This is a genomic window from Mucilaginibacter ginsenosidivorans (genome assembly GCF_007971025.1).
In the GTDB taxonomy this organism is placed as follows: domain Bacteria; phylum Bacteroidota; class Bacteroidia; order Sphingobacteriales; family Sphingobacteriaceae; genus Mucilaginibacter; species Mucilaginibacter ginsenosidivorans.
This window is the reverse complement of record NZ_CP042436.1, coordinates 3229422-3344764: the sequence shown is the minus strand read 5'-3', so window position 1 is coordinate 3344764 and position 115343 is coordinate 3229422. Positions and strand designations below refer to the sequence as shown.

Below are 115343 nucleotides of genomic sequence, written 5' to 3'. Positions count from 1 at the left end.
AAGGACGAGGTCCGGTTAAACTCGTTGTTGGTGATACCATCCGCCGTAGTATAGGTGTTTACTGCAAATGTTGTTTTATTGAAGCGGATCAGACCGTAGTCCGAACTGATCCAGAGATTATTATATTTATCCGGCTCGATCCGGTACAGGACATCAGACGGCAATCCGCTGGCTATATTAAACTGCTGAAATACGTTCGCTTTTCTGTCCCACCGGTATAAGCCCTCACCGTTGGTAGCCAGCCAGAAAATACCGTCTTTATCAGCATAAGCATCCAGTAAGCTCAACCGTGCAATAAGCGCCGACCGGTCATTGGTAACCGACCATTGGCTACCGGCTGTATAGGTAATCTTATACAAACCATTCTCGGCAACCGCCCAGATCATTCCTGATCCATCTTTAAAAAAACGATAAACGAATTTAGCATCCGGGACATTCTTGGGGGTGTAATGCGGCGAATAAAATTTCCTGGTGTTTGAATTAAATACTGAAAACCCGTTGGTTCTCCCAAGTAACAGCACACTATCGTTCACCGAAAACATCGACCAGATTTCGTCTCTCCGGTTATCGCGAAACTGTGTGGTCGAATTTTTATTTAGGTCGTAGTTGAATAAATCATAACCGCCGATATACAACGACCCATTGTGCCTCACCAATGCGTAGTTGTATTGCTCGTTGGCAACGTTTTGCACTTTCTCACCCCGCTGCTGAAAAATGTGCGTCCATATATTCGCCACGACCCTATTGCCGTCGGCATAGATGCCGCGCGCCTGGTTATTTGTTTCAACCAATTGCTGTTTGGTGGTAAAATAGGGCCTAAAACGGTTCTTTTCTATTTTCAATTGCAAAACACCTAATGAGGTGCAGAGCCACAGGTTGCCGAAATTGTCGGGGAAAAGTTTGTAAAGGAACAGGTTATCAAAATTTTTGATCTCCTCGCTTGAAATCACCTTTAAAAATGTGTTTTCGTTCCACAGGTAGAGGCCATCTGTAGGAATATCGAGGATGCCCGATGCCCCGTCGGCTGAACAGGCTACCTGGTACCAGTACCTGCCTTTGATCCCATCGGCATGGTATTGCCGGGTATCCGCCGGGAAGATGCTGTGGCCGGTATGCGTTATCGCGCCGACATCAAAGCCGGTCGCATTTGCCGAAGTGTTATAAGTTATCAAAAGATCGTTTTGATTATCAAAGCCAACTGGCAACGACCTCAGCGCATCTTTTTGTTTGAACGTGATAACAGTATCGGCGCTGACAAGGTATTGCGCCGACTGATTAAAGAACTTAACCAGCGCCTTTCCTTTTGCGAACAGGCACAGCGCCCCGGTTTCGCGATAATCAACAAATGGGTAACTATCGGCTTTGTCCGTCCAGTCATTGAACTGGTAACGCAATCTGAAGCTATGTGCCGGTGAATATTTCCAAAGCCTGAAAGGATGAGCCGTAAGGAAACTGACCTCATCGGTGCCGTCATTGGCTACCCAATAAACATCCTGTTCCCTGAAAGGCAGCTTTGGAAAAGCAGCTGTCAGGGTTTTTACATCCTGGGTTACAGCGTTCATTACATCGACCCGGCCATTGGTAGTACGCTGAAAGCCAGTGCCGCCATATTCGATAAACAGGTTATCAGCGTTGTCCTGTGCAAGCTGTACTATTTTGTTGTCCTGCAGATGGTTTCGCTGGTGGGTAAAAAGCAGGCAATTCTTTCCGTCGTAACGATTGAGCCCATTTCGTGTGCCAAACCACATAAAGCCAGCCTTATCCTGTAACCCGCAAAAAACCTCGTGTGAAGCCAAACCATCCTCGGTGGAGATCAATCTTTTAGTGATCGTGTATTCCGGTGTACTGCTATGTTCCGATTTGCCCTGGCCAAAAGCGAAAGGACTAATTATCGCCAAAACCAGGACCTGAACAATACCATAAAAATGTGTGCGGCTCATTCTGACGATGAAGGTACATCACATTTGTATTAAAAAAGCCTTAAAACCTCCAAAAATTTTGACATTTGTAGCTTTCCTCTTAGCCCCGGCGGGAAGCTTTCCGAATTCTTTTTTGAAAGATTTGCGCAGACTGCGAGTTGAGGTATATATTCTTAGTTGCAAAATACAATTTGCAGATATAAAGTAGCTGTGCCTATATCTAATGTATTCAGCAACTTTGTGATCCCATCAGGATTCGAACCTGAGACCGACAGATTAGAAATCTGTTGCTCTATCCAGCTGAGCTATGGGACCATTTTTTACAGGTGCAAAGATGCGAAATCCGCACAAATAATTAAAATGATTAATATAATATCCTCTATCAGGCGTTAAAAAAACTCTTTTCCCGAAATCTTTTTTGTAACTTATCTTCAACTTAAGAAGCGCTGTATATATACAAAATCGGCTTATTATATAGATTTGTATTATAATTGCATTTTTAAAATTACAAAGTGTTTCTTTTACAATTAGTAAAATCATACTTTTAACCAATTTTTTAGATAAACTTAATTTATGATCATAATTGCTGACGGTGGCTCCACCAAAACCAATTGGTGTCTGGTTACCGAAGAAGGTAAAAAAGTGTATTTTAATACCGAAGGTTACAACCCCTATTTTTCAAGTACGGCCTATATCGTCCAGTCGTTGATGGAAAATCTTCCAACTGACCTGGAGAAGAGTGAAATTACCGAAGTTAATTATTACGGTGCGGGTTGTTCCACGGATGAAATGCGGAACATCGTAGCAGAAGCTATGAAGGCGGTGTTCACCAAAGCGCGGGTTTACATAGGTCACGATCTCCTTGCCGCTGCGAGAGCTCTCCTGGGTACAACTGAGGGTTTTGCAGCTATATTGGGCACCGGAACAAACACCTGTATTTACAACGGCCGGGAAGTTACACACAACATCGACTCCGGCGCTTATATATTGGGCGACGAGGGCAGCGGGTGCTATATCGGCAAAAAATTACTGGTTGATTACCTGCGCGGGTACATGCCCGAGGCCGTACGTAAGCTTTTTTGGGAAACATTTAAGCTCACTCCCGACGATGTAAACGAACAGGTTTACACCCAGCCGCGTGCGAACCGTTTCTGTGCAAGTTTCAGCAAGTTTGTGTACGATAATCCTGTTAATATTGAATATTCGCGAAACATCGTACGCACGTCATTCGAGGATTTTTTCCGTAATCTGGTAACTCATTATCCAAATTATCAGAAATACACCTTTAACTGCATCGGCTCTGTAGGTTATAATTTCAGGAACGTATTGGAGGAGGTAGTTACTGAAAACGGCATGGTGATAGGCAACATTATCCGCTCGCCTATAGACAACCTTGTAAAATATCACTTAGAACTGGCTCCAAGTCAGCTTTAAGACCGAGGATTTTTATAATCAAAAGCGCCGCGAAATCCGCGGCGCTTTTGTTTTATGCTGACTTAAGACTATTATTCAAGATTAACATCTATATCACCTTCCCCTTATTCTCCAGGTTCAATTCGTTCTGAAATATTTTGGAATATTTACGGCGGTCGAATTTATAAAGCTTAGCCGCACGGTATGATACCCCCTTTTGCTTCTCATCAAGTTCCTTCAAAAACCCGTAACTGAGCATCTTTTTTCTGAAATTACGCTTATCAAGCTTCTTGTTCAATACAGCCTCGTAAAGCGACTGTAATTGCGTAAGCGTAAATTTCTCGGGAAGCAGCTCAAATGCAATGGGCTGGTAGTTAAGCCTGCGGCGTAATTTATTAAAACCTGTTTTGAATATCTCGCTGTGGTCGAACGCCAGTTTCGGCAATTCGTTAACCGGGTGCCAGAAAGCCTTCCTGGCGTACTGCGTTATCGGGCGAAGTTCCTTTTGCCCGTTAATGCGGATCAGCGCATAGTAAGCTACCGTAATAACCCGTCCCTGCGGGTGGCGGTTCACCTCGCCAAAGGTGTGAAACTGCTGCATATGCAGGTCGCGCAAACCGGTAAGTTCATACAATATACGCTCTGCAGCATCGTCGATACTTTCATCCTGCTCAACAATATATCCGGGCAAAGCAAGCCAATCCTTATAAGGCTCCTCGTTCCTCTCGATCAGTAATATCTTAAGCTCACCTGCTTCAAAGCCAAAAATTACACAGTCGATCGAGAATACTGAATTAAATGTTGGTAACTTTACTTCCAATATGTATTGTATTTTAGGTTTACGGGCTAAAGATATGCTCTAAAAATCCGAATATAAAAAAAATAAAATAAAATTCAATGGTGTAATCTACACACACTATATTCGCACCTGAAAAACAGCAATAAAAATGCAAAAGATTTCAAAACTTGGCGTACTAACATCTGGCGGCGATGCCCCCGGCATGAACCCCTGCATAAGGGCCGTTGTACGTACAGGTATATACAGTGGGCTGAATGTTGTAGGGATACGTAAAGGTTACCAGGGACTTATCGAAAACGATATGTACGATATGAACCCGCGTTCGGTTAGTAACATTCTTAATTTAGGCGGCACGATACTAAAAACGGCCCGTTGCCTGCCTTTCCGTACCGACGAGGGTATGGAAACAGCATATCAGAACTTAAAGGAGCAGGGCATTGACGCCCTCGTAGTGATAGGAGGCGACGGTACTTTTACCGGGGCATTACGCTTCTCAAAAAAATACCCGGATATAAAAGTAATGGGGGTACCGGGTACTATCGATAACGACCTTTATGGCTCAACGTATACGCTTGGCTTTGATACCGCGACGAATACGGTAGTTGAGGCTATTGATAAAATAAGAGACACTGCTGATGCGCACGACCGCTTGTTTTTCATCGAGGTAATGGGTCGCGATTCGGGCGCTATCGCTCTCAGGGCAGGCGTTTGTTGCGGTGCCGAAGCAATTTTACTACCCGAAAAAGCTACCGCTATCGACGACCTGATTGAGAACCTGCGTGCCGGTCAGCATAATAAAAAATCATCCAGCATTGTAATTGTTGCCGAAGGCGACAAAAATGGTGGTGTGTATGACATCGCCCGCCGGGTTCAGAACGAAATAAAAGTATACGATATTAAGGTTACCATCCTGGGACACTTACAACGCGGAGGAAGCCCGTCAGCTTTCGACCGTGTATTGGGAAGCCGTTTAGGATATGCGGCCGTAAAAGCTTTGCTTAACGGGCATACCCAAAAAATGGTCGGCCTGCAGGCAAACAATATAAAAATTACCAGCCTTGAAGAGGCACTTACCCAACACGAGTTTAAACTGGAGCAAGATTTGATGGAGATGGCCGACATACTATCAATCTGATTGAATGATCGCAGTTGTTTATAGTGGATCGAATTATGCCGACTGGCGGCTCGCTGATAGGGGCCGCACGATAGCCTCGTTCAAAACAGGTGGCATTAATCCCTATTTTAATGACGAAAAGCAGATAATTGCCCTGCTCAATAAAAATATTAATCTCATTCATCACGCCGAGGAGATCAAACGCATTTACTTTTACGGCGCCGGCTCGTTTTCCAGTGACCTGAAAAATATTGTTCATAACGCATTTTCAGAGTTTTTTAAATTCGGAAAAGTAACCGTGGAGCATGATATAGATGCCGCCGCTATAGCTTGTTGTAAAAACAGGCCGGGCATTATTTGCATTTGCGGCAGCGGATCTAACGCAGCCTGGTACGATGGGCGCAGGGTAAAGCCAAATAACTATGGTCTCGGTTTTATTTTGGCTGATGAGGGCTCGGGTAACTGGCTGGGGAGGCAATTGCTAAAGGCTTTTATGAATGAGACCCTTCCGCCCAACATCCGAAAAAAGTTTGAACACCGCTACGACCTGGACCGCAGGAGCTTGCTGGAGAAGATTTACCGGCAAAAACAACCTGCTGTGTTTCTGAGCTCATTTGCAGAGTTTTATCTCGATAATAAGGACGATAATTATCTAAAGAGCGTCATAATTGCCGGTTTCACCAAGCTAATTCACACTTATTTGCTACCTTTACATAAACAACACCCGGGAGCCACGGTAAATTTCACCGGCTCTGTAGCCGCTAATTTCCAGGACTATTTGGTTGAGGCCGCCTCGGGTACAAATATTACTATCGGGAATATTGTAAAAGAACCTATAAACAATCTGTTAACATATTATTCTAGTAAAAATTAAAAAATCATGAAAATAGGAATTAACGGTTTTGGCCGTATCGGACGCCTTGCTTTCAGAGCTGCAATTGAAAGGCCTGACATCGAGGTTGTTGGAATCAATGATCTTGTAGAGCCTGATTATATGGCTTACATGCTGAAGTATGACTCTACCCATGGGCAATTTAATGGCACCATCGCTGTTGAAGGCGGCCATTTGGTTGTTAACGGCAAAACCATCCGTGTTACTGCTGAAAAAGATCCTGCTAACCTGAAATGGAACGAGGTAGGTGCAGAAGTTGTTATCGAATCGACCGGCCTTTTCCTTACGCAGGAAACCGCTCAAAAACATATCGACGCAGGCGCTAAAAAAGTTGTGATGAGCGCTCCCGCAAAAGACGATACCCCAACCTTTGTAATGGGTGTTAATCATAAACAATTAAAAGCTGATCAGACTATCGTATCAAACGCATCGTGCACTACCAACTGTTTAGCGCCTATCGCTAAAGTACTGAATGATAAGTTCGGTATTGAGGAAGGTTTGATGAGCACCATCCATGCGGTGACAGCTACTCAAAAAACTGTCGACGGTCCTTCACATAAGGATTGGAGAGGCGGCCGCGGCGCTTACCAGAACATTATTCCTTCATCAACGGGTGCTGCTAAGGCTGTTGGTTTGGTTCTGCCTGAATTGAAAGGGAAATTAACCGGCATGTCATTCCGCGTTCCGGTTCCGGATGTCTCGGTTGTTGACCTGACCGTGCGCCTTAAAAAGCCGGCTACCTATGCCGATGTCAAAGCTGCAATGAAAGAAGCATCTGAAGGAGAAATGAAAGGCATTTTAGGCTATACTGAAGACGAAGTTGTGTCAGAGGATTTCAAAGGCGACGCACGCACTTCAATTTTTGACGCTAAAGCCGGCATCGCGCTTAATGACAACTTTGTGAAAGTAGTATCATGGTACGATAACGAATGGGGCTACTCAAATAAATTGATCGACCTGGTTCAGCAGATCGGTAAACTGTAAGAAAGGTAAAAGGTTAAAGCAGAAAGGTTAAAGGTTTTGCTTTTCCTGTTCAAAATATGAAGGCGGCCTGGAGTATCTCCGGGCTGCCTTTTTTTTATTATAATAGTAAAACCACCGCCTAAGGCGGTAGGTAAGGTGTGAAGGCTAGGCCAGAAACCGCTATCTTAGTATTTGTGACGAAATACAGGAAATTATCTCATAGCTTTTACTATTGTGTTTACCATGTTGTGTGGACGCCGAAATATCGCTTCAGGGTATTAACAGATGTGGTGGCCGATACATTGGAGAATAAGATTCGAGCAATATGCGGATGGAAAGAAGTGGAGATATTGGAGATGAATATTCAAGCCGATCATGTTCACATGGTTTGTAGCATCCCGCCAAAGATGAGTGTGAGTGATTTCATGGGGATATTAAAAGGTAAAACAGCACTAATGATGTTCAGTAATTATCCGAGTTTGCGCAAGAAGCCATATTGGGGTAATCATTTTTGGAGTAGAGGTTATTTTGTAAGTACGGTAGGTGTAGATGAAGAACGGATAAAGAACTATGTAAAATATCAGGAAACAGAAGAGCGGAAAGAAGACGGAACAACTGACCTGAAATTGTTTTGACGACCATCCCCTTTAGGGGTTAGGATAAAGCCCCCACCTTAGGTGGGGGTTGTTTACTAGAGCTTACGCTTGATCATTCCGCTTTCAGCTTTAAAACAACAAACCACCTTTATTTGCGTTTCTTAATAAAACCATAACTCTCCGCATTGGTTTTACAATGAACACCAAAACTCTTAAATCATGCCAAATACAGCAAGTTCAAAGCAAACGGTGTTGTCGTTTATCAAAGCGCTAAATGAAGAAGATTTTGAAAGCGCCCGCAAGCATACAAGCGACGATCTGAAATTTATCGGCGTACTGGGAACCCGCACCAGTGCCGATGCTTATTTTAACGACATGGCGAAAATGAAGTTGAAATACGATGTACAAAAAGCATTCGCCGAAGGAAACGACGTTTGTCTTTGGTACGATATCGACATGGGCGGCCGAAAAATATTCAGCAGCGGATGGTACCATATCGAACATCATAAGATAGCCTGGTTCAAAGTATTATTCGATCCACGGCCGTTACTGGAGCCTGCTCATTAGTTTACCATTTCGCGGCATCCACATCCTTAATAAATTTTATTACCCCATCCATAAACACCTGCTGATCATCCCAAAAACACAGGTGGCTTCCGTTAGGACAATATAAACTTTTGCCATTTTTTACCTGGGTGCTCATCCACTCCATGTATTTTGGATCCATCGAGTCGTATTTGGCGCCAACCATCAGCGTTGGCACGGTAATTTCCTTTAGCCGGTTGCTGATATCCCAGTGCAGCAGCCTCCCTCCTGTTTTAAACTCACTCGGACCTTGCATCATTACATAAATTTCTTCATTAAGATGTTTAAATGCACGGTTTACGGGCTCTGGCCATTCGGGGAGGCGGCATAAATGCTTATTATAAAATTCAGAAAAGATAAGCCTTTGGTAAGTTGTATCCTTATACATTCCCTTAGCCTCATAATTCATCAGTGAATCAACCAGCGATTTGCACATCTGGCTCCTCAGCACCAGGTTATATTTTTCATACGCCGGGATACTGGCCATCATGTTGGATACGATCATCCCTTTTAGGTTTTTCTGGTATTTCAGTGCGTACTCCATAGCCAGTATTCCGCCCCACGAATTGCCAAAAAGGTAAAAGTTACTGCTGTCCAGTTTCAGGGCCTGCCGCACCTGTTCCACCTCTTCTACAAACCGAGCAGTGGTCCATAAACTACTGTCGCGCGGCTGATCGCTATAATACGAGCCTAATTGATCGTACTCTATCATTTCAAAGCCTTCCTTTGGAAAAAAGCTTTCGAAACACTCCAGGTATTCGTGTGTAAATGCCGGGCCGCCATGTAACAACAAAACCTTGATGCGCGGGTTGGTGCCGATACGCTTGGTCCATACTTTAAAGTTGCCCACCGGCGTTTTGATGCTGACCATTTTTATGCCAGCTGCCTGCACACCTGAATCGACCGGGGCGAAATATTCGGCAACAGTAGGCCTATTGCTTTGCTGCTTGCAGGAATAAAGACAAATGATAGCTGCCATTGGCAGAAAAAGGAACTTTTTCATTGATGTAACCTGGTTTGGGATTTTATACAATATAGCAATAAACTTCTCAAAACCAAATAACACAGGTAGTTACATCAGCTCACATTAATTCTTCATCGTCGCTTTCGCGGTGTACTTTAAAAGCAAGATAAGCGAGTATACAAGCGGGCATTGCACTCAGTACGATCTCTAAAGAATCTAAGGACCCATGGTAAACGACAACCTCATACCCAAATATAACAGCTGCGACGATGGCACCAGCCAGGTACAAATAAAGGGGTTTAAAGCGCTTCATGATACCATTTACGCTTTAAACCCTTTAAATGCAGTTATGTTTGCCTACTTACTCTTTTTGAATACGACGGCACTTAACGGCGGTAAGGTTACCAATATGGAGTTTTCTCTTCCGTGCCAGTGCTCTTTATCTGCTTTTATCGCCTTGGTATTCCCCATTCCGCTACCCCAATAAGCTTTATCATCCGAATTGAACATTTCTTTCCAGCTGCCGGCGTCAGGTACCCCGACACGGAAGTTTTCATGAGGATTTGGCGTCATGTTTAAAACTATCACGAGGTCGTTCTTAGGATCGTGCCCCTTCCGGGTATAGATCAGAACCGAATCTGCTGAATTACCGCCGTCTATCCATTCAAATCCGGTTCCTTCAAAGGCCTTTTCATATAGCGCAGGTTCTTTTTTATACAGTTTATTCAGTGCCTTAACCGTGTCTTGCACGCCTTTATGATTAGGGTATTCAAGCACATACCAATCCAGCGATTTGCTGAAGTCCCATTCGGTGCCCTGTCCAAATTCAGCCCCCATAAACAACAGCTTCGTACCTGGGTGGGTAAACATATAGCTATAAACGAGGCGCAGGTTAGCAAACTTTTGCCATTCGTCGCCCGGCATTTTATTTAGCATCGATCCTTTGCCGTAAACCACCTCATCGTGCGAGAAGGGCAGCATAAAATTTTCGGTAAAGGCATAGATCAAACTGAAAGTGATCTGGTTGTGGTGATATTTACGGAACAACGGATCGGTAGAAAAATATTTGATGGTATCGTGCATCCAGCCCATCATCCATTTCATTCCAAAGCCCAATCCGCCGGTATAAACCGGGCGGCTCACACCGGTGAACGATGTCGACTCTTCAGCTATGGTTTGCGTATCAGGGAAGTGACTATAACAAGCTTCATTAAATTCTTTCAGGAAGGATATTGCTTCCAGGTTCTCATTGCCTCCATATATGTTAGGTTCCCATTCACCATCTTTGCGCGAGTAATCCAAATAAAGCATCGATGCAACAGCATCCACGCGTAAGCCATCCACATGGTAACGATCGAGCCAAAACAGCGCGTTGCTGATAAGAAAAGCGCGTACTTCGTTACGGCCATAATTGAAGATAAAGGATTTCCAATCGGGGTGAAATCCTTTACGGGTGTCGGCATGCTCATACAAATGCGTGCCGTCGAAACGATACAATGCATGAATATCACCCGGGAAATGCGATGGTACCCAATCCATGATCACACCTATGCCTTCGTTGTGGAACGTTTCTATCAGTCCCATCAACTGCTTCGGTGTGCCGTACCGGCTGGATGCCGCATAATAACCGCTAACCTGGTAACCCCAGCTCGGATAATACGGGTGTTCGGCTATCGGCATAAACTCGACATGCGTAAAACCCATTTCCTTTACATAAGGCACTAATTTATCGGCCAGCTGCTCGTAGGAGTAAAAAGAATCGGGGCTTTCCGGGTTACGCGCCCATGAACCAATATGAACTTCGTAAACCGAATAGGGCCTGTCTATCCCGTTGTGCTGGTACCTGTTCTTCATCCATTTGGCATCCTTCCACTCGTAATAAGTGTCAGCGACGATAGACGCCGTACGCGGAGGTTCCTCCCAGCGTAGGGCAAACGGATCACTTTTTTCAAGTTCCTCGCCCGACGATGACTTGATAAAATATTTATAGGTTTCACCATCGCCTACGTTAGGGATAAAACCCTCCCATATGCCCGACGAATCCCACCTTGAAAATAACACATGCGAACCCCGGTTCCAGTAATTGAAATTGCCGATAACGGAAACAAACTGCGCATTTGGAGCCCATACGGAAAAATAGGTTCCGATAACGCCGTTAAATTCAACTACGTGGGAGCCGAATTTTTCGTATAATTTATAATGCTTCCCTGATTTGAACAGGCTGATGTCAAAATCGGTAAAACGGCTGTATGGTTCTACGCTGTTCTTTATAACACTTTCAGGCATGGTTTTTTTGGTTGACGGCTTGGTTGCTTTATTTGCCGGCGCCGCTTTGGCGGGCTTTGCTGCATCTTTTGTTGAAGATGCGGTTTTTTTAACTGACTTTTCTGCAACTACTTTCTTTTCTGCAGGTTTAGCCTTTTTGGCACTGCTTTTTTCAGCAGGCGCTTCTTTGCCGGTACCAGTTTTCGTTTTAGCCATATCTGTATGCCCGCGGGCGTTTAATTAAATTTCTCTATTTCGAATAATACGTGCTGGATGCCTTTCAATGGTATCCGTATCCAATCGGGGCGGCCATTAAGCTCATAACCAAGTTCATACACGGCCTTCTCCAGCAGGTGTAGCTGCAGCAGGAAGTTTAGCTCCGTCCTGCCTCCGAAGGTAGCTGAAATATCTCCCATTGTATGCATATATGCATCGATATATGCATCGGTTATCAGTTTATACCAACGGTCGGCGGCCTTTTGTAATCGTTGCGGGTCCACTCCTTTTGTCTCATTACTAAAATATAATTTGGAGCAGACAGCGTAGTGGAAAGACCGTATCATACCCGCAACATCCTTCAGCGGCGAATGTTTTATTTTGCGGTCGGTTATAGAGCTTTCAGGTTCCCCTTCAAAATCAATGATGAGATAATCGCTGCCTGTAAACAGCACCTGGCCCAAATGATAATCGCCATGTATGCGTATGCGCGACGACACCAGGTCATTGTTACCTATCTTCTCAAAAAAACGCCCGATAATTTTTTCGCTATTTATAAAATCATCAGCCAGCGCTTTGGCATTTTTGTCTAAACGGGCATAATTTTCTTTTAACAGGCTGATCCTTTTAACCAGCAATCTGTTTAGGTGCCCCTGTAACCAGGTGATATATTCACTATCGAACTTTTCAGGTTTAAAATCTTTATTCTTTTTATCCGATAACAGCGCCAGGTGCATTTCGGCGGTCCGCCGTCCCAACAACTCTACTTTCTCAAATACGTCATCGCGCACACTGAACAACTTATCCACAAACATGAAAAGAAAATCATTCAGGTCGTCACCTGTCGCCACCCAGCTATCACACTTGCTGGATACTTTTTGCATCATCAAGCCCAGTGTAACAGGTGGAATGCCCGGCCGTTCGTATATCAGGCTACCGCAAAACGACGGGATATTTTTAAATCCGCCCGTTTCAGTAAGAAATTGCAGCATTTCTACTTCAGGATTAATTTCGCGGAAAAGTTTACGGTACAGTTTAAAGAAGTATTTGTTGCCGAATACAAACGAAGAATTACTTTGCTCCAGGTCGGGTATAACACACAGGTAACCCATATCCTCGTCAGTAGCAGCAAGACCCTTGCCCCGGTGATAGGTCAGCTGCCCATTTTCCTGCGGCACAGCAGCATTTTCCCATATATTCTTATACAGCTCCGTTTGGAACCGAAAATCGTAAATAGCATCTATCAGCCAACCGGCTTTGCCGTCGGTTGTAATTTTGGTGATAAACGCTTTGGGATTGATCTGTCCAATCAGTTCATAATCATCGGGCAGGAATGAAACAGGTAGAGCATATTTTTCCTCGTCACCATACGTGTAACCAACATGTACGATCACTAAATATGCCTTCCCCCCGTCTATGGGCAAATCAAGCAGTTGCTGTACCTTCAGGAATTTGATCATGCGCGCCTTGCCGGCAAACCAGCGGCACTTGCGCATATACTCATAAAATACGTTCTCCTCCAGCCATTTAAGGGCCTTCTTATCCTGGGCAAAATCCTTCCATGGCTTGGTCAGCTTTAAAGAATTCGTGTTCGCTAAAACATCAATATTGCCCATTTTCATACTTTATACCTCTATTCTGAATAAATGTACCGGCAGGTCCCAGGGTTCAAATTGCACATAGTTCCATTCCTGGTTCCAGGTGTAAGTGTTGCCTGTTAAAATATCGTAAACAGAAAAGTCCTGCCCAGCTTCAATGCCCAATTCCCATAAGGGTGTTTGCACATGGGCAAATTGTTTGCTATACGGATCGAGTTTGACAACGCAAAGGATATGGTTATCGCCAGTCCTTTTGTAATAGGCCAGTATGTTATCGTTATAAGTTTCGCAAAAGCTTATGTTATAAGTGGTTTGCAGCGCCGCATTAGCTTTGCGGGCAGCATTTACTTTAGTGATGACATCGATCAAACGGTTTTTCGCCGACCAGTCCCAATGGCGAACCTCGTATTTTTCCGAATTAAGGTATTCCTCCTTACCAGGATAGGCATCGTGATACATCAGTTCATAAACCGGTCCGAAGATACCATAGTTGGACGACAGCGTTGCAGCCATAACATACCGGGTGATAAAACTGATCTCATTACCGTTTTGGAGTGAATACGGGTTAATATCATGCGTATTCGGCCAGAAATTGGGGCGATAATAATCTTTCATTTCCGACTGCGTCAACTCGTTCATGTATTCAATCAGCTCATGCTTGCTATTGCGCCAGGTGTAGTAAGTGTATGATTGCGTATAGCCTAATTTTGCCAACTCCTTCATCACTTTGGGCTTGGTAAAAGCTTCCGAAAGGAATATTGTACCGGGGTATTTTTTTTGTACTTCGGCAATGCACCACTCCCAAAAATTGAATGACTTGGTATGCGGGTTGTCCACCCTGAATATCCTTATCCCCTGCTCGCACCAGTAATCCAGTATACTTTTTAGTTCCTTCCAAAGGTTTTCCCAGTCGTCATTTTCAAAATTGACGGGTAAAATATCCTGGTATTTTTTTGGCGGGTTTTCAGCGTACTGCACAGTCCCGTCAGGCCGCCATTTAAACCATTTGGGATGCTTTTTTACATAAGGATGGTCGGGCGAACACTGAATTGCAAAATCCATGGCAATTTCCAGTCCATGTGCAGCTGCTTCTTTTATCAAATGTTTGAAATCATCGAGCGTACCCAGGTCTTTCAAAATATCCTTGTGCCCACCATCTTTCGAGCCGATCGCGTATGGCACACCGTCATCGCCCGGCAAGGCATTTACCGTATTATTTTTCCCTTTCCTGAAAGTTTGACCGATTGGATGTATTGGCGGAAAATAGAGTACATCGAATCCCATTTCCGCTATGCGCGGTAATAACGCCTCGCAATCTTTAAAGGTTCCATGCTTACCTTCAACAGTCGAGGCCGACCTTGGGAAAAAGCAATACCAACTACTAAAGCCAGCTTTCTCTCGGTCGACATATACTTTTAATTCACGCAGGTAGGTGGTTGCATTCTCCAGGTTTGGATACTGGTCGATAAGATGGTGAACATCTTTCCCCAATACCAGGTTTACAGCAAGATCGTACTTGTTTTCATCCCGTAGTGTTGCAACAATTTTATTGATGGTTTTCTGATCGGGCTTACTTGCCCGGGGCAGCATCGCCTCCAAAAACTCGGCGCCGATCAATAACTCCACACCCATGTGTTGTGTGTCCTGGTATTTTTTTACGAAACCTTCGTGCCAGGTCAAAGGATGGTCTACCCAACCAGTTACGGTGTAGCTGTAAAACCCGGTCTTCTCTACATTGAACGATCCCTGCCAGCGGTCGTTGCTCATCAGGTGCATGGGAACACGGAGCCAATTTTTATCACTTTCGTGTTTATACAATACCTGACCGCGTACATGATCGTGCCCGTCGGTAAAAATATCCGCTTCAACGCCGATGGTTTCGCCGGGAATTTTTTTAATATAAAACCTGCCCGCGTCAATTTCGGGTGTAACGTGTTCAACTATAACCCGTTGCAAGCCGTGTTTAGTCATTGGTTCGAAGAAATAGTATTATTCGGTTAAAATTGATCTTCTCTATAAATTTAGCATATGATTAACCGGGCCGCAAGTGCGTACGGCCCGGTTAATTAATTGATCACTAATTGCGTGAAATTCTTTCTCAGTTTCAACTGCACGGTTTTGTCCGAGGCGATCATAAAATCTTTCACCTCATGATCGTCAACAATAATCCGTGTCGGCTTAAATGGCAACCCAATTATATTCATGTGGTAATTTTCGTACCTCGGTGTATAAAGGCCTTCCATGCTTTGTTGTATGGTAAGCTTATTTTCCTTGCCTCTTACCACAAATTTCTTTTCAAGGTAAATATCCTGCTCATAAGCAAAGGTCTCTCCATAATCTTCAAAAATGAATGAATTAGCTTCGAAATCGCTGTAATAAACATTCATTTTTACCTCTTCTATTTCCTTCTCGCCAACATATTGCATCACGGGATATTCGGGTATTACCGACCCTGCCTTTACAAAAATGGGCATTGTTTCCAGCGGAGCCGCTACCATTAATTCCTTGCCACCCTCAACAAGCTCGTGTGTCCAGAAATTATACCATTTACCCTTTGGAAGATAAACTTTGCGGTTCTTTTGCCCTGCAGCCAGTACCGGGCAAACAAGTATCTTATCTCCGTAGGTAAATTCATCCTGCCGGAAATGATTCGTCGGCTCAAACTGTTCGTGCATAACCACCGGGCGCACTATAGGAAAACCATAGCGGTGATGCTCCCAAAAAGCAGAATATAGATATGGTAATAAACGGTAACGTAATTCGATGAATTTCCTGTTAATAGATGTATATGGTTCGCCAAAGCTCCAGGGCTCACGTTCCTTGGTATCGCCGGCAGAGTGAGCACGCATAAATGGCGAGAATGTTCCCAGTTGTATCCAGCGCGTAAACAGCTCTCCGTCAGGCTCTCCGCTAAAACCGCCAATATCTGTTCCGCAGAACGAAACACCCGATATTGACAACCGCTGACACATAATATTACCTAATATCAAATGCTCCCATGATGCCACATTATCTCCCGTCCAAACGGATGAGAAACGCTGAACGCCGGCATATCCTGCCCGCGTAATGGTGAACGGGCGTTTATTTTTCATGATCTTGCGCAAACCCTCATACGTTGCACGCACCATTTGCATACCATATACGTTATGGGCCTTACGATGCGACCCGCGCTGGCCATCATATTGATGCCGGACATCATCGGGAAAAGTCCCTGTGCCGAAGACAGCGGGTTCATTCATATCGTTCCAAACGCCAGCCACGCCTAATTGCACCAACTCATCAAAAAGATTGCCCCACCACTCACGTACTTCGGGGTTCGTAAAATCAGGGAATTGGCAGCGGCCCGGCCACACATGGCCCTCCATAAAGTAATCGTCGCAACGACGACAGAAATATCTGTTCTCCTTACCTTCCTTAAACACCGAATAATTATCATCAACACGTATGCCCGGATCGATAATGACCACCGTTTTGAATCCTTGTTCCGAGAGTTCTTTGATCATTTTCTTCGGATCGGGGAAATATTTCCGGTTCCAGGTAAAGCAGCGATAGCCATCCATGTAATCGATGTCAAGATATATCCCGTCGCATGGAATCTTCTTTTCGCGGAAGGTTTTGGTCACCATCCTTACTTTTGATTCAGGGTAATAACTCCAGCGGCACTGGTGGTAGCCCAGCGCCCACATCGGTGGCATTGGATGCGTACCCGTAAGTAAATGGTAACGCTTTACCACGTCCATCATGTGCGGGCCGTGGATGTAATAATATTGCAGTTCACCCCCTTCGGCCCAAAAACTGGTCTTGGTCGGGTCTTCGGCCCCAAAATCAAATTCGGCCTTGAATGTATTATCAAAGAATATCCCGTGAGCGACCCCTTCATTTAAGCTGATATAAAACGGGATACTACGGTAAAGCGGATCCTGGTTCCATGCGAATGAATAAGCATCGGTGTTCCAGTTTTTCAATCGCTTACCACGCAAATTGAGCTCAGTAGCCTTATCACCCATGCCGAAGAAACTCTCATCCGAATGGCAGGTCTTTGTGCAGTAAACGTAGTATCCGCCAAACTTCACGTTCTCTTCCCAGTGCATCGGCACAGCATCTGAACTTGTAATAAAGTTCTGATTATCAGAGAACGAAACAAAGAAATCCGCTTTCCGGATGTGGCAATTGATAATATTGGTGTAGACGATGTATTCTTCTTCCAACTCATTCAAACCAAATACGGAAACTTTCTTTTCGAGCTTCGGGACGGCATAAGAGAATTCGTCCAGGAAAACACCATGCGGCGCAAGGCGCACACGGATGATCTCATCAGTCACTACTGTAACTTCAACTTTGGCGTCGCCATCAGAAAAGTAGAATTTGTTATTTTTTTGCTCGGCTGAAACAGGCCGGCTGAGGTATTTTTTTACAATGGGTTTAATTCCGGCCGCAGGGTTATTAACGTGATGAAATTCATCTTCCTCCAGCTCGGCCAATTTTGCAGGTATTCCTTCGGGGTTTTGTATGTTATTTTCTTCCATTCAAAATAGTCGTATCGTCAGTATGCTAATGTGTATCTTTTACGCAATATAGCGATTGGAGTTCGTAAATCGGCCTTAAATTTTCATTTCCGGGTGTTAAAAAGGCAACTTTTTACTCTATTCAAATCACAACGAATTAATAATCAAATCCTGTCGATGGTAGGTATCCTCTTACCATCCTGTACATATAACACAGATATGGCCCCCAAAAACATAAAAACACCAGCCATTATTAATGCGTAAATCGCATGGTTATGGTAAAAATATTTCACAATTGGTCCGCCGATGACGCCATTTACTATCTGGGGCATGGTAATAAAGAAATTAAATATCCCCATATATACCCCGATTTTCTTAACCGGGATAGAACTTGAAAGTATTGCATATGGCATAGCGAGAATACTGCCCCATGCCAAACCAATGCCGATCATAGACAGCAGAAGCAGATAGTGATTCTCAATGAAATAAATCGATATCAAACCCAAGCCGCCCATAATAAGTGAGAACGAGTGTGTCTTTTTCCGGCTGGTTATTTTCACTATGCGGGGTAATAACAGCGCATAAATCGCAGATACAAGATTATAAACGCCAAAACAAACATTAACCCAATTCGCCGCGTCGTTATAGGCTACTGATGAAGTGTCGCCAGCTTTAATATGGTATACATGATCTGCGACCGCAGGTGTGGTAAATACCCACATGGAGAACAGAGCGAACCATGAAAAAAACTGCACCACACCCAACTGCCGCATGGTTTTAGGCATATTGGCCAGGTCTGAAAAAATCTCCGCCAAGCCGCTTTTATGTGTATTTTCAGGTTCGTCCTCCTGGTGGAAGGAAGCAAACTCCGCCGGTGGATATTCTTTTGTCGATATTACTGTCCAAAGAATACATCCTATTAGCACCGCCGCACCTATATAAAACGAATACAATAAATTGTTGGGAACTATGCCAGGTGCTGCTGTTTTTGCTACGTGGAACCATTCGGCAAAAACATAGGGTAGCCAGGAACCAATAACGGCGCCGACACCTATCAGGCAGGTTTGCATCGAAAACCCGGCATTGTGCTGGCTATCAGGCAGATTATCAGCTACTAACGCTCTGAAAGGCTCCATAGCGACGTTGAACGAAGCATCCATGATCATCAGCATACCGGCGCCCACAACTATCGGTGGAATAATAACCGCCAAAGCAGATGAATTGGGCATAAATAATAGCGCCAGTCCTGACAAAATTGCCCCGGTTAAAAAGAATGGCCTTCTGCGGCCCAACCGTGTCCAGGTTCGGTCGCTGTAGTGGCCTATTATTGGTTGTATAACCATGCCCGTGATAGGTGCGGCCAGCCAAAACCACGACAAATGTTCAACATCAGCTCCGAAAGTTTGCAATATACGGCTGGCATTACCTGTTTGAAGGGCAAATCCGAATTGAATGCCCAGGAAACCAAAGCTCATATTAAATATTTGCCAAAAACTTAAGGCGGGCTTTTTCTTGATCGCTAATGTTGCCATAATTGCTCTTCAGGTTTATTTTGATAGTATAATTGGTTCAAAATCCAAGCAAAAAACCGCTGCTTGCAGGCAGGTTTACAGTTACACCGTTCATAATATCTTCGGCGTTAAACTTTGCACCGCTTAACAGGTCAGTAAACTCGTAACTACCATTTAGCTGCAACAATTGCAGCAGATCGGCAGGCATCAATAACTGTATGTTTCGCTGTTCGCGATTAAAATTGGTTATCACTAATATACGTTGTTTATCGGTATATCGTAAAAACAGGTATAACCGGGTATCAAATCCCGGCTGACGTTCATTCGCCACCATCAACTCCCAGAATTTCCCTTCCCGTATAGCTTCGTTTTGCCTTGAAATATTTAAAAGTTTAGTGTAGAAATCACGAAGGCTCTTTTGGATTTCAGACAATTGCCCACCATCAAATTTTCCCTCGTTCAGCCATTTCTGGTGTTCCGGGACGCCCCAGTAGTCAAATATAGTAGTGCGGCCGTCATCGTTACTGAAGCCCTCATTACCGTTGCCGGGTTCACCACATTCCTGCCCTGAATAAATCATAACCGGGCCAGTATTCATGGTTGCTGTCACTATCATTCCCGGGACAGCCAGCCATGGATCTCCGGCAAAAAAACGGGAAGCAATACGCTGTTCGTCATGGTTCTCCATAAAACGCAGCATATGCTGATCGATACCCAGGCAATCGCGGTTCCACACCTGGTTGATCTCCCAGGTGGTAGCATCCTGCCAGTTGCAGGTTAACTTGCGGACAGCATCGTAAAGACCCACCTTATCATACAGGTAGTCGAATTTTCCGATAGAAATATAATCGTGATACTTGCCAATTTCGTAAGCTTCGCCGATGAAGATCAATTGCGGGAAGTTGTTTTTCAATTTCCCAATGACCCAACCCCAAAACTCAAAGGGCACCATTTCCACCATATCGCACCGGAAACCATCGATACCTTTTTCACTCCAAAAGTGCAGGATATCATACATTTTATTCCAAAGAGGCGGTGTGGGATCAAAATAGGTTTTACGGCTATCCAGGTAATCGACGCCGTAGTTCAGCTTTATGGTTTCAAACCAATCATTAAGTGAGGGTGCAGGTGTGAAACGGTCATTTCCGGTCGCTTTGGAAGGATATTCGTCAAACTTTCCGTCCTTCAGCGGGCTGGTAAATTCATCGCCTCCGGGGTTATATCCGGGAGGAACAACGAAAGACTGCCCCGGCAAATAGTAAAAATCATTAGCCGGACTGAACGCTTTGTTTTTATCATCATCTTCCCCAAAATCGTGCACACCTTCCGGCTTTTGGTCCGACGCATAGGTACGGGCCACGTGGTTGGGTACAAAATCCATAATGACTTTCAAACCATTATCGTGTGTCCGTTTGATCAGCGCCTCATATTCCGCCATGCGGGTATTCACATCAACAGCCAGGTCGGGGTCTACATCATAATAATCCCTGATAGCATAAGGCGATCCTGCACGCCCCTTTACCACATCCGGATCATCAGGCTGAATGCCGAATTGCGAATAATCGGTCATTGTTGCATGTTCAATAACACCCGTGTACCAAACATGCGTAAATCCCATTGATTTAAGCTCTTTTAGCGCCTTACCCGAAATATCATTGAATTTGCCACAACCATTCTCCTCTATGGAGCCATAAAATTTATTGAGCCGTTTGGTATTGCCAAACAAACGCGGTAGCATTTGATAGATGATGAGTTTACGATCGGTCGCCAATGGTATGATCTTTATTATGCTTCAACAAGCAGTTCGTTATTAGCTTTTATAATTTGATCCTTACCGTAAATAGTGACTGTAAGTTCATTACCCGACAGGTTTTTGATTTGTACGCCCTCTTTACCCATCCTTATGTTGAGCAATGTACCGCGGAAGCCGACATGGAACGAAAAAGATTTCCATTTGGCAGGCAGGAATGGATTAAAAGAAAGTTTTCCGCCTTTTACACGCATACCGCCAAAACCCTGTACTACAGCCATCCAGGTACCGGCCATCGACGTGATATGGCAGCCGTCTTCGGTATCGTTATTATAATCATCCAGGTCAAGACGTGAGGTACGCAGGTAGAACTCATACGCCCTTGCCTCGTCGCCTAACTTAGCAGCGATGACGGCATGAACACACGGCGATAATGACGATTCATGAACCGTACGCGGCTCATAAAAATCATAATTGCGCCGGATGGTTTCAATGTCGTATTTATCTTCAAAAAAATAGATACCCTGCAATACATCGGCTTGTTTGATATAGCATGAACGGAGTATGCGGTCCCAGCTCCATTTCTGGTTAATGGGCCGTTCGGTTGCGGGCAGGTCGTTCACTAATATTTGCTCCTTATCCAGGTAACCATCCTGCTGCAGGAAAACACCCAGTTTCTCGTCGTAAGGGAAATACATTTTTTCAATAATATCCCTGAACTTAGCCGATTCATTTTCCTTATCGAAGCCGATCCTGTTCATTAATGCCTCGTACTTTGCAGGCTCCATGGCTTCAACTTTTTCAGCTACATCAATGGCGTATTGCATACACCAGCAAGCTATGGTATTGGTGTACCAGTTATTGTTGACGTTATTCTCGTATTCATTCGGCCCGGTGACGCCAAGCATCACATATCGCTGGCGGTCATCACTCCAGTTTACGCGTTGCGACCAGAACCGCGCAATTGCTATTAATACTTCCAGGCCATAATCGGCCAGGTATTTTTCGTCGCCGGTGTAGCGTACATAATCGTAAATGGCATGGGCAATGGCGCCATTACGGTGTATCTCTTCAAAAGTGATCTCCCATTCGTTGTGGCATTCCGTACCATCCATCGTTACCATGGGATATAAAGCCGCACCGTTCCTGAAGCCCAATAATTTTGCATTGTCGATAGCTTTATCTAACTGCTTATAACGGTAAAGCAATAGGTTGCGGGTCACTTTCTGATCAGCGGTTGCCAGGTAAAAAGGAACGCAATATGCCTCAGTATCCCAATAAGTTGAGCCGCCATATTTTTCGCCGGTAAATCCTTTCGGGCCGATGTTCAAACGATCATCCTCACCGGTATAAGTCTGGTTGAGCTGGAATATATTGAAACGTATCCCCTGCTGCGCAGATGCATCTCCTTCAATAATAATATCGTTGTGCTGCCATTTCTTTTCCCAGGCCTCAGCTTGTTCTGCAAGCATCTTTTCAAAACCTTTTTCGCTGATCGTTTTCAAAGTGGTTTCAAGCACCTCTTTTAAGGCATCGGCCGGGTAATTTTGAGAAGATATATTAGCTGCGTATTTTGTTATTGTAATAGGCTGACCTGCAACTACCTCCAATATAATGGCGGAGGCCACATATTTATCTTTTTCGACCTTTTTAGCAGCGATATCTACCGGCAAGTTATTTTGGCTGACGGTGAACCTTTGTCCTGTAGCTACCTCAAAACCAGTTTTTTTGGTTCGAAGCTGCACATATCCACCGTCTGCCCAGCTTTCCTTAGTTACTTCGTCCCAAAATTTTTCGTCGTAGTTCGAATCTTTATTAACAACATCCCCATCAATAAACGGTGAAATGGTTATCGCACCGCTATAATTGACCGGAGTAATGGTATACCTGATAGCGCCGGTCTCGTCGTCCACAATACTACAAAAACGGGTTGCCTCAACCTCAACTTCGATACCTCCTGCGGTCGTGGCGCGAAAATTTCTTCTCAGGAAACCTTCCTTCATGTTCAGCTCACGACGAAAAGCGCTTACCTTACACCTCGCAAGGTCGAGCTGTTCGTTACCTATCTTAATATCTATGCCGATCCAGTTAGCCGCGTTGATCACTTTGGCAAAGTACTCCGGGTAACCATTTTTCCACCAGCCTACCCGGGTTTTATCGGGATAATAAACTCCTGCAACATAATTTCCGGAAAGTGTTTCGCCACTATAGGCTTCTTCAAAATTGGCTCGCTGGCCCATGCGGCCGTTGCCAAGACTAAAAATACTTTCGGATATGGTATTGTATTCGGGCTTAAAGCCTTCTTCTATGATCCTCCACTCGTCAACTTTTATGTAGTCCTTCATTATAAATGTGATGTGTTTTTGTTCAATAGGGGTTACCATTTCGACCAGGAGGCAGAAATGACATCGTTTTTAATATATTATAGTTTATTCAACTTTTCTAAACTCATTTCATTTAAGCCATTTATCACCAGGTTAGCCTTCCCCAAAACATCGGGCGAGCCTATTCCTACCACTTTCATTCCACCGTTAATAGCAGCCTCAACCCCGGCTATAGCGTCCTCGAAAACCACGCAATTTTCCGGCGCAATACCTAACTCTTCCGCGCCTTTCAAAAACACTTCCGGATCGGGTTTGGGCTTACTCACTTTATTACCATCGATTACAACGTCAAACAAATGAGCGATACCAACCTTTTCCAGTATCGTTCTTGAGTTCTTGCTCGCCGAGCCCAGTGCCGTTTTGATGCCTGCATTTTCACATGATTCAACAAACTCCTTTGCTCCTGGCAGTACTTCATCCGGCGTCATTTTATTGATCATCTCCACATACCAGTTGTTCTTTCGCGTCGCCAGTTCTTCCTTTTCGGCATCAGTTTTTGAAAGGTCGCCCCATTGCAATATCAGGTTGAGCGATGCCACGCGGCTCACACCTTTCAGTTTTTCATTGTCTTCTTCGGTAAAATCAAATCCCAGTTCATTCGCCAATCGCTTCCATGCCTTGTAATGGTAAACCGCAGTATCCACAATCACTCCATCCAGGTCAAAAATGCACGCTTTTATCTTATTCATTCAATTTCTTCAGCAAATAACCGGCTGATTTTAAAGTAGCTAAATATATTTATTAATGTGTACTTTTTGGCAGTAATTCTAAAACTAATGTCGCCTTCGCCGGCAGTAAAAGTTTAGAAACATCAATAGTCTCGCCTGTAATTACGTCCTTTGCTTTTTCAGCGCCGTTAATACGTTCAGCATAGCGCTCTGTCTTAACCTCCTGTTCTTTCTCACGGCTATTATAAGCGATCATTATCGTTTTCGCCGCATCATACCTGAAAAACACGTACACGCCATTTTCAGGAATGTATTGCATCATCTTGCCCGTTTGTAACGCAGGCGTGTTTTTACGGTAATTAGCTAAAGTTTTAACATAGTTAAGGGCCTCATTCTCTTTAACGCTTCTGCCTGTCGGCGAAAATTTATTATCCTTGTCGCCCGGCCAGCCACCCGGAAAATCCTCACGCACCAGGCCGTCAGGGTTTGAGAAGTTTTTCATCAGTATCTCATCCCCATAATACATCTGCGGTACGCCGCGCATGGTCATCAGCAAAGCCATTCCCGATTTATATTTTGTAAAATCCTCTCCTACTACCGAAAGAAAACGGCTCATATCATGATTATCCAAAAAGATAACATTCTTAGTGGGGTCTTTATAAAGAAAATCCTGGGCCATTACCGAATACAGGCGGTTAACACCTTCGGTCCAGCCCTCATGTGCGTTCAAAGCATCATAAACCGCTTCTTTCCAAACCCCGTCCGTGACGCCAGGCAGATGTGTATCCAAACCGCGGTTTACTACATTTCCTTCGGTAAAAAATGCCTGGTTGGCTGCCGACCACACCAACGTTTCGCCGAATATGGAAAGACGCGGAAATTCGGTTCTTACATCTTTCGCCCATTTAGCCATATATCCAGGATCGTTGTAGGGATAAGTATCCAGCCTGAAGCCATCTACCCCTGAGTATTCCACCCACCAGATGTGGTTCTGCGTAAGGAAGTTCTGCAGATAAGGGTTATTTTCATTCATATCAGCCATCCGGTGGTCGAACCAGCCGTCGAGCATCTGTTTCCTGTCCGACGGTGCTGCATGCGGGTCCATTACCGCCGCGTCGCGAAAGTTTGATTTAGTATATTTCGGCCATTGATGTACCCAGCTTTTCATTGGCATATCCTGTATGGTGTAGCCTTCGGTGCCGGCATGATTGTGCACCAAATCCATCACCACCTTCATACCCATTGCATGGCATTTTTCTACAAACTGTTTATATAATTCGTTGGTACCATAGCGGGGATCGATCTTATAATGATCTGTAACCGCGTAACCGTGATAAGATGCGCTTGGCTCGTCGTTTTCAACGGCTGGGGTTAGCCAGATAGCCGTAACACCCAGTTCCTTTAAATAATCCAGGTGGTCCATGATACCCTGCAGATCACCTCCATGCCTGCTGAACATTTTAGTCCGATTGATCCCTTTTTCGCGCATACCGGCGACGGAATCATTTTTGGGGTCGCCGTTGGCAAAACGGTCCGGCATGATCAGGTATATCAGATCTTTATTGGTTACACCCTGTGCACGGTCGGGCGAACGATCACGTTTCTTCAAAGCGTATTGATACATGAGTGTTTTTTCGCCCGCTTTAGTGAATTTTATCGGGAACGTTCCCGGAGTTGCACCTGAAAAAATGCGCAAGTCGACAAATAAATAATTAGGATTTTCAACTTTATGCACCGCAATAAGCTTCACGCCGGGGTAGTTCAATTCTACTTTTCGGGAGGCAATATCCTTGCCGTGCACGATCAGCTGGAGGTTAGGATTACTCATACCAACCCACCAAAACATAGGTTCTACACGCTCCAAAGCAGGAATTTGAGCCGAAACGCCCAACGCCACCAGCAGGCAGCCAACTGTCAAAAACAATGATTTTCTCATACCAGGTTTATCAGGAAAAGTAACCGGATGTCGATTTTACTATCAACGGTCACGGCGTTTCAAATTTAATATAAAAATGATTTCCTGCATGAAAAAGTAAAAATAAGGGGTTGGTGATTGGTGATTAGGGACCAGGCCTGTTTTATTAGAAGATATACCATGAGCAAATTCCTATTCCGCAGGCCTGACATATAGCCTATACCTCGCCCTTGCTGCAGATTTTTGGTGATGTATTTTTCAATAAAATTTGCGTAACCCAAACATTACATATATATTGCGTAACTCAAACATTACGCATTCATGCAAAGAGATATTATTGTTAAATGGTTCTTCGCCCACCCGCCCGAAAAAGTATGGGAGTGCCTGACAAAACCGGAATTGGTGAACGAGTGGTTAATGAAAAATGACTTTTTGCCGGTTGTTGGCCATAAATTTCAGTTCCATAGTAAACCGTTGCCAAAAATGGGTTGGGATGGTATCGTTTATTGCGAGGTGCTGGAAATAATTCCTTATCAAAAACTGGCATATAGCTGGCAGGGCGGTCCAAAACCCGGTGTTATAGGCTTAGATACAGTCTTAATCTGGACACTGGTACCGGAAGCTGGAGGAACCCTGATGATCCTGGAGCATAAAGGTTTTAAGGGCTGGAAAAACTATATCGCCAGTATCTTTATGGAAAATGGCTGGAAAAAAGGCATTCAGCGGAGATTTGATAAAATTCTAAACGATCATATTAATGGCAAGACTAAATTCGGACCCCTTCCAGGCGATTGCAGATACTAACCGCCGGCAAATATTGCTGATGCTTACTGGTAAAAAATTATCTATCAATGTGGTTGCTGACAATTTTGATATCAGCCGGCCGGCCATATCCAAACACATTAAAGTGCTTTGCGAAGCTGGCTTTGTTCAAATAACTGAAGACGGGCGCGAGCGCTATTGCGAATTGAACCCGCAGGGTTTCGACGAAATAAAGGAATGGATCATTTACTTCGAGCAGTTCTGGAAGGAAAAATTGCAAAACCTTGAAAATTTACTGGACAAGCGCTCAGGGAAAAGCGACGATAAAACAATTTAACCAAACAACAGGAAATATTATGAAATCAATTTCAATCATCTCTATCCCGGTAACAGACCAGGAAGCAGCTAAACAATTCTATTTAAAGCTTGGATTTAATTTATTGGTAGAAGCGCCGTTTGACAAGGATCAAAAATGGGTGCAGCTGGCTTTATCCGGGCAGGAAGCAGTATCCATTACCCTCGTTACCTGGTTCGAAAATATGCCGGCAGGTTGCCTCAATGGCTTTGTTATAAACACTGACAACCTCGATAACGATATCGAGGACTTATCCGCAAAGGGTATAACTGTTGGTAAAGTGGACCAGACACCGTGGGGAAGATTTGCGGCAATAATAGATCCGGACGGCAACCGTTTAAGCTTACATCAAAATTAACAACGCAGGGACATGGTGTAACACGTCCCTGCATACGCCTGGTCACCAGCGGTCCAGTCCAAGCAGCTTTCGTCCCAATGGGCTTAATTCCGCAACAGGGTTTTTCTTTTCCCGTTCCATCGGATCGCCCGGGAAAGCGTACCCTTGCATAGCTTCGCGGCTTTGCCAGCTGTTGATACGCCATTGGCGTAGTTCCTCGTTATCTTCCTGGGCAGGCATCATCGCTATATATTGTGCGATACGCACCTTGTTACCGCTTGTATTCGGGCGAATGCCATGTGGCTCCAGGCTGTTGAATATCAGCAGGTCCCCTGCTTCCAGCTTAACCTTTACTATTTCAAACCCCGTTGTATCGGGCTTATAATGATCGCGGTCGACAGGTTGCATTAGTTTCCATGCGTCATAGGTCCGGTATAGTTCAGGCACACACTGAAAACCTCCCATATTTTCATCCGTCTGGTCGGCCAGCGCCAATACCCCCTGTACATTTTGCGGTTTGGTTTCCGGATCATAATCCCAATGGATAAACCCTTTATATTCAAAGCCCGGCCTTAATGGAAAATTCAGATTGGCCCTGTCAATGGTCACCCACAATTTTTCGGTTCCCCAAACATCAGCAAATGCCTGGTGAACCTTTGGATATTGCCTGTTATCCCACATGTATTGCTGGTTATATATTTCTACCATGCCGGTATTGTTCAGTTCCGTCATTTGCATTTGTGCATTGGGCCGTTTGTACCAGCTTTCGATATCGTTGGGGTCTTTATCCTCATACTCCCATAAATAATCCGCAAGCCTTTTTGCCTGCTCCTTCGGCACGGCATTTTTAACAACTACATATCCATTCTCTATCCAGAACTTCCAGTCATCCTCTGTCAATACCCGCAACGGTTCGCCGTTGCTACGGTCATTTAATTTAATTTGACTCGATTTTGCGGTAGACGGGTTACCAGGAATTTCCTTATGAGCATTTCCGGGGCTCATTATCATGGTGCCCATGGTTTGATTTTCAGTTTTCATATCTGCTGTTGATTTACATATCAAAAGTAGCACTGTTATAAGCAGTAATTATACTTTGCAATGACCAAAATTTGCTCTACATTAACATTTTTAATAACTTCAAGCAAATTATTAAAGCAATAAAGATGAACGAGATCCAACTTGAAAAGGTAGTTTTTGAGCCCGGAAAGTCGTTTAAATTATTCTCTCCGCGACTGCGTAATACTTTTTTATGGCATTATCACCCCGAATACGAGTTGGTTTATGTGGAAGCCGATGCCGGTATACGTCACGTAGGGTCGCACATTTCCGGTTATACCCAAAGCGATCTTGTGTTCATAGGCGGCAATCTCCCCCATCTCAATTTTGATTATCGCCTGCGGAGCGAATACCACCAGGTTGTTATACAACTACGCGAGGATTTTATGGGCAATGCCATCAACACCTCGCCGGAATTTTCCGTTATTAACCAGTTGTTCAAAAGGTCGGCCTCAGGCGTCGCTTTTTATGGTGAAACCAAAACGATTGCCGCCCAACGGCTTAAGCGGCTGGAAAACCTGTCATCGTTTTACCAACTGATGGAATTGATGGATATTTTCCTGTTCCTGGCAAATTCGACGGAGTACCAGGTACTTAATGGCGATGACCTGAGCCTTCGGTTCTTTTTGAAAGATAAGATACGTATGGGTGCAATATACGAATATATCGATGCCAATTATAACCGTAAGCCCGACGTGAACGTCGTGGCCGAAAAGGTATACCTTACAACACCTGCATTTTGCCGTTATTTTAAAAGGCAAACCAATATGACGTTTACTGATTTTGTGAATCAATATCGTATCGATATGGCAAAAAACTTATTGATGCAGGACAAAAATATTACCGAAACCTGTTACGCGGTTGGGTTCGAAAGCCTGTCCTATTTCAATAAATTATTCAATAAAATCGTCGGACAGAATCCGTCTGAATTCAAAAGATCGTGGCCCGGACGGGATGCCGATCATCATTGAGTTTGTTTAAATAACAAAACACAATTAGCTTATTACCAATTCACTATAACATTTATTTATGATTTTCCGGCATTAAAAATTGTTAATAACTATTAGTGAACCTATTCTTTTTGCCCCCGTATAAAGTGGTGTTTAACAGAACATTTTGTTGCCGACCAGGCAATTTTATACGACCGGACGATGAAAAGAGAAATTACCGCACTGCTATTACTTTCAGGCTTAATGTTTTATTCCTGCAAAAAAACGGCAGTTCAACCAAACACCGATGGCATTACCATAACAACCCCTACAACTTCTACATCGACAACGGGGCAAACGTCTACGTCCAGCAATGCAGACGGACCAAGTGTAACAGGACTGGTGCGACTTAAAATGACCAAAGACTCAATTAATTCAGATGGTATTCTCATCAATTTCAAGCCGACTGCTAAACCAATATATGTGATCGGAGAAGATGCTCCTGCCTTGCAGGGTTATGGGGTTGTGACTTTATCAAGTATATCAAGTGATAACGTCCCCCTTGCTATAAACTCGTTACCATTGTCTGGCAAGGGTCGGTCAATCAACCTTAGCGTCTCTTCTACAATGGAAGGCGTTTATAAACTGCAAATGGAATCAATAACCTCTGTCCCCTCTGGTTACGAGGTATGGCTGATGGATGGTTATAAGAAAGATTCGGTTGATATGCGCCAAAACCCAAGCTATTCCTTTAATATTTATAAGGCGGATACAGCTTCATCCGGAAGGAGCAGGTTTAAACTTACATTCCGTTATAAGGTGAATTAACCAACGCCGATTTTCAACTTTTAACTTTACGGTTACTTCCATTTCACTATATTGGTCGGTACCAATTCCGACCGATGAAATACTTAGCCATTTTAGTATTTGCCGTTACCCTGGGGCTCATTTACAGCCTGCAGATCAAAATCGGCGATATTCCCCCTCTCGGAAAATTGCTTAATCCCGGCACCGGCTTCTGGCAGAACGCTGAAAGCAAAAACACAGGGTCAGATGAACAGTTGCAACTCGACGGATTGACCGGTAAAGTTGTAATCCACTATGACGAACACCGCATACCGCACATTTTCGCCGAAAACGACCATGATCTGTATTACGCCCAGGGATACATAACAGCGCATGACAGGCTTTGGGAAATGGACATACAGACACGCAGCGCCTCGGGGCGGCTTTCGGAAGTCGTTGGGGTGAAGGCGCTCGAAGTTGATCGTTATCATCGCCGCATAGGTATGACTTACGGCGCAGAAAACACCTTACGCGGAATGATGAAAAACCCGGTTTCCAAGATGATGATCGGGGCATATTCCGACGGGGTAAATAGCTTCATCCATCATTTGAGCAAAAAAGACTACCCACTCGAATTTAAGCTGCTCGACTATGCTCCAGAAGAGTGGAAGCCAATCGATTGTGCATACCTGTTAAAACTGATGTCCGAAACACTGGCTGGCGGTTCCGACGATTTTGCGATGACCAATGATCTAAAGGTGTTTGGGGCTAAGGATGTGAACGACCTGTTTCCTGACTATCCTTTTCATGAGGACCCGATAATTCCGGCGGGAACGAAATGGGATTTTAAGGCTCTGCCGCTCCCAAAGCCTTCAGCTGATTTCATAGCTCAAATGACCGGTAGAATAAAGCCTAAAGAGCGCATTCCCGGTATTGGCAGTAACAACTGGGCCATTGCGGGAAGCAAATCTGCAAACGGCTACCCCATTTTGGCCAATGATCCACATCTCAACCTCACTTTCCCTTCAATATGGTACCAGGTCCAGCTATCATCCCCTACTGTAAATGTTTATGGAGTTTCGTTACCGGGCGCACCATGCGTGGTTGTAGGCTATAATCAAAATATTAGTTGGGGTGTAACCAACGTGGGCGCCGATGTGCTCGACTGGTACCAGGTCAAATTCAGGGATAACACCAAAAACGAATATTGGTACAATAATAAGTGGAAGAAAACGAGCAAGCATGTCGAGGTCATCAATGTGCGCGGACAAAAGCCGCTTTACGACACTGTAATTTATACCCACCACGGGCCTGTGGTGTACAACAGTACGTCACAAAAACCCGAAGGCGATCACGAAAACGTACCCGTTGGCGATGCGCTACGTTGGATAGCACATGATGAGTCGGATGAATTTATGACCTTTTACCTGTTAAACCGGGGAAAAAATTACGATGATTACCGAAAGGCGCTTACCTTTTATACTGCCCCGGCTCAAAATTTCATTTTTGCTGACAAGGAAAAGGATATTGCTATCACACCCAATGGAAAGTTTCCATTAAAGTTCCGGGAGCAAGGTAAATATATTCTGGATGGCAGCGACCCTGCAAACGATTGGCAGGGTTGGATACCTTATGATCAGAATCCAACAGTTAAGAACCCGGCCCGCGGTTTTGTAAGTTCGGCAAATCAATCGTCAACAGATCAAACTTATCCATACTATATCAATTGGGATTTTGAATTATACGACCGCGCCAAACGAATAAATGACTTGCTTTCAGGAATGAAAAATGCGACAGCAGATAGCATGCGCCTGATGCAAATGGATGATTACAGCATGCGGGCCCACGACGTGCTTCCGGAGATGCTTGAGTATATCGATGCCTCTAAATTTAACAAAGACCAGAAATGGGCGCTTGAACTTGTAAGGGATTGGGATAAACGTTTCTCCGCAAATTCTGAAGGAGCAAGTATTTTCAACGCATGGTGGCTCAGTTTTTACGACATGGTTTGGGATGAGTTTGATCGCAAAGATATCCTGTTGAATTACCCCTCGTTTGACCGCACTGAGAAATTATTATTAACCGAACCCGGCTCGAAATGGTTTGACGTACTCAATACACCAGGCAAAGAAACCTGCACCGGCATTGTAAACAGGTCATTTACCGTCTCTGTTAGCCAGCTGATAAAAACTCACGGAAAGCCCGGAAAAAACTGGGAGTGGGGCAACGTTAAGGACACTCATATCAATCACCTGGCTAATCTCCCCGGTTTCGGAACGGGGCATTTTTCCGTTGGCGGCAACGGATCGGTTATCAATGCATTAAAAGGCGGAAATGGTCCGTCGTGGCGGATGGTGGTACAACTGGGGCCGGAAGTAAAAGGTTACGGCGTTTTTCCGGGTGGTGAGTCGGGCAACCCGGGTAGTTTTTATTACGACGATATGTTTGAAACCTGGAGAGACGGCAAACTGAACGAATTGTTATTTCTTAAAAACATCAATGAAAAATCGGCAAGAATTAAATCAACCCTTATTTTAAGCAGCAAGTAAAAATGTTATTCTTAGCTATACTTATCCTCACCATTATCTGCAGCTATTTTTTGCCCTGGTGGTTTTTGGCGGTTATTGCTTTTGCGACTGCATGGTTTTTTAGGAAAAACCCCGGGATATCGTTCTTCGCAGGGTTTTCCGGAGTGTTCATTGCGTGGACGATACTGGCTCTTGTAAAAAGCGTCCCGAATGATAACATTTTGGCAACCAGGGTAGCCCATCTCTTCCAGTTACCTAATTGGTGGCTACTGCTTATTGTTACAGGGTTTATCGGTGGGCTGGTCGGCGGCATGTCCGCCTTATCCGCTACGCTGATAAGAAAGGCTTTTGCAAAGGGCTAAACAAAAAGCCCTCCGGAGTTAACCGAAGGGCTTTATTACTAAAGGGAGAAAAGATTAATTAAATATATACCTTATACCAAACTGTGCCTGCCATCTTGAAAACTGGCTGATGTCAGTTTTATAAGAGCTGGTTACAGGTACAAGATTGTTTGCATCCAAATATGGGAATGAATATTTCGCCTTACCTGTTGAAGCGTCAATGCCCTGGTAACGCAGTACGGTTACCGAGCCACTGCTAAACCCGTTAAACGCTGTCTGGTACAATCCCCAGTCGCGATTCAGGAAGTTACCAAGGTTAATGATGTCAAAGGTAAACTCCAACGTATTTTTCACTTTCCCTGATTTGATATAGAAATCCTGTGCAAGGTGCAGGTCTGCTCTTTGGAAATAAGGCAGTATGGCACCGTTACGTTGAGCAAATTGTCCTCTATGGGCGCTAAGATATTTATCCTGGCCGATGAAGTTGTTTAATTGCACCCATAATTGATCTGGCGTACGCAAATCTTTTGCATCGTTAGGTACCAGGATGATATCACCCTTGTTTTTCGGGATATACATCAGGTCATTAGTAGCACCATCGTTATTAGGGTCTCCCGCTGTAATGTACGATACGGCACCGTTGTTCGCCCTCTCAAACACTAAACCAATAGTTGTGGTAGCGTGTTTGATGTAATCTTTCTTATAGGCGAAAGACGCGATGATCCTGTTAGGCTGTACAAATGAACTGTTCGACAGGTTGTCAGCGTTCGGGTTGCCCGCTACGTAGCGTGTGCTCCAGATAGTTGAAGCTGTAGAGCCGCCGTCGTTCACGTCTTTTGTTACAGTATGCGTATACGCCACATTGGCATATAAACCATTTGAGAAGCTTTTTTGCAACTGGCCAGTAACAAACCATGAATAACCTTTGTTGGTATTTGTCATATAATATAACCCTGTGATAGACGGATTAGCTGCAGTTGCTGCAGCAGCGGCCGGGGTAATATTTTTTGAATCGTAACGAATTTGTCCTTCAACACCCGGTAACGTGGTAAAACCGTCTGAAACCACCAGGTTCTGGTGATAAATAGCATTGATATCTTTAGTGTATGCACCCTCAATAGTTGCTATAATACCGCCCGGTAATTTCTGGTCAACGGCCAGGTTTGACCTCCATATTTTTGGATATTTCAGATTCGGGTCAGCTACGTCAAGCTCGTATGAAGTATTGGCAGCGGCATTTGTCGGCCTGTTGGCATTCACATTTGGGTTGAAGATCAGCTGTGCATTTTGAGCCGGTGTATTAGATGCAGCTCCTTTGTTTATTGTGTAGGAGCCAAACAACACACCGTTGTTTGACGCCTGGTTTGATATCCATACAAAAGGCACTGTACCGGTAAAGAAGCCAGTACCACCACGAATTTGCGTAGACTGGTCGCCATTTACATCCCAGTTAAAGCCGATGCGTGGCGACAACTGGATCCTGTTTTTAGGTAATACTGACGGATCTACATGGATACCTTGCTGGAAAGCCAGTCCCGGTACATTTGGATTCTGTTGCAGCGTGGTCGGGAATGCATCATAATCGGCACGGATACCATAAGTTAAACGGATGTTATCTGTTACGTGAAACTTATCCTGGGCGTATAAGCTGTATATACCTGCTTTGATCTTTGCATAAGGAAAAGAACCGTCAGGCAACGCCGAAAAACGTGTCGAATAAGCGAGAGCCGGCAAGCCGTTCAGGAAATCATAAGCCGAATTGTAAGTGTACAAACCGTTATAATTTGGAGCAAAACCATTGGTATAGCTCTGTATTTGATCACTTGTACCGATCACAATCTCGTGCTTACCGGCAAAAATTGTAAAGTCATCGGAGAACTGGGCGATATTGGTACTCAATAAGTTATTGGCAGTAAACAGTTCGTAACCAAAGCTGGTTTGCACTGCCGAGGCCGTAGTTTCTGTAACAATACCTGTAACCGGATCAGTACTTGCAACGCCATTGCCAATGTCAACCAATGGAATAGCAGTGCCTCCCAGCGATGCACGATAATCACGCAGCGCTGAATAACCTACAGTTAACCTGTTTGACATGCTGCTGCTGATACGTGTATCCAACTCGATGATGCCAATGTTAAAGTTATTATTGATACGATAACCTGAACCGTAGAAAGGTAGCGTTGTAACGCCGGGAGCACGCGTGGTATTGCTAATGCCTACTATACCCGAGTTGCTGGCAGGGTTATCCCTATATGATTTCAAATAGAAATATTTGGCGCTCAAAACATTGTTTTTATCAATGTTCCAGTCCAGCTTCACAGTCATTTTATCGCTGTGTGTCTGGTAGCTATAGCCCTGGTAAGGGCCTGGGTTGTATCCATAATTGGTCTGGAGGTACTGCGCTATTGAATTCAACGTAGCTGCATCGGCCTGTGATACGTTGGCACCTGTTGAACCACCGCTTGAAGCAACATAAGAAGTAGCAGGAGCGCTTATTCTTTCCTGCTCGCCTGATAAGAAAAAGAATAATTTATTCTTGATTATCGGACCGCCAACGCTTAACCCGGTTTGGCGATAGGTGAACGGAGTTTTGGTAATATCCGTAGGGCCTGCGTGATAACCGGTAAGTGTAGTGCTGCGAACATAATCGTAGATCGTTCCTTTAAACTCATTAGTACCCGATTTCACGACAGTATTAACACCGGCACCGGTAAAGTTACCCTGACGAACGTCATAAGGCGCAATATCAACCTGTATCTGGTCAATAGCGTCGAGCGAGATCGGCTGAGAGTTTGTCTGGCCTCCAAGTGTGCCTGACAAGCCAAACGAGTTATTAAACAAAGCACCGTCAACAGTGATGTTGTTAAAACCGCTGCTGCGACCGCCAAAGCTCAAGCCGTTTGCCGAAGGGGTTAATTTAGTAAAATCCTGCAATGAACGGTTAATTGTCGGCAACGCCTCGATCTGCGCACGGCTGATGGTTTCGCGTGCGCCTGTCCTCGAAGTGTTGAATACCTTTCCTTGTGTACCGGTAACTTTTACTTCTGCTAAGGTAGTGCTGTTTTCTTCCACTTTAGCGTCGATACGCTGATCCTGGCCAATTGATAAAGTGATGCCATCCTGCACAAAATCTTTGTACCCCACAAAAGTGACTTTGAATGTATACGGCCCGCCCACCCTAAGGTTGGGTATGTTAAAGCGTCCGTCTGCACGGCTGGCGGTAGAATATACCGTTCCGGTAGGCGTATGGGTCATCGTAATAGTCGCGCCGGGTATCGTTCCTTTGCTATCGGTAACGATACCGTTAATGGACGCAGTTGTTACACCCTGGGCAAAAGCATTCTCGCCTGCGAGAAATGAAATGCCGGCCAGTAGTAATAAGAGTAAATACTTCCTCATACTTGTCTTTTTTTAATAAATAATTGAATGAACTGATGTGGCGCAAAGATATGTAACAGCCTCATGACATTTATTAAATTTGTGTTAATATTTATTGTACAATTTTCAACATTTAACCTGTTTGACACACAATTATTTAACACAATGACTACATTCTTGTAATATTTACATAAATAACTGTATTTTAGAGGATTAGTTAGACTATAATTTTGGTGGGATTTGTGTACATTTGGTAAAAATTTGCGCCTGTTATCAGTGCTTTTTTCTATTCCCCCCTTTTTACTTAGCTTTGCCTCAAATTCAAAAAGCATATAAAAAATATGGACTACGATTTAATTGTTATTGGGTCTGGCCCGGGCGGATATGTAGCAGCTATACGCGCTTCTCAGCTTGGCTTAAAAACTGCAATAGTTGAGAAAGAATCATTGGGTGGTATTTGTCTAAATTGGGGATGTATACCAACCAAAGCATTGTTAAAAAGCGCCCAGGTATTTGAGTATATCAATCATGCTGCCGATTACGGCCTGAAGGTTTCGGGTGGTGAAGTAGATTTTGAATCGGTGATAAAACGAAGCCGTGGTGTGGCCGACGGAATGAGCAAAGGCGTTCAGTTCCTGATGAAGAAAAACAAGATCGAAGTTTTGATGGGTACCGGCAAGCTTAAATCGAAAGGCACCGTACAGGTTACCGGAGCAGACGGTGCGACAAAAGATTATACCGCTAAACATATCATATTGGCCACAGGCGGACGCTCGCGCGAATTGCCAAACATCAAACAGGATGGTGTAAAAGTAATTGGTTATCGCCAGGCAATGAATTTACCGAAGCAGCCAAAATCGATGATCGTGGTAGGATCGGGGGCTATCGGGATCGAGTTTGCCTATTTCTATAATGCGCTTGGCACAAAGGTTACCGTGGTTGAGTTTATGGACAATGTAGTGCCACTTGAAGACGAGGAAGTGTCGAAAGCGCTGAACCGTATCCTTAAAAAACAAGGCATAGACATTATGACCAGTTCAAACGTCGAATCAGTCGATAGCACCGGGGATACCTGCAAAGTAAAAGTTAAAACAGCTGCTAGTGTAGTAGACCTCGAAGCAGAGATCGTTCTCTCGGCAGTTGGCATCAGCACCAACCTGGAAGGGATCGGGCTTGAAGAGAATGGTGTTAAAACCGACAAAGGCAAGGTTGTGGTTGACGATTTTTACCGTACCAATGTTGAAGGCGTTTATGCCATTGGTGATATCGTTAAAGGACAGGCCCTGGCACACGTCGCGTCTGCCGAAGGTATTATTTGCGTCGAAAAAATTGCCGGGCAGAATCCTGAACCATTAAATTACAACAACATACCGGGCTGTACTTACTGTAGTCCGGAAATAGCATCCGTTGGTTACACGGAGAAAGCCGCTAAAGAAGCGGGTTACGATATCAAAGTAGGCAAATTCCCTTATTCTGCGTCAGGTAAGGCATCTGCCGCAGGGGCTAAAGACGGTTTCGTAAAGGTAATATTTGATGCGAAATACGGCGAGTTCCTGGGGGCGCACATGATCGGTTTTAATGTGACCGAACTGATCGCTGAAGTGGTTACTGCCCGCAAACTGGAAACTACCGGGCACGAGATCATCAAATCTGTTCACCCTCACCCAACCATGAGCGAAGCTGTAATGGAAGCTGCAGCAGAGGCTTACGGCGAGTGCATACACTTATAATTCAAGTCCATAGTTGATAGTCCATCGTCGATAGAAAAATATAGACTCGATGGACCATCGACTATGGTCTATTGACTTTCGAATAAAGACTTTAGACTTTGAACCTCTACACCATCGACACCGGCTTTTTCAAATTAGATGGGGGAGCTATGTTTGGTGTGGTTCCGAAGACTATCTGGCAAAAAACCAACCCGGCTGATGAGAATAATCTTTGCACCTGGGCTATGCGTTGTTTACTTGTGGAGGATGGGAACAGGCTCATTTTGATAGACACGGGTATCGGCAACAAACAGGACGCCAAATTTTTCAGCCATTATTATCTGCATGGCGATGCCAGCCTGGATTCCTCCTTAGCAAAACATGGTTTCCATTGTGACGACGTAACCGATGTTTTCCTGACGCATCTGCACTTCGACCACGTTGGCGGCGCAGTAATACGCGACGGAGATAAATTGACTCCTGCTTTTAAAAATGCTACCTACTGGAGCAACCCAAAACACTGGGAGTGGGCGGTAAACCCGAACGACCGTGAAAAGGCATCATTCCTGAAAGAGAATATATTGCCCATCCAGGAAAGCGGCCAGCTTAAATTTATTAATACTGACCAGGAGGGCGCTGCATTCACAAAAGATTTCGGCTTGCGCTTTGTTTCGGGCCATACCGAGTCGATGATGCTGCCGCTTATCCGGTATAAAAACAGGAAAATATTGTATATGGCAGATCTAACGCCTTCCGTAGGGCATTTACCTATCCCCTACGTTATGGCTTATGATATGTTCCCGCTGACGACGTTAAATGAAAAAACAGCGCTGCTTGGTGAGGCGCTTGCAAATAACTATGTGCTGTTTTTCGAACACGACCCAATAAATGAATGTTGCACTTTGCAGCAAACCGAAAAGGGTATCCGGGTTGAAGCAACTTTCGCGCTTAATGAACTATAATTGGAGTTAAAAACAGGCATTGTTTTTACTCAAAAGCAATATTAATAATTTAAATGTAAAGATATAATTGCTTGTATTTTTTTCATAACAATTTTGTACCTTTGCACGTTCCATTCTAAAGTATAGAATCGAGGTAATAAAAATAGATGAGACAACTCAAAATAACCCAATCCATTACCAATCGTGAGTCCCAATCACTTGACAAATATCTCCACGAAATTGGTAAGGTTGACCTGATAACAGCCGAAGAAGAAGTAATATTAGCCCAAAAAATACGTGAGGGAGATCAGGCAGCACTGGAGCGGTTAACCAAAACAAATCTTCGTTTCGTCGTTTCGGTGGCGAAACAATATCAAAATCAAGGACTTACATTAGGCGACCTGATAAATGAAGGAAACCTTGGCCTGATAAAAGCTGCAAAGCGTTTTGACGAAACCAAGGGCTTTAAATTTATATCATACGCCGTATGGTGGATCCGCCAGTCTATCCTGCAGGCTATTGCCGAGCAGTCGCGTATCGTACGTTTACCATTGAACCAGGTTGGTTCGCTAAGTAAAATCAGTAAGGCTTTTTCAAAACTGGAGCAGGAATATGAACGCGAGCCTTCACCCGAAGAGCTTGCTGACATGCTGGAAACTACCGTTGACAAAATATCCGATACGCTGAGCAACTCGGGGCGCCATGTATCTATGGATGCACCGTTTGTACAGGGCGAAGAAAACACGCTTTTGGATGTATTGGAGAACCAGGAGCCTAACACAGACTCGATCCTGATAAACGAGTCATTATCGGAAGAGATAAAACGCTCGCTTTCAACTTTAACAGAGCGCGAGCGCGAGATCATCGTATTGTTCTTTGGTTTGGGAACCAACCATCCCCTTTCATTGGAAGAAATAGGTGAGAAATTTAACCTGACACGCGAACGTGTAAGGCAGATAAAAGACAAAGCACTGCAACGGTTGCGGCATACGTCGAGAAGTAAGATACTCAAATCCTACTTAGGATAAAAAATAACGAAAGCCTTCGTCAAAAACGAGGGCTTTTTTATGTTGCATTATATCAATTTAACATTTAATCAGCTACATCTCGCTTTTTTCAAGAAATAAACTAAATTTATAGGTTGTAAATGTTGCTTTTATAACCTGATGCGCCTCTTACTTCTGGTTTCATTTTTATTCCTGGTTATCTTTTCTATACCGGGTACAACCAACGCACAGGTTTGTACCGGCAGTTTAGGCGCGCCGGTAGTAAACGAAACCTTCGGAACAGGGAAAACATTTGGAGAAATAGGTGCCCCGCTTGCAACCGGAATAACCAATTTGAAATATAATGCTACTTCGTGCGGTGGTGAGGATGGTGAATATAGTCTTCTGTCATCGATGGGGACGTCCTGTAAAGGAGGCACCTGGAAATACATTGGCCATGATCATACAGGTGATAAAAACGGCTACATGATGATCATTAACGCTACAGATGAGCCCAGTGAATTTTTTACTTACCGGGTGAAAGGCAACTTGCTATGTGCAAACACTACCTACCAGTTTGCGGCCTGGATATTAAATATTTTGCGTGATCTTCCGCAAACGCAGGGCTATTCCGAACCTAATATTACTTTTAGTATTGAAAAACCGGACGGCACAGTTTTGAAAAGTTTTAACACAGGGAATATCAAAGCGGATGACCTTTCAATTCCATCGTGGAAACAATACGGTACATTTTTCACGTCTCCAAATGACGGATCGGATGTCATCGTAAAAATGACAAACAATAGCAGGGGTGGCTTAGGTAACGACCTTGCGCTTGATGACATTACGTTCAGCCCTTGCGGCCCTTTGATACAAACAGGTTTTGCCGTGATCGGGAACACAGCCGATAAAAATAACTGCATCAACGACGATCTGAATTATACATTGGTTGCTCAGCAACAAGGGTATCCCGACCCGGGTTGTCAGTGGCAGAAAAAAATACTCGGCGATACCGTATGGACCGACATTCCGGGCGCCACAACGACAAGTTATCATGTTGTCATTCCGACCGCGCAAGTAGGGCTTTATCAATATCGCATCGGCGTGTTAAGCAGTACAAACGCAGGGTCGGAAAAGTGCCGTATTTATTCCGATCCGCTTAATATTAATGTATATCCGTTGCCGACTTATCCCCTTTCGTCAACTACCACTACCTGTATAGGCAGCCCGCTCATTTTAAGAGCCGATGGCGGCGATAGTTATTTGTGGACCGGTCCTAACAACTTCACATCGGGCGAAAGCAGTCCGACAGTTACCACCAATGCCGACCACAGTTACGAGGGTGACTATACACTCAGGATAATCAAAAATGGCTGCCCGTTTTTCGCCACTACCATCGTAAAGGTATATGACGCCGTAACAGCAGAGCCGTTAAGTGACGTTGCAATATGTGAGGGCGGTTCGGTACAATTCAACGTGGTGAGCACTAATGCAACCAACTTCAAATGGTTCCCGTCAACCGGGCTCGACCATGATGACATACCCAACCCAACAGCAAGTCCGGGTGTGACGACAACTTACAAGGTCGAAATAAGCAATGACGCATGCCCGGGATACATCAAATCTGCAACATCGACTGTAACTGTATACAAAAACCCGGTAGCTGATGCCGGAAAAACATTCAGCATGAATGAAGGCGAAACGGCGAAACTCAAAGGGAAGGCGTCAGGCGATAACATTATCACCTACTGGACACCGGCTGATTACCTAGATGATCCCACGTCGCTGACACCCGCAACCAGCGCCACTGCCAACATCACCTATACGCTTCATGTCGAATCGACCGTAGGTTGCGGAATAAGCACCAGCAGCGTCTTCGTTCGGGTTTATAAAAAACTGGGCATCGTAAATACGTTCACTCCAAATAGTGATGGCATAAACGATACCTGGAATATCAAAAACATTGACGACTACCCAAATGCGCAAATTGACATATATGACCGCAGTGGTCAGCGTGTATTTCATAGTATTAGTTATGGCAAACCATGGGACGGTACAAATAAAGGTAGTAAAGCCGTGGCCGGCACTTACTATTATATCATCGACTTTAAGGAAGGTGACCTGAAAAAAAAGTCGGGGTGGGTTTTATTGGTTAGATGATTGGGTCATTCCCTTACACTGAACAATAATTTGAACAGTAATCTGTTTCATAGTTCGGAAAGCCCAGCATTTGAAAAGATTAAGCATTTTAACTATTCAGTTTTACCTGCTAATATTTTGGTACAACGTTGCGTGTACGGTGGCGGCACAGGTCCTGGTGCTATTCGGCGGGCTGCCAATAAATGCCATTAGCTTTTTGATAGCTAAACTATTGGGCTACCTGGGTGCAATCAGCCTTGATTATTATACTTCGAAAAACCATTACTACTATTTTCGAAACACCGGCTATAGTATGCGATGGATATTTATTAGTGCCCTTATAACTGATATATTCGTTTACTTAATTATCGCGCTTATATGTTTAAACTAACGGTCGACAGTGTAGAACTTGAATTTAATGGCCGTAAAATATTACAGGATATTTATCTCGACTGCTCAACCGGCGAAGTGGTCGGGCTTCTTGGGCGTAATGGAAGCGGCAAGTCATCGCTTTTGAAGATCATTTTTGGCGTACTTACCCCTACTCACAAATATTTGAGCATTAACGAAGATGTTCTGGATAAGGGTTACCATAAAAACCGGGTAGCCTATTTACCACAGCATAATTATTTACCGAAAGGAATTCCTGTTAGCAGCCTTGCAAAAATGCTGGTTGCCACGGAATATTGGAACGAATTTTCTAACCTCGAGATTTATAAAATCCACCATCGTAAAAAAACAGAACAGCTATCCGGTGGGGAACTAAGGCAGCTTGGCATGCTGATGATCCTTTACAGCCGGTCGTATTTTATTTTACTGGATGAGCCTTTCACCCACGTAACTCCCATACAGGCGGATTATTTTAAAGGCATTATTAACACCGTAGCTAAGAACAAAGGGATCATTGTTACAGATCATCAATATCGCAATATTATGGACGTGAGCGACCGCCTGATCGTAATCGCCGATGGTTGCACAAAACCTATTACAAGCACTGAGGATTTGGTTACTTATAACTATCTTAGTGGCAACAATTAAATCGTAATGACTATCCCCATTTACCAGGCTGATGCCTTTACAAACCGTTTGTTTGGCGGCAACCCGGCTGCCATTTGTCCCCTGAAAGAGTGGCTTCCTGACGAAACGATGCAAAAGATCGCCACGGAAAACAACCTGGCCGAAACCGCTTTTTTTGTAGCTGACGGAGATGGATATAAGCTGAGATGGTTTACTCCCGAGTTTGAAATAGACCTTTGCGGCCATGCCACTCTCGCTTCGGCTCATATCATCTTTACCGAATTGGGTTACCAAAAGGACACTATTAATTTTCAGACCGTAAAAGCGGGCGTATTAACTGTAAAAAAAGACGGTGATAAATATACCATGGATTTTCCTTCCAGGCCACCTATAGGTATTGAACTACCTAATGGCCTGGTTGAAGCTCTTGGAGGAAAAGAGCCTGTTGCTGTGCTCCGGTCGAGGGACTACTTCCTCGTGTATGAATCGGAGGAGGACATACTCGATATTACACCAGATTTTTCCGCCATGTCAAAATTTGATACTGTGGGCTTCATCGTGACTTCGAGAGGTAATGAGGCGGATTTCGTATCTCGTTTTTTTGCTCCCGGCGCAGGTATACCTGAGGACCCTGTAACTGGGTCGGCGCATTGCAACCTGATACCCTACTGGGCCGATAAACTTGGAAAAAGCAAATTACATGCTTACCAGCTATCTGCCCGTAAAGGTGAGTTATGGTGCGAATTGAAAGGGAACAGGGTATTGATGAGCGGCAATGCCGTTACCTACTTAAAAGGAGAAATTTATATTTAAGCTAAAAGCATAACCAGTTTAGTACTAAAAATAAAAGCTTTGAGCTTTCCGCTTTAAGCTTCCGCCTTAAAAATGCAGCTTAGTAAGTTAGAGATCAAGGGGTTCAAAAGCTTCGGCGATAAGGTCACCATCAATTTTAATGAAGGTGTCACGGCTATCGTTGGTCCAAACGGCTGCGGCAAATCCAACGTGGTTGACTCCATTCGCTGGGTGCTTGGCGAGCAGAGCACACGCATGCTGCGGAGTGAGAAGATGGAGAACATCATCTTTAACGGCACCAAAGGGCGCAAGGCCGCTAATCTTGCTGAAGTTTCTCTTAGCTTTGATAATACCAAGAACATCCTCCCAACCGAATTTTCACAAGTTACCATAACCCGTAAATTATACCGCGCCGGCGAAAGTGAGTACTGGCTTAACGATGTGCAGTGCCGCTTAAAGGATATCACCGACCTTTTCCTTGATACCGGGATCGGGGCCGACTCCTACTCTATCATCGAGTTAAAGATGATCGATGAGATCATCGCAAACAAGGAAGGTTCGAGACGCAACCTTTTCGAAGAAGCCTCGGGCATATCCAAATATAAGCTTCGCAAAAAACAAACTTTTAATAAGCTTAAAGATACTGAAGCCGACCTGGAGCGGGTCGAGGATCTGCTATCAGAGATCGAAAAGAACCTTAAAACGCTTGAGAACCAGGCAAAAAAAACAGAGCGATATTACAGATTAAAGGAACAGTACAAAAACCTCAGCATTATGCTGGCCTCGTTCCGGATCATCACTTTCAGCGAATCGCTGAAAAAGATCGAAGAACAGGAACAAAAACAGCATGACGAAAAACTCGGGGTTGTCACACAAATCGACAATACCGAAGCATCGCTGCAACAGCAAAAAACTGATAGCCTGGTAAAAGAGAAGAATCTTGCCACCCAGCAAAAAGCTACTAATGATTTTGTTGCGAAGATAAGGGCCTATGAAAATGAGAAAAAGATAAAAAACGAACAGCTTAAATTTCAGCAGGATAAGGAATCGCGACTGAACGAGGAACTGGAGCGCGACCGCAACCAACTGAATCATGTGCTGTACAACATTAAAAGGCTTGCTGAAGAAAAGGTACTGGAAGATGAAAATCTGCAAAAGGTACAGGTGATAGTTGCTGAACTTAAAGAATCTGTAGACGAACTAAGGGCGCAGCAGAATTCAGCAAGGGCCGAACTGAACGAGATCAATAGCGCAAATAATGCGTTGCAAAACGAGATGTACAAGGCAGAGAAAGACTTAGATATATTACAAATACAGCAACAGGCGCTTGAACAGGAAAGCCAGCGAAATTTGGAGGATACTTCCAACAAGGAAACTGAACTATCCCACTTTAACCAGGCGGTGGCTGAGTTACAGTACAGGTCGGACTCGATGGATAAAGAACTGCAAACGATGACCGAGTCGGAAGATAAGCTACAGTTGCAGATAAAGGAAGCTGAGACTGAATCGGAAGAAATTAAGGAAACCATAGTTAAAGAGAGCCGGAAACTTGACGCGAAGCAGAACGAGTACAATCTGACCAAAAGCATGGTCGATAACCTGGAGGGTTTTCCCGAGTCCATCCGCTTTCTCAAAAAGACATCGGGCTGGGCGAAAAATGCACCTTTGTTCAGCGATGTGCTTTTTTGCCGCGAGGAATACCGGGTAGCCATCGAAAACTACCTTGAGCCTTTGATGAATTATTATGTGGTTGAAGATTACAATGAAGCCATAGCGGCTATTAATCTTTTAAGTAATTCTTCGCAGGGAAGGGCTCAGTTTTTTATATTGAATAATTACAAAACTGAAAAGGTGGCACCGGCGGTCATTGAGGGCTCTGTAGCAGCCCTGGATGTTATCGAAGTTGAATCCCGCTACCAAAATCTTTGTACCCATCTTCTCAGGAATGTTTACCTGGTAAATGATTCTGCTGAGAAGGATCTCAATGGGTCTGCGTTGCCTGAATGTGTAGTTGTCATCGGCAAAAGCGGGAAATTCAATAAGTCAAAGCTGACCATGGCCGGCGGGTCCGTAGGCTTGTTCGAAGGGAAACGCATTGGCCGCGCCCGGAACCTGGATAACCTGGCAAAAGAGATCAGATCGGTTGAAAACAAGATAAACGAGCAAAAAAATCGCCATAGTGATCTTCAAAGTAAATTGTCAGCCTTAAAAATGCTGGGCAAAAGTGCAGAGATAAAACAATTAAACGACGACCTGAACAGGCTGAACACCGAATTGATCACCGTAAAAACGCGGCAGGAGCAATACCAGGCGTTTATAGAGAACAGCCTGAATCGTAAAGCGGATATAGCAGAAAAGATTACGAGCATTAAGGAAGAAATGGTCCGCCTGCAGCCCGAACTGGCCGGGTTAAAAGCGAAAAGGCAGGTACAGGCTGATCTGCTGGCCGGGAAACAACTTGCATTTAACGAATTGAACGAGACGGCTACTGTTCAGGCCAATACCTATAACCAGGAAAATATCCGCTTTCATCAGCAGCAGAATAAAGTATCCGGCTTAGTGAAAGATATGGAATACCGGGAAACGCAGAAGGAAAGCCTGGAAAGCCGTATTGAACAGAATAGCGCCGAACTGGACAAAGTGAAGATAGCCATAACTGAAAACCTGGCTCAATCAGATCACTCCGACGAGGACCTGATGGAAATGTATAAGCAAAAGGAAGAATTGGAGAAAGCTACCCAGCAGGCCGAACAGGAATATTATGCGTGGAGGAACAAAATAACAGAGACTGAAAATGATATAGCGGCGTTAAGGCGGAAAAAGGAACAGTTTGAAATGGTTGAAAATGAGCTAAAGGACGAACGGAACAACCTAAAGCTGGAACTAAATGCCTTAAAAGAAAGGCTTTCGGTTGAATTTAATATCGATATACAGGAACTGCTGGATGCTGAGCCTCCGGCCGATGAAAATGAAGCTGAGCTTCGCGACAAAACCGAAAAACTAAAACGGCAACTTGACGATTTTGGACCGATCAATCCGTTGGCGGTAGACGCATATAACGAGATGAATACCCGCTATGAGTTTATACAGGCGCAGAAAAAAGATCTCAGTGAAGCTAAAGCATCACTGCTGGAAACGATAAAAGAAATAGACGACACGGCACGTGACAAATTTATGCAGGCATTCGGCAACGTGCGGGAGAACTTCATTAAGGTGTTCCGGTCCCTGTTTAATGAAGAGGACTCATGCGACCTGATACTGACCGAACCGGAGAACCCGCTGGAATCGGACATTGATATTATTGCCCGGCCAAAAGGCAAACGGCCACTGTCTATCAACCAGCTTTCGGGCGGTGAGAAGACACTAACCGCTACGGCCATACTTTTCTCGCTCTATCTGCTTAAACCTGCCCCATTCTGTATCTTTGACGAGGTTGACGCGCCACTGGATGACACGAACATCGATAAGTTCAATAATATCATCCGCGATTTCTCAAGCCAGTCACAATTCATCATTGTATCCCATAACAAAAGAACCATCGCCAGCACCGATGTTATTTACGGCGTGACGATGGTTGAACAAGGCGTCTCGAGGGTTGTTCCTGTTGATCTTAGGGAACTGGCGGATTGACCGAAAAGCCCAAAAATCAAAAAGCTGAAAGCTTAAAACAAAGTAATGCTTTATGCTTTCAGCCTCCTGCTTTTACAAATTGGTTATCTCAATTTAAGCTTCTTGTCAAATATCATCCCGGTAAACTTGTGTTTTTCTAACTGTTTACCGGCTATTCCCTGTGCTTCTATAGAAAGTGTCCTCTGATTTGCAGCAAGGCTTTGTATCGTGGTTCCTCTTATTGAATAAGTACCCGTCTTTACATAGTTAAGCGCATGAGCCAGTAAGCCTTCGGTAGGGTCGCCAAAATCCTTGGTAACGTCGTCATAATCCTGGACACCCGGATAGCTTGAGCTGCCCGGAGTAAAGCCTGCATAATAATCGCCCTGGCCGGCGGAGTTCTTAGTCGAAAATTCAGGGATATACAATTGATATTTATTAATATCTATATCGAAGAAACCAACTGGTTTACCATAACTGGTTCTGCCGATAAATTGCACATCCATATTGGGGCGAAGGTTATTGATCGTCAATTCGCTTGCCGAAGCTGTAGAACCCGTCACGATGAAAAACACGCGATTCACATTCAAAGATCCCTGTTTCGCAAAATTCACGGCATTGCCCGCTACCGAATAATCAAACTGTGCATAGTTATAATCCTGGCCGGACGACTGATCTTTCCGCCATTGATTTTTAAGGAGCACCTCTTTGTTACCAGTTAAAATATCATTGTAATAAGTATTGTACATCAAACTACCCGATTTGCCGCTTGGAACAATCAGGTTATCCAGGTATTCCGCTGTGGCCACATATCCCCCACCGTTGTAGCGAAGATCGACAACAAGGTCGGTTACATTTTGAGCCGTAAAATAATTGAATGCAGCATTAAGTTGCGGGCTTGCATTTGATGGCGATGTAAAGCTATTAAATACGATATATCCAACAATATGACCGTTACCCTGGTCGAATGTTTTATAGGTCAATACTGGATTTACTGTATAATTTGCCACTGCAAGGTTAGTCACCGTAAGGGTTGTACCATCAGGCTTCTTTAAATCCATGGAGATAGTATTACTGTTTGCATAAGCATTTATTATAAAGTTCAGGTTGACACCAGACCCATCCCCATCGTAAGCTAAAGCGGTTCGTCCGTTAATTTTGGTTATCTGGTAACCACGCTTTATACCCGCCAGATCGGCTGGTGAGCCTGGATAGACAAACTTGATCCGGAGATCGTTAACATCGTTATATAATGGTGCAAACCCAAAATCGCCAATAACACCATTTAACTCGCCAGATACCGTTCCGTCATCTATAAACGAATATTTCGATTCGCCGGGATTTGGAGAATAATACTCGTAAGGCTGGCTGGTAGCCGGGTTAATTGCTATTTGAGATAATGCGTCTACCTCTTTTTGCAACGCGGTTATGTCATCTCCGCCCGAAAATGTCCGGGGCTTGAAGGTTGCATAATCCGGCAGCGATTTATACCACAGGTAATCTTCCTTTGCATATAAAAAAATGGAGTCCTTGATCTTATCAAGGGTCGTGCCCGGTGCATCTGGTCCTGTAACATCAGGCGTCGGGTTTATTTTCTTATTGCTTTTGCATGCCGCAAAAAGCACCACAGAAAGTATAAAAATTGAGTAAATAGTTTTTTTCATATTGGTTTGAATATAAATATATCTTTTGAAAATATCTTGATTTTAACGAAATATACGAGAATATGTTATAGCCAGACTTTTTAAAGTTCGCTTAGTTTAATAAAATCTATTCCCGATGCTTCTGCACATTGCTCATCGGTTTCATTCGCGCCTATCATTAATACGTTTCTCCGTTGTAAATTATGGTCCTTTATTAACAGGTCAATACAATCCGTTTCGGGCTTTGGAACCAGCTCATTAGCAAAATAACAGGTAAGGTAGGGTTCAAGGCCATTCCATTCCACCTGTTTTATTTTATTCAATTGCTGTTCGGGGTTGCCATTGGTCACAATAAATATCTTTTTCCGGTCCACCACAATTTCCTGCAACAACTTTAGCATATTCTGAAACAGCAAAAGCTTTAGCGGAAGTTTCGCTGTGTTACTTAAGTGATTAAAATTAACCCGATACTTTTCGTCAAGGTTAAGCTTTTTCTTCAAATTATCAAACACCTGCTCCTTCCCTTCCGATAAATACGTACCGGTCATACTGTTGGTTGCTTCTTTCGCGTCTATCATTTCAGTATACTCTAAAAAGCTGGCGAATAAATAATAAACCTGGTACCAATAATCCTTTTCAGGGTAAAGCACATCATCCAGCTCAAAAATAAAAGCGTCCTTACGGGAATCTATATCAATGTACCGTATCATTCAGAATATATTAATGCCATATTCAGTAAACAATTGCTTTGAATTTTTCAACAATTGCTTCTCCTGTTGGCGTAAAGGATATATCGCATCGATATTTTTGTCGAGGCACAGCGCTAACATACGATGTGTATAACTGATCTCCAACGGATCAGGCAGTTGAACTACTTTGCCGGATTTGATCAGTATTTCTGGTAGTTCAAGATAGTCGCCCAATAAAACATCAGTAGTATTTAATGAATTTTTAAGCGCGTATGCTTCCGATGAGTTTGCTGCTGTAATTAGCGTATACATCAAAATTTATTATACAATTAAACCATCCCTCATCAAAACTTTCCTGTCCGAAAGCTCAGCAAGATGCTCGTTATGTGTGACGATCACGAAGGTTTGATCGAACTCGTCGCGAAGTCTTTTGAACAGGCTATGCAATTCACCGGCATTGGTCGAATCAAGATTACCAGACGGTTCATCGGCAAAAATAATAGACGGATCGTTGATCAACGCCCTCGCCACGGCCACGCGCTGCTGCTCGCCGCCTGATAACTGGCTTGGTTTGTGAGTTAGCCTGCCCGAAAGGCCCAAAATATCAAGCAGCTTTTGGGCTTTTTTTTCAGCGTTGTTTCTCGATTCGCCTGCTATTAATGCGGGAATACACACATTTTCTATTGCATTAAACTCGACCAGCAGATGATGGAACTGGAAAACGAAACCGATCTTACGGTTCCGGAACGTGCTGAGATCTTTATTGCTCAGGTTGCTGACATTAGTGTTGCCAATAACAATATGCCCGGAATCAGGCTTATCAAGCGTCCCAAGAATGTTCAATAAAGTACTTTTTCCTGCACCGGACGCGCCGAGAATGGTCACTATTTCGCCTTTCTTAACTTCAAGATCGACACCTTTAAGTATCTGAAGTTGTCCGTATGTTTTGTGGATAGCATGAGCCCTGAGCATGGGGCTAAATTAGTGAATAGTGATTAGAGATTGGAAATTACTTGGCATTATTGAAAACTAATCGCCGAACACCATTCTAAGCGCGCTGAATTTGTGAAACAAAATTGTAGATTTGCCTCAAATTCTACTCACCATATGAATATTCACGAATACCAGGGCAAGGCTATTTTAAAAAGCTTTGGCGTACGAGTTCAGGAAGGCATTGTAGCCGAAACCGTTGAACAGGCTGTTGCAGCCGCTAAAAAACTAAAAGAGGATCTAAATTCAAGCTGGGTAGTTGTAAAGGCGCAGATACATGCCGGTGGTCGTGGAAAAGGCGGAGGTGTTAAGCTGGCAAAAAACCTTGATGAAGTAAAAGAGAAAGCAGGCAATATTTTGGGTATGCAGCTTATTACCCCCCAAACGGGCCCTGAGGGAAAAAAGGTAAACAAGGTACTTGTTGCACAGGATGTTTATTACCCGGGCGAAAGTGAAACCAAGGAGTTTTATATCAGTGTTTTGCTCGATCGTGCAAAAGGGCGCAACATAGTAATGTATTCAACCGAAGGCGGTATGGATATTGAACATGTTGCAGAGCATACCCCCCATCTGATATTTAAAGAAGAAATTGACCCGAAAGTGGGTTTGCAGCCTTTCCAGGCACGTAAGATCGCTTTTAACCTTAATCTCTCGGGCGAGGCGTTTAAGGACATGGTAAAATTTGTTACCGCACTTTATAAGGCTTATGACGCGACTGATTCATCGCTGTTCGAGATCAACCCTGTTCTAAAAACATCGGACAACAAAATACTGGCAGTTGACGCAAAGGTGAACCTGGATGATAACGGCTTATTCCGTCACCCTGATTTTGCCGCCCTGCGCGATCTGGCTGAAGAGGACCCAACCGAAGTAGAAGCGAGCAAATCGAACCTGAACTATGTAAAACTCGACGGTAACGTAGGTTGTATGGTGAACGGCGCGGGATTGGCTATGGCCACCATGGATATTATAAAGCTTGCCGGTGGTGAGCCTGCGAATTTTCTCGACGTTGGCGGTACTGCCAATGCCGAAACGGTGAAAGCCGCCTTTAATATCATATTGGAAGACCCTAAAGTAAAGGCTATCCTGATCAATATATTCGGTGGTATAGTACGTTGCGACCGTGTTGCGCAGGGTGTCATCGATGCTTACCAGGAATTAGGAAATATTAATGTACCAATAATTGTCCGCTTACAAGGCACCAATGCCGAAGAAGCAAAAGCATTGATCGACAATTCGGGATTAAAAGTTTACTCGGCCATCCTGCTTAAGGAAGCCGCTGAACGAGTTAAAGAGGTCCTTGCGTTATAAATCAGTGATTGGAGCTTAGTTGCTTGATTAGTTAAGATATATAAGCCCGTAAACGGGCTTTTTTTGTGCCGCTTCCGAACAAATTATATCATCTAAATGTTAATGTCTACGTGTTTTGTCGACAAAATGTAATCTTAACAACATGATAATAGATGTTTAAACATATATTTTTATCTTTGTTAAAGATTTACAAATAAAACAATCAAAAAAGCTATGGCAAACGTAACAAAATGGGTTATTGACCCAATGCACTCAGAAGTACAATTCAAGGTAAAACACCTCGTAATTTCAACTGTAACCGGTTTTTTCAAAAGTTTTGAAGGAACTGTAGAAACGGAAAATGAAGATTTCAGCGATGCGAAGATCAATTTTTCGCTGGACATCAACAGTATAGATACCACGCAGACTCACCGCGACGAGCATTTGAAGGGCCCTGAGTTTTTCGATGCCGAACAATACCCCCATATTAAGTTCGCTTCTACATCGTTTACGAAAACAGGCGATGATGAATATGAATTAAAAGGTGACCTGACCGTTAAAGACGTAACCAAACCTGTAAAACTTGATGTAGAGTTTGGCGGTTCGGCAACTGACTTTTATGGCAATACCAAAGCCGGTTTCGAAATTACCGGCAAAGTAAACCGTAAAGAATTCGGCCTTACCTGGGATGGTGTAACCGAAGCTGGCGCTATTGTTGTTGGCGAGGATATTAAATTACAGATAAACATACAGCTTGCTAAACAAGCGTAATAATTTTTCATACCTATATTTCGAAGAGCCATTTGCATTTGCAGATGGCTTTTCTTTTTTAAAACTATCTAACGGTATATTTGCTAAATCAATATGTTACTAAAGATATATCCTGAAAACCCTAATCCAAAAGCTATTGAGCAGGTTGTTGATGTGCTGCGTAAAGGCGGCATCATCATCTACCCTACCGATACAGTATACGGCCTGGGTTGCGATATTACCAATCACAGGGCTATTGAACGTATCTGCCAGATCAGGCGCATTAAACCTGAAAAAGCAAATTTCTCATTCATCTGCTACGATCTGAGCCACATTTCGGACTACATCAAACCGATAGACACCACCCTGTTCCGTATGCTGAAAAAGGCACTGCCCGGGCCGTTCACCTTTATTTTTAATGCGAATCATAATGTACCGAAACTATTGAGTTCGAATAAAAAAACGGTGGGTATACGCGTGCCTGATAATGATATTGCACGGGAGATAGTGAAGCAATTAGGCAATCCTATTGTATCTACCTCTATCCACGATGATGATGAAGTGGTGGAATATTCAACTGATCCGGAACTTATCTATGAAAAATACCAGGATCTGGTGGATATTGTGATCGATGGCGGTTACGGTGGTAATATAGCATCAACCGTGGTCGACTGCACGTCGGGTGAGCCTGAAGTGATTCGTGAGGGCAAGGGTGAACTGGAATTATATCTGTAAGAAAGTTTTTGACTATGTTTGATAAAACTTTAAAGCCTTGTTCAAGACGCAACTATCCAGTAATTTAATTCCCGAAAAAGTGATAATCGCTGTGGTCCCTGTCATTACATTTTTTTCCTGGGCAGCGCTACCTGCTATAGTCGCAGCTTTGCTGTTCGTTTTGATGCTGGTTCTGGTGCCCTACAGTATTTACACCATTTATATGGCGCCTTTGAATCTTTCTTATGATGAATCATTCCTGTTTGTGACGAGCAGAAAAACCGAGAAGATAATCCGGTTAAAGGACATCATTCGCATAGAGCCTTCGGCTGGTTACACGAGCCTCAGAAAAAGATGGCAGATAAGCTATGCAGAAAATAGCGCTGAACAGGAACTGTTTTTCTATCCGAATGATACGGCAGACGTATCCCGGTTCAAAAAAGTTGCAAGGGCAAAAAACCCTATGATCTTTGTGGCAGATTAAGGTCTTATTGATTGGATAAACCCGGGAATCCGTTCCAAATAATTTTCACTTCCCAAAAACTTTACGAACGCGCTGCCTACAATAGCCCCGCGCGCATATTCACAAGCTTTGTTAAAAGTGTCGGTATTAGATATGCCGAAGCCAATAATAGCCGGATTTTTCAATTGCATCGATTTAACGCGCTTGTAATAATCCTCTATTGAATTGGACACCTCGAGGTTTTTACCGGTTATTGATGATGACGAAAGCAGGTAAATAAAGCTATCACTCAGGCCGTCTATCTTGCGGATGCGTTCTTCAGACGTCTGGGGGGTTACCAGGAAGATATTGCTGAGGTTATTATTCTTAAAATCTTTGGAGTAAAGGCTTTCATACTCATACATAGGCAAATCAGGTACGATAACGCCATCGACACCAACTTCAGCAGCTTTTTTGCAGAAACGTGCTACACCATATTGCACCATTGGGTTTACGTAGCCCATCAATAAAATGGGTATGCTGACACGCTGCCTGATATCTTTCAACTCTTCAAAAAGCCGGTTCAGGTTCATCCCATTTTCCAGTGCAACTTCTGAACTATGCTGAATTGTCGGTCCATCTGCCACGGGGTCGGAATACGGAAAACCGATCTCCAAAAAGTCAACTCCCGCTTTTTCCAGTGCTTCGGCGATCTCAACTGTCGTACTAAGCGCCGGGTAACCCGCAGTGAAGTAGATGGATAGCAGGTTATCTTTTTTCGAGTCGAAAAGTTTATTTAATCGGTTCATGTTTCAGTCGATGGTCAATGGTCGATGGTCGATAGCTACAATCGCTATGGTCAATGGACTATTGACTATGGTCAAAAATTAAAATGTTTTATATACGTATTCAAATCCTTATCTCCCCTTCCCGAAATACAGATCACTACGTTGTCGGTGGGTTCAAATTTCATTTTTTCAAGATGCGCCAGGGCGTGCGCCGTTTCTATTGCCGGGATAATGCCTTCCAACTGGCAGCACAATAAGCCCGCTTGCAAGGCCTCATCATCGGTGGCACTTACATATTGTGCACGTTTTATCTTATATAAATGCGCGTGCTGTGGCCCTATGCCCGGGTAATCCAGCCCAGCTGATATGGAATATGGCTCAACTACCTGCCCGTCATCAGTTTGCATCAGGATGGTGCGGCTGCCATGCAATACTCCTTCGCGACCAAGAAAGGTTGTCGCTGCCGAATGGCCGCTGTCAACCCCCTGTCCTGCCGCTTCCACAGCTATTAATTTCACCGACTCGTCATCCAAAAAATGATAAAACACACCCATGGCATTGCTGCCACCGCCTACACAGGCAATAACATATTGGGGTAATTCGCTTCCGGTTTTCTCAAGTAATTGTTTTTTTGCTTCCAGCGAGATAACGGACTGAAACTGTGCCACCATTTCGGGGTACGGATAAGGACCAACCACCGAGCCAATGATATAGTGTGTGTCCACTGGGTTATTGATCCAGTCGCGCATGGCCTCGTTGGTAGCATCCTTTAAAGTTTTACTTCCGGACGTAGCCGGAACCACCTTAGCGCCAAGCATTTTCATACGGGCCACATTTGGCGCCTGGCGTTCCATATCCACTTCGCCCATGTAAACCACGCATTCGATGCCTTTTAGTGCACAAACTGTCGCTGTTGCCACCCCATGTTGACCAGCGCCTGTTTCGGCGATGATACGTTTTTTCCCGAGACGGATGGCAAGCAATATCTGGCCTATCGCATTGTTGATCTTATGCGAACCGGTATGATTCAGGTCTTCCCGCTTAAAAAATATGTTTGTCTCGTATTTTTCCGAATATCGCCTGGCATGGTATAAGGGCGATGGTCGCCCCACGTAATCGCGCAGCAATTGGTCATATTCGGCCTTAAAATCAGCATCATTCAGGATACGTAAATATTGCTGCCGCAATTCCTCGACGTTGGGATAAAGCATTTCGGGGATGTATGCCCCGCCGAAATCGCCATAATAGCCTTGCTCGTTTACTCCGTATTTCATTTTAGTATTTCAAATGCCTTTTTCAATTTATCAATATCCTTCAACCCCGGCTCCAGTTCGAACTTACTGTTTAAATCGACGCCGAAAAATTGAGGGTGATCTATTGCCTTTACCTCACCCAGGTTGTCCAGGCTTAAACCTCCGCTCAAAAAAAACGGGACATTCAATTTATAGCCGTTCAGCAATCTCCAGTCAAAGCTTTGTCCCGATCCGCCATGTTTAGGAGTTTTGGTATCGAACAGGAAATAATCAACCTTACCCGCATACCCGACGAGCCTGTCGAAATCAAAATCCTCGTCGATACCAAACGCCTTGATAACCGTCGCTTTATCGCGGAACAATTCACAAAATTCAGGGCTTTCATTGCCATGTAATTGAACCGCGTCAAAGTTATAGTTATCAATAAGTTTAGTTATAATTTCTTCATCTTCATTTACAAACACCGCTGTTTTATAAATACCTTCAGGCAGAGCGGCCAATATTTCGTCCTGGAGACCGGACGCATATCTTGGTGATGGCGCGTAGCAGATAAAACCCACATAATCGGGCCCCAATGCTGCTACGGCTCCAATATTTTCCGCATGCTTTAAACCACAAACCTTTATCCTCATCTTAATTACTGCTTATTAAAGTATTAAAGCTTTTCAGCGCCTTCTTGTTCAGTAACGATTCTTCGGCTTCGTAAAAACAATCACCAAACGATTTTCCCGGATCGATCGTCCTTATTGCAATGGCGGCATTACATAAAACCACGTTGGCCTGTGCCGGGGTCGATTCATTGTTTAACACGCGCATGAATATATCGGCCGAATCTTTAACAGTGCTTCCACCCATTATTTCGTAAGGTTTAAGTTTTTCGAACCCGAGGTCTTCTATTGTATTGATCTTTTCGCCTTCTGCGGAAAAAGTTTTAAAATCCCCCGTTAGCGAAACCTCATCATAACCATCCAAAGCATTCAGAATGGTATATTTTACATCTGATTTTTGATACAGGTAGGCATACATCCGAGCCAGTTCAAGGCTAAAAACGCCTACCATTTGGTTTTTTGGTTTTGCCGGATTTACCATTGGCCCAAGCATATTGAAGAAAGTTTTGACACCCAGTTCGCGGCGTATCGGGGCTACTGTTTTCATTGCCGGGTGAAATAACGGCGCATGTAAAAAACAAATATTTGCTTTATCTATGTTTTTCTTCAAATGGTCGGTATCGTTAGTGAACTGGTAACCCAGAAACTCGATAACATTGGATGACCCGCATCCCGACGACACCCCGTAATTGCCGTGTTTGGCAACCTTATACCCTGCTCCGGCAACAACGAATGAAGCCAGGGTAGATATATTGAATGTATCCTTCCCGTCGCCGCCGGTTCCGCAAAGGTCCACCACCTCGTCCGTTCCCAGTTCAGCAGGCAGGCATAGATCGAGCATCGCATCACGGAAACCCTCAAGTTCATCCACAGTGATGCTGCGCATGCAGTAAGCTGTCATAAATGCCGCCATTTGCGAGTTGTTATACTGGCCCTTCGCAATATTGGTCAGTATTTCCTTCGACTGCCCGCGGCTGAATGTCTTATTTTCAAAAAGATGGTTAAGTATCGCTTTCATATACCCCTACCCCATAAAAGGGGAAATTTATTTATGATTATCAATTTCCAAATCTCTCGCCCCAAAATCGGCTTTCCCCCTTCAGGGGGCCGGGGGCCATAAAAAAAGGGCTACCTTGCGGCAACCCTTTGCGTATATTTTTTACAAACAAAAACAGGACTGCCTTACGATTACTCGTTAAGCCACCACCAGTTATTGTTTAATATATTTTTCATTGTTATGGCACAAATATGGAAATAGTTTTTTCTAAAAGCAAGGGGAATGATATTTTTACGTGATCAGTTAATTGGGTTGATCAAGTTAAGTGATTGAATAAGTTTAAATGATCACAATAACTCCATCAGCTTAACCCAACTTAATCAACCAAGCCATGCCCATTAAAAAACAAAAATATAACCCTGAAGACGATCTCGGTTTTGGTTCGCAGCCGGTGATAAAAAGCCAGCCGCTTATCAGGCAGGATGGCTCCGTAAACGTAAAGCGGGTAGGTTTGCCGGTTTTCAGGCCATACGATAATTATCACAAGCTGATAACGATGAAATGGGGGAAATTCTGGTTACTGATACTGGCGTGTTACCTGGCCATCAATGTCATATTTGCAAGTATTTATTTAGCTATTGGTGTGCAAAATCTTAATGGTGCCGAGGGTACAAATACTTTCGAGCATTTCTGGGATGCTTTCTTCTTTTCGGCGCAAACCATCTCAACCGTGGGCTATGGGCACATCAGTCCGAAGGGTATGGCCACCAATAGCGTTGCTGCGCTCGAATCGATGATGGGTCTGCTGGCCTTTGCTTTAGCTACCGGTTTACTTTATGGACGTTTCTCAAGGCCATCGGCTAAAATTACTTACAGCAGTAATTTATTGGTTGCACCCTATATGGAAGACCATCATGGATTGATGTTTCGCCTGGCCAACCTGCGACGCAATACGCTGATAGACCTGGATATAGAGGTCATCTTTTCATTCAATGAAGATGTGGACGGAAAGATCATGCGGCGGTTTTACCAGCTTGAGCTTGAAAGGAAAAATGTAAGCATTCTTACTCTGAATTGGACCGTAGTGCACCCCCTGAATGATAAAAGCCCTTTGAAAGACATGACGCCGGAAGATCTTCAAAAATCGCAGGCGACATTTGCGGTTCTGTTAAAAGCATTTGACGACACCTTCTCACAGACCGTCCATTCCCGAACTTCGTACCAGCACAGCGACCTGGTATGGGGTGCCAAATTTAAACCCACTTTTGACCGTGACGAAGATGGCCGTATAGTATTGGATTTGAGCAAGATAGGAGATTTTTCCAGTATAGAACTACCCCCTATCCAAAAAAACTAATTAAATAGTTGATAATTGGGCTTATTATACATAACTTTACTTATACCCTGATTTGATAACCTTATTCGCCATGAAATCAATTTTTAAACTCATTTTTACCACATGCGCTGTTGGCGCTTTGGCTGGTCTTACGGGTTGCGCTAAGAAGCAAGGCCCCGCTCCTTCCAATACAGATACAACCCCTGCTATTGTTTACAATGCAGGCAACCATGCGGCTCAATATCCTACGACGGGCATGATGATTGGTGCTAACGGGAATTTGTACTTAGCAGATGTTGCTACCAATACCATAAAAATGATAACTACAGCCGGCGATGTTACCCTTATTGCAGGCAGCGGTTCAGTTGGATCAGCCGACGGCAAGGGCGCTTTGGCCAGTTTTAATTTGCCGGAAGCGCTTTTTATCGACGCGTCCAATACGATCTATGTGGCAGATGCTGCAAATAATTTGATCAGGAAGATAGCGCCGGACGGCACGGTTTCAACCCTGGCGGGCAGCGGAGACATCGGACACGCCGACGGGAAAGGAACTGCTGCGAGTTTTAATTTCCCGCAGGGTATATCTGTCGATAAAAATGGGAATGTATATGTCGCCGATACAGGTAACGATCTGATCAGGAAGATAACGCCGGATGGGACGGTTTCAACGCTTGCCGGAAAAATTGCTTTAGGAAATACAAATGGGGTGGGCGCAAATGCCACTTTCAACATTCCACAAGGGCTTGCCGTAGATGCAGCCGGTAATTTATATGTGGCCGATGCCGGCAACAACCTCGTGCGGAAAATAGATGCGTCGGGATTGGTAAGTACTTTTGCCGGTAGTGGTAATGCCGCGTCGTTCAATGGTACAGGCATAATGGCAAGCTTTAATTTCCCTGATGCTATCACCATAGGAACAAATGGTAATTTGTACGTCACCGAAACTTTTGGCGGGCATGTCAGCAAAATAACTCCCGAAGGAAAAGTAACCGGCATCAGCGGATTTGATATAGCTGCTTATACAAAGGGCTATGACATTTTAGGATATAACAATAAGTTTGGACCGCCCAGGCCATTGTCGGTGGTACGCCCGAACGGCATTGCCGTAAATACGGCGTCATATACTATTTATATAGCCGATTCGGGCAATAACCTGATAGCACAGGCGAGCGGGTTGTAGTTGGGCGCTATTTGATCCCCTGGCAAAGTTCTATCAATACCCCGTTTGTGCTCTTTGGATGAACAAAACAAACCAGTTTATTATCTGCCCCGGGTTTAGGCTTGTCATTTAAAAGGACAAAACCCGCGGCTTTCAGACGTGCCATTTCGGCTTCAATATCCTCTACATCAAAGGCTATGTGATGGATACCCTCCCCCCTTTTCTCAATAAATTTGGCGATGGGGCTACCCGGCGAAGCAGATTCGAGTAATTCAATTTTATTTGGGCCCGATTGCAAAAATGCGGTTTTAACTCCCTCGGATTCAACATCTTCAATTTTATACACCAAAGTGTTCAATAGTACTTCATATATCTTGCCCGCATCGGCTATACTATTTACCGCAATCCCGATGTGTTCCACCTTTCTCATTCCCAAATATTGCAAATAATTACGTTTATCTGATTATTTAACCTTGTTTTGAATGATTATAAATAAAAACTTTGCGTATCTTTGTATTGTTAATAAAACACGATATGGATCTGCCAATATACCTCGATAATAATGCAACAACTCCCATGGACCCACGGGTACTGGATGCCATGTTGCCTTATTTCAATCAAAAATTCGGCAACGCTGCCAGCCGCAATCATGCGTTTGGCTGGGTAGCTGAAGAAGCTGTTGACTATGCCCGCGAACAGGTGGCCAAACTGATAGGTGCGAACGAAAAAGAGATAATCTTTACCTCCGGCGCCACCGAAGCAGATAACCTGGCTATCAAGGGTGTTTTTGAAATGTACAAGGAAAAAGGCAACCATATTATTACTGCAGTTACCGAACATAAAGCGGTTTTAGATACCTGCCATCATGTTGAGAAACTTGGCGGCCGGGTAACTTACCTTGGTGTTAAGGAAGATGGACTGGTCGACCTGGTTGAATTGGAAGCCGCGATAACCCCTGAGACGATCCTGGTGTCGATAATGTACGGCAACAACGAGATTGGTGTGATACAGCCTGTAAAAGAAATTGCTGCAATTGCGCATAAATACGGCGCCTTGTTTATGACAGACGCTACGCAGGCCGTGGGTAAAATACCGGTTGATGTAAATACTGATGGTATTGACCTGCTGGCTTTTTCAGCACATAAAATATACGGCCCTAAAGGCGTAGGCGCACTATACGTTCGTCGCAAAGGACCGAGAGTAAAAGTTACCGCACAAATGGACGGAGGCGGCCATGAGCGTGGCATGCGTTCGGGCACATTGAATGTACCGGGCATTGTAGGCTTTGGAAAAGCATGTGAGTTATGCGGCCAGGAAATGGAAAGCGAGGCAAAACGTCTATCCGCTTTGCGTGATAAACTACAGGCCGAGTTAACTGTACTGGAAGAAAGCTATGTAAATGGCAACCAGGAACACCGTTTGCCGCATGTGGCTAATATCTCCTTCAAATATGTCGAGGGTGAGGGTTTGATGATGGCTATGAAGGATCTGGCAGTTTCGTCAGGTTCGGCTTGTACTTCAGCTTCGCTTGAACCATCATATGTATTAAAAAGTTTAGGCCTTTCGGATGATCTGGCACACTCTTCGATACGTTTTGGCTTGGGAAGGTTCACCACCGAGGAAGAAGTTGATTACGCTATTGAAGTAACCAAAAAATCCGTACTTCACCTGCGCGAGCTTTCCCCGCTATGGGAAATGTTCAAGGAAGGCGTTGATCTGAGCAAGATAGAGTGGGCGGAACATTAATTTGATGAATAAATTTGCGGATATGCAGCTTTGCAAATACCGTTTTAACTAATAAAATACAGAGTTTAAATTATTCAATAACTCACTAATTCAATAATTACAAGATATGGCTTATTCAGATAAAGTAATCGATCACTACACAAACCCCCGCAACGTGGGCACTTTGGACAAGAGCAATGTAAAAGTAGGTACCGGTTTGGTAGGAGCACCTGAGTGCGGCGACGTAATGCGCCTGCAGATACAGGTTGATGATAACAATGTCATCACCGATGCCAAGTTCAAAACATTTGGCTGCGGTTCGGCTATTGCCTCATCGTCATTGGCCACCGAATGGCTTAAGGGCAAATCGATAGATGATGCGATGAAAATTGACAATATGGATATTGTTGAAGAATTGGCGTTGCCGCCAGTAAAAATTCACTGTTCGGTATTGGCGGAAGATGCTATTAAGGCCGCTATCAACGATTACCGCGTAAAAAACGGTATGGCTCCGATAGAAGCGGAAAAAGCACACCACTAATTTGGTGAATAGTGAGTAGTGAATGGTGAATTGCCATTTGCTCACCATTCACTATTGACAATTGACTACAATGGTAACTATAACAGATAAAGCAAAAAGTAAGATAGACCACCTGATGCAGGATGCGGGGCTCGACGGCTCTTATTTCCTTCGGGTATCGGTGAAGGGGGGTGGTTGCTCGGGGTTATCATATAATCTTGATTTTGATAACGAAATAAAAAAAGGCGACCAGTTTTTTGAGGACAGAGGTATCCGCATGGCTCTTGACATGAAGTCGTTCCTTTATCTTGCCGGCACCGAACTTGATTTTAGCGACGGGTTGAATGGCAAAGGTTTTAACTTCCATAACCCTAACGCGTCGCGTACCTGCGGCTGCGGTGAGAGTTTTTCCGTATAAAGTATTTTGATCTAAATAAATTAAATGCCTGGTATATTAATGCCGGGCATTTTTTTGTTAATGCCGTAATCATTACTTTTATAACTGGAATCAATATAAACCCGACTTATTTTAATGAATTCTGTAGCTGAGCGAAAGACCGTACCTGACCTGATACGCAATATTGTCGCAAACATTCACCCCGAAACGCATCCATTCCTTGTTCATAAAGTAAAAGAGGATTGGGTTGAGATATCCTACAAAGAAGCGATTGAAAAAATCGACGCGATATCGGCATGGTTCCTGGAAATAGGTATAAAAAAAGGGGACCGCCTGGCCCTTATCATTGATAATGGTCCGGATTATGTTTATTACGACCAGGCATTGCAGCAGATAGGCGCAGTAAATACCTCTATATACCCTACCCTTTCTGAAACGGAGATAGAATATATCCTGAACGACTCAGGAGCCAAGGCTATTCTGGTCGGCACGCCTTTCCTGATGAGGAAGGTATACAGGGTTGCGAACAGTTGCCCTAACTTGATAAGGATAATTCTCGGCTTTGATGAGATGGAAAAATATGCCGACAGGGGCGGCAAGTTCAATCCCGGTATAACCTGTATCAAAAATATAATAGAAGAAGGAAAAAAGATAGTTGAACAATACCGCCAGGCTATTAACAGCGCGCGGGAGGCTATTTTGCCATCCGATCTTTCCTGCCTAATCTATACTTCGGGCACAACCGGTACCCCTAAGGGCGTTATGCTCACCCATTTTAACCTGACGGAAAATGTCCGGGCAAGCTTGGAACAAATACAGGTGTTGGAGAAAACGGATAAATTCCTTTCTTTTTTGCCGCTTTCGCATGTATTCGAACGCACTGCTACGTATCATATTTGCCTTTTTGAAGGATGCACTATCGCATTTTCGCAAAGTCTCGATCTGCTGGCCAAAAATATGGGCGAAGTCAGGCCCACTATAATGTGCTGCGTACCCCGTTTACTGGAACGCATACACGACCGCGCCATGAAAAACGGCACTTCGGCAGGTGGTGCAAAAACGAAAATATTCCTTTGGGCACTTGGTATTGGTCGCAAATACCGCCTGGTGCTGGAAAGCGGTAAAAAGCCCAACATCATACTTCGCCAGCAGCAAAAAATTGCAGAAAAGCTGGTATTCAGTAAGATAAAAGAACGTACCGGCGGACAGTTGAAATTCCTGATATCCGGCGGGGGCGCCTTGCCTAAAAATATTGGCGAGTTCTTTGGAGACCTGGGTATCAAAGTATTAGAAGGATTTGGTTTGACGGAAACATCGCCCGTAATGGCCGTTACCGAAAACGAGCGTGTTATTTACGGCACCGTTGGCCGTATCATTCCGCGCATAGAGGTGGGCATACAAAATGTTGACACAAAGGAGATTTACACTATTCAAACCCATAATACTTTCAAAGAGGATTTTCAATCGGAAGAAGGTGAGATCATTGTACGCGGCCATTGTGTGATGAAAGGCTATTGGAACAAACCGCAGGAAACGGCTACCGTTATTGACCCGGATGACTGGTTTCATACGGGTGACATCGGCCGTTTTTACAAAGGGAACCTGCAAATTACCGACCGCCTTAAAAACATGCTGGTTAACGCCTATGGGAAAAACATTTACCCAACTCCTGTGGAGAATACTTATTTAAAGAGTTCAAAAATAGAACAGGTATTCCTGGTGGGCGACAAGCGCGAATATATAACGGCTATAGTGGTGCCGGCGCGGGAAATATTACAGGAAACTTTTAACCTAAGCAACGAGTTTTTTGAACAGCCCGTAATGTTTATTGAGGAGAAAGAGATCGTCGATTGGATAGGCCAGGATATTAAACGGCTTTCGAACGAACTTGCCAAATTTGAACGTATCAAAAATTTTAAGGTTAAACGCACACCTTTCAGTATGGACGAGGGGGAAGTAACCCCAACCATGAAAGCCAAACGGAAAGTGATAGAAAAGAAATATGCTGAAGCTATAGACCAAATGTATTTGCAGGAAGCAAAAGCAGACTAGGCTATGGCGTAACCATGTCAAAAAAAGCGCTATGTATAAAAATTTGAAGTATTTAGTGCTGATATTTTTATTGGGGTTCCTTTTTTCGTGTCATAAGGAGAAAAAGGTTATTCCCGAAACTCCGCCGACATCATTCGGCACCTATGTTTTGTTTGCCGCTGATGAGGAGTTTAACAATGGCCATGTCAATGCGCCAAGCGACTACACATCTCTATACTATGCTAAGCTGGATGGTACAGGCATTACCGCAATTACGCCGTTTGAGACCGACCATTACAGTTACCGCGGCTCGTGGTCCTTTGATGGGACAAAAGTAATTTACACCCGCGGCAATAAAGATGACAGCGACCGCAGCCTGTGTATTATTGATGTTCCCGGCGGCAATTTCAGGACCGTTGTACAAGGACACCGGGCGGATTATGGCTCATTCTCGCCTGATGGTAAGCAAATAGCTTATGGTAAGGCACAGGTCGACAGCCTTTACGATTACGATGTTTATGTAGCTAATGCAAACGGCACATCCGAACAACGTCTTACCTTTTTAGCAAACGACGACGGGGCCGTTGCTAATATTCATTGGGGAGCGGATGGCAAGATATATTTTAATGCCATAGGCGACCACCACCACGTCGGTATTTACTCAGTTGATCCGGATGGTAATAATCTTACATCGGTAATACCCGATGTGGAATTTTTGGGCATATCCCGTGATGCCAAAAAAATACTCTATGATACCAGTACCGGTCTTTATACCTGTGACGCAGATGGCAGGAACGCCAAAAAGATCGTCGCTTACGACAACAACACACCCAACTCGATATTGGGCGCATCATGGTCGTACGATGGTATGGCAATTTATTTGTCCTATACCGATTACCCTTATGGCCTGTTCGGCATCTACCGCATCAACAGGGACGGATCGGGATTGAAAAAGATACTGGATGGGTTTTATCAGTTCCCTGTGGTGTATTGATCTCACCAGGGGCTTACACCCGTTTCCGGGTTATTATCATCGCTAAAAAAACCGCCGGTTGGCCCATCCTGTCCTATTGTTGCATATTTGACTATGCGGGCGGCGGCATCTTCTACTGTTCCAGTCCCTTGGTGCTGGTTAAAATCGGTAGCGGTGTAACCGGGGTCAACTGCATTAATCTTAAAAGGGGTATCGCGCAATTCAAACGCGAGAGCAATGGTGTATGCGTTCAAAGCTGTTTTCGAAGGACCATATGCAGCACCTTTAAATTTATAATACTTCCAGTTTGGGTCGCTATGCAAAGTTAACGACGTCAGGCCGGATGTAACGTTAACTATCCGGGGTGCATCGGATGCCCTTAACAGATCGAGAAAGGCTTGGGTCATTTCTATCGTTCCGAAGAAATTGGTATTGAACACGTCCCTGATGGCTTTTGGTGTGATGAATGATGCGCTTGGGTCACCTTCTCCCCTGATTCCCGCGTTGTTAATCAAAACATCCAGCGAAGTGATCTTGTTTCCTAATTCTACTCTTGCAGTATGAATGGTTGCCGAATTGCTTACGTCAATCTGAATAACTTCTACCTGGTCCAGTCCTTGCGACTTAAATTTAGCAACCGCCTGCTCTCCCTTTTCCGAATCCCGGCTGCCGAGGTAAACGTAATAGCCTGCCTGCAACAATTGCTGCGCTACTTCGAAGCCGATGCTTTTATTTGCTCCCGTTATCAATGCTGTTTTCATAAGCGACCTAATGATTTTTCTATAACATCCTGTAAATCGCGGATACTCCAGTGATCTGTATATTGACCGTCCTTAAGTATAATGATGTCTATTATGCTGATCGTCACTTCCCTACCGCTTGCGGGAATTCCCATAAAGGCTGCAATGTGAGTTCCTGAGATAGTTTTACGTGTAACAACTTTCTCGTCCTCAAGTACCTGGTCGTGTATCTCAACACGGATACCGGATAATGATTTTTGCAGGATGTTGATCGTGAAGTCAATTATTCCCTGCGGCCCTCGTGCACTTGCAGGGGCTGTGTGGTTAATAAAATCGGGATGAATGACCTCATTTATAACGTCGATATTACCTTTTTCAAGTACTTCCTTATTAAAGCGAATTACAATCGCTTTGTTTTGTTTTTCCTGTTCCGTCATCTTTTGCTTTTTTTAAAACGAAACAAAAGTACTGGTGCAGAAAATGCTAAGGATAGGACAGAAACGGGGATCAATGGTACATTTCGCGGGAGCTATTGCGAAACATTAAGGGGGTTTGACCGCTTATGCGTTTAAAAAAGCGATTAAAATAGGAGGCATCGTAAAAACCAAGGCGGTAAGCTATTTCTTTTATGGAATGTTCGGTATGGAAGAGCAATCGTTTGGCCTCCAGCGTCAGCCTTTCATGAATATGCTCAATAGCAGTTTTACCACTTTGAAATTTCACCACATCATTCAGGTGGCCGCCGGAAATATGCAATAGGTCGGCGTAGCCAGCTACGTCATGTAATTCAAGATATCGTTCTTCAATCAACGCCTTAAATCTATTCAACAGAACCCGTTCCGATTGTCCCGCCGGCTTTACAAATTGCTCTGTATAAATGCGGCTTAAATAAATCAACAATACGCGCAGGTAGGCCAGCAACATGCTATAATGTAAGTTATTGTTAGCACTATTTTCAATTAACATTTTAGCCATTATGTCTTCAATGAACTTTACATTTTCTGTTGTAAGATTAAGTTCATGGCCGTTGTGTAAATTTTGGATAACGGGTAATTGCCTTAGAGACAAATTTTCTTCCATAGCTAAGAAATCGTCTGTAAAACAAAGCATCGTGCCGATCAAGGGCCTTGAGTGCTCCTTTACATGTACCTGGTGTGGCACAGAAAAATAGAAAGTATCGGGCTTTAAGACATAAGGTGTCATATCAACCCAATGCCGGCTGCTACCATCTTTTACAAACGCAAACAAATAATAATCCTTGCGGTGCGGTGCCAGAAATATAGAAGGGTGTTGGCTGTATTCGCCATTAAGTTCTTTTATCATGAACAGATCGAACTCGGCATCGCTAGCCTGTTTGAGACTATATTTGGGAATGATATTTTCGACAAGAGACGCATACATGTAACAAAGTTAGCCATTTTTGCAGTTGATACAGCTGATAACATCCCCGGTGTATTACAAAAAACGCTATTTTTGCAACCTTATTGAAGCACCGTTTTATACATGAGTACTAACCTATCCGAACAGGAAATTTTACGCCGCGAATCGTTGCAGCAGCTTCGTGCCCTTGGGATCAATCCATACCCGGCCGAGGCATTTAATGTAACCGCATTTGCGCAGGATATACTGGATAATTTTAACGCCAACGCCGATACTTATCAGAATGTGGTTTTAGCAGGTCGTATCATGACGCGCCGCATCATGGGCAGTGCCTCGTTTGCCGAGTTGCAGGACTCGACCGGGCGTATCCAGATATACCTGAAGCGCGACGACATTTGCCCCGGCGAAGATAAAACCATGTACAATACCGTATTCAAAAAGCTGTTGGATATAGGCGATTATATTGGGGTGAAGGGTTACGCTTTCATAACTCAAACGGGCGAGATATCTGTGCATGTCAGTGAGCTGTTCGTTTTATCAAAATCAATAAAGCCGCTGCCTGTTGTAAAGCGTGAAGAGGATGGCACCATTCATGACGGGTTTACTGATCCTGAAATGCGTTACCGCCAGCGGTATGTGGATTTGACCGTTAATCCCGAATTTAAACAAATATTCGTTAACCGCTCTAAGGTGATCAACACTATGCGCGATTACTTTAACAAGCAGGGCTGGATGGAGGTGGAAACTCCCATTTTGCAGCCTGTTCACGGTGGCGCAGCGGCAAGGCCATTTAAAACGCATCATAACACTTTGGATATGGAGCTCTTTCTCCGTATCGCGAATGAATTGTACCTAAAAAGACTGATCGTGGCCGGCTTTGACGGCGTTTATGAGTTTGGCAAGATGTTCCGCAACGAAGGTATGGACCGTACGCATAACCCGGAATTTACGTCAATGGAGATCTACGTCGCTTACAAGGACTATATCTGGATGATGCAAATGGTTGAAAACTGCCTTGAAGAAGTGACGCGGGCCGTACACGGCATTCCGGTGGTACAGGTAGGTAATAACGAGATCAACTTTGCAGGACCCTATGAAAGATTATCGATGTATGAATCGATCCAAAAATACACCGGCATTGATGTGTCGGCCATGGATGAAGACGGCTTGCTGAAAACATGTAAAGATCTTGGCATTGAGACCGACGCTACCATGGGCAAGGGCAAACTGATAGATGAGATATTCGGTGCTAAAGTGGAGGCTAACCTGATACAACCGACCTATATTACCGACTACCCCATTGAAATGACACCGCTTGCTAAAAAACACCGCAGCAAGGACGGGTTGGTTGAACGTTTTGAGCTATTTGTGAACGGTAAGGAAATTGCTAATGCCTACTCGGAGCTAAACGACCCGATAGATCAGCGTGAGCGCTTTGAAGAGCAGCTGAAGTTAGCCGGGCGCGGAGATGAAGAAGCTATGGCGATGGATGAAGATTTTTTGCGTGCCTTAGAATATGGCATGCCGCCAACCTCGGGTTTGGGTATCGGTATCGACCGTTTGGTAATGTTGCTTACCAACCAGCATACGATACAGGAGGTTTTATTTTTTCCGCAGATGCGCCCTGAAAAGAAGGCTAAAGTGGCAACTGTTGATGATTTTATCAATATCGGCGTGCCCGCAGAATGGGTACAGGTGTTGAATAAAATGGGATTCAACACCGTAGAAGAATTAAAAGCCGCCAACCCGAACAAAGTTTTTAATGACCTGGGCGGTATGCGTAAAAAGTTGAAGCTGGATATTACGATGCCTGCCAAGGAAGTTGTGATGAGTTGGTTCTGAGCGATAAATCAACAGTTTTTAATTTGCGGTTGACATCGTTATTTTTTGCAAACCGCACATTTTCAACAGCCAACTGTTTACAATTTGTTAATAAAATAATAAAATTGATAAAACTTTGGCATCAAAATGTCTGTATAACTTTATAATTACACAAGTTATGCAAACATTATGACTAGCTCAATATTAGAAATTACCGAAAACGAATATCTTATCAAATTGAACAGGAGTACTTTCGACCTGTCGTTTATAAGAAGTCTGCTGAAAATAGTTGAGGTGGCGAACCCATCGGACGACCATCTGCCGACGCCAGAGAAATATGTACCGGCAAGATTGAACTCTTCATCTGAACCGGACTATTACAGCTTTATTGAAGAGAAATAGGCTTTAAAGATCATCTTTTTAAAGCCTATTTTTTTGACTAATACTGGCGGTATCCGCCACGCACTGCCTGCTGTTTATCCATTTGCGCCATCTGCGCCTTCATCATCTTTATCTGGTCGGCAAGCAGTTTATTCTTATCATCTTTACTTGCCTCAGAAAGATACATCTGCGCTTCGCGCTTATTACGTTTAGCCATCGCAATGCCCGCAAGGCTCAATTTAGCAAGAGCAACGTTGTGTGACATTTTCATGCCTAACGACAAGGCTTTCTTGAAGAACTTTTCTGATTTCAGCGGCGCCTTGCGCGATTCCATCAAGCCAAGCAACAAATTATAGTAACCATGCTGATTTTTGTTCAGTTGCTTTTCATAATCGGTTATTTTGCCAAGCCATTGGTCGGCTTTTTCTGAATTCTCCTTGCGCAGGTAAAACTGCGCAATGATCATGTTTTCGTTAAAGAAATAAGTTAGCAGGATAAGCCCCCCAATAAAAAACACCAATATCCCCCATCCCCAAAAACCGAAGCCACAAAGAGTAACGCCCGCTCCGGCAACAACGCAGGCAATAATAAGCCGAACAAGATTTGACATAATTTTATGAACTATAAAACAGATTGCAAATATCCGTTTATTTGTAGTCTTAACCAACATCTGCATAAATATTTATGGCGATAGATTTAGAACCATCCTGGCTGAAAGTTTTACAGGGCGAGTTTGAGAAGGACTATATGATCAAACTCAAAAAATTTTTAAAACACGAAAAGGATGCAGGCTATAAAATATATCCCAAAGGCGCGGATATTTTCAATGCATTCAAAAAAACACCTTTTGATGGACTGAAAGTAGTGATATTGGGCCAGGACCCCTATCATGGAGTTAACCAGGCGCATGGTTTGTCATTTTCGGTGCAAAAAAGCATAACACCGCCGCCATCACTTAAAAATATTTATAAGGAACTGGCAACGGATATCCCGGGTTTTACAATACCAAATCATGGCGACCTGACCGAATGGGCGGAACAGGGTGTTTTATTACTAAACGCAACGCTTACAGTGAGAGACAGCAGCCCTGCATCGCATCAAAAAAAAGGCTGGGAGGAATTTACCGACCAGGTGATCAAAACTATATCTGACAAAAAAGAAGGTATTGTTTTCATCCTGTGGGGAGCGTATGCACAGGCCAAAGCCGAACTGATCGATAAGTCTAAACACTTTATCATCAAATCTCCTCACCCATCGCCGTTTTCTGCTGACAGGGGATTCTTTGGTTCCAGGCCGTTCTCAAAAACAAATGAGATATTGGTAAAAGAAGGGAAGGAACCTATTGATTGGCAAATACATTAATAATTACTGAATGATTGAATTATAGAATTATTGATATTCAGTCATTAAATAATTCAGTAAATCAACAATTAGTATTCCAACGGCACTATCGGCTCTTTTTTGCTGGTCGACATGATCATCATGGTTTGGAAAGTTTTTACAACCGGTATGCGGCTGATCTTTTCCATGATGAGTTGCTCGTATGATTTAATGTCTTTAACGTATACCTTAAGCAGGAAATCGCACTGACCGGTTACGTGATGGCATTCTGTAACTTCCTTTATCTTTTGTATCTCGTCCAGGAATACCTGGATCGTATTATTCTTGTGAAAATCAAGCGAAACCTGGATAAATGTTTTGATGCCGAGGCCCAGCTTTTCCTCGTCTACAAGTGCGTGGTAGCTTTTGATGTACTCCGCATTTTCCAGTTTACGTACGCGTTCCAGGGTGGGCGCAGGCGATAAGCCTATTTCATTGGATAACTGTAAGTTGGTTATCCTTCCATTGTCCTGTAAAATCCTGAGTATCTGCAGGTCAATTTTGTCAAGTTCAGCAGCCATGATGGGTACAAATATAGTTTTTCCTTAATCAACAGAATAAAATTTCTTTTAAAACAATTTAGGCCGAAATAAATTTTATAGATTTTTTTTAGACTAATCTAAATTTTTAATTAGATTTGCTTAAATGCATACATTCACAGAGGAGAATTATTTAAAGGCCATCTACCATCTTTCCATCCAGTCGGAAAGCGTCAGCACCAACCAGATCGCCGCGTCGTTAAGCACAAAAGCGGCGTCGGTAACGGATATGCTGAAGAAGCTGGCCGAAAAAGAGTTGATCAATTACACCAAATACCAGGGTGTAACATTAACAGGCGCCGGTGAAAAGGTCGCGTTGAGCATCGTGAGGAAACACAGGTTGTGGGAGTACTTCCTGGTGGAAAAACTCAATTTTAAATGGGACCAAGTGCACGAGGTTGCCGAAGAGCTTGAGCATATTTCGTCAAAGGAGCTTGTCGATCGTCTCGACGAGTTTATGGGTCGCCCGAAATACGACCCGCATGGCGACCCCATACCCGATCAGCATGGAAAATTTAAGGCGCACGAATTGAAACCGGTGTCTGCTTTGCTGGTTGACAATACGGGAATAATTTCAGGGGTCAGGGAACACTCCGCCGCTTTCCTCCAATATCTTGAGAAAATGAATTTGATCATTGGTAAAAAGATCAAAATAGCAGAAATAAACACCTACGATCACTCGGTGATCCTGACGGTTGATAATAATAAAATACATATCAGCCGCGAAGTAGCCAATAATTTGCTGATAGCACTATGAGCCACGAACACGGCAAATCGCTGAGCAATGTCCATAGCTCCATTACCACCGACAACAAAACAGGCTGGCGGAGGTTAATGGCTTTTATAGGTCCGGCATACCTCATCAGCGTTGGTTATATGGACCCGGGCAACTGGGCCACGGATATTGCAGGTGGCAGCGCTTTCGGGTATAAGCTGATCTGGGTGCTTTTCGTATCTAACCTGGTGGCACTGTTACTGCAATCATTAGCCGCAAGATTGGGGATCGTACGAGGGCTCGACCTGGCCCAGGCATCAAAGAACGCTTATCCGCGTTTTGCTAACTTCTTTCTTTACCTGCTGGCGCAAATAGCTATTATAGCCTGCGATCTCGCCGAAATAATCGGTATGGCAATCGGTTTAAAGCTTTTATTTAACCTTCCGTTGATATGGGGTGTTTCGCTAACATTGACGGACACCATACTGATGCTGTTCCTGATGAACCGCGGAATGCGCAAACTGGAGGGCTTTATTATCTCCATGATATTTATTATCGGCGTCTCGTTCCTGGTGGAGATGTTTATTGTACAGCCAGACATTAAAGAGATAGCAAAGGGATTTATTCCAACTAACCTTTTTAAATCCGACCATGCAACGCAGCAAATGCTGTACATTACTATCGGTATAATTGGCGCAACGGTAATGCCGCATAATTTATACCTGCACTCGTCATTGGTTCAAACCCGAAGAATAACAAAGACCGACGAAGGTATTAAAACAGCTATCAAATTTAACCTGTTTGACACAACCATAGCGTTAAACCTGGCCTTCTTCGTGAACGCGGCGATATTGATACTGGCAGCGGGCGCCTTCTTCCGCAATGGCTATTTTGAGGTTGCGGAGATCAAAGATGCTTATAAGCTGCTGGAACACATTTTCGGAAAGGTGGCCCCCACCCTGTTTGCGATCGCCCTGATAGCATCAGGACAGAGTTCCACCGTAACGGGTACACTTGCCGGGCAGATCATCATGGAAGGGCATATCAATCTGCGCATCGAACCATGGTTGCGCCGTTTGCTTACACGCTTGCTGGCAATAGTCCCGGCTATGTTCACCATTATTTATTTTGGTGAGGATGGCCTGGGTAAACTCATTATCCTTAGCCAGGTTGTGCTGAGCCTACAATTAGGGTTTGCGGTGATACCTCTTATCCACTTTGTATCCGATCGTAAACGGATGGGGATATTCTCCATAAGCAATAAGGTAAAGTTACTTGCCTGGGCATGTGCCGTACTGATACTCGGCTTGAATGCAAAACTGGTGATCGATCAGATAAAGGATTGGATCGCTGCTTACCCGCAGTCGGGAGTATTGATTTATGGTTTGGTGGTACCCATAACAATTGCGGTCGGTGTGCTGTTAATATATGTATTTTTAAGACCTTTATTGTTTAAACATAAAGATATGCCTGCACAGGTGCCACATGGTTTAGCTACTGCTATTACCGACCTTGCGCCGATAATTTATAAAACGATTGGCATAACCATCGATTTTTCTAAAAACGATAAAGACTGCATCAGGCATGCGATTATGCAGGGCGGGAAAAGGGCGCACTATAAGTTGATACACGTGGTTGAAACTGCGGGGGCGCGTTATTATGGAACGGACACCATGGACCACGAAACACAAAGCGATGTGGACAACCTGGAAAAATATGTTACTTCGATGCAGGAGCTGGGGTACCATGCCGAAAGTAAGATCGGTTTTGGAAGAGCTGCGAAGTCCATTGCGCAAATTGTAAAGGATGAACAGATAGAATTCCTGGTGATGGGCTCGCACGGGCATAAGGCTCTAAAGGATCTGATATTTGGCACAACAGTAAATTCTGTTCGGCATAAGGTTAATATCCCGGTATTGGTGGTAAAACCGCAATAATTCGCATATTTGCACCGCGATGAGCCAGGATATCTATATAAAGAACAAACGTGCCTATTTTGAATACGCCATACTGGATAAATATACAGCCGGTATAAAATTGCTGGGGACCGAGATCAAATCTATCCGCGAAGGCAAGGCGAATCTGAATGATGCATTTTGCACCTTTATAGATGGGCAACTATTTGTCCGAAACCTTCATATTTCGGAATACTCCTACGGCTCATTCTACAACCACGAAGCCAAACGCGATCGGGTGTTATTGCTCAACAAAAAAGAACTAAAAAAACTGCAAACCCGTGGCGAGGAGAAGGGATTAACCATTGTTCCTTTAGCTTTGTTTATAAGCGAACGCGGTTTTGCCAAGTTGGAAATAGGGCTGGCACAAGGCAAGAAAACCTATGACAAGCGTGAAAGTTTGAAAGAGCGCGATACTAAAGTGGAAATGGAACGGGCGATGAAGCGGTAGGTTTGGTTTTTGAAAAATCAAATTAACTCCTTATATTCATCTACGTGTATAACAGTTATAAATACAGACCTGGATTAGTCAAGATTATTCCTTGGGAGAAGCTTGAGGAAAAGTATGAGAATTTGGGGTTCCCCTATGAAAGCATGCTCGCGCTAATTCGATTTATTCGTAAGGGTAATTTGGATAAAAAACTCTTTGCATATACATCTATGCATAATTTAGTAGTTACGATTTATAATCCGGCTGAACTTGGCAGAGAGACCTTGCATATTACATTAAATGTGAACAATATGCGTTGGTATTTTGAATATCGCCCGAAACCATTTGAACCTTCAGAGATGATCCGATATTGTGACGATGACGAATTGATAGTTACATTTTATAAATATATCAATCGACTCAAATGGTAAATTCGAAATTGCACATCCGAAATTCGAAATCCTACCAAGCCTTATCCCCCACCAACGGCACAAACCTGAAAGTATCCAATACGTGTTTCTCGTAATCGTTTTCAGCTGTTTTTAGTACCGTCACCATTTTCTGTTTGTCTTCATCTCCCACCGGTATCACCAGGATACCGCCAATTTTAAGTTGTTTTAATAGCTCGTCGGGTACGGTAGGCGCGCCGGCAGTTACGATGATCTTATCATAAGGTGCATGTTCTTTTATGCCCCTGGAGCCATCGCCTAAAAAGAATTTGGGTTTATAACCCATGTAGGGCAAAACCTGTATGGTGCGCTGATATAGCTTTTCCTGCCTTTCAATGGTATACACATCAGCTCCAAGCTCCATCAATATGCAAGCCTGGTAACCTGAACCTGTGCCAATTTCCAGCACTTTATCGCCTTTTTTGATATGTAGCAGTTGGGTTTGGTAGGCAACAGTATAAGGCTGTGATATGGTTTGCTCCTCGCCAATCGGGAAGGCAATATCTTTATAAGCCTGGTTCCAGAAAGTTTCATCGAAAAAGAAATGGCGGGGAACTTTGCCGATCGCTTTTAATATCTGCTTATCATCGATGCCCTTTTTCTCCAATATCTCAACAAGCCTTTTGCGGGCGCCTTGTTCACGGTAATTGTCTATAAACTTATAAGCCATTTGCCAACAAAGTTAGCACGATTTCGGTAGTCTGAGCAGGAATGTTTAGAAATTCAGGTTACACAGAAATTCAGGTATTAGATTCTTCGCTGCGCTCGGAATGACAAAAATCAGACTGGGTCGACGTCTGCCTGTATGATTGCACCCTTGCTCAACTTAGTCGTTTGAAACTGAGTGATGACATCCTTAATGATTGCCTTTGCGCGGTTAATGGACTCCACATCCCGCTCAAATTTGAGCATGATGGATTTGATATAGTAATTACGGATACGGCTGATGAGCGGATATTCGGGCCCTATAACACGGTCGCCAAAGTTCTTGCGGAGCTCGGTTGCAAGGTATTCGGCCTGGTTATATAATATGTCCTGGCTTTTGTGTTTTACATCCAAATTGATAATACGATAGAACGGCGGATATTTGAAGCTTTTACGCTCTTCCATTTCTGTAAAGTACAGATCCTTATAATCATTTTCTATTACCTGCCTGATAACCCGGTGGTTAGGGTCATATGTTTGAATAACTACTTTACCCTGTTTGCCCCTGCGGCCTGCCCTGCCGCTTACCTGCGCCAGCATCTGGAAGCTGCGTTCGTTGGCATGGTAATCAGGATATTTTAACAGGCTATCTGCATTGATAATTCCAATAACCGTAACATCAGAAAAGTCGAGTCCCTTGGCCACCATTTGCGTACCTACCAGGATATCTATCTTTTTCTCTTCCAGGTCGTTCAGGATGTTTTGTAAAGAATTTCTCGAACGTGTGGTATCCAGGTCCATGCGGGCTATCCGTGCCCCGGGCAGCAACATACTCAATTCATCTTCTACCTTCTCGGTACCAAAACCCTTATATTCCAGGTGCGTCGATCCACACGCCGGGCAGATGGATGGTGCTTCTTCCTTATATCCGCAATAATGGCAATGCAGTTTTCCGCTGCTTTTATGAAAGGTGAGGCTCACATCGCAATTGACACATTTGGGCGTATAAGCACAAACCTTGCACATCATTAATGGCGCGTACCCACGGCGGTTTTGGAACAGGATCACCTGCTCCTTGTTGGCGAGAGCGGTTTTTATATCATCCATCAGCACACTGGTAAAGTGCGACTGCATGGTTTTCTTTTTCAACTCTTCGGTAATACTTACCACTTCAGTTTTGGGCAGTTCAACCCCGCCAAAGCGCTCAGCCAGCTCAGCAAAACCGTACTTGTGTGTACGGGCATTGTAATACGACTCGAACGAAGGTGTGGCCGAGCCAAGCAAAACCTTACCCTGGTACATGTTACCGAGGTAAATAGCAGCGTCCCTGGCGTTATAACGCGGAGCCGGATCGAACTGCTTGTATGATGTTTCATGTTCCTCGTCCACAATGATCAAACCAAGGTCAGCAAACGGAAGAAAGACGGATGACCGCGCGCCGAGGATCACTTTATATTCATGATTCAGTACTTTCTGCCACACCTCCACACGTTCGTTATCATTGAAACGCGAATGATAAACACCTATGTTGCCGCCGAAATATTGGCGAAGGCGTTCGATAATATGCGTTGTTAAAGCGATCTCGGGCAGCAGGTAAAGCACCTGTTTGCCGGAATTGATCATATCTTCTATCAGCCGGATATAAAGCTGTGTTTTGCCGGATGACGTTACACCATGAAGCAGTACCACATCTTTTTCGCTAAACTGTTGCTTTATATCATTCAATACCTGTTCCTGTGTGTCACTAAGTTGAAAATTATCCGAGAACTCATCCTCATCAAAATACAAGCGGCTCACATTCTTTTCTTCGGCTACTAATATTTCCTTTTCAATAAGCGACCTGATACTTGCATCGCCCGCACCGCTTTCTTCTATCAATTCATTTTTTGATATCGTCTTTTGTGTCCTCGCCAATTTGATATAGGCCAGCAGGGCATCGGCTTGTTTGGGGGCACGCTTTTCAAGGATCGGAAAAAGCTCGCGTAGATTATCCGGATCGTTGTAAATGGGGTTGAGTGTGAGAAAAGTCCTTTTCCGTGGTTTATAACGTTCGCTAACTTCTTCCGAAATATTAATGATATTCTTTTCAAACATCGATTTCAGGATAGGCATCACTGTTTTCTGGCCCAACAATTTGACTATATCGCCAACCGTGAGCTCGTTTTGAATCTCGAGGGCTTCGGTTATCAGGAACTCTTTGTCGTGCAGGGTGCTTTTATCAACCTGGAAATCCTTGTTCAATTCGATTTTGGTCTCACTGGCCAATTTCAATGCCGAAGGCAATGCTGCATTCATTACTTCGCCCATATTGCAGAGGTAGTAATCCGCCAGCCATTGCCAAAACCGGAGTTGCCTTCCGGTTACCACGGGCCTGTCATCTAAAATATCGAGCAGGTATTTGGCCTCATATTTTTCGGGCGCCTGGTTGCCAACAGCGGCAATAATGGCGGTATATAACTTACTTTTACCAAACTGCACCACTACCCTTTTACCAATAAAGACCGAATCGTTCAACGAAAAAGGCACCCGGTAGGTATAGTTCTTCGATATCGCCAATGGCAGGATAACCTCCACAAATAGCGTTTCCCTGTCGGTATGCTGTATGTCGGCAAATTCGAGCATGAGATTATTTATTTCTGATGGCTCCCAGGGCCAGAGCGGCCCAGCCGGCTATGAACAGCAACCCGCCCAGGGGTGTTATTGGGCCTATAATATTGGATATGTGCAATCCAAGCAGATCCTGGCATGCAAGGAGGTATAATGAACCTGAAAAGAACACGACCCCTAAGGTGAACAGCCAATATGCGGGACCAATGAATTTGCGATCGGCAGGAAGCATGGAAAGGAACAGCAGCGCGAAAACATGATAGAACTGGTACTGTACAGCCGTGTGCCATACATCCAGCTGATAAGCGGTTAGTTTGGGTTTTAAACCATGTGCGGCAAAGGCGCCTGCAATAACCCCAAACATTCCTAATACAGCAGCCGTAATAACAATTTTCCTGTTCATCGGTATATAAAGTGCTAAGTTACCATTTGAAAGTATTACTTTACCGCTGACCGCCAAAAATCTACCTTTGTGTGATTTGAATCCATGAAACGACTAATTATCATTACAGTTCTGTTATTTGCTGCAACCGCATTGGTAACGGTCGTTTATTTTCGTCACCTCAATACTGCAGGCAAATACGCCAACCTGGCTATGCGCACCATCCCGAATGATGCCTCGCTGATATTCGAATTCAACAACGATAAGGAATTTTATGACATTTTTGCCGGGAGCAACCTCTTCAGTAATTTACTTGGCCAGGATAACCAGGATGAGTTAACTGCTTTACAAAAGCTATTGCTTCAAAATACCCTGCTCAAAAAATATTTTAACGGGCAGGATATTTTTGTTTCGCTTCACCCGCAGAAGGATAATTCAATTGATTTTCTGCTAACTGTATCCGTTTCAAAGGAGTTCAGCGAGGCTGCATTGGAACAATTATCAAAACAACCAAAAAACGGCATGCTGATAACACCAACGGAGTTTGACGGCAAGCCAGGTTACATTATTTACCTGAACGACCTTAAAAAAAGGTTTTACGTGATCAATAAAGATGACTACTGTCTGTCGGGTAGCTTTTCGAAAGAGGTTATTAACCGCTGTGCGGCTTACGATTACCGACGGGAAAAACAGGCATTTGTATTACTGCCTGATCAGCAACGCTCCAACTCGCTCGCGAACCTTTATCTGAACTACCGCGCGCTTACCCCCTTAGTTGAACAGGTGTTTTTAAGCAGGAACTATGATATCGTTAAAAACTTCCGCCAGTTTCCAGGGTTGGCTGCATTGAGCCTTAACTTTAAAAGCGATGCCCTGATATTTAATGGAACAAGCGAGCCACAAAATAACGAGCCGGAAGGATATCTGGGCCTTTTCAGCGGCCAGCAACCGGTTGCTAATCACCTGAAGGAGCTATTTCCTTCCACCACAGCTTACTTTACAAATTTCTCAGTTTCAGACCCGATAAAATTTGAGTCGGAATTGGCAATTTGGGAATCAGGAAGTGATTTTGGCCCGCAACGAAGCAACATACTTGGTAAGATAAAAAAGGAAACGGGCATTTCCTTACAAAAGGAGTTTCCGCGGCTACTGGGAAACGAATTTGCCATAGTAACCACACATTACCACGAAAAGATAGGCATAGTACAGTTAAAAGATGGCTCGAAACTATTAGGGCTACTCACCAATACCTGCAAAATGAGTTCTGATAACACCGGCCAGTTCACCTACGAAAATGTACCGGAGATATTACTTGGCGAAGCTTTCAGCCAGTTTAAAAGACCGTATTTTAAAGTGATCGACAATTACCTGGTACTAACGAACAGCACCTCCGAAATTGTCAGCTATACCGATACCTACGTGAACCGGAAATTCCTGGTCAAGACTAACGGCTATAATGATTTCAACAACCTGCTGGCCGAAAAAAGCAACGTGTCATTTTTCATCCAATTCAAAAATGCAACCCAATTATTCAGGCAGGATATGAAATTATCTTTCTACGAAAACCTTGACCAGGCAAATCCGGGCTGGAAAAATTTCTACGGTGCTTCGTGGCAACTTTCATCGTCCGACAAAAGCTTTTATACCAACTTTTGTATGCGTTTAAACACCGATACAGCATCATTAAAAAGCTCTTTCTGAAAAAATCTGCTGTATTTACACAACCCAACACCTAAAATCCCGTTTAAGGGATAAAGCTGTTAATTTTTAATTTTTAGTATAAAAATAGTTTTTGAAGTTTATCTTTAAAACGCATAAACTAACATATAGCCCCTGAGATACTTATAATGAAGAAGTTTTTACTGGTTTCTTGTTTTTTATTGTTAGCAGCAAAGGGGTTCTCGCAACAGTTTTCACAATACAACACCGGAACTTTATACGATTCGTTTGAAAACCCTTCGCAAAGGGCCTTTGTACCAGATACCAGTAAAATGTATGCCTTCAATTTTTTTGTTCCTAATTTTAACGCCGGTTTCTTTTTAACTGGCGATGCGCAATCCACCCTTGTGGACAGGGCGTTTGGAGGGAAATACAATAATAGCGTCCTCGAGATCGGTAACAACAAATTCAACCACGTCAATATTAGTGGAAATGCATACCTGCTTATGTTCAAAATGTTTTCGAGTTTGAAGGGAGACGTTGAACTTGGTTTTTTTGCACAAACAAAGCTGGAGGGCAGGGGATATTTTTCCGATGAGTCTATTGCCGTTTTCAACGGACCCGGAGCATTCGCCAACAGCACGTATAATGATATTTTCAATGACCACTATTACTACCAGATATATAACTCGATAGGCTTTTCGTATCGGGAAAAAGTAACCAATAGGCTTGCCATAGGCGTAAAATTGAGTGCTTTGCTTGGCATTGACTATAATAAGGTGGACATCTATCAGTCGCATATCAATTTCGACAATGAAAACGACGCTGCAATAATTTCCCTAAGGGGCAAATATTATCAAAGCAAGGGGCCCGGCAATTTCGATAGCCGGAGCTTTTTACCTACCACCCGCAGCCCCGGTGCACAGATCAGCCTCGGCACTTCCTACAGGACCGAAGACAATGTTACCATACAGGTTAATTTAAAAGATCTTGGTTTTATCCATTGGTATAGCGAATCGGGCGTGTCCAACTTTAATGGTACCGAAACCATAAATGGTGTCACTACTCCGCACCGCGAGGATAGCATTTTCAACCAGGTAAACAATATACTCAGAAGTAAAAAAGTATTTCAATCGTTTACAACGCCAACAAATGCACTATTCGAGTTAAGCGCTACAAAGTCATATTGGGTAAACGACGATCACTCTATCAAATATTCCCCTACTGTTGTCGTATCAAAGGAGTTATATTACACAAATTATACCGGCGCGCTTGTAAACCATTTTCAGTACAAAAACTATCACTTTAGCTTGACCGCAAGCTACGACGACATGAATCTGTTCAACCTGGGCACCCAGTTTATGATCAAATCCTACAATGGGGAATTTTTTATCGGCACAGATAAATTATTAAAGACCGCGGCGTTGGCGGGAGCAACCAATAACTATTCATCATATGGCAACAGTTCGTTTACCGGCGCCAGCTTCTTTTTAGGATTCTCTCTTAAATTCGGACCGGTAATAGAGCACCCGCTCAACGCAAGTACAATTCCTATGGGCGAAAAAGGATTCATTGGCCGTTTATACAACCGGCTATTCAAGACTTATCAGTAGCCCTTTTTCCTGCTATAAAATCCTTCAGGTAATAAGGTTCAAAATAAGCCACATCTTCAAACTCCTTTGCAAGATATTTCTCCGTCGCTCTTTTGGTAAGGTATTTTGCAGAATTGGCAAAGTCGCTTAATATCTCTGCATTTGAATGGATGCTTAATACTTCGCGGCACTTTTCGGCGCCATCTCCAAAGAAAATGATTTTGTGATCCGACAACAGGTTCTTGAAGCTATTTTCGTCAATTATTTCTGCAGATGTTGGCAGTATCTTATTTCCATCGGGATCGAAGACAGCTGTGTAAACTTCCATGCGCCGCGCGTCTATCATCGGGCAAAGCAAAGTTCCCGGATCAAAAGTACTTTGACCGATGAGGCCCCATGCCATTGTTTCCAGCGTTTCGACAGCGATCAACGGTTTATCCAGGGCAAAGCTTAACCCTTTTGCCGCCGAAACACCGATACGTAAACCTGTGTAAGAGCCTGGGCCGCTGCTTATAGCTATGGCGTCAATATTATCGAAATTTTTACCGGCTGCCTGCAATACCTCGTTGACAAAAACCGTGATCTTTTCAGCATGGATATTCCGCTGGTCGGCTTCCCTGCAGGCCAAGATCTTTCCGTTTTCCGACAAAGCTACCGAGCATACTGTTGTGGCTGTTTCTACCTGAAGTATCATTTTTTAAAAGCTGAAAGCCGAAAGCATAAAGCTAAAAGCTACTATTGGGTTCATTTAATAATTGTCGATACCTAAGGGACAGGATCGTGTCCATGCCCACCCCACGGGTTACAACTTGCAATTCGTTTTATAGTTAACCATCCGCCTTTAAAGGCACCATGCTTTTTTATTGCCTCTAACCCGTATTGCGAACAAGTGGGTGTATAACGGCATGATGCACCGGTAAGCGGCGAAATAAAATATTGATAGATTTTTATCAGCAACAAAAATATCCAGCCGATAACTGTCTTTAATATTTCTATTATCAGCATCATTTGGCGCTAAGTTCGGCAAGCCCGGTCAAAAGCTTCAGCATTTTTTTATGGATCAGGTCGGAATCGTTAATTTCCTTGCCAATATAGCCAACTGAAAAAATTATCCGTTTATCTAAAGGCTTAAGAGCCGAATAAAGGTATTGTTGTTTATTCAGCCGATAAGCCTCGCGCATGCGCCTTTTGAGCAAATTGCGGTCGACAGCGCTTTTGAAGCGTTTTTTTGGCACCGAGAATAAAACCTGCGCGGGGAAATCCTGGGGCTGGCTTACTGCCATCCACGAGACCTTAAAGGGGTAACATAAAAAAGAAGAACCATTATGAAAAAGCTCATAGATGAGCCTTTTATTACATAACCGTTCTTCTTTTGTAAAGCTGTATATTTTGCTCATACCTCAACTGCAGTTTAAAGCAATAACCGGTCGGAGCCTGTAGACAAGCAATTATGCTTTGTGCGAGCGCTCGTCAGAAACAGATAATCTTTTTCTGCCTTTTGCTCTTCTGGCTGCCAATACTCTTCTGCCGTTAGCAGTTGCCATACGCTCACGGAAACCGTGTTTATTTCTTCTTTTTCTTTGAGAAGGCTGAAACGTTCTTTTCATCGCTATTTATTCTATTCGTCGTGTTTTAAAACAAGAGCGCAAATTTAGTGCTTTTTTTATACTTTTCAAATAGAATTATAGTATTTGTTAAATGAGCTGTTGTATTGTTATATTGCTTAACTGTTTATTGCCAGCGCAATCAGTAAACTTCCATATTATGAAATATTTAGCAGTCTTAATATTCCTGCTGGCGCCGCTGCTGACGCTAAGCCAGGAGAACCCGCATTATAAAATATACAGCACCAGCCAGCAAAAACTGGTATCGGCAGATGACATTATAGCAGGGATAGATAATGCCGACGTGCTTTTTTTCGGCGAGGAGCATAACGATTCGACCTGCCACGTACTGGAATCGCTTTTATTTCAAAAACTTGCGGGAAGATATCCAGGCAGGTCGGCCCTGAGTATGGAAATGTTTGAAACCGATTGCCAAAACGTATTAAATGAATATTTGGCCGGATTGATACGTGAAAAAAACTTTACCACCGAGGGTCGAGCCTGGAAAAACTATAAGGACTACCGACCGATGATAGAGTTTGCCAAAGCGGGTGGAATACCTGTTGTTGCGGCGAATGCGCCCGCCCGTTACGTAAATATGGTAAACCGGATGGGATTAGCCAGCCTGGATAAACTGGACAAAACAGGTAAGGCTTGGCTCCCTCCTCTCCCGATCGATACCGCTACAGGTGCCTACTACGACAAGTTCCTGGAAATTATGGGCGGGCATGGCGCAATGGGCAATATGCAGATGTATCAGGCGCAAAATGTTTGGGATGCAACGATGGGCTGGTCGATAGCACGCTTCCTTAAAAAACATCACGGCTATAAAGTTTTCCAGGTGAATGGCGGGTTTCACAGCCAGGAAAAGCTTGGTGCGGCGGCCCAGCTTAAGAAGTATGACAAAAAGGCCAGGATAGTCAACATCGCCTGCTTTTCGGATGATAGTTACGATAACCCGGATTGGAGTAAATACAGTAAGGATAATGATTACATTATCCTTACTGATCCCAAATTGCCTAAGACATATTAATACTTAATGTCTAACCCGGACTTACGAGATATTATTTTGATTAGCTCGGGGTCGTGCGACGAACAAAGAATTTTCACGTTATCACCATATTTATAAATGTACGACGAGCTAAAGGCCCGCTGGTGATATAATTTTTTGTTGACATAATATTCTACACCGGCAGAGAAAAAATAACCGGTCCTTGAACCATCAACGCTTGCTGCATCGGTTATTTTACCATCAACTAATAGCCCATATTTCTGTAGCTGCGATCGTTCATAGATATCTTTTAAATTGACCAGCAAAGAGCCTGTGACAGCGATTATTAAAAAAAAGCCAATCCTTCTGCCGAGCCAGTGAAGTTTATTTATCTTAAGCCAATCACTCCAAATGTCCAGCAGAAATATATAGGCGATCAACAAGAATGTAACTGGCAAGATAACATAGCCGCGATTATATTTATGGCCGTAACAGACAAAAATGTAACTGCAAATCAATACAATAGCGACAAGCGCAACAGAATACCTTATCTTACTATTTTTAACAATAAGATATCTCGAAGTCATTTACCTTTAGCCAGCAAATCTCTTATCTCTGTCAGCAATACTTCTTCCTTAGTTGGCCCTGGGTCAGGTGCCGGAGCCGGGGCTTCCTCAGGCTTCTTTAACGAGTTTATAGCTTTTACCACCATAAAAATGCAAAAAGCCACGATGAGGAATTCAATCACCGTATTAATAAAGTTTCCATAATTAATAGCCACTTCAGCGACCTTATTAGCCGGATCGGCAGGTTTTATCAAAACTTTGAGGTTTTTGAAATCTATGCCGCCGGTCAGGTAACCAATAGGGGGCATAATAACATCGTTAACCAACGATGTGACGATCTTTCCAAAAGCAGCGCCGATGATAACGCCGACCGCCAGATCGACCACATTGCCGCGCATCGCAAATTCTTTAAATTCTTTTACAATAGCCATAAGTGAGGTTGTTTTGAGTTTGAAGTTTTTCCTTAAAGTTTAATAAATATACAAAGTGAAATGATGATTAAAATAACTGCCGTTATTTTTTCTTAAACACTTGCTGTTTATTTCCGTTTAAAGGGAGTCTTAAATTATCAAAAGAGTTAATTTTTTCGGGTTTAGGGTTAATTGATGTATTTTTGGGCCGATACAATTTATGTTAAAACAGAATCTTCAACAGAAACTTTTACAAAAGCTTTCCCCGCAGCAAATCCAATTTATCAAATTGCTGCAGGTGCCCACCGTTTCCCTGGACACACGGATAAAAGAGGAATTAGAGGAGAATCCGGCGCTTGAGGATCTGAGTTTAACTAACCTGAACGAGCCGGAGGAGCAATACCCCGACCGTGACCCGGAAGAAGATACATTTAACAGCGACGAAGAGCAGGGCCCGGCCGACGAATTTAATATTGACGACTACCTGCAGGAAGATAATCTGAACGAATATGGATCGCGCTATGACCAGAATGGCGATGATGACGACGACCGCAAGGAAATACCGATAGCCGTTCAAAGCTCATTTTTTGAAAATTTGCAAGCCCAGCTAGACCTGGTACCGCTTTCCGATAAAGATTTCAGGATAGGCCAACAGATCATCGGCAGCCTGGATGACGATGGCTACCTGCGCAGATCGATCACTTCGCTCACAGACGACCTGGCGTTTTCGCAGAATATATTTGCGGACGACGACGAGGTGGAAGAAATGCTGAAGGTTATTCAATCATTCGACCCACCGGGCGTAGGCGCACGCAGCCTGCAGGAATGCCTGCTCATACAATTAAGGAAAAAGGATCAAAACGACCCAGTAATAAGAAAAGCCATGCAGGTAGTAGAAAACTACCTTGATGAATTTACCCGGAAACACTACGATAAGCTCGAAAAATCGCTGAATATGACCTCGCAGGAATTGCGTGCCGTTATATCTGAAATACTAAAACTAAACCCCAAACCCGGAGACTCGAACGAGGTTAACACCAAGCAAATGCAGGTTATACCGGATTTCCATATCACTAATAACGATGGGTTCCTGGTGTTAACGTTAAATTCCAAGAATGCTCCTGAACTCCGCGTAAGCCGGTCGTACCAGGAAATGTTCGAACATTATGATAAGGCATCGCAAAGAGATAAAAAACTGAAAGAGGCTGTGCAGTTTGTGAAGCAGAAACTGGATTCGGCCAAATGGTTCATTGATGCCATAAAACAGCGCCAGCAAACGCTGCTGAAGACCATGAACGCGATCATGCAGTACCAGTATGAGTTTTTCCTGACAGGCGACGATAAGAACCTGAAACCCATGATATTGAAGGATATTGCGGACAGGATAGGCATGGATATTTCAACGGTTTCGCGTGTGGCGAATTCAAAATATGTACAAACCGAATTTGGCACTTTCCTGCTAAAGTCCTTCTTTTCAGAAGCTATTCAAACCGAAAGCGGCGAGGAAGTATCGAACAAAGAGGTTAAGAAAATACTGGAAGAGAACATCGGCGCCGAGGATAAACGCCATCCGCTTGCGGACGAGAGACTTACCGAAATACTTAAAGAAAAAGGCTATAACATAGCGCGCCGTACCGTAGCCAAATACCGCGAACAGATGAACATTCCTGTTGCAAGGCTGAGAAAAGAATTGTAAATCAGAAATTTTATTTAGAATGAATGGGCAGGTGCTATCAGGTGGTCCCTGTTGTTGAGCATGATGCCGATCACGATCTCGTGGGTACCATTACTTACTGTCCGCAGGGCCGAGGTTGTGTAATCGTAAGAATAGCTGATGTTGATAAGCGAGCTGATGTTCAACCCGAACATGCCTGCTACAGCATCGCCGTTACGGTATGCGCCGCCTATCCAGAAGCGGTCCTTAAAGGCCAGTTTCATATTGACATCGTAGGTAACCGGTAAGGGTTTGATAAACTTAACAAGCGTTGATGGAAGCAACGTGACATCATCCGTCAGGAATACCTTAAATCCACCCGAAACCAGAAACTGCGGTACCGTTTTTGCCTGGTTAACCGAATTTTTTGTACTGAAATACTGGTTTTGGGATAATAGCTGCAAAGCCGAAATCCCAAAAAAGTAATTGGATGAGTAACCCCAGACACCTACTCCAAGATCGGGCTTCCACTGGCTGTTGCTGCCATTCGCGATGGCCGGGTCAAGCGGGTTTTCCAGGATGAGTTCGGAAGTGTTTAGACTAATGTGGTTGAGCCCTGTCTCGACACCCACGGCCAGGTTAAACGTACTTGTTAAGCCAAGATGATAAGCGTATGTCAGATCGAGATTGGTTGTGCTTATCGGCCCGGCCTGGTCCGAAACGGCCATAAAGCCCAAACCGTGATGCGGTGCAGAAGCTTCGTAATTTTGTGTATAAAGACGGCTGTAAGGATTAGCATCGTTGCCACCGGATAATGCGGCTGCGTCTCCCCCAACAAAATCAGACCCGAACGGTATACTGCCTGTAATATAACTGGTAACCGGCGCTCCTTGCAAACCGGTCCATTGACTACGATATCCTGTTTTTATGTCGATGTAGTTTTCAATGCCGGTCACCGCCGGATTGATAAGCATATTGTTTAATACATATTGCGTGTACTGCGGTTTTTGCTGCGCAATAGCAACCTGGAGGGTCAAAGCAGAAGTAAAAACTACGAGTAAAAGTCGCTTCATTCCGATATTATAGGTTCACCTGCCGCAATTCTCTTTTTTAGATTCAGGGCTGTTAAGATAACAATTTCAAAGCAATTATTGCCCTGTTTACGTACAAACCGACAAATAGGTCATAATTAATTACTTATTGTGCAAATTAATGGTTGCCCCACATAAATTTATTTGTTCACGAACGCGATCTGTTCAACATCTCCAATTCGATGTTTGCCAGTTGTAATTTATGCGCCAGCTCTTTATTTTCCTTACGCAACTGGTATATTTCCAAAGCATTCTGGATATATAGCTTAAGCTCGTCGTTTTGCCATGGCTTAACCAGGTATTTATAAACCTGTCCCCTGTTTATCGCGTCCATAACGGCATTCATGTCAGAGAAACCGGTAAGTAATATTCGAATCGTATCCGGGTAAACGGTCAAAATTGACTCCAGAAATTCGATACCGGTCATCCCGGGCATACGCTGATCGGTTATGATCACACCTATTTCGTTGGTATCAAGTATCTTGCGCCCATCGCGGGCTGATTGTGCAACGTGTATATTAAAGTCGCGCCGGAAGGCGGCTTTAAAACTATTGAGATTATTTATCTCATCATCAACATACAGCACTCCGAACGACATATATTATATTTTATTTTGAGGGTATCGACAGACAGCTATTTTAACACGATAAATTCTTGAAAGTTTAATTTTCTGCGCAAATTTATGGTGTTCAGAATATGGCCGCCGGCAAAGCAAATCGTAAAAATGAAAAAAATATTGTTAATAATTTGCCTACTACTACAAAATAGTTCTCTTTTTGCGTTCCAGGCCGATACGCTTACTATCCGCGAAAACGAAAAAAAACTTCTGACAAACAATTATTTCGTCCAGTTGGACGACCCGTCCGGCGTTTACAAGATCAATGATGTAAGGGGCAATCCTGGTTTCCATACTGTCGAAACCTCGCTGCCGGTAATGCAATACGCAAAATCAACCATCTGGTTAAAATTTGTACTTCACAATAAAACTACGCGGGCATTTGTCCCCATCTCAATAGGCGCTATAGTAATAGATGGCTTTGACCTTTATTTCGCCGATTCGCAAAACGGGCGGATGATCCATTTTTCTTCTTCCGTTCCCGACCGCGATTCGAGACTGCTCAAACAAAACAACACTTTCATCAATTGTATTGTCCTTCCGGATTCAACCCGAACATTATACTTAAGGATAAAAAGCAGTGTGTCGGGCACCGTTCCCATCGACATCAACAGCGCTAACACGTATTTTAAAAATGCGGATTACGAAAACCTGCTGGTGGGCGGGTTTATGGGCATTGTACTTGTAATGGCCCTTTACAACCTGGTACTGTTTGTATTGGTCCGCGATAAAAGTTATATATACTATGTGGCTTATATCATTTTTTTAGGGTTATCGCAGGTACTGGTACGGGGTTATGGCGCAAATTTTTTTGTGAGCGAAAAAACTATGATAAACAATTACCTGATACCGCTCATCAGGATAGGGTTTGGGTATTCCGTATTATTGTTCGCTGCAGAATTCCTTCAACTGAGATCTAAATTAAACTCCTATTTCAAATACTACTATATTTTATTCGGGCTATATACTATTGCGTTGATAACCGTCATTATCGGTAAGGTTCCTTTTACTTACGATCTTATAACAATCTCTGCCACGCTGTTGTCGGTTTCGCTTCTTAGTATCGGCAGTGTATTATATGTACAGGGATATAAACCGGCCAAATATTTTATGATCGGTTTTGGGCTATTTTTCGTTACCGTGCTTGTTTCGGTCGCCCGTAACCGGGGTTATATCGTTCATAACAGCTTCACTGCCAATATTATCATTTACAGTTCCATTTTGCAGCTCGTTCTATTCTCGATATCCCTGGCCGAAAAGATCAATTTTTACCGCCGGCAAACAGCTGAGACGCAGTTGCTGTCACTGACCATTGCCAGGGAGAATGAAAAGCTGATAACCCAGCAAAATATTTTGCTTGAAACCGAAGTTAATGCCCGCACTAATCAACTCATAAAAACAAACCAGGACCTTTCTTCGATCATTGAAAACCTGAAATCGACCCAGATGAAGCTTTTTGAAACCGAAAAAATGGCTTCGCTGGGGCAATTGACGGCTGGTGTAGCACACGAGATCAACAACCCGATAAACTTCGTTGGTTCAAATGTTAAACCCTTACGGCTCGATTTCCTGGAGTTGTTTTCGTTGATCGATAAGTACAAAGAAGCAGGGGCGCATCCTGATCAGAAAGAATTGCTGAAAGCAGCCATTGAACAAAGTCAAAATACCGACCTTGATTTTATCAAAGAGGAAATATTGACCTTGCTTGATGGAATTGAAGAAGGTGCAAACCGTACAACAGAGATCGTGCAGAGCCTGCGGACGTTTAGCCGCACAGATGAATTAATACTGAAGCACGCCGATATTAACAAGGCGATCCTGAATACGCTGATATTGTTAAGGAGCACCATCCCTTATGACATTGAGATAATGCCTGTATTAAACAAGCTGCCCCTGCTGAACTGTTATCCCGGAAAGATAAACCAGGTTTTCATGAATCTTATTAACAATAGTATCCAGGCCATCAAGGAGAAACCGGGCCGTGACCATGAAAAGGTTATTATCACCACCACAGATCAAACTGATAATATTACGATACAAATAACCGATACCGGCGTGGGGATGAGCAATGAAGTTCGCCAAAGGATATTTGAACCGTTTTTTACCACAAAAAATGTGGGCGAAGGCACCGGGTTGGGCCTTTCCATTGTGTTTGGTATTATCGAGGATCATCACGGCGCAATCGATGTGCAATCAGAACCCGGCAAAGGAACATCGGTTACAATAACGCTGCCGAAAAATTTAGAATAGATCAGAAGAACTTATCCGGATTGGGTACAAGGTTAAGGAACGACTCAAAGTTCTCTTTATAGTGCGATTGATCGAGCTGGTAATAGAATGCCCCTTTTTTGGAGGAGAGTTTATCCTTTTCGGGCAATTTGATAAGCAAGCCTGTTGAGAGCAACTTGCGGCTGAAATTACGATCATCAAACTTGGTTTGATAAACGCCTTCGTAAAGCGCCTGCAATTGTGGAATGGTAAATTTCTCCGGCAGCAACTGGAACAATATCGGGTGCAGTGCTGCCTTGTAGCGCAACTGGCGCAAAGCCAGCTTCACCATTTCGGAGTGATCGAATATCAATTCCGGCAATTCATCCAAAAGAAACCATTCGGGATGGAACTCGTCGTTGATCTGCTTTTCATACTGGTGAATATCGATAAGAGCGTAGTAGGCAATGGAAAGCGTCCTTTCAACCGGGTCGCGATCTGGCTTACCGAAAACATGGAACTGGTCCATGTAAACATTTTTCAATCCTGTACGATGTTCCAAAACCCTGTTGGCAGCGTCTTCCGGCGATTCGGACGGCTGTATAAATCCTCCCATTAAACTCCATTTATCTCTTTCGGGGTCCATGGCCCGCTGAACAGCGAGCAATTTCAAGTTCCAACCGTCGAAACCAAATATGATACAATCTACTGCAACAAGGATGCGTTTCTGACCGGTATATCTTTGCATAATATTATTCTGTTACAAGAATAAAAATAAAATGGGAGTAATAAAAAATTAATAATTAATGATACGATTTTAATAATCATTCCTACCAAAACAATTTTAACAAAGGTTTGATAAATAAAGGATGAATGTTTTAGCTTTATCGGGCAAACCTATTAATACCTGTAAAAATGATGAATGCTGAACAGAAAGCCGCTTATGAGCGTGACGGGTACCTGCTGGTGAAAGGTTTTTGCTCGCGGGAAGAGACCAATAAATTATATAAAACCGCGGTCGAAGATGATGCTATGCGAAAAAATGCGCTGGATCTGAACGACCTGTCGGGTAAGAAAACCAGGTTATCCTTATGGTTTACGCCGGGTAACGATGTGTTTGGCTACCTTACACGGAGCAAACGTATGGTTGAATCGGTGGGTGAATTACTGGATAACGATTCGCCGGTGTGTCACTTTCATTCAAAACTGATGCAGAAGGAACCCAAAGTGGGTGGTGCATGGGAATGGCACCAGGACTACGGGTATTGGTACAAAAACCAATTTATGTTTCCCGATCAGTTGATCAGTGTGATGGTAGCCCTTACCGCTGCCAACAAAGAGAACGGCTGCCTGCAGGTGATCAAAGGTTCGCACAAATTAGGCAGGGTAAACCACGGCTTTTCGGGCGAACAGGTTGGAGCAGATATGACCATGGTGAATAATGCTTTAAAAACAATGGAGCTGGTTTATTGCGATCTGCAGCCGGGCGATGCTTTGTTTTTTCATAGTAACCTGCTGCACCGGTCGGAGGCAAACCTATCCGATTATCCGCGATGGTCGATAATCTCGTGCTATTGTTCACAATCTAACCTGGCTTATAACGAAACATCAACATCGTGGAAAACACCGGTAGATATGGTGCCGGATGAAGCGATACTGAAATGGGATGCAGCATCACTATCAGATAACGACTTCCTTAAAAAGGAAAACGATCCTGCATTGAAGGAAACCGGCTGGGAAAAGGAGGTGTGACCTTAGTTGAGCGGGCTGTTTGGGTTAGATTAAGTTGATTAGTTATCCAACTTAATTCATTACTATATTCAATAGATCTAACTCGATCAACATATTCAACTCATTCAACCTAATCAACATATTTAACTTAATCAACTCATTCAACATATTCAACTCAATCAACTCTAACACATGAAAATAGCCATGCTTGGTTCGGGCTTTATAGCCCGGTTTTATGCTGACTCGCTTGCAGCACAACGCAGAAAAGACATTTTGGTAAGCGTTTATTCCCGCTCGACAGAAAGGGCCGAAAAATTTGCAAAAGATTACGGCCTGCCCCACTTCAGTAATAATCTTGATGAAGTAGTAGGCAATCCTGATGTGGATGTGGTAGTGATCGCATTATCGAACGAACTGCACTTAGCCGCTGTCGAGGCGTGCGCTAAAGCCGGCAAGCATGTGCTTTGTACCAAGCCATTGGGGCGCACAGGCGCCGAGGCTAAGCAAATGATGGAAATGGTGGAAAAAGCCGGCGTTATGGGCGGTTATTTAGAGGACCTTTGCTACACGCCGAAATTCCTTAAATCATTAGCCAGTGTCAAAGCCGGCAGCATAGGCCGTGTGTTGTGGGCAAAATCAAGGGAAACACACCCCGGTCCGCACAGCGACTGGTTCTGGAACCTGGAATTGTCCGGCGGCGGCGCCATAGTCGATTTGGGGTGCCATTGTATAGAGATATCGAGAAACTTTATAGGCAAGGATATTAAACCCGTGGAGGTTATGTGCTGGGCGGCAACACAGGTACACCCTATTGCGGCAGAGGACCACGCATTAGGCTGGGTAAAATATGCAAATGGCACAATAGGTCAGTTCGAGGTAAGCTGGTGCTTCCGCGGGGGCATGGACCTGCGTGACGAGGTTATGGGCAGCGAGGGCACTATCTGGCTTAATAACTTCCTGCGCACAGGTTTTGATATGTTCAGCACCGGCAAAGGCAATAACTATGTGGCCGAGAAGGCCGAATCATCCAGCGGCTGGCTTTTCCCTGTTGGCGACGAGGTAAACGAACTCGGTTACAACCACATGTTCACCGATATGTTCGACGCCATAGAACAAAAACGGGAGCCCTCTGAAAGCTTTTACGACGGTTATGTGGTGAACTGCATCATCGACGCGGCTTACAGATCGGCCAAATCGCGCAATTGGGAGCCCGTGCAAATAGACGACTGGCGCGGCAGAACCGACGTAACTGAGGGCCATGAGTTTGCTTCATACGATGATGAGTTCTACCTGATCAAGGAAGAAATATTACCGAATGGTGAGAAGAAATTGATATTGAAGCATAAAACCACCGGGGAAGTGGTGCGAAGAGATCTGTGATTTCGTGCAGGGTGTCATGTTGAGGATCCCGAAACATGTGGGTAAAGGCCTATACGCTTACCCTTCGAGAGCCTGCGTGACAACCATGATACTAAAAGCCTTACGAAGTTGTTAAAACTTCGTAAGGCTTAACCACATTTAAAACTTTCGACTTACATGGTCTTCCCGACAACCAATTACTAATCACTAATCTCCTATTAACCAATCACTAACCACTAACTCACCCTTTTCCCCTGTAACAGCATATCGATAGCATGATCGAGCGATCCGGCGGCAATTACTTCGCCTGAATTAACGAAGTATATCTCATCCGCATTCTCGATCGTATTCAGGCGATGAGCAATGATAACGCGCGTGGTTGATTCCGGCAGATTTTCCAGGATATCACTTAGCAATTTCTCGGTTATGGTGTCGATATTGGCTGTGGCCTCGTCGAGTATCAATATATCCGGGTTGCGCAAAACCGCACGCATAAAGGCTATCAATTGTTTCTGCCCCAGGCTGGTGCTATCGCCCGACGATAGCACTGGTGTATCCAGCCCCTGGTCAAAAATATCGAGCAGCCCCTGCAGGCTGGCCTTCTTAAGCTCCTGTTCGATTTGGTCGTTGCTCAAATTTTGATAAGCCTCATTGCTGTACAATATATTATCCCTAACTGTACCGGTGAAAAGAAAAGGTTCCTGCAAAATAAAGCCGATCTTCCTGGTACGTTCGTCCGGTTCGTATGAGCGGATATCCTTCCCGTCAAGGAAAATTGTTCCCTCGGTCGGGTCATACAATCGGGCGATAAGCGAGGCCGTTGTGGTTTTACCGCCACCGGTGGGCCCAACCAGCGCATAAGTTTTGCCGCGCTGCATTTTAAAGCTGATGTTATGCAATATTTCGTTACCGCCCGGGTAAGCAAAATGCACGTTCCTGAACTCGAGCAGCGCATCTGACCCTTCTACCGCCCCGCTACCGACAGTAACCAGGTTGGTTTCTAATGAGAGTATGTTCGATATACGGTCCCAACCTGCCATGGCCGTTTGGAAAGTTGCCCATAAGGTAGCCAGTTGCCTTAGCGGGTTGTAGAAACTGTTTACATACGAAAGATAACTCACCAACAGGCCGACACTGAACTGGCCTTTCGATATCAGGTAAATACCAAAAGCCAGCACAATGAGTTGGGCTACACCGGCCAGCAGGGTATAAACCGGCAGAAATATATTGTTGGCAATGCCGGCCCTTATGGATGTTGTGTAATTCTCTTTATTGGCTTCGTCAAAACGTTTCCGGAAATAGTCACGGCGGTTAAAAGCGATGATCACCTTAAAGTTGTTCAGGCTTTCCTGTATCTCGGCGCTCATCCCTCCCACACTCTTTAAATTGACAGCATTCTTCCGTTTTACCCATGGCGACAATATTTTGGTAAATATCCACGCCAATGCAGCCGGGGCGATGGTAGCCGCACCCAATTCAGGGTTGATACTCAACAGAAATATACCTGCGCCGACCATTATGGCCAGGTTACTGACAAACTGCATCAGCGACTGGCTGAAGAAGGTATTGATCTTGTCGGTATCATTATTTACCCTCGATATCAGGTCGCCGGCTTTATTCTGGTTAAAAAACGCGACCGGCAGTTGCTGTAATTTGTTAAAAATGGCGTTGCGCAGCGTGTAAAGCATCCGCTGCCCCACGCCGCCCATTAGTATGGTTTGCAGGTAGCTGGCCACTAAACCGCAAATGTACATAGCCAGCAATACGCCCGAAATTACCAGCACGCCATGATAATTGCCCGGTATTACATACTTGTCAATGGCATGGCCTATCAGCAATGGGCCGAACAAGTTTACCGAGGCATTGACCAATATGGCCAGAAACGCCAGCCACAGGTTTTTCTTTTCGTGCGAAATAAAGTCCAGCAGCTTTTTCAAAGCTCCCAGGGTCGATGCCTTTTCCTGTTCGGTTGAAAGTTTATTTAGATCGTAATTCATAGTTGCTGGTGCTTTGTTGCGAATCATATATCTGTACGTATTCGGTACTGCTGTTCATCAGTTCATTGTGTTTGCCGCTGGCTATAATTTCGCCCTCCATTAAAAGGATTATCTGGTCGTAATGCCCAACGGATGCTATTTTCTGCGTTACCGATATAAGGGTTAATCCCGGGTAGTTCTTCTGTACGTTCTCTAATATCTTTTTTTCCGTATTGCCATCCACCCTGGCGGTAAAATCATCAAGCAGTAAAACCTTAGGGTCCAATGCCAATGCCCGCGCCAGCATGATGCGCTGTTTTTGCCCGCCCGAAAGGCTTGCGCCGCGTTCTGAAACCACAGTACTCAACTTTTCCGGCAACGAGTCGACAAACTCGTGCAGTTCGGCGGTATCGATGGCTTTTTGAAGAGACTCGTCGGTTACCGTGTCGCTGAAGGCAATATTCTCGCGGATACTCATGTTGAAAATGATGCTGTCCTGGAAAACAAAACCCACCTGGCTATGGAACGATTCGCTGTTGTATTCGTCGATGCTTCTGCCATCAAATAATATCTCGCCCGAATTTGCTTTGATCAGGTTGGTAAGCAGGTACAACAACTGCGTTTTACCGGCGGCGGTCGGGCCAATGATAGCGATCTTCGATCCCGCCTTTGCCGAAAATGAAATATTCTTCAAAGCCGGTTTCTGGCCATATACTACTTTTACATTTTTCAATTCAATATCGCCATGCAGGGGTTCCGTTACTGTTCCTGTTTCTACGGTATCCGGTGCATCCAGTACACCATTGATGCGCCCGAACGAAGCCTGCGCCTGTGCAATAACATTGCTCATAAAGCCGATCATGATAATGGGAAATATGAGTATGACCAGGTAACTGTTGAAAGCGGCAAAATCGCCCAAAGTCATGGTTTTATTAATAATAAAATGCCCGCCCAAAACCAGTATGCTCAATGTAGCGGCGTTGGCGGTAAAGGTTATCACCGGGATAAGCCCTGCAAAAAGTCTTAAAATGGAAAGTCCGTATTCCTTTGCTTTGGTGTTCGCTTTAAGGAACTTATCAAACTCCAGCTGCTGCGAATTGATAACACGGATGAGCGCCGATCCCAGGATACTTTCGTTGATAACCTTATTCAGCCAGTCGATAACCGCACGGCTTTCAATAAATAAGGCCCGTACTTTTTTTAGCACAAAAGCGAAGGTGATACCGATAATTGGGATAATAGCAATAACGCACAGCGCCAGTTTCCAGTTAATGGTAAGCAGCATAACGCTGGCACCGACAATGAGGAATGCGGAGGATATGATAGATACCAGTGCCTGCGAAACGAAAAGCTTGATAGAATCGACATCAGCAGTTAGGTTTGTTAGCAATTTAGACGGATTTACCTCGGCAATGAAGGCATTGCTCTGGCGCGATATTTTATCTGAAAGGCGGGTACGCAGATCGCGGGCAACTTTCTCGGAGGTATAAGTTTGGATGATACTTTGCAGGTACGAAAAAACAAAAATGAACGCAATGGCCGACAAAAATTTGATCATCGTCGGGTTCAGGTCGAAGTGTATCCGGGTCATCAGGCTGCGCATATAATCATCTATCCCATGCGAAATTATCTTCGGCAGCCACAGGTTCACGCTGTTGCTGAACACCGCAAACAGGATGAGCATAATAACCAATAACCGGTACGGTTTCAGCAGGCTGAATATTCCGGGTTTTTTCTCTTTGGGTTTATTGTGTTCAGGCATGGGGCGGGAATTTATTGTTATTCTAATGTCACTTAAGCAAAAATAACGATGCACAGCTATGGTCGTGCATAAAATCAATTATAATTGCAGGGCCACACTAAGGCAGACGAACAACGCGTTAAAACATTTTAGACCATGCCACAAATATTTGACCGCAATGCCGCGTACATCCTCGAAGATGACCGTGTTTTGCTGCGACCGCTCAAAGAATCGGACATCGAATTCCTTCTTCCCTATGCCCTGAACGAACAGGATACCTGGAAATATTCAGGCATCAGCGCACACGGCGAAGAGCGCATGCGGGCCTATATCAATACTGCCCTGTCTAACCGTACCGAAGGAAAGGAATATGCCTTTATTGTATTTGATAAAACAACCGGCGAATATGCCGGCAGCACCCGGTTTTATGATATACAGCCTGGTAATGCTATGCTGCAGCTTGGCTACACCTGGTACGGCGAGAAGTTTCGCGGTACCGGACTAAATAAGCACTGCAAATTCCTGCTGCTGCAATTTGCGTTTGAGGAACTGGGTATGTACCGAGTCGAGTTTCGTGCCGATGCACGCAACGAGCGCAGCATAGCGGCCATGAAAAGTATAGGCTGTACCGTCGAGGGGATCCTCCGCAGCAATATGTGGCTGGAAGCCGGCGGCAGGCGCGACTCAATTGTGCTCAGCATTCTGAAAGAAGAGTGGGAAGGCGGTGTGAAGGAAAACCTGCAAAGCAGGCTATAGTCCCGAGTCGTAAGTCTAAAGCCTTTTAATTTAACCAACAACCATTGGCGGAGTGCTTATCAGGTAAATTCTCAAGAATATTTAATTAAATAAAAGCTTCAATTAAAATAATTAATAATTTGATTATAAATTAGTTAATGATACCATAAAATCCGAATAAAGAATTTTCTTTGCACTTAATTTCTGTAAATTTCTATTATTGAAAAGGTGGCATACCAGCCAGCCTCTTAATTTTCAATACCCGCCTCATTTCCTCAGCTCAGTAAGTTCATTTCTTTTGCCCAGGTAGTAACCCTTTTAAATTCAAATAGACGTGTATTAACATTTGCCTCTATAATTTTCGAACCCTTTAAGTGGATAATCAGTCTATCATGGCAATACATTGGAAAAAGTCCGTAAAAAACTATGCGTTTATCTGAGAAGAAGTCATAAAATCCCTTGGCGTAATCAATTTTTGAAATATCCTCTATTTTGATGGAAATATTTTTATTCCAGAATGTGATATAGTTTATTTTGATCTCATAATAGTCAATTGTTATCGTGCAACAATACCGGCAGAAGACGATATAAAATCCCATCCATATTGGCACCATGTAAATAATCCACACTGGATTGAATACAGCCTCCCAAATCAATAATATCATTATTGCACCCAACACAAATGCGTTTATAGGGGGCCTTGTTCTTAAGTTACCAGTCATTTCGTTTAATCACTACAACTTCACAAATATTTTCCTCTTCGCCAGCCAGTAACACAGCCCCCACTCCAGCACCCAGGTTGTCAATGCCGATAATACTGCCGATGCTTTAGGCGCAATGCCGATAAGCCCCGCAAAGCCTTTTACAAAAATGGCCACTGCCCCGTTGAGCCATTGATAGCCGACGGTGTTGAAAAAGTAGTAAATAAAAATAGAATTCATCCCGACCACCACAACTATCCAGGCGTATTTGTTGAGCTTTTTCACATCGATAAGCCAGTACAAAAGTGCCATCAGCAGAAACACCCATCCACCCGATGCGAGGGTAAACGAACTGGTGGCAATACGTTTGATGATCGGGGTGATCTGCGTTTTATCCAGTCCGAAGCCTAATACCAGGCCGATGATGCCGGCGATAATAAGGTATTGTATCTTTTGTTTTGCTGTTTTGCTTGACATCAGCAATTTGCCCGCCAGCACACCCCAAATGGTGTGAGCAGCTGTGGGTATGATGTTGATGGTTACCCAGCCGTCGAAGTTTATCTTGCCCATAAGCACGGTATCCATATAAGCGCCAAAGTTGTGGTATTCCATAAAAGGCGAATCGAACCCGTTCATCAAAATGGTGCGGTACAGTATTTCGGTCAGGATGAGCAGCAATGCCGAAACTATAATTTGAAAAGTATAAGAGCGGTTGATAATAAGGTAAGCGATAAGGCTGGTTACCGATAACTGGGTCAATACGTTCCATAGTTCCCAAACCAAGTGTCCCTTGTAAAAACATTGCACCGCCGTACCCAATATGAATAATTTAAGCGACCGCAGTGCAATATGTTTAAAGTTTTGCCCCCAGGTGATACCTTTCTTTTGCTTGTTGTGATACGAAATATACATGGCCGTACCGGCTATCAGCATAAAAGCGGGCTGTATCAGGTCCCACAAACGCAGGCCGTGCCAGGGATGATGGTCGAACTGTAGCAAAAGGTTGTCGAAAGCGCCGCCGACATGCAGCTCTCTCAGCGACTCATAAACCGAGCAGGCTTCGCCCGCCAGGAAGATCATGATGAGGCCGCGCATGACATCGAGCGATAACAGCCGTCCGGATTTTTGCGGAACTATACTTTCCATTTGTGATGGTTGGGTTATTGGTGGTTTGTTAAAGATAAAATTTATCCGACAAATAAGTACAACAGTATTTTGCCAATACTTTTCCCGTGACCCTCTGCGTAAAACTCAGCGTTTTTTGTGGTTAAATTTTACCACAGAAAGTACTAAGAAGACACATAGTTCGCAGAGAAACTTACTAAGATCCATCACAAAAATTCCACTTCCCCGAAAAATTCAGGCAAATGAAAATTGGGCTCAGGGGCGATAATATTGTTCCAGGCCAGGTAATGCGGATGGGTAAGGTCATCGCCACATTTGTAAAAATTCATTTTGGCTTTCTTTTGCTGAATAGTCGCCAGGTGATGAAAAACGAACACCGCTATCGGTACCGAAACGGTCAGCGTCCAGTTGATAACGGGCTCGTCATTTTCTACAACCTGCTTTAGCGTGCGCTCGTGCTTTATGGTGCGCAATACATCTGCAGGCAGTTCGGCGCGGTTTTCCCGCTCTGTTCCATAGCGGCCAAGACAGGTACCGAGCCGGTTGAATTCGATATTGTAATAGGCGTCCTCCCCGTCGAAAGCGATGAAAAATTCCACACAACTATCCTTATACACCGGATCGTTGATGTGTTTGTATCGCGCCAGAACTTCTTTTTCGATCACGTCATATTTGATGTAGATATGGTCGTGGCAGTGCCCTATGGCGAAGGATACTTTGGGTTTGTCGGGGAATGCTGGCCAGGGCACATAGTCAATGGGATGATGCTGATTGGCGAGCATCAGCGAAATATCATGCAAAATAATGCCTTTACCAACAGGCGGTAAAAGAGGAATCTGCAGCGATCTCACTTTAGGTTGTAGATTAGATGTTAAAAATTGGTTGACAGTTGCTAAATTGTGTGCGCACACACAAAAAAATATTTCATTAACTTAGCATTACTAAAGTTAAACCAAAATAACCAAATAAATATGTACCGCAGAGAATTTATTAAACAGGGCGCTTTGGCCACCGCAGGGCTCACGTTATTGCCTTCGGGTTCGCTTTTTGCAGCAAGTTCACAAAAGGTCAGGTTGGGCTATATTGGTGTCGGTCTCCGCGGCCGCAGCCACATCGGCGAGGGTTTATTAAGGGACGATGTGGAGATCGTCGCCATCTGCGATACGCAGGAAAGCTCGCTGCATTATTGCCGCGAACAATTCAAAAAAGCCGGCAAACCGCTGCCGAAAGAGTATACCGGCGGGCTGGATGCATACAAAGGTTTGGTCGACCGCAAGGATATTGACGCGGTTATCATAGCCACACCCTGGCAGTTCCACCATCCACAGGCTATCGACGCTATGAAAGCCGGCAAGTACGTGGGTTGCGAAGTGGTGGCCGGCCTGTCGCTCGACGATCACTGGGATATTGTCAAAACATCGGAGAAAACGGGTATACCTTACATGACTTTAGAAAACGTTTGTTACCGGCGCGATGTAATGGCTGCTCTGAATATGGTACGCCAGGGCCTGTTTGGCGAAATAGTTCATCTTGAAGGAGGTTACCAGCATAATTTAAGGGATGTGTTGTTTAACGACGGCAAACCGTTTGGAGGAAAGGGTGTAGAATTCGGGCCGAAAGCTTTCAGCGAAGCCCAATGGCGAACGCAGTTCAATATCGACCGCAATGGCGACATTTACCCTACCCACGGTGCCGGACCGGTAATGCATTACGCCAATATTACGCGCGGTAACCGGTTTACCAACCTGGTTTCATTTGCTTCAAAATCAAGAGGATTGAACGCTTATATCGAGGAATTGGCTCCCGGAAGTCCAAATGGCAAGATCAATTTTAAAAATGGCGACGTGGTTACCACCATGATCAATTGCGCCAACGGCGAAACGGTAATGTTAAGTCATGATACGCATTTACCGCGACCGTATTCTTTAGGCTTCCGCGTGCAGGGTACCAAAGGAATATGGATGGATGTGAACGAATCTGTTTATATCGAAAATCAATCCAGAAAAGAAGATCAGTGGGACCCGGCGAAAGAATGGTTCGATAAATACGACCACCCGCTCTGGAAAAAATACGCCAGCGATGCTGCCGGAGCCGGGCATGGCGGTATGGACTGGTTTGTGTTTAACGCTTTTGTTGAAGCGGTGAAAAAGAAGGGGCCTACCCCCATTGATGTGTACGATTCGGTTACCATGAGCGTGATCACCCCCCTGTCGGAAAAATCACTCGCCGAAGGCAATATGCCGCAGCAGTTTCCCGATTTTACAAATGGCAAATGGAAGGAGCGGAAAAATAATTTCGCCCTGGATGATAGCGGGTTTTAAGCCAAAAGCAAAAAGACCAAAGAAGAAAGCTGTAATTTTCCACAAACATGGCTTTCCGCTTTGAGCTTTTAGCTTTCTGCTTATCTTCGCCGCATGGCAACAACAAAACTGACAATAAACAGCAACGGATCGGTTAAAGTAGACGGCGATTTCGAAATAGTAGACGCACAAGGCAATGCATACGGTTTGCAGGGCCGTACCATTGTATCCATATGCCGTTGCGGCTTATCACAAAATAAACCTTTCTGTGACGGATCGCATAAGGGCCATTTTGAGCATGATGCGCAGGCATTTGATCTGCCACCTAAAAAAGTCTAAGGATTTCTGTCTTTGGTATAAAAGTTTAACAAGGGAATGTCCACTAATATGGAGAACGACCACCTTGTGTAAAGTTTATTGTCGCCATAGCCATTTGTCACTGTATTATTCGCATTCAGGCTCACATTGCGAAAATTAGGGGCCAGTTGAAACCCTCCTGAAAACGAAATTGGTGTTCGCGGTATACCTATAGATAGAAATACTCCGGGGCTAACTATATCCTTTAACTGTATCCGGGGCACCTGCGCCACCTGTGCTGTGCTGTCGGTACCTACCTTTGAATTTCCTGAACTAAACCGATAAGAGGTAAGGGCCCCGATATCAATGAGGGATACAAATAATGAAGTCGACCATTTCGATTTTGCCGTCGGGAAAAACAATAAACGATGCCCCCAGCTTACGGCAATACCCACTGGCGCTGTTACCCCGAATGCACCCATTTTTTTGGCATCAATACCGTGTATTTTCTCGTAACCTAAATACGGGCCCACGTAAGCGTTGAGGGAAACATTAAATTCCGACTCTCTTTTCACCGTCGAGCTTCCTGCAGGCATAGCAACTGCTTCAATAGCTTCTTCAACTTCATCGCTATTTTGCGCCTTAGCTAAAACAGATGCAAAGTTTCCGTATTTGATATAAAGCTGGCTAAGATTTGAGGGATTGCCGGGTAGCAGGTCCAAAATCGTGCTGGCCTCTATCACCGCCGAGGGGTACTGTTTTTCGTAGATATCCACATATATATTGCCTAAAGAGCGGCCTACAGACAAATACTTATGAACCTTATCCTCATTCCTGTCAATAACATTCATTGTAATATTGCTTTTCAGGTTCAACAGCGTGGGCGCCGGCAGCATCTGTTCAAAAAGAGTAAGGGCTGAGTTATACAAACTGTAATAGTCCTGGTAGGTAGGTTTGTCCTGCCCTTTTTGGATCAATTGCTTGATAGCAATGAAATATTTTTCAGCTTCATTTGCTTTTTGTATCAGTTCGGACAGATAACTATTGTAACGTTCTTCGTCTTGTACAATTTCCGCTGCATGTTTTGTAAGGAAGGCTTTAAAATCCACAGGTTTCCCCTCTTTGTCGTAAAAGATAATTTCCCTATTGGTCAATTGCTGGTAAACCAGGCCCATGTATATCTGAAACGTTATTTTATCCTTAAACAAAAGTTTCAATGAATCGGCACTGATCCAATATTTGTCCTTCGCACCGGACCTTAGCGACTGAGAGAAAATATCGAGAATCTGTAACGAGGGGTATATATTTTTGTTTATTAAATTGAGCGTAGTATCGGCCCGGTCAGTGATATAATCGTGAAATACCTGCCCGGGGTGCTTCCCTTCATTAAATTCGTTTATAAGAAATAAACCATCTACCATAATGATTTTCAGGTAAGGGAGCGCCTTAAATACCGGCTGCATACTCGGATCCTGCACAAGCAAGCCAAGGTTAGGCAGGATCATAGCAAGGTCCTTCTGAAACGATTCCCTCAACAGGTCGACATAGGCTGCATAATTATAAATTTCCTGGTCAATTGCACCCAACGCCTTATAAGTTGTCGGAAAGAGTATCCTAAGTTGTTTTACGCTGTCGAGTTTATCTTTGAACCGTTCGAAAAAAGCGGTAGCCAATTCCTGCTTTGTCCTTTTAACCAGGAATTTCGCCAGCCCGTCAGCAAAGTTGGTAACATCGAGGTTACCGATGCTTTGAAATGATAAGCCTGTACCGGATGATTTGGGTTCATTACCACTATTGGGAGCATTGGGGATCAAAGGTGTCAAAAAAGGGTTAAAATTCGGGTCCGATGTAAATTCGTCATGGATGACATGCCAATTGACCGAATCAATTTTTTTATCCAGTATCATGTAATTGTATAAAATATTACCGGCCTTCAATAACGAGTCTGCTTTTGTGTTAAAATGCGTGCCTTTATTATCCGTTACGATCAGGCGCCGTAGTTTAAGGGCGTCATAATATGCGCTTTGACCGTATAAACAATCAAAAGCCAGGGTCAAAAAAGCCGTTATTACTAAATACTTTTTCATAAGGTTGATGAATTAGTTTTTCTGAATTATGGTTTGATGATGCCAATGGGCACAATTAAATCAGGTTCATTATAAAGTTGCTGTAACTGATCGCGTATGCCATCGCGGCTGCCTGCAGTTTGTTTCAACTCATCGGCAATATCGATAGGCGGCTTGCCCGATGCTGCCATAAGTAATGCGACGACACCAGCCACATAAGGGGCTGAATAGCTGGTGCCGCTATCAGTGGTTATTCCTGCGTCGCCTGGGCCTATTAAAACAACATTAACTCCGGGTGCTAAAATATCGATGTCAGGATTTATGGTCGTTCCGGGCCAAAGGGTTTTATTTTGATCGCTTGCCCCAACGCCGGCGCTAAAGGGATACGAAGCGGGAAAGGTTGGTTTTGTTACGACAGGCCCCGAATCGCCGGTAGAAGCAACTATCAATACACCATTGTCGCTTGCATGTTGTGCAGCCGTTTGTAACAAGCCGATATCTGCCTCTCTGTTAAGAAAGCTGTAGCTTACCGAAATTATGTTGGCCCTTAAGCCAACCGCTTTAATAATAGCGTTCGCCAGATCTTTGCATAGCATATCGCCGTCATCCGTTGCCTTTATGATCAACAAATCTGCCTCCGGAGCTATGCCATAAACATCGGGGCCCTGCGAGCAAATAACCCCGGCGCAATGGGTGCCGTGACCGTTGGTATCCAAACAATCCTCGCGCTTTGTTGAACCAGTGGATAAATTTAAATATTCAATGTTTTTTTTGTTCCTGATGTTGGTATGGTTGTAATTTAAGCCTGTGTCAATTACCGCTACCTTCACTCCCGCTCCTTTTGATTGTTCCCATAACTTATCAATTCCGTAATCGGTAATTTCCCAGCTGTAAGTTATGCGTGAACCGGCCGTGTCAGTTTGCACATCGATTTCTTCGTCCAAAACGCCCGCATTAGGGCCCGGCAAATTTTCCGTTTCTGCCTCGTTGCCGGCATCATTCTGTTCATTCTCTTGAAGATCGTTATCACCATTAGCAACTTCTTCTTCGCCGCCTGATACTTCTACGCCTCCTCCCCAATAATACTGCCGGGCGCCTTTGTCGTTGATTTTGAAATACCATGTATTTATCCCCTTCCACGACTCACCCTCTTCCTTGCCATCCATTACGACCACGGCGCCGCTGGGCGTTATCCTGCCCATTGGCGGGTCAAAGCTTCTCCCCGGTCCTCGCCGGATATAAATTGCGATCCTGATCTTGACGTTGATTGCCATGACTATCCGTCGGTATTATCGTCTGACTTATTGGTTTTCGTAGTGCTGCCGCTCGACTTAACGGTTTTTCCTGATGCTCGTATATTGACAAATTTGTTCAGCAGATCAAACCAAAACGGTGCGCCAAGACTGATGGCAATGGCCGAAATAAATATGCCGAAGAAATTTGTCCATGAAGTTGCGAATGTTCCTTTTAATACGGTAAGGATTTCGTCAGAGGGATGGTTACTGGTGTATTTCCATCCCAGGCCCAGCAAGGTATTTACGGAATCTTTTTGAGCCTTTACTTCTTTTAATATTTCGGCAGTTATTACAGAGTCTTTATAATGTGAATTGGAAGCAACCGCTGTACCCATATCAGCCAGTTTAGCGGCTATTTCTTTATTTCTTGACAGATATTTGGTTATTTGTATAGTGTCGATATTGAGCGCCATCGCCAGAAAAAAACCAATTATAAAAAGCCAGGTTTGGGTATTTCTTTTATACCAGCCGCTGACGCGTTCCATACTATCGTCAAACCATTTTTCAAGCCTTGCTTTAAAAACATCCAGGTCGCCGGCGGCTTCATTCAAATGAAAATTTAATATTTTAAATGTTTCGCAATCGATATAAGCAACGACCGGTTCGGTCCACCCGGGAAAATTTTCCTGTAGTTCTGCAGGCAGGTTACTGTACTTTACTATAGTATCCTGTATCATTTTAAAATCGGCAGGCTTTATTTCGTTAGCCGATTCAAGGTTTTTTATGGTTTCAACCAGGATCGTAGCAAAGTTCTCGGACGTGAGGTAAGCAGGCTTGTTGTATAAAGCATTCTCGCCATAATTTTTTATTATAGGGTGATGATAGAACCTTTGATATAAGGTAATGACCTCCGGCTTCTTAATTAGTGCCCTGGCCCATTGCCAAACAGACCACGAAGTGATATAAGCCCAAATGCGCGAAAAAAGGTTCCCTTGTGCGGGTGTATCCGTTAACATACTAACCACACCCCGGTACAAGGTGCCTCCCCGCCGCTGAAGTATACTCGAAATGGCTTCCTGAACGGCGGTCGCGAAAAGACTATAAATCAGAAATATAAAAATAAGCCCGATCACAACATTGAGAACTGAACTGTCAAACATATCTTCTAAATTTATTGCCTACTTTTTCATCCGTTTTCGGCATAACACGGTACCTGTTTCAATTAACTGCTTTCCAGCCAATTAAACAATTTTAATTAAAGTGAATTTAGTTATAGTCAAACAATTTAACCAGCGTGTTTTCACGGTATTTGCTTGTGGTTTTTACGCACTTTATTGGTTAAGAAGACCGTTTGGGGAGACCTGACAAAAAATTAGTTAAAAAGAAAAACTCAACCTAAAAAGAATCAGCAAAAACTAAGGGCCGGGCGACCACTAAAGCTTTACAATTAATGAGGCATTCCTGCTGTGCTTTCCTGTATTTTATACATTCCCCTTTTTCAACTCCTCTACAGCGTGGTTTGCTGCACGGGCAGTTATGGCCATAAAGGTGAGTGACGGGTTTTGTGTGCTGGTAGATACCATACAGGAACCATCTGTCACGAAAACGTTGGGGCAGCTGTGCACCTGGTTCCAGGCATTTAAAATGGATGTTTTGGGGTCCTTACCCATACGCACGCCACCCATTTCGTGAATATCTAGGCCGGGCGCCTGGTTGGTGTCGTGCGTACTGATGTTTTTACAGCCGGCTATATCCAGCATTTCCGATGCCTGGGCCATAAAATCCTTCATACTTTTTACATCGTTGTCATCGTAGGCAACCGAGGTTTTAAGCAATGGTATACCCCACTGGTCCTTTTCATCCTTACTCAGGCTAACATGATTGGTTTCCTTCGGGATGGTCTCGCCCTGCATTTGGGTATAAACAACCCATTGTCCGGGTTCCGCTATGTTTTCCTTGAATTGCCCGCCCAATTGGGGTCCGTCTGTCTCGTGCCCCCATCCAGCTCGAAGCACCGAATAAAAGGTCATATACCCACGGCGGAAATCCATTTCCTGCTTTTGCACGTTCCTGAAATTAGGCATCATGATGGCTGTAGGACGCCGGCCGTAGTAGTATGAATCAAGATATCCGTCCATCGTCGCAAAAACATTGCCGCGGTAATTATGAAACGCCACGTATTTGCCCAGTACGCCGCTATCGTTACCCAGCCCGTTCGGAAAGCGGGATGATGTCGAATTAAGCATGATCAGGTTACTGTTCATGGTTGCGCCGTTCACAAATACGATCTTTGTATAGTACTCGGTGGCCTGTTTGGTGTGTGCGTCTATCACCCTAACCCCGGTAGCTTTACCCTTTTTTTCGTCATAAATGATAGAATGCACCACCGAATCGGGTCTTAAAGTAAGGTTCCCGGTTTTCAGTGCCCAGGGAATGGTCGACGCGTTCGAGCTAAAATAACCACCAAACGGACAGCCGCGTTCGCACAGGCTGCGAGCCTGGCACTGTCCCCTGCCTTGCTGTTTATGTATATCGTTTGGTTTGGTCAGGTGCGCACAGCGCCCTATGATGACATTGCGACTGCCTTTGTAATGCGCATTGATACGGGCGCTCATGTCCTTTTCCACGGCGTTCATTTCCCAGGCGGGCAAAAATTCGCCGTCGGGCAGCGTTTCCAAACCGTCGTGGTTGCCGGCTATGCCTGCAAACTTTTCGACATGGCTGTACCATGGCGCTATATCATCATACCTTATTGGCCAATCGACGGCAAAACCATCCCGACCGGGACCTTCGAAATCAAATTTGCTCCAGCGCTGGGTCTGACGTGCCCACAGCAGCGATTTACCACCCACCTGGTAGCCGCGTATCCAATCAAAAGGTTTTTCCTGTATATACGGATGTTCTTTATCCTTTACAAAAAAATGCTGGCTGGTCTCATTAAATGCGTAACATCTCTCCACTATCGGATTTTCCTTCAAAACCGATACCGGTTCATAAGTGCGGTGCGGAAAATCCCAGGGATTTTTCAACGCGGTCGGGTAATCTTTCAAATGCACCACATTTCGGCCGCGTTCCAGCACGAGTGTTTTTAACCCGTTATCACACAACTCCTTCGCAGCCCAACCGCCGCTGATACCTGAACCTATAACAATAGCATCGTATGTATGTTGGTCTGCGCCTTTTGAATTGATATTTACCATAACCGTTTATAATTGGTAGCCTAATTTAAACGTTTCAAAGTAAAAAACCGAAAGGTTGACGATTTTATCAAAATATAAGGCCATGCATGGCCGATGCACTACCAGGTAAAAGTATCGACGTACAAGTCTTCCACTTTTTTGCGCGCCCAGGGTGTTTTCCGGAGAAATTTCAAACTCGATCCGATACTCGGATCGACCAGGAAACAATTGATGCGGATACGGTATGCTAGTTCAGGCCAGCCGTATTTATCTACCAGCGCATTCAGCACCATTTCTAATGTTTTGCCGTGAAGGGGGTTGTTTGCTTGCTTTTGATCGGCCATAATACGGCTACTAAATTATCGAATTTACAAAGCTTTCGATATACTATAATATTCAAAATAAATTTGCGTAACCAAATGGTTACATCTATATTTGAAACCGAACGGTTACAGATAAATAAAAATGAGACGAGATGTATTCCAGGCCATAGCCGACCCTACCCGGCGGCAGATAATTAATGTGGTAGCCAACAGGTCGATGAACCTTAACGCCGTGGCCGACCAATTTGATGTGAGCAGGCCGGCCATTTCCAAACATATCAAGATATTGACCCAGTGTGGACTGATCACCATAAAACAAGTGGGGCGCGAGCGTTATTGCGAGGCCAAACTTCAAAAGCTGAACGAAGTTTCGCAATGGGTTGAGCAATACCGGGTATTCTGGAACCAGAAACTGGATGCGCTGGAGAATTTCCTGGCGAATGACATCGAGCCAAATAAACAGGTTGAACCGATAAAAAAGAAGAAGAAATGAAAAACGAACCATTTGTAATTGAGCGCACATTGAACGCGCCTGTCCAAAAAGTCTGGGAAGCAATTACTGACAGGGATAAAATGAAGCAGTGGTATTTTGATATTGCCGAATTTAAACCCGAGGTAGGCTTTGAATTTACTTTTAACGGCGGCAGTGAGGAAAAGACCTACGTCCATTTATGTAAAATAACGAAGGTGGAACCCGGCAGAACGCTGCAATATAGCTGGCGTTACCAGGATTATCCCGGGAACTCCTTTGTTACATTTGAATTGTTCCCCGAAGGCAATGCAACCAGGCTAAAGCTTACGCATGAAGGGTTGGAGAGCTTCCCGACTAATAACAAGGATTTTGCGAGGGAAAGCTTCAGTGCAGGCTGGACGTATATTATCGGCACATCGATCAGGGAATTTGTTGAGAATGAGAGTTAAAATTATTAGTTAAGTGCCCCTGCGTGTTTTTTTATATCTAAATGCTTAATTTCGATTCAAATCTAAATTAATATGTATTTCAAGGGAACAAAAACAGTCAGGGGCATTTATATGCTTGCCCTCGTCTTTTGCATATGTGGGGTATGCTTCAGCTCTTTTGCACAAACGCCAAAAACCATCGACGGGCACCCGGCGTGGATAATGCAGGGTAATATTTACGAAGTAAATGTCCGTCAATATACCAAAGAGGGAACTTTTAAAGCATTTGCCAGGAGTCTCGACCGCCTGAAGCAAATGGGTGTGCAAACAATATGGTTCATGCCCATCAACCCCATCAGCAAGGTCGACCGCAAAGGTTCGCTGGGCAGTTACTATGCTGTTTCAAATTACACTACCATTAATCCTGAATTCGGGAACTTTGATGATTTTAAACAGGTAGTAAACCAGATTCATGCAAAGGGTATGAAGGTGATCATCGACTGGGTACCTAACCATACCGGGGCCGATCATTACTGGCTCAAAAAATACCCCGATTTTTATGTAAAAGACAAAAATGGCAAGGCCGCTATCCCCTATGGCTGGGACGATACCCGCCAGCTGGATTACAAAAACATAGTGATGCAGGACAGCATGATCAATGCCATGAAATTCTGGCTGGTGAATACCCATATTGATGGCTTCCGCTGCGATGTGGCCTGGAACGTCCCTGAAAGTTTCTGGAAAAGATGTATAAGCCAGCTACGCAAGGGTCGCGACCTATTTATGCTTGCCGAAGGCGATAAGGATTACCTGCACAGGAGTGGTTTCGATGTTACCTACTCATGGGATATGTTCCATAAAATGATCGACGTGGCGAAGGGTGCTGCGCCTGCTTTTGCGCTGGATAGCATCAAAGCCAAATATGACAAGGAATACCCAAAGAACGGCCTTGAACTGGGCTTCACCAGCAACCATGATGAAAACAGTTGGAACAAGGCTGATTTCGGTACTTTTCCCGGCGCTTCACATGCGCCGTTCGCAGTTTTTTCGGAAACATTCTACCACAGCGTTCCGCTGGTTTATAGCGGACAGGAAGAGCCTGTATTACGTGCCATCAAATTTTTTGACAAGGACCCGATGGGCTTTAAGAATTTTGCAAGGGCGAAGTTTTACAGAACATTGCTCGATCTCCGTAAGAACAATATTGCGTTATCGTCCGATGCCTCGTTTACCAAAGTAGTTGCAGGCGATCCGAGGGCTGTATATGCTTATGTGCGTTCTAAGGCCGGCAAAAAAGTGTTTATCGTTCTTAACCTTTCATCTAAGGAGCAAACCATCAGTGTGAAAGACAAATCACTGTATGGCAACCCTTATAATGTGTTTATGGGCAACAAGGAGCCGCTTTCGGGCAAGCCATGGAAGATAGAGCCCTGGGGTTATGTCATCTATCAATATTAGCGGGCTGTCATAAAAACACCTTGCTATTGTCGCTTTTAACCCTTTGCTGCCAACATAGGGGGGTTAACTTTGTATTACATATACACCAAAACACAAACCTATGTTAAAGGACAGCAAAGCATTCAGCAGTTTTTCGGTAGATGATATTGAAAAGGCTAAAGACTTTTACCAGGACACGCTCGGCCTGGAAGTGAAAACCGTCAAAATGGGGATCGATCTGCTCGAGATACATACCTCCGGCAACAACCCGATCATGGTCTACCCGAAAGAAGACCATAAACCCGCCACATTTACGGTACTAAATTTCCCGGTAGACGACCTGGAGAAAACTGTTGACGAATTGATAGGCAGAGGCGTCAAATTCGAGCAATACGATTGGGGCGATATGAAGACCAACGAGAAAGGCATTATGAAGGGTGATGGCTACGGCCCGGACATCGCCTGGTTTGCCGACCCGGCAGGGAATATTATCGGGGTGATGACGAGGGATAGGTGATCAGTTAACTGACTATTAGTTAATCAGTTATTGCCCTGGTTTGTCTGAACCAGAATTTAAATATGTGAAATTGTGTTAATTCTTTAATTCCATAAATTCTGGTTCGGACAAATTAAAGACTCAAGACTTCCGGCTCAAGGCTTTCGACTTCCTTCCCTACCACAAACCTGTTACAATCACCCGCTTGCTTAGCAGCGCAATTTTGCGCAATATTGTTTTTCAATATTAACTGATCCGCGATGAATAAACTTTTCCTCACCGCCATACCGCTGGCGTGTGCCTTTACGGTAAATGCACAAACCGCGTTAACCGTCAAAGATTATGAACGGGCCGAAAGCCGCCTCAATTACGGCACCGAACCTTATATTGACAATGCATCCGTGCGGCCCAACTGGTTACCGGGCGATAAGTTTTGGTACCGGGTACTGACAGCAGACGGCAGCCAATTTGTACTGGTTGACCCGGTAAAGAAAAGCCGTACAGCGGCTTTCGACCATGCAAAGCTGGCGGCTTCACTTTCTACCGCTACGGGCAAGCAATACACCGCGGCTATGCTGCCTTTTCAAAGCATTAGTTTCTCACCGGATTATAAGTCGGTTATTTTTCGGGCCGACGGGCAGCAGTGGAAATGCGACCTGGCAACCTACGCCTGTACTAAAGATGATTCTAAAATAACTCCCGCCAGCGCAGGGCAAGCGGGCGGGCGTCGCCGGGGAGGTGGCCTGGAAGTGCCATCGCCCGACGGTAAAAAAACAGCGTTTATTAAGGACTGGAATTTATGGATAAAAGATGTGGCCACGGGTAAAACATCCCAACTGACCACCGACGGCTCAAAAGATTACGGCTACGCCACTGATAACGCCGGCTGGAAACACAGCGACGGCGCCGTATTAAGGTGGTCGCCCGACTCAAAAAAAATAGCGACTTTTAAGGACGACCAGCGCCAGGTTGGCGATATGTATTTGGTGAGTACCAATGTGGGACATCCTGTTTTGAAAGCCTGGAAATACCCACTGCCCGGCGATAAGGTTATACCGATGATAGAACGCGTGATCATCGAAGTGGATAACCCGAAAGTGATCAAACTACAGGTTCCGGCCGACCCGCACCGGGCTACGCTGAGCGACGATATTTCAAGCAGCGGCACTTTTGACGATAACGACTGGAGCGACGACGGCAGCCAGCTGGCCTTTGTATCTACCTCGCGCGACCATAAGCAGGAGAAATTCCGCATAGCAGATGCCACTACGGGTGCCGTGCGTGAAGTATTTGAAGAAGATGTAAAAACCCAATACGAATCGGGTTGGGGGGCCATCAACTGGCGCTACCTGCCAAAAACCAAGGAGATAATCTGGTTTTCGGAACGTGATAACTGGGGGCATTTGTATTTGTACGATGCCACCACGGGTAAAGTAAAAAACCAGGTCACCAAAGGCGAATGGGTAGTTACCCGGCTGGTAAAAGTGGACGAAAAAAAGCGTGAGCTTTATTTTGATGCCGATGGCATGGATAAGGTAAACCCTTATTTTACCCATTTCTGCAAGATCGGTTTCGATGGTAAACACCTTGTGGATCTGACGCCCGACGCAGGCAACCACCAAATATCTTTCGCACCCGATGAAAATTATTTTGTAGATACCTACTCGCAGCCCGATGTACCGCCCGTTTCCGCGGTGCGCGATATGAACGGAAAAATGCTGGCAACACTCGAAAAAGCCGATGTATCAAGGCTTACGGCTACCGGCTGGCATGCCCCTATCCCCTTTTCGGTAAAGGCGCACGATGGTAAAACTGACATTTACGGATTGCTGTTTACCCCGGCCAATGCCGACCCGAACAAGAAATACCCCATCATCGATTATATCTACCCCGGTCC

At 44.2% G+C, this 115343-nt stretch carries 102 protein-coding genes and 1 tRNA gene (2 of these 103 cut by a window edge); 52 read left to right on the top strand and 51 right to left on the bottom strand.

What is annotated here, in order from left to right:
• Both FRZ54_RS15275 and FRZ54_RS15270 read right to left on the bottom strand, forming a co-directional pair.
• Positions 1-1940, bottom strand: the 5' portion of a protein-coding gene (locus FRZ54_RS15275; protein WP_147032450.1) for a histidine kinase dimerization/phosphoacceptor domain -containing protein. The gene continues 1231 nt to the left of window position 1, outside the view; the window shows 1940 of its 3171 coding nt (coding positions 1-1940); it begins with the start codon at positions 1938-1940; its stop codon lies off the left edge, out of view.
• Positions 1941-2160: 220 nt separating this feature from the next.
• Positions 2161-2234 (bottom strand) — tRNA-Arg (locus FRZ54_RS15270).
• Positions 2235-2492: 258 nt separating this feature from the next.
• Here FRZ54_RS15270 and FRZ54_RS15265 point away from each other — a divergent pair.
• Positions 2493-3353 (top strand): N-acetylglucosamine kinase, encoded by an 861-nt coding sequence (locus FRZ54_RS15265; protein ID WP_147032449.1) that lies wholly within the window; start codon positions 2493-2495, stop codon positions 3351-3353.
• 88 nt (positions 3354-3441) lie between these two features.
• Here the strand turns inward: FRZ54_RS15265 and FRZ54_RS15260 are convergent, their stop codons facing one another.
• On the bottom strand, positions 3442-4152 hold the full coding sequence (locus FRZ54_RS15260) for an NUDIX hydrolase (RefSeq protein WP_147032448.1): 711 nt from the start codon (positions 4150-4152) through the stop codon (positions 3442-3444).
• A gap of 127 nt (positions 4153-4279) precedes the next feature.
• Here FRZ54_RS15260 and pfkA point away from each other — a divergent pair, with 127 nt between their 5' ends.
• From pfkA to FRZ54_RS15235, 5 genes are all read left to right on the top strand, one after another.
• On the top strand, positions 4280-5266 hold the full coding sequence (pfkA, locus tag FRZ54_RS15255; protein ID WP_147032447.1) for a 6-phosphofructokinase: 987 nt from the start codon (positions 4280-4282) through the stop codon (positions 5264-5266).
• Between the two features lie 4 nt (positions 5267-5270).
• A complete protein-coding gene (locus tag FRZ54_RS15250) occupies positions 5271-6119 on the top strand; it encodes a BadF/BadG/BcrA/BcrD ATPase family protein (RefSeq protein WP_147032446.1) in 849 nt (282 codons plus the stop codon).
• 6 nt (positions 6120-6125) lie between these two features.
• On the top strand, positions 6126-7121 hold the full coding sequence (gene gap / locus FRZ54_RS15245) for a type I glyceraldehyde-3-phosphate dehydrogenase (protein ID WP_147032445.1): 996 nt from the start codon (positions 6126-6128) through the stop codon (positions 7119-7121).
• A gap of 173 nt (positions 7122-7294) precedes the next feature.
• Complete coding sequence (tnpA, locus tag FRZ54_RS15240; protein ID WP_147032444.1) at positions 7295-7735, top strand: IS200/IS605 family transposase; 441 nt, start codon at positions 7295-7297, stop codon at positions 7733-7735.
• Between the two features lie 180 nt (positions 7736-7915).
• A complete protein-coding gene (locus tag FRZ54_RS15235) occupies positions 7916-8263 on the top strand; it encodes a nuclear transport factor 2-like protein (protein WP_147032443.1) in 348 nt (115 codons plus the stop codon).
• Between the two features lies 1 nt (position 8264).
• Here the strand turns inward: FRZ54_RS15235 and FRZ54_RS15230 are convergent, their stop codons facing one another.
• The 11 genes from FRZ54_RS15230 to FRZ54_RS15180 form a co-directional block, all read right to left on the bottom strand.
• The gene (locus FRZ54_RS15230) at positions 8265-9284 is read right to left on the bottom strand and encodes a proline iminopeptidase-family hydrolase (protein ID WP_147032442.1); all 1020 of its coding nucleotides are present in this window, start codon (positions 9282-9284) and stop codon (positions 8265-8267) included.
• A 79-nt stretch (positions 9285-9363) separates the two neighbouring features.
• Entirely contained in the window at positions 9364-9558 is a 195-nt protein-coding gene (locus FRZ54_RS15225; RefSeq protein WP_147032441.1) for a hypothetical protein, read from the bottom strand.
• 44 nt (positions 9559-9602) lie between these two features.
• Complete coding sequence (gene glgB, locus FRZ54_RS15220; protein ID WP_228462731.1) at positions 9603-11531, bottom strand: 1,4-alpha-glucan branching protein GlgB; 1929 nt, start codon at positions 11529-11531, stop codon at positions 9603-9605.
• 215 nt (positions 11532-11746) lie between these two features.
• On the bottom strand, positions 11747-13348 hold the full coding sequence (locus FRZ54_RS15215; RefSeq protein ID WP_147032439.1) for a putative maltokinase: 1602 nt from the start codon (positions 13346-13348) through the stop codon (positions 11747-11749).
• 3 nt (positions 13349-13351) lie between these two features.
• Positions 13352-15295, bottom strand: coding sequence for an alpha-1,4-glucan--maltose-1-phosphate maltosyltransferase (locus tag FRZ54_RS15210; protein ID WP_147032438.1), 1944 nt, complete (start codon positions 15293-15295; stop codon positions 13352-13354).
• 95 nt (positions 15296-15390) lie between these two features.
• A complete protein-coding gene (locus FRZ54_RS15205; protein ID WP_147032437.1) occupies positions 15391-17850 on the bottom strand; it encodes a glycoside hydrolase family 31 protein in 2460 nt (819 codons plus the stop codon).
• Between the two features lie 143 nt (positions 17851-17993).
• Complete coding sequence (locus FRZ54_RS15200; protein ID WP_228462504.1) at positions 17994-19361, bottom strand: MFS transporter; 1368 nt, start codon at positions 19359-19361, stop codon at positions 17994-17996.
• A 37-nt stretch (positions 19362-19398) separates the two neighbouring features.
• Positions 19399-21078: an alpha-amylase family protein gene (locus FRZ54_RS15195; RefSeq protein WP_147032436.1), complete on the bottom strand. Its 1680-nt coding sequence runs from the start codon at positions 21076-21078 to the stop codon at positions 19399-19401.
• A 47-nt stretch (positions 21079-21125) separates the two neighbouring features.
• Entirely contained in the window at positions 21126-23435 is a 2310-nt protein-coding gene (locus tag FRZ54_RS15190; protein ID WP_147032435.1) for a glycoside hydrolase family 65 protein, read from the bottom strand.
• Between the two features lie 77 nt (positions 23436-23512).
• Positions 23513-24163 (bottom strand): beta-phosphoglucomutase, encoded by a 651-nt coding sequence (gene pgmB / locus FRZ54_RS15185; protein WP_147032434.1) that lies wholly within the window; start codon positions 24161-24163, stop codon positions 23513-23515.
• A 52-nt stretch (positions 24164-24215) separates the two neighbouring features.
• Positions 24216-26078: a glycoside hydrolase family 13 protein gene (locus tag FRZ54_RS15180; RefSeq protein WP_147032433.1), complete on the bottom strand. Its 1863-nt coding sequence runs from the start codon at positions 26076-26078 to the stop codon at positions 24216-24218.
• Positions 26079-26378: 300 nt separating this feature from the next.
• Between FRZ54_RS15180 and FRZ54_RS15175 the strand changes: the two genes are divergently transcribed.
• Genes FRZ54_RS15175 through FRZ54_RS15165 form a run of 3 tightly spaced genes read left to right on the top strand, consistent with a single transcriptional unit; the run spans position 26379 to position 27532 of the window.
• Entirely contained in the window at positions 26379-26861 is a 483-nt protein-coding gene (locus FRZ54_RS15175) for an SRPBCC family protein (protein ID WP_147032432.1), read from the top strand.
• Positions 26815-27156 (top strand): ArsR/SmtB family transcription factor, encoded by a 342-nt coding sequence (locus FRZ54_RS15170; RefSeq protein WP_147032431.1) that lies wholly within the window; start codon positions 26815-26817, stop codon positions 27154-27156. The genes FRZ54_RS15175 and FRZ54_RS15170 overlap by 47 nt, the downstream gene beginning before the upstream one ends.
• A 19-nt stretch (positions 27157-27175) precedes the next feature.
• On the top strand, positions 27176-27532 hold the full coding sequence (locus FRZ54_RS15165; protein ID WP_147032430.1) for a VOC family protein: 357 nt from the start codon (positions 27176-27178) through the stop codon (positions 27530-27532).
• A 42-nt stretch (positions 27533-27574) separates the two neighbouring features.
• Here FRZ54_RS15165 and FRZ54_RS15160 read toward each other — a convergent pair whose 3' ends face one another.
• A complete protein-coding gene (locus FRZ54_RS15160; protein WP_228462503.1) occupies positions 27575-28552 on the bottom strand; it encodes a phytanoyl-CoA dioxygenase family protein in 978 nt (325 codons plus the stop codon).
• Positions 28553-28677: 125 nt separating this feature from the next.
• On the opposite strand from FRZ54_RS15160, the gene FRZ54_RS15155 reads away from it, so the two are divergent.
• The 4 genes from FRZ54_RS15155 to FRZ54_RS15140 all read left to right on the top strand — a co-directional run bounded on the left by FRZ54_RS15155 (position 28678) and on the right by FRZ54_RS15140 (position 33175).
• Positions 28678-29541 (top strand): helix-turn-helix domain-containing protein, encoded by an 864-nt coding sequence (locus tag FRZ54_RS15155; RefSeq protein ID WP_147032429.1) that lies wholly within the window; start codon positions 28678-28680, stop codon positions 29539-29541.
• A 180-nt stretch (positions 29542-29721) separates the two neighbouring features.
• Entirely contained in the window at positions 29722-30327 is a 606-nt protein-coding gene (locus FRZ54_RS15150; protein WP_147032428.1) for a hypothetical protein, read from the top strand.
• A 74-nt stretch (positions 30328-30401) separates the two neighbouring features.
• Complete coding sequence (locus FRZ54_RS15145) at positions 30402-32834, top strand: penicillin acylase family protein (RefSeq protein ID WP_147032427.1); 2433 nt, start codon at positions 30402-30404, stop codon at positions 32832-32834.
• Positions 32835-32836: 2 nt separating this feature from the next.
• A complete protein-coding gene (locus tag FRZ54_RS15140) occupies positions 32837-33175 on the top strand; it encodes a hypothetical protein (RefSeq protein WP_147032426.1) in 339 nt (112 codons plus the stop codon).
• A gap of 54 nt (positions 33176-33229) precedes the next feature.
• On the opposite strand, the gene FRZ54_RS15135 is transcribed toward FRZ54_RS15140, so the two are convergent.
• Positions 33230-36553, bottom strand: a complete 3324-nt coding sequence (locus FRZ54_RS15135; RefSeq protein ID WP_147032425.1) for a TonB-dependent receptor — start codon at positions 36551-36553, stop codon at positions 33230-33232.
• A 320-nt stretch (positions 36554-36873) separates the two neighbouring features.
• Between FRZ54_RS15135 and lpdA the strand changes: the two genes are divergently transcribed.
• The 7 genes from lpdA (at position 36874) to smc (ending at position 47746) form a co-directional block, all read left to right on the top strand.
• Entirely contained in the window at positions 36874-38262 is a 1389-nt protein-coding gene (gene lpdA, locus FRZ54_RS15130) for a dihydrolipoyl dehydrogenase (protein WP_147032424.1), read from the top strand.
• Positions 38263-38360: 98 nt separating this feature from the next.
• Positions 38361-39203 (top strand): MBL fold metallo-hydrolase, encoded by an 843-nt coding sequence (locus FRZ54_RS15125; protein WP_147032423.1) that lies wholly within the window; start codon positions 38361-38363, stop codon positions 39201-39203.
• A gap of 146 nt (positions 39204-39349) precedes the next feature.
• Positions 39350-40210, top strand: coding sequence for a sigma-70 family RNA polymerase sigma factor (locus tag FRZ54_RS15120; RefSeq protein WP_094570678.1), 861 nt, complete (start codon positions 39350-39352; stop codon positions 40208-40210).
• A 138-nt stretch (positions 40211-40348) separates the two neighbouring features.
• Positions 40349-42328: a gliding motility-associated C-terminal domain-containing protein gene (locus FRZ54_RS15115; protein WP_147032422.1), complete on the top strand. Its 1980-nt coding sequence runs from the start codon at positions 40349-40351 to the stop codon at positions 42326-42328.
• A gap of 357 nt (positions 42329-42685) precedes the next feature.
• On the top strand, positions 42686-43345 hold the full coding sequence (locus FRZ54_RS15110; RefSeq protein ID WP_147032421.1) for an ATP-binding cassette domain-containing protein: 660 nt from the start codon (positions 42686-42688) through the stop codon (positions 43343-43345).
• A 6-nt stretch (positions 43346-43351) separates the two neighbouring features.
• A complete protein-coding gene (locus FRZ54_RS15105; protein ID WP_147032420.1) occupies positions 43352-44137 on the top strand; it encodes a PhzF family phenazine biosynthesis protein in 786 nt (261 codons plus the stop codon).
• Positions 44138-44209: 72 nt separating this feature from the next.
• Positions 44210-47746, top strand: coding sequence for a chromosome segregation protein SMC (gene smc / locus FRZ54_RS15100; RefSeq protein WP_147032419.1), 3537 nt, complete (start codon positions 44210-44212; stop codon positions 47744-47746).
• Between the two features lie 83 nt (positions 47747-47829).
• On the opposite strand, the gene FRZ54_RS15095 is transcribed toward smc, so the two are convergent.
• The 4 genes from FRZ54_RS15095 to FRZ54_RS15080 all read right to left on the bottom strand — a co-directional run bounded on the left by FRZ54_RS15095 (position 47830) and on the right by FRZ54_RS15080 (position 51029).
• Complete coding sequence (locus FRZ54_RS15095; protein ID WP_147032418.1) at positions 47830-49389, bottom strand: S41 family peptidase; 1560 nt, start codon at positions 49387-49389, stop codon at positions 47830-47832.
• An 80-nt stretch (positions 49390-49469) separates the two neighbouring features.
• Positions 49470-50078, bottom strand: coding sequence for an HAD family hydrolase (locus FRZ54_RS15090; RefSeq protein ID WP_147032417.1), 609 nt, complete (start codon positions 50076-50078; stop codon positions 49470-49472).
• Positions 50079-50369: a hypothetical protein gene (locus tag FRZ54_RS15085; protein WP_147032416.1), complete on the bottom strand. Its 291-nt coding sequence runs from the start codon at positions 50367-50369 to the stop codon at positions 50079-50081.
• Positions 50370-50378: 9 nt separating this feature from the next.
• Complete coding sequence (locus tag FRZ54_RS15080) at positions 50379-51029, bottom strand: ABC transporter ATP-binding protein (protein ID WP_147032415.1); 651 nt, start codon at positions 51027-51029, stop codon at positions 50379-50381.
• Between the two features lie 135 nt (positions 51030-51164).
• Here FRZ54_RS15080 and sucC point away from each other — a divergent pair, with 135 nt between their 5' ends.
• The 4 genes from sucC to FRZ54_RS15060 all read left to right on the top strand — a co-directional run bounded on the left by sucC (position 51165) and on the right by FRZ54_RS15060 (position 54285).
• Positions 51165-52358, top strand: a complete 1194-nt coding sequence (gene sucC, locus FRZ54_RS15075) for an ADP-forming succinate--CoA ligase subunit beta (RefSeq protein ID WP_147032414.1) — start codon at positions 51165-51167, stop codon at positions 52356-52358.
• 213 nt (positions 52359-52571) lie between these two features.
• Positions 52572-53108, top strand: coding sequence for a YceI family protein (locus FRZ54_RS15070; RefSeq protein WP_147032413.1), 537 nt, complete (start codon positions 52572-52574; stop codon positions 53106-53108).
• 93 nt (positions 53109-53201) lie between these two features.
• Complete coding sequence (locus tag FRZ54_RS15065) at positions 53202-53822, top strand: L-threonylcarbamoyladenylate synthase (RefSeq protein WP_147032412.1); 621 nt, start codon at positions 53202-53204, stop codon at positions 53820-53822.
• Between the two features lie 37 nt (positions 53823-53859).
• A complete protein-coding gene (locus tag FRZ54_RS15060) occupies positions 53860-54285 on the top strand; it encodes a hypothetical protein (protein WP_147032411.1) in 426 nt (141 codons plus the stop codon).
• Here FRZ54_RS15060 and trpA read toward each other — a convergent pair.
• The 4 genes from trpA to trpD form a co-directional block, all read right to left on the bottom strand.
• Positions 54282-55052, bottom strand: coding sequence for a tryptophan synthase subunit alpha (trpA, locus tag FRZ54_RS15055; protein WP_147032410.1), 771 nt, complete (start codon positions 55050-55052; stop codon positions 54282-54284). The genes FRZ54_RS15060 and trpA overlap by 4 nt on opposite strands.
• Positions 55053-55123: 71 nt before the next feature.
• Positions 55124-56305: a tryptophan synthase subunit beta gene (trpB, locus tag FRZ54_RS15050; protein WP_147032409.1), complete on the bottom strand. Its 1182-nt coding sequence runs from the start codon at positions 56303-56305 to the stop codon at positions 55124-55126.
• Entirely contained in the window at positions 56302-56916 is a 615-nt protein-coding gene (locus FRZ54_RS15045; protein ID WP_147032408.1) for a phosphoribosylanthranilate isomerase, read from the bottom strand. Before FRZ54_RS15045 ends, trpB begins: the two co-directional genes overlap by 4 nt.
• A gap of 1 nt (position 56917) precedes the next feature.
• Positions 56918-57910: an anthranilate phosphoribosyltransferase gene (trpD, locus tag FRZ54_RS15040; protein WP_147032407.1), complete on the bottom strand. Its 993-nt coding sequence runs from the start codon at positions 57908-57910 to the stop codon at positions 56918-56920.
• Between the two features lie 370 nt (positions 57911-58280).
• Between trpD and FRZ54_RS15035 the strand changes: the two genes are divergently transcribed.
• Both FRZ54_RS15035 and FRZ54_RS15030 read left to right on the top strand, forming a co-directional pair.
• Entirely contained in the window at positions 58281-59246 is a 966-nt protein-coding gene (locus FRZ54_RS15035) for an ion channel (RefSeq protein WP_147032406.1), read from the top strand.
• A 70-nt stretch (positions 59247-59316) separates the two neighbouring features.
• The gene (locus FRZ54_RS15030; RefSeq protein ID WP_147032405.1) at positions 59317-60405 is read left to right on the top strand and encodes an NHL domain-containing protein; all 1089 of its coding nucleotides are present in this window, start codon (positions 59317-59319) and stop codon (positions 60403-60405) included.
• A gap of 7 nt (positions 60406-60412) precedes the next feature.
• Here the strand turns inward: FRZ54_RS15030 and mce are convergent, their stop codons facing one another.
• Positions 60413-60814, bottom strand: a complete 402-nt coding sequence (gene mce / locus FRZ54_RS15025; protein ID WP_147032404.1) for a methylmalonyl-CoA epimerase — start codon at positions 60812-60814, stop codon at positions 60413-60415.
• A 104-nt stretch (positions 60815-60918) separates the two neighbouring features.
• On the opposite strand from mce, the gene FRZ54_RS15020 reads away from it, so the two are divergent.
• The 5 genes from FRZ54_RS15020 (at position 60919) to FRZ54_RS15000 (ending at position 66051) form a co-directional block, all read left to right on the top strand.
• Positions 60919-62130: an IscS subfamily cysteine desulfurase gene (locus FRZ54_RS15020; RefSeq protein ID WP_147032403.1), complete on the top strand. Its 1212-nt coding sequence runs from the start codon at positions 60919-60921 to the stop codon at positions 62128-62130.
• A 106-nt stretch (positions 62131-62236) separates the two neighbouring features.
• Positions 62237-62650, top strand: a complete 414-nt coding sequence (gene iscU / locus FRZ54_RS15015; RefSeq protein WP_147032402.1) for a Fe-S cluster assembly scaffold IscU — start codon at positions 62237-62239, stop codon at positions 62648-62650.
• Positions 62651-62720: 70 nt separating this feature from the next.
• Positions 62721-63047, top strand: coding sequence for a HesB/IscA family protein (locus tag FRZ54_RS15010; protein ID WP_147032401.1), 327 nt, complete (start codon positions 62721-62723; stop codon positions 63045-63047).
• A 114-nt stretch (positions 63048-63161) separates the two neighbouring features.
• Entirely contained in the window at positions 63162-65078 is a 1917-nt protein-coding gene (locus tag FRZ54_RS15005; protein ID WP_147032400.1) for an AMP-dependent synthetase/ligase, read from the top strand.
• Positions 65079-65109: 31 nt separating this feature from the next.
• Positions 65110-66051, top strand: a complete 942-nt coding sequence (locus FRZ54_RS15000; protein ID WP_147032399.1) for a TolB family protein — start codon at positions 65110-65112, stop codon at positions 66049-66051.
• A gap of 2 nt (positions 66052-66053) precedes the next feature.
• Here FRZ54_RS15000 and FRZ54_RS14995 read toward each other — a convergent pair whose 3' ends face one another.
• The 3 genes from FRZ54_RS14995 to FRZ54_RS14985 form a co-directional block, all read right to left on the bottom strand.
• Entirely contained in the window at positions 66054-66791 is a 738-nt protein-coding gene (locus FRZ54_RS14995) for an SDR family oxidoreductase (RefSeq protein ID WP_147032398.1), read from the bottom strand.
• The gene (locus tag FRZ54_RS14990) at positions 66788-67207 is read right to left on the bottom strand and encodes an ester cyclase (protein ID WP_147032397.1); all 420 of its coding nucleotides are present in this window, start codon (positions 67205-67207) and stop codon (positions 66788-66790) included. Before FRZ54_RS14990 ends, FRZ54_RS14995 begins: the two co-directional genes overlap by 4 nt.
• A 70-nt stretch (positions 67208-67277) precedes the next feature.
• Positions 67278-68171 (bottom strand): AraC family transcriptional regulator, encoded by an 894-nt coding sequence (locus FRZ54_RS14985; protein WP_147032396.1) that lies wholly within the window; start codon positions 68169-68171, stop codon positions 67278-67280.
• A gap of 102 nt (positions 68172-68273) precedes the next feature.
• Here FRZ54_RS14985 and lysS point away from each other — a divergent pair, with 102 nt between their 5' ends.
• Both lysS and FRZ54_RS14975 read left to right on the top strand, forming a co-directional pair.
• Positions 68274-69992: a lysine--tRNA ligase gene (gene lysS / locus FRZ54_RS14980; RefSeq protein WP_147032395.1), complete on the top strand. Its 1719-nt coding sequence runs from the start codon at positions 68274-68276 to the stop codon at positions 69990-69992.
• Between the two features lie 168 nt (positions 69993-70160).
• Positions 70161-70373, top strand: a complete 213-nt coding sequence (locus FRZ54_RS14975) for a hypothetical protein (protein WP_147032394.1) — start codon at positions 70161-70163, stop codon at positions 70371-70373.
• A 37-nt stretch (positions 70374-70410) separates the two neighbouring features.
• Here the strand turns inward: FRZ54_RS14975 and FRZ54_RS14970 are convergent, their stop codons facing one another.
• A complete protein-coding gene (locus FRZ54_RS14970) occupies positions 70411-70962 on the bottom strand; it encodes a tetratricopeptide repeat protein (RefSeq protein ID WP_147032393.1) in 552 nt (183 codons plus the stop codon).
• 74 nt (positions 70963-71036) lie between these two features.
• On the opposite strand from FRZ54_RS14970, the gene ung reads away from it, so the two are divergent.
• Complete coding sequence (gene ung / locus FRZ54_RS14965) at positions 71037-71714, top strand: uracil-DNA glycosylase (protein WP_147032392.1); 678 nt, start codon at positions 71037-71039, stop codon at positions 71712-71714.
• A gap of 68 nt (positions 71715-71782) precedes the next feature.
• Here the strand turns inward: ung and FRZ54_RS14960 are convergent, their stop codons facing one another.
• Complete coding sequence (locus FRZ54_RS14960) at positions 71783-72253, bottom strand: Lrp/AsnC family transcriptional regulator (RefSeq protein WP_147032391.1); 471 nt, start codon at positions 72251-72253, stop codon at positions 71783-71785.
• 124 nt (positions 72254-72377) lie between these two features.
• Between FRZ54_RS14960 and FRZ54_RS14955 the strand changes: the two genes are divergently transcribed.
• Genes FRZ54_RS14955 through smpB form a run of 3 tightly spaced genes read left to right on the top strand, consistent with a single transcriptional unit; the run spans position 72378 to position 75392 of the window.
• The gene (locus FRZ54_RS14955) at positions 72378-73028 is read left to right on the top strand and encodes a metal-dependent transcriptional regulator (RefSeq protein WP_147032390.1); all 651 of its coding nucleotides are present in this window, start codon (positions 72378-72380) and stop codon (positions 73026-73028) included.
• Positions 73025-74923 carry an Nramp family divalent metal transporter gene (locus tag FRZ54_RS14950; protein ID WP_147032389.1) on the top strand — a complete coding sequence of 633 codons (1899 nt, stop codon included), beginning with the start codon at positions 73025-73027 and terminating at the stop codon, positions 74921-74923. Before FRZ54_RS14955 ends, FRZ54_RS14950 begins: the two co-directional genes overlap by 4 nt.
• A gap of 19 nt (positions 74924-74942) precedes the next feature.
• The gene (smpB, locus tag FRZ54_RS14945; protein ID WP_147032388.1) at positions 74943-75392 is read left to right on the top strand and encodes an SsrA-binding protein SmpB; all 450 of its coding nucleotides are present in this window, start codon (positions 74943-74945) and stop codon (positions 75390-75392) included.
• Between the two features lie 441 nt (positions 75393-75833).
• Here the strand turns inward: smpB and FRZ54_RS14940 are convergent, their stop codons facing one another.
• The 3 genes from FRZ54_RS14940 to FRZ54_RS14930 form a co-directional block, all read right to left on the bottom strand.
• Positions 75834-76490, bottom strand: a complete 657-nt coding sequence (locus FRZ54_RS14940) for a protein-L-isoaspartate(D-aspartate) O-methyltransferase (protein WP_147032387.1) — start codon at positions 76488-76490, stop codon at positions 75834-75836.
• A gap of 110 nt (positions 76491-76600) precedes the next feature.
• Complete coding sequence (gene priA, locus FRZ54_RS14935; RefSeq protein ID WP_147032386.1) at positions 76601-79087, bottom strand: replication restart helicase PriA; 2487 nt, start codon at positions 79085-79087, stop codon at positions 76601-76603.
• A 4-nt stretch (positions 79088-79091) separates the two neighbouring features.
• On the bottom strand, positions 79092-79475 hold the full coding sequence (locus tag FRZ54_RS14930; RefSeq protein WP_147032385.1) for a DUF423 domain-containing protein: 384 nt from the start codon (positions 79473-79475) through the stop codon (positions 79092-79094).
• Between the two features lie 84 nt (positions 79476-79559).
• On the opposite strand from FRZ54_RS14930, the gene FRZ54_RS14925 reads away from it, so the two are divergent.
• Together FRZ54_RS14925 and FRZ54_RS14920 are read left to right on the top strand one after the other, a co-directional pair.
• Positions 79560-81155: a hypothetical protein gene (locus tag FRZ54_RS14925; protein WP_147032384.1), complete on the top strand. Its 1596-nt coding sequence runs from the start codon at positions 79560-79562 to the stop codon at positions 81153-81155.
• A 146-nt stretch (positions 81156-81301) separates the two neighbouring features.
• Positions 81302-82726, top strand: a complete 1425-nt coding sequence (locus FRZ54_RS14920) for a DUF5723 family protein (protein ID WP_147032383.1) — start codon at positions 81302-81304, stop codon at positions 82724-82726.
• Here the strand turns inward: FRZ54_RS14920 and tsaB are convergent.
• The 4 genes from tsaB to rpmH form a co-directional block, all read right to left on the bottom strand.
• On the bottom strand, positions 82710-83399 hold the full coding sequence (gene tsaB / locus FRZ54_RS14915; RefSeq protein ID WP_147032382.1) for a tRNA (adenosine(37)-N6)-threonylcarbamoyltransferase complex dimerization subunit type 1 TsaB: 690 nt from the start codon (positions 83397-83399) through the stop codon (positions 82710-82712). The genes FRZ54_RS14920 and tsaB overlap by 17 nt on opposite strands.
• 71 nt (positions 83400-83470) lie before the next feature.
• Complete coding sequence (yidD, locus tag FRZ54_RS14910; protein WP_147032381.1) at positions 83471-83713, bottom strand: membrane protein insertion efficiency factor YidD; 243 nt, start codon at positions 83711-83713, stop codon at positions 83471-83473.
• On the bottom strand, positions 83710-84102 hold the full coding sequence (locus FRZ54_RS14905; RefSeq protein ID WP_228462502.1) for a ribonuclease P protein component: 393 nt from the start codon (positions 84100-84102) through the stop codon (positions 83710-83712). Before FRZ54_RS14905 ends, yidD begins: the two co-directional genes overlap by 4 nt.
• Positions 84103-84153: 51 nt before the next feature.
• Positions 84154-84312: a 50S ribosomal protein L34 gene (gene rpmH, locus FRZ54_RS14900; RefSeq protein ID WP_147032380.1), complete on the bottom strand. Its 159-nt coding sequence runs from the start codon at positions 84310-84312 to the stop codon at positions 84154-84156.
• A gap of 157 nt (positions 84313-84469) precedes the next feature.
• On the opposite strand from rpmH, the gene FRZ54_RS14895 reads away from it, so the two are divergent.
• Positions 84470-85342: a ChaN family lipoprotein gene (locus tag FRZ54_RS14895; protein ID WP_147032379.1), complete on the top strand. Its 873-nt coding sequence runs from the start codon at positions 84470-84472 to the stop codon at positions 85340-85342.
• A gap of 541 nt (positions 85343-85883) precedes the next feature.
• Here the strand turns inward: FRZ54_RS14895 and mscL are convergent.
• Positions 85884-86297 carry a large-conductance mechanosensitive channel protein MscL gene (gene mscL / locus FRZ54_RS14890; RefSeq protein WP_147032378.1) on the bottom strand — a complete coding sequence of 138 codons (414 nt, stop codon included), beginning with the start codon at positions 86295-86297 and terminating at the stop codon, positions 85884-85886.
• A gap of 199 nt (positions 86298-86496) precedes the next feature.
• Between mscL and rpoN the strand changes: the two genes are divergently transcribed.
• Positions 86497-87972, top strand: coding sequence for an RNA polymerase factor sigma-54 (rpoN, locus tag FRZ54_RS14885; RefSeq protein ID WP_147032377.1), 1476 nt, complete (start codon positions 86497-86499; stop codon positions 87970-87972).
• Between the two features lie 14 nt (positions 87973-87986).
• Here the strand turns inward: rpoN and FRZ54_RS14880 are convergent, their stop codons facing one another.
• Both FRZ54_RS14880 and FRZ54_RS14875 read right to left on the bottom strand, forming a co-directional pair.
• Positions 87987-89003, bottom strand: a complete 1017-nt coding sequence (locus FRZ54_RS14880; RefSeq protein ID WP_147032376.1) for a PorP/SprF family type IX secretion system membrane protein — start codon at positions 89001-89003, stop codon at positions 87987-87989.
• Between the two features lie 166 nt (positions 89004-89169).
• The gene (locus FRZ54_RS14875; protein ID WP_147032375.1) at positions 89170-89619 is read right to left on the bottom strand and encodes a response regulator; all 450 of its coding nucleotides are present in this window, start codon (positions 89617-89619) and stop codon (positions 89170-89172) included.
• Between the two features lie 126 nt (positions 89620-89745).
• On the opposite strand from FRZ54_RS14875, the gene FRZ54_RS14870 reads away from it, so the two are divergent.
• Positions 89746-91887, top strand: coding sequence for a sensor histidine kinase (locus tag FRZ54_RS14870; RefSeq protein ID WP_187359634.1), 2142 nt, complete (start codon positions 89746-89748; stop codon positions 91885-91887).
• Between the two features lies 1 nt (position 91888).
• Here the strand turns inward: FRZ54_RS14870 and FRZ54_RS14865 are convergent, their stop codons facing one another.
• Positions 91889-92593 (bottom strand): NUDIX hydrolase, encoded by a 705-nt coding sequence (locus tag FRZ54_RS14865; RefSeq protein ID WP_147032373.1) that lies wholly within the window; start codon positions 92591-92593, stop codon positions 91889-91891.
• 167 nt (positions 92594-92760) lie between these two features.
• Here FRZ54_RS14865 and FRZ54_RS14860 point away from each other — a divergent pair, with 167 nt between their 5' ends.
• Complete coding sequence (locus FRZ54_RS14860) at positions 92761-93597, top strand: phytanoyl-CoA dioxygenase family protein (RefSeq protein WP_147032372.1); 837 nt, start codon at positions 92761-92763, stop codon at positions 93595-93597.
• A gap of 171 nt (positions 93598-93768) precedes the next feature.
• Positions 93769-94956, top strand: a complete 1188-nt coding sequence (locus FRZ54_RS14855) for a Gfo/Idh/MocA family protein (protein WP_147032371.1) — start codon at positions 93769-93771, stop codon at positions 94954-94956.
• Between the two features lie 215 nt (positions 94957-95171).
• On the opposite strand, the gene FRZ54_RS14850 is transcribed toward FRZ54_RS14855, so the two are convergent.
• Positions 95172-96932, bottom strand: a complete 1761-nt coding sequence (locus FRZ54_RS14850; protein ID WP_147032370.1) for an ABC transporter ATP-binding protein — start codon at positions 96930-96932, stop codon at positions 95172-95174.
• Positions 96913-98673, bottom strand: coding sequence for an ABC transporter ATP-binding protein (locus FRZ54_RS14845; RefSeq protein ID WP_147032369.1), 1761 nt, complete (start codon positions 98671-98673; stop codon positions 96913-96915). The genes FRZ54_RS14850 and FRZ54_RS14845 overlap by 20 nt, the downstream gene beginning before the upstream one ends.
• 135 nt (positions 98674-98808) lie before the next feature.
• Between FRZ54_RS14845 and FRZ54_RS14840 the strand changes: the two genes are divergently transcribed.
• Positions 98809-99408, top strand: coding sequence for a GNAT family N-acetyltransferase (locus FRZ54_RS14840; RefSeq protein ID WP_147032368.1), 600 nt, complete (start codon positions 98809-98811; stop codon positions 99406-99408).
• A 254-nt stretch (positions 99409-99662) separates the two neighbouring features.
• Here FRZ54_RS14840 and FRZ54_RS14835 read toward each other — a convergent pair whose 3' ends face one another.
• The 3 genes from FRZ54_RS14835 to FRZ54_RS14825 all read right to left on the bottom strand — a co-directional run bounded on the left by FRZ54_RS14835 (position 99663) and on the right by FRZ54_RS14825 (position 102064).
• Positions 99663-100109 carry a hypothetical protein gene (locus tag FRZ54_RS14835; protein ID WP_147032367.1) on the bottom strand — a complete coding sequence of 149 codons (447 nt, stop codon included), beginning with the start codon at positions 100107-100109 and terminating at the stop codon, positions 99663-99665.
• 12 nt (positions 100110-100121) lie between these two features.
• Positions 100122-101234, bottom strand: coding sequence for an acyltransferase family protein (locus tag FRZ54_RS14830; protein ID WP_147032366.1), 1113 nt, complete (start codon positions 101232-101234; stop codon positions 100122-100124).
• 185 nt (positions 101235-101419) lie between these two features.
• Entirely contained in the window at positions 101420-102064 is a 645-nt protein-coding gene (locus tag FRZ54_RS14825; RefSeq protein ID WP_147032365.1) for a carbohydrate-binding family 9-like protein, read from the bottom strand.
• A gap of 120 nt (positions 102065-102184) precedes the next feature.
• On the opposite strand from FRZ54_RS14825, the gene FRZ54_RS14820 reads away from it, so the two are divergent.
• Positions 102185-103534 (top strand): Gfo/Idh/MocA family protein, encoded by a 1350-nt coding sequence (locus FRZ54_RS14820; RefSeq protein WP_147032364.1) that lies wholly within the window; start codon positions 102185-102187, stop codon positions 103532-103534.
• 93 nt (positions 103535-103627) lie between these two features.
• Positions 103628-103852 (top strand): CDGSH iron-sulfur domain-containing protein, encoded by a 225-nt coding sequence (locus FRZ54_RS14815; RefSeq protein ID WP_147032363.1) that lies wholly within the window; start codon positions 103628-103630, stop codon positions 103850-103852.
• Here the strand turns inward: FRZ54_RS14815 and FRZ54_RS14810 are convergent.
• The 5 genes from FRZ54_RS14810 to FRZ54_RS14790 all read right to left on the bottom strand — a co-directional run bounded on the left by FRZ54_RS14810 (position 103849) and on the right by FRZ54_RS14790 (position 110634).
• Positions 103849-105897 carry a hypothetical protein gene (locus FRZ54_RS14810; protein ID WP_147032362.1) on the bottom strand — a complete coding sequence of 683 codons (2049 nt, stop codon included), beginning with the start codon at positions 105895-105897 and terminating at the stop codon, positions 103849-103851. The genes FRZ54_RS14815 and FRZ54_RS14810 overlap by 4 nt on opposite strands.
• Before the next feature lie 26 nt (positions 105898-105923).
• Positions 105924-107150 carry a S8 family peptidase gene (locus FRZ54_RS14805; protein ID WP_147032361.1) on the bottom strand — a complete coding sequence of 409 codons (1227 nt, stop codon included), beginning with the start codon at positions 107148-107150 and terminating at the stop codon, positions 105924-105926.
• A gap of 2 nt (positions 107151-107152) precedes the next feature.
• Positions 107153-108271 (bottom strand): hypothetical protein, encoded by a 1119-nt coding sequence (locus tag FRZ54_RS14800; RefSeq protein WP_147032360.1) that lies wholly within the window; start codon positions 108269-108271, stop codon positions 107153-107155.
• 321 nt (positions 108272-108592) lie between these two features.
• On the bottom strand, positions 108593-110311 hold the full coding sequence (locus FRZ54_RS14795; protein WP_147032359.1) for a GMC oxidoreductase: 1719 nt from the start codon (positions 110309-110311) through the stop codon (positions 108593-108595).
• 98 nt (positions 110312-110409) lie between these two features.
• On the bottom strand, positions 110410-110634 hold the full coding sequence (locus tag FRZ54_RS14790) for a VF530 family protein (RefSeq protein WP_147032358.1): 225 nt from the start codon (positions 110632-110634) through the stop codon (positions 110410-110412).
• 121 nt (positions 110635-110755) lie between these two features.
• Between FRZ54_RS14790 and FRZ54_RS14785 the strand changes: the two genes are divergently transcribed.
• The 5 genes from FRZ54_RS14785 to FRZ54_RS14765 form a co-directional block, all read left to right on the top strand.
• The gene (locus tag FRZ54_RS14785) at positions 110756-111106 is read left to right on the top strand and encodes an ArsR/SmtB family transcription factor (RefSeq protein ID WP_147032357.1); all 351 of its coding nucleotides are present in this window, start codon (positions 110756-110758) and stop codon (positions 111104-111106) included.
• Positions 111103-111534 (top strand): SRPBCC family protein, encoded by a 432-nt coding sequence (locus FRZ54_RS14780; RefSeq protein ID WP_147032356.1) that lies wholly within the window; start codon positions 111103-111105, stop codon positions 111532-111534. Before FRZ54_RS14785 ends, FRZ54_RS14780 begins: the two co-directional genes overlap by 4 nt.
• A gap of 72 nt (positions 111535-111606) precedes the next feature.
• Positions 111607-112971, top strand: a complete 1365-nt coding sequence (locus FRZ54_RS14775) for an alpha-amylase family glycosyl hydrolase (RefSeq protein ID WP_147032355.1) — start codon at positions 111607-111609, stop codon at positions 112969-112971.
• A 100-nt stretch (positions 112972-113071) separates the two neighbouring features.
• Positions 113072-113467, top strand: coding sequence for a VOC family protein (locus FRZ54_RS14770; protein WP_147032354.1), 396 nt, complete (start codon positions 113072-113074; stop codon positions 113465-113467).
• A 239-nt stretch (positions 113468-113706) separates the two neighbouring features.
• Positions 113707-115343 carry the 5' portion of a S9 family peptidase gene (locus FRZ54_RS14765; protein ID WP_147032353.1) on the top strand. It continues 703 nt past the right edge of the window, so the window shows 1637 of its 2340 coding nt (coding positions 1-1637); it begins with the start codon at positions 113707-113709; its stop codon lies beyond the right edge, outside the window.

What these genes read in the sequence shown, in the direction of transcription:
- FRZ54_RS15265 (WP_147032449.1), top strand. Translation starts at nt 2,493, where the DNA reads ATGATCATAATTGCTGACGGTGGCTCCACCAAAACCAATTGGTGTCTG.
- pfkA (WP_147032447.1), top strand. Translation starts at nt 4,280, where the DNA reads ATGCAAAAGATTTCAAAACTTGGCGTACTAACATCTGGCGGCGATGCC.
- FRZ54_RS15250 (WP_147032446.1), top strand. Translation starts at nt 5,271, where the DNA reads ATGATCGCAGTTGTTTATAGTGGATCGAATTATGCCGACTGGCGGCTC.
- gap (WP_147032445.1), top strand. Translation starts at nt 6,126, where the DNA reads ATGAAAATAGGAATTAACGGTTTTGGCCGTATCGGACGCCTTGCTTTC.
- FRZ54_RS15235 (WP_147032443.1), top strand. Translation starts at nt 7,916, where the DNA reads ATGCCAAATACAGCAAGTTCAAAGCAAACGGTGTTGTCGTTTATCAAA.
- FRZ54_RS15230 (WP_147032442.1), bottom strand. Translation starts at nt 9,284, where the DNA reads ATGAAAAAGTTCCTTTTTCTGCCAATGGCAGCTATCATTTGTCTTTAT.
- FRZ54_RS15225 (WP_147032441.1), bottom strand. Translation starts at nt 9,558, where the DNA reads ATGAAGCGCTTTAAACCCCTTTATTTGTACCTGGCTGGTGCCATCGTC.
- glgB (WP_228462731.1), bottom strand. Translation starts at nt 11,531, where the DNA reads ATGCCTGAAAGTGTTATAAAGAACAGCGTAGAACCATACAGCCGTTTT.
- FRZ54_RS15215 (WP_147032439.1), bottom strand. Translation starts at nt 13,348, where the DNA reads ATGAAAATGGGCAATATTGATGTTTTAGCGAACACGAATTCTTTAAAG.
- FRZ54_RS15210 (WP_147032438.1), bottom strand. Translation starts at nt 15,295, where the DNA reads ATGACTAAACACGGCTTGCAACGGGTTATAGTTGAACACGTTACACCC.
- FRZ54_RS15205 (WP_147032437.1), bottom strand. Translation starts at nt 17,850, where the DNA reads ATGGAAGAAAATAACATACAAAACCCCGAAGGAATACCTGCAAAATTG.
- FRZ54_RS15200 (WP_228462504.1), bottom strand. Translation starts at nt 19,361, where the DNA reads ATGGCAACATTAGCGATCAAGAAAAAGCCCGCCTTAAGTTTTTGGCAA.
- FRZ54_RS15195 (WP_147032436.1), bottom strand. Translation starts at nt 21,078, where the DNA reads ATGCTACCGCGTTTGTTTGGCAATACCAAACGGCTCAATAAATTTTAT.
- FRZ54_RS15190 (WP_147032435.1), bottom strand. Translation starts at nt 23,435, where the DNA reads ATGAAGGACTACATAAAAGTTGACGAGTGGAGGATCATAGAAGAAGGC.
- pgmB (WP_147032434.1), bottom strand. Translation starts at nt 24,163, where the DNA reads ATGAATAAGATAAAAGCGTGCATTTTTGACCTGGATGGAGTGATTGTG.
- FRZ54_RS15180 (WP_147032433.1), bottom strand. Translation starts at nt 26,078, where the DNA reads ATGAGAAAATCATTGTTTTTGACAGTTGGCTGCCTGCTGGTGGCGTTG.
- FRZ54_RS15175 (WP_147032432.1), top strand. Translation starts at nt 26,379, where the DNA reads ATGCAAAGAGATATTATTGTTAAATGGTTCTTCGCCCACCCGCCCGAA.
- FRZ54_RS15170 (WP_147032431.1), top strand. Translation starts at nt 26,815, where the DNA reads ATGGCAAGACTAAATTCGGACCCCTTCCAGGCGATTGCAGATACTAAC.
- FRZ54_RS15165 (WP_147032430.1), top strand. Translation starts at nt 27,176, where the DNA reads ATGAAATCAATTTCAATCATCTCTATCCCGGTAACAGACCAGGAAGCA.
- FRZ54_RS15160 (WP_228462503.1), bottom strand. Translation starts at nt 28,552, where the DNA reads ATGAAAACTGAAAATCAAACCATGGGCACCATGATAATGAGCCCCGGA.
- FRZ54_RS15155 (WP_147032429.1), top strand. Translation starts at nt 28,678, where the DNA reads ATGAACGAGATCCAACTTGAAAAGGTAGTTTTTGAGCCCGGAAAGTCG.
- FRZ54_RS15150 (WP_147032428.1), top strand. Translation starts at nt 29,722, where the DNA reads ATGAAAAGAGAAATTACCGCACTGCTATTACTTTCAGGCTTAATGTTT.
- FRZ54_RS15145 (WP_147032427.1), top strand. Translation starts at nt 30,402, where the DNA reads ATGAAATACTTAGCCATTTTAGTATTTGCCGTTACCCTGGGGCTCATT.
- FRZ54_RS15140 (WP_147032426.1), top strand. Translation starts at nt 32,837, where the DNA reads ATGTTATTCTTAGCTATACTTATCCTCACCATTATCTGCAGCTATTTT.
- FRZ54_RS15135 (WP_147032425.1), bottom strand. Translation starts at nt 36,553, where the DNA reads ATGAGGAAGTATTTACTCTTATTACTACTGGCCGGCATTTCATTTCTC.
- lpdA (WP_147032424.1), top strand. Translation starts at nt 36,874, where the DNA reads ATGGACTACGATTTAATTGTTATTGGGTCTGGCCCGGGCGGATATGTA.
- FRZ54_RS15120 (WP_094570678.1), top strand. Translation starts at nt 39,350, where the DNA reads ATGAGACAACTCAAAATAACCCAATCCATTACCAATCGTGAGTCCCAA.
- FRZ54_RS15115 (WP_147032422.1), top strand. Translation starts at nt 40,349, where the DNA reads ATGCGCCTCTTACTTCTGGTTTCATTTTTATTCCTGGTTATCTTTTCT.
- FRZ54_RS15110 (WP_147032421.1), top strand. Translation starts at nt 42,686, where the DNA reads ATGTTTAAACTAACGGTCGACAGTGTAGAACTTGAATTTAATGGCCGT.
- FRZ54_RS15105 (WP_147032420.1), top strand. Translation starts at nt 43,352, where the DNA reads ATGACTATCCCCATTTACCAGGCTGATGCCTTTACAAACCGTTTGTTT.
- smc (WP_147032419.1), top strand. Translation starts at nt 44,210, where the DNA reads ATGCAGCTTAGTAAGTTAGAGATCAAGGGGTTCAAAAGCTTCGGCGAT.
- FRZ54_RS15095 (WP_147032418.1), bottom strand. Translation starts at nt 49,389, where the DNA reads ATGAAAAAAACTATTTACTCAATTTTTATACTTTCTGTGGTGCTTTTT.
- FRZ54_RS15090 (WP_147032417.1), bottom strand. Translation starts at nt 50,078, where the DNA reads ATGATACGGTACATTGATATAGATTCCCGTAAGGACGCTTTTATTTTT.
- FRZ54_RS15085 (WP_147032416.1), bottom strand. Translation starts at nt 50,369, where the DNA reads ATGTATACGCTAATTACAGCAGCAAACTCATCGGAAGCATACGCGCTT.
- FRZ54_RS15080 (WP_147032415.1), bottom strand. Translation starts at nt 51,029, where the DNA reads ATGCTCAGGGCTCATGCTATCCACAAAACATACGGACAACTTCAGATA.
- sucC (WP_147032414.1), top strand. Translation starts at nt 51,165, where the DNA reads ATGAATATTCACGAATACCAGGGCAAGGCTATTTTAAAAAGCTTTGGC.
- FRZ54_RS15070 (WP_147032413.1), top strand. Translation starts at nt 52,572, where the DNA reads ATGGCAAACGTAACAAAATGGGTTATTGACCCAATGCACTCAGAAGTA.
- FRZ54_RS15065 (WP_147032412.1), top strand. Translation starts at nt 53,202, where the DNA reads ATGTTACTAAAGATATATCCTGAAAACCCTAATCCAAAAGCTATTGAG.
- trpA (WP_147032410.1), bottom strand. Translation starts at nt 55,052, where the DNA reads ATGAACCGATTAAATAAACTTTTCGACTCGAAAAAAGATAACCTGCTA.
- trpB (WP_147032409.1), bottom strand. Translation starts at nt 56,305, where the DNA reads ATGAAATACGGAGTAAACGAGCAAGGCTATTATGGCGATTTCGGCGGG.
- FRZ54_RS15045 (WP_147032408.1), bottom strand. Translation starts at nt 56,916, where the DNA reads ATGAGGATAAAGGTTTGTGGTTTAAAGCATGCGGAAAATATTGGAGCC.
- trpD (WP_147032407.1), bottom strand. Translation starts at nt 57,910, where the DNA reads ATGAAAGCGATACTTAACCATCTTTTTGAAAATAAGACATTCAGCCGC.
- FRZ54_RS15035 (WP_147032406.1), top strand. Translation starts at nt 58,281, where the DNA reads ATGCCCATTAAAAAACAAAAATATAACCCTGAAGACGATCTCGGTTTT.
- FRZ54_RS15030 (WP_147032405.1), top strand. Translation starts at nt 59,317, where the DNA reads ATGAAATCAATTTTTAAACTCATTTTTACCACATGCGCTGTTGGCGCT.
- mce (WP_147032404.1), bottom strand. Translation starts at nt 60,814, where the DNA reads ATGAGAAAGGTGGAACACATCGGGATTGCGGTAAATAGTATAGCCGAT.
- FRZ54_RS15020 (WP_147032403.1), top strand. Translation starts at nt 60,919, where the DNA reads ATGGATCTGCCAATATACCTCGATAATAATGCAACAACTCCCATGGAC.
- iscU (WP_147032402.1), top strand. Translation starts at nt 62,237, where the DNA reads ATGGCTTATTCAGATAAAGTAATCGATCACTACACAAACCCCCGCAAC.
- FRZ54_RS15010 (WP_147032401.1), top strand. Translation starts at nt 62,721, where the DNA reads ATGGTAACTATAACAGATAAAGCAAAAAGTAAGATAGACCACCTGATG.
- FRZ54_RS15005 (WP_147032400.1), top strand. Translation starts at nt 63,162, where the DNA reads ATGAATTCTGTAGCTGAGCGAAAGACCGTACCTGACCTGATACGCAAT.
- FRZ54_RS15000 (WP_147032399.1), top strand. Translation starts at nt 65,110, where the DNA reads ATGTATAAAAATTTGAAGTATTTAGTGCTGATATTTTTATTGGGGTTC.
- FRZ54_RS14995 (WP_147032398.1), bottom strand. Translation starts at nt 66,791, where the DNA reads ATGAAAACAGCATTGATAACGGGAGCAAATAAAAGCATCGGCTTCGAA.
- FRZ54_RS14990 (WP_147032397.1), bottom strand. Translation starts at nt 67,207, where the DNA reads ATGACGGAACAGGAAAAACAAAACAAAGCGATTGTAATTCGCTTTAAT.
- FRZ54_RS14985 (WP_147032396.1), bottom strand. Translation starts at nt 68,171, where the DNA reads ATGTATGCGTCTCTTGTCGAAAATATCATTCCCAAATATAGTCTCAAA.
- lysS (WP_147032395.1), top strand. Translation starts at nt 68,274, where the DNA reads ATGAGTACTAACCTATCCGAACAGGAAATTTTACGCCGCGAATCGTTG.
- FRZ54_RS14975 (WP_147032394.1), top strand. Translation starts at nt 70,161, where the DNA reads ATGACTAGCTCAATATTAGAAATTACCGAAAACGAATATCTTATCAAA.
- FRZ54_RS14970 (WP_147032393.1), bottom strand. Translation starts at nt 70,962, where the DNA reads ATGTCAAATCTTGTTCGGCTTATTATTGCCTGCGTTGTTGCCGGAGCG.
- ung (WP_147032392.1), top strand. Translation starts at nt 71,037, where the DNA reads ATGGCGATAGATTTAGAACCATCCTGGCTGAAAGTTTTACAGGGCGAG.
- FRZ54_RS14960 (WP_147032391.1), bottom strand. Translation starts at nt 72,253, where the DNA reads ATGGCTGCTGAACTTGACAAAATTGACCTGCAGATACTCAGGATTTTA.
- FRZ54_RS14955 (WP_147032390.1), top strand. Translation starts at nt 72,378, where the DNA reads ATGCATACATTCACAGAGGAGAATTATTTAAAGGCCATCTACCATCTT.
- FRZ54_RS14950 (WP_147032389.1), top strand. Translation starts at nt 73,025, where the DNA reads ATGAGCCACGAACACGGCAAATCGCTGAGCAATGTCCATAGCTCCATT.
- smpB (WP_147032388.1), top strand. Translation starts at nt 74,943, where the DNA reads ATGAGCCAGGATATCTATATAAAGAACAAACGTGCCTATTTTGAATAC.
- FRZ54_RS14940 (WP_147032387.1), bottom strand. Translation starts at nt 76,490, where the DNA reads ATGGCTTATAAGTTTATAGACAATTACCGTGAACAAGGCGCCCGCAAA.
- priA (WP_147032386.1), bottom strand. Translation starts at nt 79,087, where the DNA reads ATGCTCGAATTTGCCGACATACAGCATACCGACAGGGAAACGCTATTT.
- FRZ54_RS14930 (WP_147032385.1), bottom strand. Translation starts at nt 79,475, where the DNA reads ATGAACAGGAAAATTGTTATTACGGCTGCTGTATTAGGAATGTTTGGG.
- FRZ54_RS14925 (WP_147032384.1), top strand. Translation starts at nt 79,560, where the DNA reads ATGAAACGACTAATTATCATTACAGTTCTGTTATTTGCTGCAACCGCA.
- FRZ54_RS14920 (WP_147032383.1), top strand. Translation starts at nt 81,302, where the DNA reads ATGAAGAAGTTTTTACTGGTTTCTTGTTTTTTATTGTTAGCAGCAAAG.
- tsaB (WP_147032382.1), bottom strand. Translation starts at nt 83,399, where the DNA reads ATGATACTTCAGGTAGAAACAGCCACAACAGTATGCTCGGTAGCTTTG.
- yidD (WP_147032381.1), bottom strand. Translation starts at nt 83,713, where the DNA reads ATGATGCTGATAATAGAAATATTAAAGACAGTTATCGGCTGGATATTT.
- FRZ54_RS14905 (WP_228462502.1), bottom strand. Translation starts at nt 84,102, where the DNA reads ATGAGCAAAATATACAGCTTTACAAAAGAAGAACGGTTATGTAATAAA.
- rpmH (WP_147032380.1), bottom strand. Translation starts at nt 84,312, where the DNA reads ATGAAAAGAACGTTTCAGCCTTCTCAAAGAAAAAGAAGAAATAAACAC.
- FRZ54_RS14895 (WP_147032379.1), top strand. Translation starts at nt 84,470, where the DNA reads ATGAAATATTTAGCAGTCTTAATATTCCTGCTGGCGCCGCTGCTGACG.
- mscL (WP_147032378.1), bottom strand. Translation starts at nt 86,297, where the DNA reads ATGGCTATTGTAAAAGAATTTAAAGAATTTGCGATGCGCGGCAATGTG.
- rpoN (WP_147032377.1), top strand. Translation starts at nt 86,497, where the DNA reads ATGTTAAAACAGAATCTTCAACAGAAACTTTTACAAAAGCTTTCCCCG.
- FRZ54_RS14880 (WP_147032376.1), bottom strand. Translation starts at nt 89,003, where the DNA reads ATGAAGCGACTTTTACTCGTAGTTTTTACTTCTGCTTTGACCCTCCAG.
- FRZ54_RS14875 (WP_147032375.1), bottom strand. Translation starts at nt 89,619, where the DNA reads ATGTCGTTCGGAGTGCTGTATGTTGATGATGAGATAAATAATCTCAAT.
- FRZ54_RS14870 (WP_187359634.1), top strand. Translation starts at nt 89,746, where the DNA reads ATGAAAAAAATATTGTTAATAATTTGCCTACTACTACAAAATAGTTCT.
- FRZ54_RS14865 (WP_147032373.1), bottom strand. Translation starts at nt 92,593, where the DNA reads ATGCAAAGATATACCGGTCAGAAACGCATCCTTGTTGCAGTAGATTGT.
- FRZ54_RS14860 (WP_147032372.1), top strand. Translation starts at nt 92,761, where the DNA reads ATGATGAATGCTGAACAGAAAGCCGCTTATGAGCGTGACGGGTACCTG.
- FRZ54_RS14855 (WP_147032371.1), top strand. Translation starts at nt 93,769, where the DNA reads ATGAAAATAGCCATGCTTGGTTCGGGCTTTATAGCCCGGTTTTATGCT.
- FRZ54_RS14850 (WP_147032370.1), bottom strand. Translation starts at nt 96,932, where the DNA reads ATGAATTACGATCTAAATAAACTTTCAACCGAACAGGAAAAGGCATCG.
- FRZ54_RS14845 (WP_147032369.1), bottom strand. Translation starts at nt 98,673, where the DNA reads ATGCCTGAACACAATAAACCCAAAGAGAAAAAACCCGGAATATTCAGC.
- FRZ54_RS14840 (WP_147032368.1), top strand. Translation starts at nt 98,809, where the DNA reads ATGCCACAAATATTTGACCGCAATGCCGCGTACATCCTCGAAGATGAC.
- FRZ54_RS14835 (WP_147032367.1), bottom strand. Translation starts at nt 100,109, where the DNA reads ATGACTGGTAACTTAAGAACAAGGCCCCCTATAAACGCATTTGTGTTG.
- FRZ54_RS14830 (WP_147032366.1), bottom strand. Translation starts at nt 101,234, where the DNA reads ATGGAAAGTATAGTTCCGCAAAAATCCGGACGGCTGTTATCGCTCGAT.
- FRZ54_RS14820 (WP_147032364.1), top strand. Translation starts at nt 102,185, where the DNA reads ATGTACCGCAGAGAATTTATTAAACAGGGCGCTTTGGCCACCGCAGGG.
- FRZ54_RS14815 (WP_147032363.1), top strand. Translation starts at nt 103,628, where the DNA reads ATGGCAACAACAAAACTGACAATAAACAGCAACGGATCGGTTAAAGTA.
- FRZ54_RS14810 (WP_147032362.1), bottom strand. Translation starts at nt 105,897, where the DNA reads ATGAAAAAGTATTTAGTAATAACGGCTTTTTTGACCCTGGCTTTTGAT.
- FRZ54_RS14805 (WP_147032361.1), bottom strand. Translation starts at nt 107,150, where the DNA reads ATGGCAATCAACGTCAAGATCAGGATCGCAATTTATATCCGGCGAGGA.
- FRZ54_RS14800 (WP_147032360.1), bottom strand. Translation starts at nt 108,271, where the DNA reads ATGTTTGACAGTTCAGTTCTCAATGTTGTGATCGGGCTTATTTTTATA.
- FRZ54_RS14795 (WP_147032359.1), bottom strand. Translation starts at nt 110,311, where the DNA reads ATGGTAAATATCAATTCAAAAGGCGCAGACCAACATACATACGATGCT.
- FRZ54_RS14790 (WP_147032358.1), bottom strand. Translation starts at nt 110,634, where the DNA reads ATGGCCGATCAAAAGCAAGCAAACAACCCCCTTCACGGCAAAACATTA.
- FRZ54_RS14785 (WP_147032357.1), top strand. Translation starts at nt 110,756, where the DNA reads ATGAGACGAGATGTATTCCAGGCCATAGCCGACCCTACCCGGCGGCAG.
- FRZ54_RS14780 (WP_147032356.1), top strand. Translation starts at nt 111,103, where the DNA reads ATGAAAAACGAACCATTTGTAATTGAGCGCACATTGAACGCGCCTGTC.
- FRZ54_RS14775 (WP_147032355.1), top strand. Translation starts at nt 111,607, where the DNA reads ATGTATTTCAAGGGAACAAAAACAGTCAGGGGCATTTATATGCTTGCC.
- FRZ54_RS14770 (WP_147032354.1), top strand. Translation starts at nt 113,072, where the DNA reads ATGTTAAAGGACAGCAAAGCATTCAGCAGTTTTTCGGTAGATGATATT.